Genomic DNA, 94,634 nt, shown 5'->3' with positions numbered 1-94,634 from the left:
TTTACAAACGTTCGACAGCATGAAGCATTTCAAACAAGAACTAGAAGATTATATTTATTATTACAATCACCAACGAATTAAGGTGAAATTAAAAGGCATGAGCCCGGTTGATTACCGGGTTCATGCCCTCAAGGTTGCCTAACTAAATAAAGTGTCTAACTTTTTGGGTTCACTTCATTATGGGTGCCTTTTATTTATAATAATCGATAAATTTTACTCGGCCTTCCACGATTGGCGTTAGCCTCTTCCCCAATGCATTGTGCCAAATCAACTTCGCACATATCTGCAACAATTCGCCGTACATTGCGCTCTGTCATCTCAAGATGCGTCGCTAAATTCTTTGTAGTAAAATCACTCCAACCCATCCTTTGAACGAGAGCCGATATTTTCTTATACGTTTTAACACTGATATTTCCATATTTCAACTTTTCTATAAGAGGTTTATTGTGGGAACGGGTATCATATTGCAATTCTTTCTTTTTGCCTGGTGACTCGATAATTTTTCCATCATCTTGAATAATCACAATTTCACGCTTTTTCATCTCTTTCGAATGTTGAATAGCACGAAAAGCATTGATTTCCGCTGAATAGGCTGTCTCTCCAAAGCCAATTCCCACGGTAACTGGTGTATCTGCTTCAAAGGCCAATTTTTGTATGGTATCTTCGAGCGTAATGATTTCTCGTTCAATTGCGCCGCGAGAACTAAAAATCATGTACCTTCCATTCCCTTTCTCTGAAAAGGAACCATTTATTTTTTCTCCAAGTTGAATCAACATTTCTTTTAGGCGAAGCTCCAAGTACTGTAAATGATATGGAGTTTTCATTTCCTCTGCCACTTTGTTAAAATATTCGACTTCAATGATTTCAACTCCGATTTGTGTATCCTTAAAGTAAGATGTCTTTACTTTTTCAGATAGAATTCGAAGCGTTTGCCGCACTTCCATCTTACTCATCGACAACCGGTAGGCTGGAATGCCATATTCCCTTAAAGCTTCACACACGTACGGGAAACAAGAAAAAGCTCCTTCTGTCTTTCCCGTATTCCATAAATCCAAGTGAAAGTGTACCAATTCATCCGTATCAACATCTGTCTCAAACACTTTCGTATAAATCTTTTTGGTTTTTATATTCAACTGGGACAAAGCTTCTTCGCTAATATTGTTTGAGGACATAGTATCAATACTTAGATGCTCGATGATTTTCCCTTGTTCGTAGATCATTTCTAATAAGGATTTATAAAAACCTGATTCCGTGGCCGGAACATGGACCATTATTTTATCTGTACCTAGTGTCTTTTTGGCAATTTCATAGGGAAGTGGACCAGAAAAAAGCCATGCATGTACGTTAGAATCATGTTCCTTTACAATATTCTCTACCTCTTCTGTCTTTACATAGGGCAAAGAGATGAATTCCAACTCATGTTTATATTCTTCTGCCAAGATCAAAATTTGTTCTATAGAAGTTCTTAGACCGACCAGTCCGATTTTATACATCCAATAATCGACTTCCTTTTATAATCTGTAATAGAATCATCGTTCTTTGTAGAATATCCTAGTTTAATCTAAGTCATGGTATCGTAATCCTAATTCTTCTGCTGCCTAAATATTGCTTAATTTGTATTGAGTCGTGATTATGAGCTGACTAGTTACTCTTATCGTATCGGCAGCAAAAAGAAAGAGTGATAGCACTGGTATATATAGTTGTATTCATACCCAAGCAAACTTTTCTCTTTTGAATCATTTTATCATGCAACACTTTTATTCGTGAACATCTCCTCTTGGGAATTATTATACTTTCCTGCCCATTACAATAAAAAAGCTGCCTCAATGACAGCTACGCATTTCTATAAAGAGTCCTTACGAATAGAACTCGATCCAGCATGCATTTCACTAGTCATAGGCAATTCCGCAGGAGCAACGATTTTTCCCAAATAACAGGTGATAAGATGCAGGGAATTCCTGATTGACTTGTTGAACTTCATTCGCAAATTCCTTACTATACTTTGGTACTCGTGAAAGTGCATCCGCTTTTTCCTGCGAATCAATATTAGCTCCAGGTGGTACAAACCTACCAGGTGGTATCCGAACGCCATTTGTCACTACTGCATTATAAGAAATAAATGCTCCTCTTCCTACAATTGCGGTATAAATAATGGAATTAAAACCAACAAATACTTTGTCTGCAATAACCCCCTCAAATTGGGAACTAAGGAAAATACCATCAATCCTTTTATGCACCTGTCCTTTTGCAGTTTGTGAATCAGCCGTGGAAAATCAACTCTGCCCGTTACAACAAATTGACATAAATTTCTTGATGTTACTTTTTAGATCCCCGGGTGGCTAAGAAACTTCCTTCGACGGGTGCCTTGACCGCATGAAATTAACGGTTTAACAGCATATTTATAGAAGCCTCATCCACATAGAGCAAAGAAAAGCCTTCAAAATTTTCATTGCAACTCGAATTTCATTTACGTGTATACCAAGAATGTCGAGGTGTTACTTCTTTAACCTATAAATTTTACGAGGTCTTCCCCGTGGTGATTGAAGTTCTTCTCCTTTGTACTCCACTAAACCGCTATCACTCAAACTACTCATAATTCTCTGGGCATTTCGAACGGTCATTGATAAATGAGATGCTAAGTCTGAGGAAGTGAAGCCGTCCCAACCCATACGATCAACCAATGCTTCTATCTTTTTATACGTTTTTACACTAATGTTAGCCTGATTCAATTTATCTAGCAGTTCTTTATCATCAGAACGAAAGGTATATGCCAATTGTTCTTCTTGACCTACGGATTCAATCATTACACCATCTTCTTGGATAACGACAATTCCGGAACTGTCTTGCTTCTTCGAATGACGGATCGCCTTGCGGGCATTGATTTCTGCAGATGCAGCCGTCTCACCAAAACCAATACCAACTGCAACTGGGACATCCATTTCAAGGGCCAGTTGTTGAACAGTACTTTGCAAGCTGCCAATTTCCCGTTCAATTGCCTTTCGTGAACTAAATATTTGATAGCGGCCGTTTCCATTTTCGATGAGGGATCCATCTAATTTCTCACAAAATGTAAGTAATGTTTGTTTAATCTTAAGCTCCACATGCTGCAGATGGTAACGAATATCAACCTCGTCAACAAATTGATCGAACTGATCAATTTCAATGATTTCCACACCTATCTGGCTATCTTTGAAATAAGTACTTTTTGCTTTTTCAATTAAAATCTTGACCGCTTGTCGGATTTCCATCTTTGTCATATTTATTTTGTAAACAGGAACATTCTCCTTCTTCAATGCCTCATATACGGATTGTAAAACGGTAAGGACACCATGTACCGTCCCTTCCCTCCACAAATGAAGGTGAAATTGGACAATGTCTTGAAAATCATATTGTTCATCAAATGTTTTTACATAAATATGTTCGGTGGAAATCCCCAGCTCTTGTAGCGATTCTTGCAAAAAAAAGTCTTCCAATCGAATCATATCGATGGATATCTTATCGAAAAAATATTTTTGATCTGCCGACATTTGTAGAAAACATCTATATAAACTAGATCCTACAGGCGGACAATACGTAAAATTGGCATCTGAATCTAACATTTCTTTAGCTATTCGATATGGGACCGGTCCAGAGAAAAACCAACCATTTACTGCATTTTGGTGATTTTTTATAATGTCCGTTACCTCACGTGCATCTTCATATGGAAAATCAATAAAATCTATTTCATGTTCAAATTCATTGGTAACATCCCGAATTTTCTTTATAGATGAAAGTGGACCTACAACACCAATTTTATACAAGTTTATTTCACCCCTACATCATACTATTAGTTTTATTATATCAAAATAACCAACCACAACATGGAAAATATGAGCTCCAAATATAAAAGCATGTAAAGCACCGTTTGACATAAATAAACGGTGCTACTTAATATGGTTTCTTATCTATCATGAGTCCAAGAGTGGCAGAGCTTATTCATTCAAAGGTTTCAAATCCTAATTTTCATTTCACAATAATTACCAGAAAATAATTTCCCTTTTTTCTGAAAATTTTATTGAAATAGATTATTCTTAATTATATAATACATTTAACGAAAATAGCGTTAAATATTCGTTAAATAAAAATCAGTATATTGAAAGGAATTAATGAAGTTCACAAAGGAATGAAAGTCGGTAATTTGAGTTTAAGGCATGTTTAGAGAAACAGTTTATAAAGGGAATGGTGCAAAACGTACAAACTACAAATGGAAGAAGGTTTAGGAGGAGAATGTAATGGAACAAAAAGTAATGAAAGATACAACTAATCTTCAAAATCATAAAACGGGTGGTTTTTTCAATAGAGTAGAGCGAATAGGAAATAAAATCCCCCACCCCTTTATCTTATTTATTTATATGATTGCCTTTTTATTTGTTGTAACCGCTCTCTTATCAGTCTTCCATGTTTCGGCATCGGACCCCATAAGTGGAGAGAAAGTGGAAGTTCAAAACCTCTTAAGCCGTGAAGGCATCCAATGGATTTTGCCGAATATGATAAAAAACTTTTCCGGCTTTTTACCACTGGGATCTATTTTAGCTCTTATGCTAGGAGTAGGATTAGCGGAAAAAGTTGGATTGTTGGAAGTTTTGATTCGGAAAATGTCGTTAAAAGTCTCAGGGAAATACGCTAGTTATTTAGTTGTATTTGTTGCTTTTTTTAGTCATGTTTCTTCTGATGCTGCGCTTGTTATTATGCCTCCCCTTGGTGCTTTGATTTTCCTTGCTGTGGGACGTCACCCTGTTGCTGGGTTGCTCGCTGCCATCGCTGGGGTTGGTTCGGGATTCACTGCCAACTTATTAATCGTCACAACAGATGTCTTGCTATCAGGAATCAGTTCGGAAGTAGCGAAAGGCATGAATGCAAATTTGACCGTTAATGTTACGGATAACTGGTTCTTTATGGCGACGTCCGTTCTCGTACTCACTGTAGTTATATCCTTGATTACAGATAAATTTGTCGAGCCGCGCTTAGGAAAGTATGAAGGTGGCGGTCAGCATAAAAAATTGGAGCAATTAACGAAGCAACAAAACAAAGCACTCCTGGCTACAGGTATTTCAGCTTTGATTTTTATAGCTGTTATGGCCGTTCTAGTCGTTCCAGAAGGAGCTCTATTACGAAACCCAGAAACTGGAGCCATTCTCCCCTCTCCATTCATGTCTGGAATTGTCGCAATCATCTTACTCTTCTTTTTTACAGTTTCTATTACTTATGGAGTTAAGGTGGGAGCCATCAAGAAACAAAATGACATTCCGGAATTATTGGTGGACCCCATTAAAGGAATGGCTGGATTTATCATTATGGTTTTCCCGCTTTCCCAATTTGTCGCTTGCTTCAACTGGAGTAATATGGGCAAATTTTTGGCTTTATCCATCACAGATCTCTTGGAACAGCTAAACATAGAAGGTGCACCTGTCCTAATTGGACTAATGTTCTTATCTGGACTTCTTTCCATGTTCATTGCCAGCGGCTCTGCAATATGGTCTATATTGGCACCCGTTTTTGTCCCAATGTTCATGGTATTAGGCTATCATCCTGCCTTCGCCCAAATGTTGTTCAGGGTAGCAGATTCATCTGTACTGCCATTGGCACCTGTATCTCCATTTGTCCCACTATTCTTAAGTTTCTTACAAGAGTATCGAAAAGATGCAAAACTAGGAACTTATTATTCTCTTATTTTGCCTTATCCGATTATCATCTTCATCATTTGGACGCTATTGGTCGTCGTTTGGTATTTCCTTGGCCTCCCTATTGGTCCCGGAGTATCTCCTAAATTACCATAATTCGCAAAATCTCAAGCGCCTCCCTTGCCCCTTACTTGAGGGGCTGGGCCGCTTGGTGTAAACAACAAATCTAATTATATGAATGATCATCAAATAAATCAGGAGTGAAATGAATTGGATATTATTTCTTTAAGACGTGATCTTCATCAACATCCAGAAGTTGGCTTTACGGAATATCGTACTGCTTCAAAGGTAGTAGAAGCATTAAATTCTTTGAAATATAACGTGATATTTGGAAAAGATGCTTTAGATGGTGAGTCTCGCCGTGGAGTTCCCCCTATAGAAGTATTGGAGGAAACATTTAAAAGAGCATTACAAGATGGCGCCAATCCAAAAATCCTCCAAGAAATGGAGGGTGGATATACTGCTGTCATTGGTATTTTAAAAGGAAAAGCTGATGGCCCAACCGTAGCTTTCCGCTTTGATATGGATGCATTGCCTGTTACGGAAAGTACTGATTCTGACCACTTCCCGCAAATGAACGGTTTTCGTTCCAAATATGAAGGGAATATGCATGCCTGTGCACACGATGGCCATACAGCAATTGGTTTGGGACTTGCTGAAAAATTAGCGGATGGGAATTTTTCAGGAACGGTAAAGCTTATTTTTCAACCTGCTGAAGAGGGAGTACGCGGTGCCTATTCAATTGTACAAAAAGGGATTTTGGATGATGTGGATTATTTATATTGTCTGCACCTTGGCACAGATGTCCCCCTAGGAGAATTTCATGGTGGTTCTTCCGGCTTTTTAGCAAGTACGAAAATGGCTGCCCATTTTCATGGGGTATCTTCTCATGCAGGTGCTTCTCCGGAAAAAGGGAAAAATGCTTTGTTAGGGGCAGCCACCGCATTATTGAATATACATGCCATTCCAAGATTCAGTTCAGGTTCTACCCGCATAAATGTAGGTATTCTTAACGGAGGAACAGCCGCTAATATTATTCCAGCTTATGCAAAAATGGTCATCGAGACACGGTCTGTATCCGAAGAAACAAATACTGAAGTGGAGCAACGTGTTCGAAATATCGTGGCTCATAGTGCAGGTATGCATGAGCTGGAACATGAAATTGAAATCATAGGTCAAGCAATTACGATTCGTTGTGATCAGGAACTTGTCGAACTGGCCATGGAAGAAGCCAGGAATGTAGATGGTTTTTCAACAATCAAAGCATGCAGGGAATCCGGTTCTGCTGGTAGCGAAGATGCAAGTTTTATGATTCGAAGAGTACAGGATAATGGCGGGAAAGGGACATATATGATTATTGGGACTGATATTCCTGCACCACATCACCACCCTAAATTTGATGTTCAAGAAGAAGTTTTACCAAGGAGTGCAGAACTTTTGAATCTAATTGCAAGACGCCTATTAAAATAATTCTTCAGAATATATATAGGAAGGAAAGAGTGTAAAATGACACATGTAAAGAGATTATCGGAAATCATTGAACAAAAAAAAGAAAAATTCATTGAAGTCAGTGACTGTATATGGAATTTTGCAGAAACACGTTTTGAAGAATATCAATCTGCTGAATTGCTGTGCAGCACGTTAGAAAACGAAGGATTTTCTGTTGAAAAAGGTGTTGGGAACATAGAAACGGCATTTATCGGCAGCTATGGGACCGGTAAACCTATTGTGGCAATCATGGGCGAATTTGATGCTCTGTCAGGTATGAGTCAAAAAAAAGCTACAGCTAAACAAGAGCCAATAGTCCAAGGTGAAAATGGCCATGGATGTGGTCACAATTTACTTGGTACGGGATCTTTAGCTGCAGCTATTGCGGTGAAGGACTATATGGAAGAGAATCATATAAATGGGACAGTTCGTTATTATGGATGTCCAGGCGAAGAAGGCGGATCAGGCAAAACCTTCATGGTCAGAGAGGGTTTGTTCGATGACGTTGATTTTGCATTTTGTTGGCACCCACTGGATGTCAACGGCGTTATGTCGATGGATTCGCTTTCCAATTTCCAAGTGTATTATAAGTTTAAAGGCAAAAGCTCCCATGCAGCAGCATCACCACATTTGGGACGGAGTGCTTTAGATGCCGTAGAACTTATGAATGTTGGCGTGAACTATTTAAGGGAGCATATTATTCAAGAAGCAAGAGTCCATTATGCTATAACGAATTCAGGCGGATTATCGCCTAATGTTGTCCAACAAGATGCAGAAGTTCTATATTTATTACGAGCTCCGGAAGTTTCACAAGTTCAAGATATTTACTTGAGAGTTTGTAATATTGCTAAAGGAGCTGCCCTTATGACAGGAACTGAATTAGAAATCGTTTTCGATAAAGCCTGTTCCAATGTTATCCAAAACAATGTGCTAGAATCCGTCATGTACAAGAATTTTCAAGAATTAGGTATTCCACAACACGATGAAAAGGAAAAACAGCTTGCCAAAGAAGTCCGCGCCACCTTAACCGAACAAGAAAGGAACAGTACAATCAATCCTTCTAAAGATAATCAAGATGAGGCATTGGCAAATTGGTTAGAACCCATCGAGGGCTTACAAGCGCCATTAACAGGTTCCTCGGATGTGGGAGATGTTAGTTGGATCGTCCCTACCGCCCAATGCACAACAGCTTGTTTTGTTCTTGGGTCACCTTTGCATAGCTGGCAGTGGGTTACACTGGGATCAACATCCATTGCCCATAAAGGAATGCTTCATGCTGGCAAGGTTATTGCGGCAACTGCAGTAGAAGTGCTTCAAAATCCGGAATTAATTGAAAAGGCTAAAACAGAGCTAAAAGAACGATTAAAAGGGAAAAGCTATACCTCACCTATTCCTCAAGATGTAAAGCCTTTAGTTAAAAGATGATAAACTAGATTAGTGGGTTGCCGTAATCATTAATTGTCCGTACCTATATGGTCATTTAGCTCATGGAAACTTATGATGTATAAAAAGGGGTTCGGAAAACTTATCTTTCAGCACATGATATTCCCAAACCAACACCTCCACTCCTCAAGTATGGTTACCATCTACCTGTTGTAACTAAGTTGATTGGAGCGGGTGTTCGAGACTCCTGCGGGAAAAGCGTGTCTAGGGGAGACCCCGCAGGCGCATGCCGAGGAGGCTCCCCTACCGCCCGCGGAAAGCAAGTTTCTTGAGCGGAAATCTACGTCAAATTGTACAAGCCATAAAAAGAAACTGTGTCTTCGAATTTGTCTAAAGTCTCAGGGATCTTCGATTGGAAGGTCCCTTTTCCATTTTGGCTTTATATTAACTCTCGGAAAGCTCTAAGTGTCATAAAAATTGATGGGAAGAAGCTTATCCCTTCATATTCAACAGATATCCTGCAATTTCGTGCTTACTTTTCAATATAACTATTAGCTTTTCAGGGGCACTCTTTTGAAGATCTGCAAATCTCTTTTTCATTTCTTTCTTGCGAGGAAAGTAGGTGGTCATGATAAATTTAACAAACTGCCAGTCTAATTTTTCATTGCAGCCTTTGCGCATATCAGGTCTTGTTTTACCTAGATAAGATAACCTACGTTTTATAACACGGTAAAGGCAAACACGGAGAGGAAGTTCTAAATAAATAATCGTATCGGCAAGCTCCGAACGCAAATTAAAAGAATTACTATAATTGCCTTCCATTATCCACTTGTCATGACTCAATACATCCTTCTGAGCAGAAATAAAATCCTCTAAAGGAGCTTCCACCCAGCCTGGCCTCCAGTAGAATGTATCCAAATGATGTACTTCGATATCCAAATTATCTCCAAGTCTTCTTGCAAAAGTAGATTTTCCGACACCCGCGGACACTCCGATAACCATGATACGTTCCATTTATATACCAGCTTCCTCACTTTATTAATTGAAATGACCAGTATGTCTACCAAATATATATAACCCTTTTAACAGCCTTCTTCCTTTGCACTTCCCTTTAGTTCCATAGAAAAGGCGACCCTTCTTGAATGAAGAATCGCATCAGTTATAGAAAAGGAAGTATGTATACTGCGGTGTCCTGTCGATGAACAAGCCTGACTCAATTTTATCTTTATTACATCAGTTGCCCTAAATGTTTCTTTGCCTCGTAATCAACAAGTTTTTCATCCTGCTTAATTCGTGCCAGATAATCCGGGTTAGCTATAAGTGGACGTCCAATCGCCGCAACGTCAATAATGCCTTTTTCCAGTGCGGCTTCTGCGGTTTCAGGATCAAGCCCCCCTACACCAATTATGATTCCATCCCAGTTGCTGCGTACCAATTCATGCATCGTCAATCCTCTTGCAATCGGTTTGGTAAATTCCATCGTGGATGGGTGAATCATTTTGACCCCTGTTTCATTGAACGCTTCAATAAATGTTTGGATCGCTTTTTCAGGGTCTTCCCACATGTAGGACGGCTGGTCAATTTTCAAAGCCGAGAAACGAATAAGGGTGCGCTCCACTCCAACAGCATCAATAACTGCTTTTAACACTTCCTTCATAAAAGTCAGACGCTGTTTTAAATCACCACCGTACCGATCGGTCCTTTTATTGGAGGTGCCTGAATTGAACTGGTCTATTAAATAGCCGTGTGCACCATGAATTTCCACGCCATCAAAGCCAGCATCCATTGCATTCTTTGCAGCTTGTTTATATTGGTCCACAACTTCTGCAATATCCGTCTCTGTCATTTCTTCAGGAGTGTCAAAAGGTTTACCGAATCGTGAAACCTTACCTTCTGCAGCGATGGGTGACGGAGCCTGCGGAGGAAGTCCTCCTGCAATTTCATGGTGGCTTGCACGGCCCACATGCCAGATTTGCGCAATAATCGTTCCGCCTTCTGCGTGCACTGCTTCCGTTACTTTTTTCCACCCGTTGATTTGCTCTTGAGTATATATTCCGGGAACCCCAGGATTGCCCTTTGCCCTTGGTGAAATCACTACACCTTCAGTGATGATAAGTCCGATTCCATCTTGAGCCCGTTTTCGGTAATATTCTACGGTCAGGTCGTTCACAACACCGGTTTCGTTATCGGCAAACGACCGTGTCATAGGAGCCATTGCCGTTCTTGTTTTTAAGTTCCATGCACCTATTGTTACAGGTTCAAACATTTTGGCTTTCATTGTATTCATTTGAATTCCTCCTGTTAACCGCTTTACCTGGGCTAAATTTTAGTAACTATTACTGTGTAAGATTATCCGATATGTGGTTGGTTTTCAAATAATTCACTCTGTTCTTAAAGCTTTTGATAAAACATGGGAATAAAGACCAATAAGAACGTTATTATTTTTTCCAAACAAAAAGCCAGACAGAGAAAGTCTTTCCCTGCTGGCTAATTTATCTTTTTTCAGTAATATCTTATCAGTCCCGTGCTGTCCTGATAAAAAACGACACGATCAAACCAATGATTGCAAGGACAAGACCGAAAATAAAGGCATCCTGAACGCCTGCAGTCAATGAACCGCTGATGGCAGATGGATCGAACGGATCTTCTGCATTTGCCATATAATTTTTTTGGGATGCTGACATGATTGTAATGGCAACAGTTGTACCGATGGCCCCCGATACTTGCTGCAATGTATTCATTAGAGCCGTTCCATCCGGATAAAGTTTTTTCGGCAGTTGATTCAGACCATTTGTCTGGGCCGGCATCATGACCATCGAAACACCAATCATAAGGAGGGTATGCATGACGATTACCATAATGATCGCCGTTTCAGTCGTTACGTTCGTCAAAGTCCATAACATGACAATCATGATAATGAAGCCCGGGATCACTAACCCTCTTGGCCCGAACTTATCAAAAATGCGCCCAGTAACCGGAGACATGATACCATTAAGCACTCCACCCGGTAATAGTACAAGCCCAGCAGAAAACGCAGCTAATGCAAGACCGGTTTGCAGGTATAACGGTAAGAGGATCATGGATGACATGATGATCATGAAGGTGATGAAGACGGTTATTAACCCTAACGTGAACATCGGGTATTTAAAAACACGCAAATCAATCATCGGTTTATCCATGTTGAATTGCCTCACAGCAAACAGGAATAGTGCTATAAGACCAACAATGATCGAAGATAGAACTATCGCATTGCTCCATCCTTGTTCTCCGACAATACTGAAACCATAAACAATTCCCCCAAAACCAATGGTCGATAATATAATGGATGGTACATCGATTTTAGGTTTGGTGATTGTTGAAACGTTTTGCATATACTTGAGTCCGAATAGTAAAGCGATCACAAAGAACGGTAAAGACACCCAGAAAATGTAATTCCATTCTAGATTTTCGATAATCAAACCTGAAGCCGTCGGTCCGATGGCTGGGGCAAACATGATCACCAGCCCCATCAATCCCATCGTCGCTCCCCTTTTATGAATAGGGAAAATCAATAAAATGGTATTGAACATGAGAGGTAATAAAAGACCCGTTCCGATAGCCTGGATGACACGTGCTAGCATCAAGATGCCGAACCCAGGGGCAATTGCTGCAATGAGCGTCCCAATGATGGAGAACACCATTGAGGCAATGAATAATTGACGAGTATTGAACCACTGAATCAAGAGTCCCGAAACGGGTACCAATATCCCCAATGTTAATAGGTAACCCGTTGTCAGCCATTGCACGGTGGAAGGACTGACATTGAATTCTTGTATTAGATCCCCCAGCGCCATGTTTAATGCCGTCTCGCTGAATAACCCAATGAACCCTGCAATTAAAAATGCTATTAATATAGGGGTCGTTCTAATGACTGGGTTTTGTTGCTGTGTTGCATCTGCAGACATAAAATAATTCCTCCAATTACTAACTGTTCGACCTAAGCTTAAGATAATTTTTCCATGACTTATTTATTTATCAGCAATAATGGTATCTGTTCCGCAATGGCTTGGAGAGGTTCCCCGTTTTTCGCCGTTAAGGATAAAAGGATACCGCCTTCGATTAAAGCATTAATTACGATACTCAATTCTTTTGCCCGTTTCTCACTGAATTCCGCCTCGAGTAATTTCTTCACATATATGGATTGCCAATCTTCTATCGCTTCTTGACAGGCCGTTCTTATCTGCTCACTCGTCGTATATGTTTCTGCTGCAATCGTCCCGATTGGCAGTCCTAATAGATTTTCACTATCACCAAATACCTCGGACAAATGAAAAATATGAGACTGAATGGCTTTGATAGGGTCTTCAATTTCATCAAATCCCCGTTCAATTTCATCTATAACGAATTCTTTTGTATGAATAATCGCCTCGATCGCCAATTCTTCTTTGCCTTTCGGAAAATAATGATACAGCGAACCTTTTGGGATACCACTTTCCTCAATGATGTCCTTGAGCCCTACACCGTAATATCCACGTATCCGAAAAAGTCGGGAAGCAGCTTCAATAAGAATGTCTTTCGAGTTTCGTTTTTCTGCCATAGCTGGATCACTCCTTGAAATTATATCAACCGGTCTATTAGAGACTATACTTGTATATCATTGTTTTGTCAAAAATGACAAAGCCAGTGAATGGAATATGCTATTTACTCATTGAAAACAAAAGGCTGTTTTCGCATACTTTGGTGCTATTTACCAAGTAAAGCGGTGTGGTTGATTTCCCCTCCAGATGCTCGCTTTCCGCGGGGCGGGCGGTGAGCCTCCTCGGCGTAAACGCCTGTGGGGTCTCACCTGTCCCGCCGCTCCCGCAGGAGTCTCGCACTTGCGCTCCAATCAACCTTAAATCGTTTAGTTTTTAAAAACAACAATCTTTACGAAAAGAGCCAAACAAAAAGAACACCTCATAATGGTGCTCTCTGCAAGTTTAAAAATCGAGGCAATACCTAATCCGCTATTTTTTTTAAAACGCTTCCATTAATGATCAAAATAATCGGCCGGCCATCATTATCTTCAAGGATTCTTGTCATGATTTTTAAAATCAAGAATAGCAATTACAAACATGCCAAAGCTTAGCATTAGGGAAATAACTTCGAAAGTACCCATTCATACATCGCCTCCTTATATCCAGCTTTTCCTGATCAGAGATTGTCCTATACAAGAAAAAGATGAAGCGGGGGCTTTTCAATAAAAAAAGCAAACCCAATCAGGGTCTGCCCTCGTACTTCATTCTTATGATGGATCGTTGAACCTTTTTCAAAAGATCGATTACTGTTAATAACCAAGTTTTTTTTCCACAACGTTCATTAGGGGCTTACCGTCAGAAAAAAGCTTTAAATTTTTCAGGAATAATTCCATCACACGATCTATGTGTTTGGAAGAGTTATAAGCATTATGCGGGGAAACCATGACATTTTCCAGCTGCCAGAAAGGGTGATCCTTAGGTAAAGGTTCTACTTCAAACACATCTAGAGCCGCTCCTGCTATGTGCCCATTGCTTAAGGCATCGATTAAATCTTCATCCACAATCGTATTGCCGCGGCCGACATTAATTACATAGCTGCCTTTTTTCATTTTATTTAAGCGTTCTTTATTAAAAAAGTATGAGGTATCTTGTGTATACGGCAGTGCCAAGACGACAAAATCGGACCTGGAAAGGACATCATCCACTTGATCCATACCCATTATCAAATCAGCAGGTTCGTATTCTTTGTTCCTCTTGGAGGGATTCCGGCGGCACCCGATAACGGTCATGCCTAGTGCCTTACATCGCTTTGCTATCTCATAGCCAATATCACCATACCCAATTATCCCCACTGTCGCATTTTCAAGATCCTTCACAGGAATTTCAATCCAGGTTTTGTTTATTTGATTTCTGATCATTGTCGGTATGCCTCTTGCTAACGAAGATAGCATCGCAATTGTATGCTCGGCTATCGGGACTGATGTGCAGCCTTTGACATTGGTGATGATGACATCGCTGTTTTCTATATCTTCATTCAGCATGGCCTCCACACCAGCACTGTCTGAATGGACCCATTTAATCCTTGGAGCTTTTTTTATAATGTTAAGATTATCATGAAGCCCCTGCGTATAAAGGATATCAAACTTTGATAAATCAACTGTTGGCTGTGGTTCAGGTTCACCGAATTCCCATGGCTCGACAACAACTTCTGAACAAATCTCCTTAAACTCATTAATGTATTTTTCCGGTATATCGACCCTGATATAAAGTGAAGGTGCCATTTTCTTAGAACCAGACATTATAAAACCTCCTCAAGACCCTCCGATTCCCTTTTCCCTGTATTATTGGAAGGCAATCCGTTGCGACTATATCATGCCGTGCATGATGATCACTTCAAGAAATCCGGTTGCTCTTTTCTGATTCTGTCCCAAAGAGGCTGAAAACTCAGCCAACCCTCATATTCCGTTCCCGTTTGTTCTGCTGTTAACTTTGCATACTCTTCTTCTATAAAAATCGGCTTACCAACAGATTCAGCCATTATCTGAGCTTGACATGATCGTTCCATCGTTATGAACCACCAAGCAGCTGAATCTACAGATTGGCCAACCGTTAACAATCCATGGTTGCGGAGGATGACAGCTTTGTATTGACCTAAAGCCTTAGCAATGCGCTTACCTTCTTCGGATGCATAAACCACACCAGTAAAATCATCAAATAATGCATGGTCATTGTAAAATTGGCAGGCATCTTGCGTAATCGGATTTAATAGTCTCCCTAAGGAAGACCATGTCTTTCCATATACCGAATGAGCATGTGCCGCTGCAATCGCATCCGGTCGCGCTTTATGAATTTCAGAATGAATGGCAAAGGCAGCACCATTCACGGAATGTTCACCCTCTACAATATCACCTTTATGATTAACCAATATTAGATCCGAAACGGAAATTTGACTAAAATGCATCCCAAATGGATTGACCCAGAAATGGTCTGTATATTTAGGGTCACGGACCGTAATATGGCCAGCCACCCCTTCATCGAAACCAAACTTTGAAAAAAGCCGGAATGAAGCTGCCAAACGTTCCTTCCGGTGAGTGCGTTCTTCTTCCATCGTATTGAATGTTGCGGGTTGCAGGGAAATTGTCTTTGTCATTTTTACTTTCCTCCTCGATTTTTCCGTTTTTTTCCGGATCTTCAATTAGCCATGGTGTCCATGTCAGCTTTACCTTTTACCTCTTGCTTTACTTCACTTTCATTCTTGTGTTCATTATTGGAACTTAGGAAGGTAATCGTAGTGATGACGACAAAACTAGTAGCAAGCCCGTACAGAATTGGTTGAGTGGAGGAAGGTCCATTTATCACCAATCCCACAATAATAACGATCATGCTGGCCAGAATGGAGTAAAATGCCGCTGTGGCCGTGACCCTTTTCCAAAAGAAACCAAGGATGATCGGAAAGAACACAGCACCGGATAAAATGGCGTAAGCTACATCCAATGCTACTAATATATCTTGAATCCATATCGAAACGATTATGGTCAATACACCGATCGTTAAAGTTGTAATTCGGGATGTTTTTAAAAATTGTCGTTCACTCATTTTTGGACCAATATATTTTTTAATGATGTCATTAACGACTAAAGTGGACGAAGCTAGCAAAGTTCCTGAAGCTGTGGACATTAGGGCAGATACCACGCTCGCAATGACAACCCCCAATAGACCAGCAGGTAAAGTTACCATCGCTATGCTGGTAAATGCATTTTGTGGATCTCCTAAATCGGGAAGGATAATAAAAGCGCACATTCCAATGATACTAATTGCAATTGCATAAAAAACACTATATAGTCCCGCTCCAATCGTTCCGCCACGAGAAACTGCTTTGGTCCGTGCAGTAAAAAGACGCTGCCAAATATCCTGGCCAACAACTACCCCTAGAGTAAATAGTAGGAAATATTGAAAAATTGTCTCTCCGCCAATGTTCCCTAGCTCGAAATGTGATGCAGGGAGACTCTCTTTAAGCGAGCCCCACCCTCCTGCCTTAGAGATGCTCAACGGAAGCATGATAAAGAAAATACCGATCGTCATGATGACGAATTGCACGACATCAGTCATGGTAACTGACCACATACCTCCTAATATTGTATAAAATAAAACGATCCCACCCCCGACTATCATGGAAACCGTTAAATTCCAGCCAGCCAAAACATGTAAAATCGTCCCCATCCCAATCACTTGCGTTACAGTCAGCATGAATGTATAGATAACAGAGACCAGGGCACTGATCAATCTTGTCTGGGAGTTGTAGCGCTTCTCAAGCATTTCACTGATCGTCAATACTTTTAAATTAAATATCTTATTTGTTAAAAACAACCCGATAGCGATAATGCCGAGCCCGATCATCACCACTAGCCAAATACCGGATATCCCAAACTGATAACCTAACTTTGCTGTTCCTAGAGTAGAAGCACCCCCTAATATCACAGCAGCTAAACAGGATAAATACATAAAATGACCAAGATTACGTCCTGCCACAATGAAATCATCTGCCGTTTTTGCCCGTTTGGATCCGATTACTCCCACAATGATTAAAACAGAAAAATATAGAATCATGATCGATATATCCAAAATATGCATTTACACATCTCCTTTTTGGGCTTGTTATGTTCTATCGCTTTGTAAAAAGGGAAGGAAGGGATTACACCGATACCTTCCTTCTTTACAGTAAAAATGAGGAATTACTTGTTAAGCTGGGTTTCCAAATCTCCGGCTCTCTCTTTTTTCTCCAGTTTCCCTTTTTTTGCGAGAGCGATGAGTGTGATGAATTCATAGACAATATTAGCGGCTGCGGCAGCCGTGATTTGTCCGTGATCGTATGATGGTAAAACCTCAACAAGATCGAATCCAACAAAATCTATATTCGTCAATCCTCTCACTAAGGCTAAAGCATCATCAATGCTGGCTCCGGAAACTTCAGGGGTACCCGTTCCTGGAGCATAGACCGGATCTAAGAAATCAATGTCAAAGGATAAAAACACCGGACCATCCGCAACACGCTCATGAATGACCCTTAGCATCTTTTCTACCCCGATACGTTTATAATCGTTTGTCGTATAAACGCCCAAACCTAAATCCCGGGCATCTTGAAGATCTTCCGGCCCATACAGACCGCCCCTCATACCAATTTGAAGAGATCGTGATACATCGATGAGACCCTCTTCTATCGCGCGGCGAAAAACGGTTCCGTGATTATACTTTTGATCAAAATAACTATCCCAAGTATCAGAGTGAGCATCGAATTGAAGCAGGGCAACTGGACCATGTTTTTTTACGATCGCACGTAACTCCCCTAGCGTAATGGAATGATCGCCCCCCAATGAAATGGGAATGATCCCTTTTTCAATGACAGGGATAAGCTCTTCCTCGATCTTTTTATATGTTTCAGAAATATACCCCGGAATGATCGGAATATCCCCATAATCAATTCCGGATATATAGTCAAAAATATTAATATCTTGTTCTGGATTATAAGGACGTAAAAGGATTGAAAAATCGCGAATGGCTTCTGGTCCGAATCTCGCACCCGTTCTAAATGATTGTCCGGAATCAAAAGGAATTCCCGTAATGACAAAATCCATATGTTCATCTACCCGTTCAACAAATGGGAGCCGCATAAACGTACGCACTCCACAAAAACGGGGTGATTTGAATGAGTCTTTCGGTTGATACTTCATCATGTAACATCCTCCTAAATTCTAAATCTGCTATTATTTTTCACTCCACTGCAATGGCAGATGTCATACAAACTTCCATCTTTTCAAATAGAATGGACATATATAACACCTTGTTTGGAAATTCTCTTCTTACCTTTTACTAAGCAAGATTCAGGCCAACTATTTCGCTGCGGTATATAAGGCTTTTCATTATTTTATTTCATCAAATGATTAAAAACTTAATCATTTTCTTGTTTTTTGATTTAATTTTTGATTATTTAGACTATTTGATTTATATTTTAATTAAATAGCATCCCAAAACCGAAAGGAGCGGAATGTATGTACGATGATATGCTGGAGGAAGAACTAAATAAGATTATTGAAACATCGAATAATAACATTCTCATTACCGATCAAGACGGAATCATTTTATATTCCAACCCAAAGCTTTGGGAGATTTATGGTATGGAAAGTGACTCTTATATCGGTACCTCCGTCTATCAATTAGAAAGTGAGGGCCTTCTCACACCTTCCATCAATGCGATTGTTTTAAAAGAAAAGAAAGCGATGCGGATCATGCAGGAAACGAAAACGGGTCATGTTGTCATGTCGACTGGCTATCCCATTTTTAATAAGGACGGACTTCTCGTCAGGGCAATCAGCTATGGTCAGGATCAAACCGAGATTCTGCAATTGCAGGATCAATTTGAACAATTACAACGAAAAATAAAAGGCTATCAAACCGAAGTCGAGGATTTAAGAGAAAAGGAACTGGATTACCATTATTTGATTGCTAGAAGTAATGAAACGAAGCATATTTTAAAGACGATCCATAATGTTGCAAAAACCGATGCCACGATTCTCTTATTAGGACCTTCCGGGGTAGGGAAAAGCACTTTTGCCCGTGCAGTTCATGACCAAAGCAACCGAAAGAAAGAACCTTTTATCGAAGTGAATTGCAGTACGATACCTGATAGCTTGTTTGAATCGGAAATATTCGGCTATGAGCCGGGATCATTTACAGGGGCAAATAAACAAGGGAGGCAAGGCCTGATTGAGCAGGCTGACAGCGGAACCCTTTTCTTGGATGAAATCGGGGAACTCCCACTTGCCATGCAGGCTAAATTACTGAAAGTATTACAGGAAAAAAAGATAAAGCGCATCGGTGGAAAAAAAGAAAGCCATATTAACTTCCGCTTGGTTGCAGCAACTAATCAAGACTTGAAGGAGATGGTAAGTCAAGGTAAGTTTAGATTGGATTTATTTTATCGTTTGAATGTGATTCCCATCCAGATTCCGGCATTACATGAACGTAAAGAAGATATCCCTCTCTTAATTCAGCATCACTTACAGAAAACCAGTGATAAATACCAGAAATTCAAAAAAATTCATTCATCGACGTATGAAGTTTTGACTCATTATCATTGGCCCGGAAATATACGGGAATTAGAAAACTTGATTGAACGGTTAATCCTGACCATCGAAGAACCAATTATATTTCCGGAACACCTTCCGCAATCCATCACAGGGCAAATTGAACAGCCTGAAGACTCCACCTTCCTTGCAATCGAACAGGATTGTGAAGAGAATTTCGATTTAAAGAAGACTCTGGAAAGGGTTGAAAGGCAACTGATTGCAAAAGCATGGAAAAAATGTAAAACCACATACGAGATGGCAGAACATTTGGGCATCAGCCAGCCAACAGTCATCTATAAATTAAAGAAATACAAACAGTATTTGTAATTTCATCTGGACTGGAATCCACTAAAAGTGAAATCTTTGATCCGAAAATAAGGCCAATTAAAAAGCCCTAAAAATTCAATAAAAAAATCCACTTTCAAGATGAATGGGATTCACAAACATCGTTTACGTTTCCAAATTATTAAGGGTAAAGCTTACATTAATTAAACGAATGATGTCAGTGAAGCTCCTGCAACACCTGTTAGCGACCATTCACAGGAACGGTAAACAAAGTGTTGGCTCCTTTCACTGTATAACTGGAAACCGGTTGCCCCCACTATTCCTGTTGGACCGGTTTCACCTGTTATTCCTATCGATCCTGTTGCTCCGGTTGTTCCCCTGCTTTATTGACTCAATAATTCATAATGCGAAAAACCCTCCTGATATGTTTTCCCCACAAATGTGGTTTTTTACATCTTAGGCTGCAGGCAAAAAGGCTCCCATAAAAAGGAACCTTCTATTACTAACATTGCAATCTTACCAAACATTTTTATACATTCAAGCTTTTTTCCAATTAGGAACCGCAAGATTCGCGGATGATCAACTCATCTTCCAAAACGAATTTTTTCTTTTCAATGGTTCCGGCCTTTCATTAAGGTCAACAATAATTTTGTTGCCTTTTTAATATATTTTTTGATTATCAAGCCAATATAAAGATCGTCGTCAAATGAAATCCTTTCATTTCGTTCAGTTCCACCTGAAGGAAATGGTGAACGCCTATCCTGGCGCACGAATCGTAATCTAAATCGGCTGGGACCGGTTTGGTTTCAGATAAACTAACCACTACTTTAAAGACATCTTAATGGTATTTTTAAATATTAATATTTCTAAACTTAGTTGACTTTATTTTAGGAATCCTAGACATCCTTAGATTTAATCCCCTTATAAGTTCATAAATATCAACATACTTAGCGACCTTCCAGCTCCCCCACTCTTCATTTGCAATCAAAGTCACCATTCTAAAAAATTATTTTACTATATCAACAGAATAGGAATAACCTAAACCTATTTTGAGATGATTCCATCGACAAAAAGAGGCACCCATAAAGGGAGCCTGAATTTTAGTGAAGGTAAGCTATTGTATGTGAACGGCCACCATTCCGCATCCCTATACGACGCGATAGTTGAGAAATGGGATATTCCACCCAGTAACTTAACTTTTCTAATGTACGGAATTCAAAAAGGGCTAGTAAGTTATTCCACTGCCTTTTTAATAGCCTTCACTTCATATAATGATCCTTCCGAACTGACGATATATTCAGGCTTTGGTTTCCCAAGGTTTGCTTTATGGCCTGCGATATGGGCTTCACTCTTTTCCCACTGCTTCCAATGTGCCTCCGACTCCCAATTGATCATGATGATGACCTCTTCATCGCCGCGTCGCACTTTTTTCACCATCACACTTAAATCGATGAACCCATCCTGCCTTTCAATGATTCCTTCCCCACTGAACCGTTTTACTACTTGGTCTGCATTTCCTTCTTTTACTACCATTTTCCTCTTCTGAACGAACATTATGAACAACTCCAATCGATATGCTAATAATGAAACATTTTAGTCGATAACGATTCTCATTGTCAATTACTGTACCTTTGACTATGGGCCTCCGAACTCTAAATCCCAAAAACAAAATAAAAAATGAATCAGGAAGTCATGCAGATCTTCCTGACCCGTTTTTTATTGTCATTCACCTTTTATCTTTAAGACTTTTGGGAACATAGTCATTCAGTTTGTTAAATAAAGAAGTAATGTAGGAGCTGAGTTCAAATCGATCCTCCTGAACAAATTCGATTAACGACACTCCATCCTTTTTCATATCTTTTCCCCCTTTTAGTCATTATCCCGGTGTATGAACATTTCAGCCACTAATACCCGTGTATTCCGCCATTAGCCCACTTACATCTACTCTCCATCGTTTTCTTTATTTAATTATACAAGAAAGCGCTTACAATGTAAAATATTATAAATACTATAGATTGCTATTTAATTAGAATGTTCCAGTTATATAAAGCTTCATCTACATCATATTTAAATGATCGAGCCATGCTGGCTTTTAGGTGTACTTTTCAATATCATTACTACTTGTCTTTTTCACAGTGTATGAAATTTCATGAAATCCCCTTCAATATTTCAGTTAAACGAAGGAACTCTTCCTTATCTCGATTTCTTAATGAGTCATCGATTTCTTTTTCGATTTGTGCTCTCCGGTAATCACTAAGGGCCTTTTTTAAAACCATTTCAGCCATCTCTTCAGGTTCAAGCGATGTTCCTGGCAATTGCTTCTCCATACGAAACCAACTCCTTAACCTTTTTTCTATTATACTAAATAACTTGGAGATTATTATTATTTCTTGAAATCTTATCCTTTCCTCTTTTTTCATTTCCTTATCCACATGATTTCCACTTTGCCACTCTTCTATACATGAAAAATTCTAAATGTTTTGAGTTTAATTCTCCTCCTTAGTTAAAACTTTTTCATTTTATCCGGGAAGTTCAAATCATTATTTCCATTACTTTAGAATGAATTATATTCCAATACAGGTGGTGAGAGCTAAGTTATTCGCTTCATTTTTTTCAGAAAAATCAGAAATATATTGACCGTCATGGATAACCTCTCTAAAATAATCTAAATAATCCAGTTTTTTACTTATATTCCTTAAGCATCATTTTTGTTCATTCCAGCTTTATTTATTGCTGTAAACAATTTTGATGAAATACTACGCATTAAAGGAGCATTTCCATGAAAAAAAGTCGAGTTCTTTTCGCTAGTTTAGCTGGTTCCGTTATTGAGTGGTATGATTTCTATTTATACGGGACAGCAACAGGCCTAGTTTTTACAACTCTATTCTTTCCCAATCATGATCCTGCGATTTCACTTCTTCTCGCCTTTGTCACTTTCGGGGCTGGTTACGCTGCCCGTCCAATCGGAAGTATCCTATTCGGCCATATGGGTGATCGCATCGGAAGGAAGGCAGCACTCATGTTCACCCTTATTGGTATGGGAGGGAGTTCAATGCTTATCGGTGTTCTGCCCACTTATGCCCAGGTTGGGTTGGCCGCCCCCGTCATCTTGGTGGTGCTGAGGTTGATTCAAGGAATTTCCTTGGGTGGTGAATGGGGCGGAGCCATCCTATTGGCAACGGAATCTGCTCCAAAGGGTGTCCGTGGGCTATATGGATCCATTCCCCAACTAGGGGTCCCCATCGGTTTGGTTGCCGGTTCATTCAGCCTAACCCTTATCAGTTCCTTGACAACCGATGCCCAATTTTTAGCTTGGGGTTGGCGGATTCCATTTCTTTTAAGCGGTGTACTGATCGCATTGGCAATCTGGGTAAGGAGTGGCATTGAAGAAACGCCGGAGTTCCAGCAACAGAAAGATAGCGGTGATCTTGCGAAAGTTCCCATTATTGAAACGTTGAAACACGATTGGAGAAGTGTGCTCCAAGTGATCGGACTAAAAATTGGGGACGGGTTCTTCAATGTATTCATCATGTCCTATGTTCTCGTCTTTACTACACTGTATTTTGGTTATTCCCAAGATTCAGCCCTTACCGGTTTAACGATTGGCTGCGCTACAATGCTAATTACCATTCCTGTCATTGGTTACATTTCAGATTTCATTAATCGAAAAATCATCTATTTTGGGGGCCTGATTCTCCTTTTCGTCTTGGCCATCCCATATTTCACATTGATTGGGCGTGGGGTCAGCTGGTTCTACATTATGCAGGCAGTTGTACTCGGCGTCATCTGGGGAGCCATTTTTTCGACACAAGGGACATTATTCTCGGAGCTCTTTCCAGCCAAGGTCCGTTATACTGGATTATCTGTCGGTTATCAGGTCGCGGCAGCCATTGCAGGTTTCGGTCCGCTCATCTGGACTGCCATGGCGGAATCATATGGACCATCCCCTTTGGTTTTTGGCGGATTCATGATGGCAGGTCTCGCAATTTCCCTGGCGCTTTGTATATTATCACCGCATTTCAGCAAAAGGATTGAAAAGGATCAAACACTCAAGCCACATGAGCTGGATTTGAACTGATACTAAAACATCTGGCATGAGTAATACAGAGGCTGCAAGTCCTATCACTCGGACGAGCGGCCTCTGTTTTTTTAGAACGTATATACCTAGTTATACTTCTACAATCTCCAAAAGATTAGTGAGCGTCCGGATTTCATAGGTGGGCTTGATTCCGAGATTATTATCCTTTTGATGGGGATTGTACCAGCATGTATCCATTCCATAATTCAAACCGCCCTGTATATCTGATGTCAAGGAGTCACCCACCATCAACACTTTCGATTTATCCGTGATCTTTAACTTGGAAAATGCATAATCAAAAATCCCCCTATCAGGCTTCTGAAACCCAGCCTCTTGGGAAATTATCAAAGTCTCAAAGGTATTGCAAAGGGGTGACCCCCCGATTCTTGCTGTCTGCACTGTCGTGAAGCCATTTGTTATAATAGCCAGCCGGCATCCTCCAAGCTTCTCGCAAACCTCTAAAGCCCCAGGCAGAAGATGTATTTCCTTTCCCAAATGTCCAAGGTACGCACGGCTGAACGCATCCGCATCGATATCAAGCCCATGCTTCAGGAACAATCGCTTGAATCTCTCCACTCCCAGATTTGTTAAATCAATAAGCCCCTGTTCCAGGTCCCTCCATAATACCTGACTGATTTCTTGGTAGCATCCCGCATAGTCCTCCGCCCCTGTGGGCAAACCGAACTCCAAGAAGACTTCTTGAAGTGCTTTTTTTTCTGATATTCCAAAGTCTAGCAATGTATCATCAACATCAAATAAGATAATCTCGTATTTCATCGCTGCCTCCTGTATCCAAACTGAACTTTAAAGTCATCATCTGTATTATTATTCCTATCATTAAAATCCTAACGAAGAATAACTTCCTCCAAACATAAAAAAGCCGAATAATGAACACCGTTTTATTAGTGTCCATTATTCGACCGATGACACAATCCCCTGTTTATAAAGCCTTTTTTTTAGGAAGGGGCACTTTTTGTTCAGATTCTTTATTTTGTTTTTCTATTGTTAGACCTATTTCGGCTTTAAGACCTTTATATGTAGAATAACACATGATGAGCATTAGAACCGCCAAAGGAACCGCGGTTGCAACAAGTGCAGATTGCAAACCTGCCAGACCACCAGTCATGATCAATACAATAGAAATTGCCGCAATGACAGCTCCCCATATTACTTTTATTGAATGGGATGGATTTGGATTTCCATTTTCACTAAACATCCCTAACACAAAAACAGCTGAGTTGGCAGATGTGATAAAGAAAACCAGAACGAGTACCATAGCTAGAATACTTAAAAATGTAGTCATCGGAAAATAATCAAAAAATTTGAACAATGCCGATGTCACATCGCTCGAAACTGCAGTAGCTAGTGCTGCTTCACCCATATTTTGAATTAAATGAATGGCTGAGCCCCCCATAACAGCAAACCAGAAGAATGATCCTATTACCGGAATGAATACGGCACCCATCATAAATTCTTTAATCGTTCTGCCTTTTGATATTCTAGCGACAAAACTTCCAACAAGTGGCGCCCAAGCAATCCACCAACCAAAATAAAATAAAGTCCAACTAGCTATCCAAGTACCTTTTTCATCACTATAAGGCTCGGTCCTGAACGACATGCCTACAAAGTTCTGAACGTAATCACCTATCCCCTGGAAAAAGACTTTAAAAATGGTTTGGGTCGGTCCGAGAAAAAGAACGAAGGCCAATAATGCAAATGCTAGCAGCATATTTAGATTGGATAAATGTTTCATGGCCCCTTGTAGCCCAGAAACCGTGGATGCTACATAAATAATTGTCACTACCACAATGATAGATGTTTGAACACTAACATTCATCGGCAGATTCCACAGAAAGTTCAAGCCACTGTTGACCTGCAACGTACCAAAACCTAGTGACGTAGCAATGCCAATGACGATGGAGAGAATGACAAGCACATCAATCCCCTTTCCAATGGGGCCTCTGATTTTGTCTCCTATTAAGGGATAAAAAACAGAACTTAATGAAGAAGGTAATTTTTTTCTGAATTGGAAGAATGCTAAAGAAACTCCTACAAGTGCATAACAGGCCCAGGCCGAAACTCCCCAATGCAAGTAAACTAATTGCAAAGCGAGCTTTGCTGACTCTTCGGAAGAGGCTTTACCAAAAGGAGGATTAATATAGTAGGAAACAGGTTCTGCCACGCCCCAAAATACTAGACTGATACCAATGGAAGCACTAAATAGCATACCAATCCAAGTTGCTGTTTTATATTCAGGGCGATCGCTATCTTCTCCTAAACGTATATGACCGAATTTAGACAGTCCTATATACATACAAAACACAAAGAAAGTAAAAACACTCCCCAAAATGAACCAACCCAAATTATTGTAGATAAAATCAAGCGATGAATTAGAAAAACTCTCTAATTGGCTTGGCATGAATACACCAATGGCTATTAAGCCTAAGCTGATTGCTAATGATATGTAAAACACATATTTCTTACTTTTCATCCAATCACCCCTTAAATAATAAGATAGACAGTTTACACACATTATGTAAACGTTTTCTTAGTTGAATAAAAAATTAAATTTTTGTCATTAGCCCTCGATACCCATTCCGGGGCTAATGACAAAAAAGATGTAGTCAACTTCATTTCAAAATTTATATTAATGACCATTCAATCAAATTGAACGATCATTTCACCGTCAGACTCTGGATACAATGATTGACTCGATGATTTCCGCAACCCGGTCCCCCACTTCGGAAGTGGATGCCGTGCCACTCATATCGGGCGTGAGCACCTGGGCTTCCAGCAACAGTTGCTCAATCGCTTCAAGCACAATCTTACCATGCAATTCATAGCCAAAAAAGTCGAGCATTTGGCTTGCTGACCAAATGGAAGCAAGCGGATTTCCGATACCCCTGCCGGCAATGTCAGGAGCTGAGCCGTGAATTGGTTCGAACATCGATGGAAATTCCCTTTCAGGATTAATGTTGGCACCGGCAGCAAGTCCGATTCCTCCAGCAAGCGCTGCTCCTAAGTCTGTTAAAATATCACCGAACAGGTTTGAAGTGACAACGACCTCAAAGCGCTTCGGGTCTTTGATCATCAGCATTGCCGCTGCGTCGACAAGATATGAAGCCGTTTCGACTTCGGGATATTCCCTGCTGACCTCTTCGAATACTTGATCCCAGAAAACCATCGAATAATTCAAGGCGTTGGCTTTAGAAATGCTCGTGAGCGATCTGCCTTCTTTTTTCGCGGTTTCAAAAGCAAATCGGATGATCCTTTCCGTCCCTTTACGGGAAAACACACCGTTTTGCAGAACAACTTCATGTTCCTGCCCTTTAAACAGCCAATCTCCTGCGCCTGAATATTCACCTTCACTGTTTTCGCGGATGAACAGCATATCAATATCTTCACGTTTCACATCAACGAGAGGCAAGTGAGCCCCTTTTAATAATGTCACGGGCCGGATATTGACATACTGATCAAAACTTTTACGGATTTTCAATAATAGCTCCCATAGGGAAATATGGTCTGGAACGCCCGGAAACCCGACCGCTCCCAAATAAATCGCGTCAAACGATTTCAGCTTTTCTATCCCATCATCATCCATCATTCTACCATTTTCGGCATAAAATTCGCAGCCCCATGGAAAGTATGTGAAATCCAATTGAAAACCTGAATCGAGTTCAGCCACTTTTTTTAATACTTTTATGCCTTCATTAATCACTTCAGGGCCAATGCCATCTCCTGCGATAACCGCAATTTTGAATTGTTTCATAAATGATCTCCTCGATTTTCAGTCTTGGTTCCAAACGACCAATTTCATTTCGGTCATTTCTTCCACAGCGTATTTAATGCCTTCACGGCCAGTCCCGCTTTCTTTGACTCCGCCGTATGGCATTTGATCGACACGATAGGTCGGCACATCATTGATGATCACACCGCCTACATGCAATTCCCGTGATGCGTACAATGCGTTTTTCACATTGTTTGTGTATATCCCGGCCTGCAAGCCAAAGCGGGAATCATTCACTTGATCAATCGCTTCCTTCACTGAACCCACTTTATTTACAATGACAACCGGAGCAAATGCTTCCTGGCATGAGACTTTTAGCGTATGATCCGCATCTGTAATGATTGTCGGTTCAAGAATGTCACCTTGCAATTTCCCCCCTGCAGCGATCGTTGCCCTACTGCCTTTAGTTTCCTCAATCCAGCCCAATACACGGGTCGCTTCCCCTTTGGAGATTAAGGCGGAAATATACGTATCCGGATCCAATGGATCGCCAATTCTAAGTTTTTTGGCCGCTGCAGTGAATTTTTCGACAAACTCTTCATACACTTCTTCATGTGCATATACACGTTGCAATGAAATACAGACCTGCCCCTGATTGGAGAAGGCACCCATGATGCAGCGATCGATAATTTTATCGATATCTATATCTTTATCAATGATTAAGGCCGAGTTCGAGCCAAGTTCAAGTGTGGTCTTTTTCAGACCCGCTTTGTTGCGGATTCCGATTCCAACGCTTGGGCTGCCTGTGAATGTGATCATGCTTACCCTATCGTTTTCTACAATCGCTTCTCCGACAGTGCCGCCCGGTCCTGTCACTACATTTAATACGCCAGCCGGCAGACCCGCTTTTTCAAAAATTTCTGCGATGAAAAGTGCGGACAGCGGAGTTTGCGAAGCAGGCTTCAAAACAATGGTGTTCCCTGCAGCTATTGCCGGTCCTACTTTATGCGCCACTAAATTCATCGGGAAGTTAAATGGAGTGATGGCACCAATGACCCCGATCGGTTCTCTTAACGTGTAACCAATTCGGCCAACACCGCCTATGGCTGCATCAAAAGGAATTGTTTCACCGTGAATCCTTTTTGCCTCTTCAGCCGAGAACTTATACGTTTCGATGGTCCTTCCAACTTCCGCTTTTGCGAACATGATCGGTTTGGCTGATTCACGGGAAATGATTTCTGCCGCTTCTTCCGCATTCTCCATTAATAACGCGACAGCCTTCTCCAATATATCCGCTCTTTGATATGCTGGCATTTTTGCCATGACTTCGCGCGCATTGTAGGCGGCTGCAATCGCCTTTTCGGTCAGCTCTTTATCCGCCATGGCAATTTGGGCGATTTCTTCCCCGGAAAAAGGGGAATATAGCGGGGCATAGCTTTCCGTTTCGACTTTCTCGCCATTGATCATCAAATATTGTTTCATCGATTTAAATTGATTCGCTAATTTACTCATTTAGGGCCTCCAATACCATTTCATGAAATTGAACAATTGCTTTTTCCGAAGAAGAATATCTACCTTTGTTAAAGGCACGGGAGCGGAAACCGATTTGTTCCAGCTCTACAAGCTCCACATCTTCTTGACGGACTTGTTCGGCAAACGTAACAAGATCTTTCTCTTCCTGAGTCAAATTCTCATCGCGGAAATAATATGTGTAAACAGCCAAAGTCGTTTCGTGATCAATCGGAACCATTTGAATGGTTGCCATATTTCCAGGACCTGGATAAATGGTCAACATCAAGTTAGGCCACAGCCAGAAAAAGGATCCTCCTTGCATTTCCGCCTTATTTAAATCAACCGTTCCGTAATTTTTATCCGGTTTAACAATCGAACCTTGCAGTGAATAGTTATCACAAGTAATGATTTGGTAATCATCCATATCAAGTGCTGCAACAAAGCTTGGATGTGCTACATGGCAATGGTCACATTCTAAATAGTTATCTATGAACGCTTTCCAGTTTGCCTTGATCACCCTCGTTTTTTGGCTTGTTCTTTTTAGCTCACTTAAAAACGGGTATTTACTTAAACGATCAAAGAAATCGCCGTAAGATTCACTAAGCGGTTTCGCATTATCATCCAAGTTTACAAAAATTAAAGATTCCAAGATTTCCATGCGAACGGAGCGTAAACAGGCATCTTGTACACAGGCTTCATCTTCTCCTTTAAAATTCGGAGCTTTGTTCAATTTCCCATCCAATTTGAATGTCCAACCATGATAACTGCATTGTAAAATTTTCTTCTTGCCTGATTCACTTTTTTCAAGCTTAGTTGCACGATGCGGACATACGTTATAAAAAGCGCGGATCACCTCATCCTGGCCGCGGTTCACTATGATCGGCTCATTGGCTACCTCTGTCGTAAAAAATGATCCCACTTTTTCCAATTGGCTGACATGACCCACAAGCTGCCAAGATTTAGAGAATACTAGATCGATTTCCTTTTCGAGTACTTTCGGATCCGTGTATTTGTCATATGTCAATGTTCTTTCAAATGTTCGATTTGTTACATTTTCCACCTTGTTATAAGCCATTATTCATTTCCCCCTAAAAAATGATTACTAGCATCCCTGCGATACTAGTTATTAAAAATTGATATTTCTTAATTGATCCGAACTTCAGATTCAGCCGGCTGACACTGGTAAATTGGCGAAAGGTTCCGTCGCCAACTTAATCGAATCTGTCGGACAACCATCAAAGGCATCTTCCAAGTCTTCCTCCAGATCTTCGGATACTTCGGTTATTCCTGTGTTGGCATCCAGGATTGAAAAGGCGATTCCTTCATCGTTATAATCGAAAATCTCCGGTGCAGTCGCTCCACAAGCCCCGCAAGCGATACATGTCTCCTGGTCAACTACTGTGTATTTAGCCATGTGGTTTCCCTCCCTCCATTCACATGATTAAACGGACGTTGTGCTTTTCTCTTTTCCTCCCATTGTGCTCGTGCTGTGCAGAGGCTGAACTTTCGCACTCGGGTCGATATGAACTTTTGCATTACTCACTGCTGTAGGCGCTTCACCGAACCCGCTAGCAATCAGCTTCACCTTGCCTTCATACGTGCAAATATCTCCTGCTGCGTATATGCCTTTGATATTCGTTTCCATTTTAGAATTGACAACAATGGAATTGTTTTGAATTTCAAGACCCCAATCCTTAATTGGCCCTATTGATGATACGAATCCATAATTGACGAGAACGTCATCGACTTCCAATTCAAGCGGTTTTCCACTCTTCGCATCTGTCACAATCACTTTTTCTATATGTTCATCTCCGATCAATTCGGCTGGGAGATAAGGAGTCAAGACCTCAACCTTGGATTGTTTCAAACGCTCTACACTATGTTCATGGGCACGAAATTTATCCCTGCGGTGAATGAGTGTCACTTTTTCGGCTATCGGTTCAAGCATTAGCGCCCAGTCGACCGCCGAATCACCGCCACCGAACACAACCACTTTCTTATCAGCGAATTGGCTCATATTCTGGACGAAATAATGAAGGTTGGCATTTTCAAATCTTTCTTCGCCTTCCATTTTTAGTTTCCGAGGCTGGAATGCCCCGTTTCCAGCAGTTATGATTATCGCTTTCGAGTAATGTGTTTCTTCGGATGTCGTAATGGCAAACATCCCATCCGTAGTACGAACAATGGTCTCTACAGATTGATTAAGACAAATATCCGCTTTGAATTGACCCATTTGTTCCAGTAATCGATCGATTAGCTCCTGGGCCTGGATTTTCGGGAAACCTGCAATATCATAAATGTATTTTTCAGGGTACAAAGCAGATAGCTGCCCTCCCAATTGAGGGAGACTTTCAATGATTTTCACTGAAGCTTGGCGCATCCCCGCATAAAAGGCTGTGAATAAACCAACCGGTCCTCCCCCGATAATAGTGATGTCAGATACTTCATACTTTTCTTCCAAATTCATTCCCCCTAGATGTCTTCCTTGAATAAGATAAATCCGCTTACTAGAAGTCCGCTATGCTCAGATGTCGATTCATGCAATAATATGACATGCAAACGTAGCACTTCGTCAATTTCACCAATTGATAATTTTATATAATGCAATATGTGTGCCAACCTCCGGAAACACTCTAAATAAACAAAATATTTAGAATTCAAATTGAAAACGCTATCATACCGAGTTATAATTAACTCGAAATTGATGAAACCTTAATCAAAATTCACTCATTCCCTTTTGAAAAGAGGATTACCCTATGAAAAGTACGGATTCTACTGACAGTGTCGAGATGACGCTCCAAACTTTATTAAAAATTCTTGATCATTCCTCAGATGAGATTTTCGTCCTTGACGGCGAAAAACGGATTCTTTACGTCAACAAGGCATGTGAGCGCCATTATGGTCTGAAACCTACTGATGTCATTGGCAAATATAATGTGGACTTATTTGAAAAAGGGTACTGGAAACCCTCCATCGTGCCTGAGGTATTTAAAAGGAAAAAACCTTGCTACATAAAACAACAAACGTATATCGGGGCTGAATTGATGACATCAGCGATTCCAATTTTAAATGATGCGGGGGAAATTGAACTGGTCGTCACTACATCCACAGAAACCCAAACATATAAAATGTTAAAAGCAAATGAAGCAAGGGGTGAGTCAAAAATCACTCACGACGAAGATGAAACGGGGAGATTCATTACTAATAGCGGTAAAATCAACCGCATCCTCACTTTTTGTGAAAAGGTCGCGCCGACTGATTCCACGATTTTAATCCAAGGGGAATCTGGAACGGGAAAAGGAGTGCTTGCCCATTTCATCCACCGGATCAGTAAACGGAAAAGCAAACCTTTTCTGACAATCAACTGTGCAGCCATCCCGGAGGAACTGCTCGAATCCGAACTATTCGGCTATTCAAAAGGTGCATTTACCGGTGCAAACAAAACTGGAAAACGCGGATTGATTGAATCCGCAGACGGTGGCACTGTCTTTCTTGATGAAATTGGGGAAATCCCGCTCGCTCTGCAGGCAAAGCTTCTCCAAGTAATCCAGGACAAACAATTCATTCCCGTCGGCGGCAGTGAAATGAAAAAAGTCGACATCCGCATCGTCGCAGCAACAAACCAGAACTTAATAGAAATGGTCAATGATAAAAGATTCCGGGAAGATTTATTTTACCGTTTGAATGTGATTGATATTCAACTGCCTCCATTGCGAGAACGTAAAGAAGATATCATTCCCCTTACGTACAATTTTTTAAATAAGTTCAATGAAAGATATCACGAAAATAAAGTCATTTCGGAAGAATGCTTGAATCTATTAATTCATTATTCATGGCCCGGCAATGTACGCCAGCTCGAAAACTTGATTGAAAGGTTGGTCTTAATAAGTGACTCCGTTATTTTAATGTCCGACTTGCCAGAAATGATAACCGAGAACGTTGAAAAGGTCACACAGATCGATCTCCCCACTACTCTCGATAAAGCACTTGATGAAACGAAACGGATCTTGATCAGGAAATCTTACCAAACATATAAATCATCAAGGAAAGTCGCGAAGGACCTCTCAATCAGCCAAACGAAAGCCTCAGCATTGATCCGGGAGTACTGTGAGGACTTAATGAATAAATAGGCACCATGAAAATGACAATGTTTGTCCACCCTTAAACAAGTCCATTTGCCCCCACCCGAAAAATGCTGGTTATTCGTTGCTAGTGATCGATGGTGAAGGGTAAACACTTATATTCCCAATTCATATGAGCTTCCATTGTAAATCGCGACCTCTTCTTGTTAAAATCACTTAGCTATTAAAATCAGGCACGAACAGTAAATAAGAGACTTCCCCTTTGCGGGCAAGTCTCTTATTTTTAAGAAGATCCTACTATTTTTTCGCCTCTCGGCTTTGTACTATTTGCATCTGGTTCTCTTGTGATGCCAATATGATTGAAATTATCATTAATGGACAGTTTGTATGTCAATGATCCTGTGCCGGATTCATCAGGCTTGAAAGTTCCTGCGTTTGTCCGTTTTCCATCTTTCAGCAACCACACCTGATACACCTCGGACTTTTGAAGGCTAGGCAAATTCTGAATCTGAACGATTAACCTTCTTTCTTCTCCTTGCTGCAAAATGTATGCAGCACCGTCCGTATTCATATTTACAGCGGTCTTATCGGCTGGCTGCAAAGATAGCGACGTTTTAACCTCCATTGGCAGATCGACAGCTGCAAGTTCTTTTTTCAGTTGAATATTGGAATATAACAGCCCAAACGCCAAAACCAGTGCGATTAGTAAGAGACCTGAAGTGACTGGTGTAAACTGCTTAAAGAAAAAACCACTCCAATTCTTTTCCCTTCTCACCGGAGCTTCATCATCAGTCTCAAAGACAAAATTCATAACCTCTGATTTCAGGGAAGAAGAAGGTTCTATTTCTTCGAAATCCCACTTCAATGAATTCCAGGCTTCCGTCATTTGTTCATACTCCCTAGTGCATTCAGAGCATTGCATTAAGTGTTCCATGAATGCTTTTTTTTCTTTTTCTCCCAGTTCACCCGATAAAAATGAAAGCAGGTTAGTGCACTCTGTATCCATTTACAAACCACCTACTTCCAAATGCTTTTTCAACAATTTAAGCGACTGATGAAGTCTGCTCTTGATGGTACCAACCGGTTCATTTTCAATTTTGGCAATTTCCGTTAACGAGTACCCTTTCCAATACAGTAAATCAATCAGCCTTTTTTGCGGCTTGCTTAACTTACTCTTTGCATTGGCAATTTCACTGTGTAATAGCCCATTTTCTATATCATTATTAGGATCTTCTATGTCTATTGGATGACTCATGTCCATTTGTTTGTTATTCCGGATATGAACGCTGTCTTTACGGACATAATCCACACACACATTTCGTGTAACGGTCAAAAGCCAGCTTACAAAGTGCCCCTTTTCGGAATTGTAACTGCTTTTTGTGGTCCAGAGCTTTAAAAAGACCAACTGCACAATCTCCTTCGTTTTTTCAGCATTTCCATTTGTGAACTTAAAAATATAACCATAGATTAATTTAATATGCCGGTCATAAAGTTCTTCCAGAGCAGGACGATGCTTTTTCATTACTAGTGCCATCAATTCCTTATCAAGTTTTTCTTTCAATCGCACCTGCAACTCCTCACAAGTAAATTTTTGAAAAAAACGTATAACAGGAACGACCATCAGTGATCGTCCCTTTTTTCTTATTTTGGAAAAATCGTCTTGTTATTTACAATATACCAAACTTTTTTCACACCTTCGCCATTGACATCTCCCGCTGCCTTATCATTCACAAAATAGTAGAGTGGAAATCCTTTGTAGGTTACCTGCTCTTCCCCCGTATCTTCCCTTTTAATGGTTCCAAAGTCTTTTTCCTCAAATCCTTTAGGGACAGCAAAATCCCTTTCCATGAATGGCGGCCATTTTTTGAGACAATCACCCATGCAATTGCTTTTTCCTGATTTATCATTCTTGAAAAAGTAAAGTGTCATTCCCTTGGAATCAGCGAGGTATTCGTCTGTTGTTTCACTTTCCAACAATTTTAGGGTTACCGCTTTTTCATCGGCAGTCCCACTAACCACTTGATCATTTTTGGGTGAATCATCAGCTTCATTTCCACATGCCGCCAAAACTAGGACCATCATAAAAACTGAAGATACCATCCACTTTTTCATATACTCTCACTCCTCATAAAATTTACTTCCATCCCCATTTTTGAAATACTTGATGAGATTCTTCCGTTTTAAGATAATCAATGAATCGTTTTGCTTTTTTCTTGTTTTCACTCTTACTTGTTATGCTTACCGGGGTCCCTCTATAGAGCTTGTCTTTTTCAGGAAGTTGAACCAGATCCGTCTCATCCGCCAGACGGTAATGCCAGGATTCATAAGTAATCCATGCGTCCAATTTAGAATTTGCCTTCCATAGATCGATAGCTTCTGCACTGGACTTCACTGAAATGTCAATATTCCTGCTAATTCCAGGGATCAATCCTTTTCTTCCGGCCAAATCTTCCCATAGCCCCAGTTGCCCGGCTCCATTAACATCTACAATCTTTACGCCCTTCTTCGTTAAATCCTCCAATGACTGTATATTCTTCGGGTTTCCTTTTCTAACCAGAATGCCAGCTGACCGTGCATACAATTCTGTACGTTTTTTTTCATCAAGGACCTCCGGATAATCATGCATGAATTCAGTCAGCATATACTCGGACCCTCCGTATATGATATCTGCATCCTGTTTGGCTTGATCAATCCATTTTTCTTCAGGTCCCGCTGTAACTTCAACTTTTATCCCTGTTTCTTTGGTGAATCGTTCCGCTATTTCCTTGATAGGTCCAAGAGGGCCACCTGGACCGTATACTTTTACGACATCGTTGACTGCTTGCCCCCGTTTCGTACCCATTTCCGGTGAAAATCCTAACAAGACTGCCATCAATGCTATCCAACCGACAAAAATGACCTTTTTCAATTCTTTTATCTCTCCTCTCTAAAAAGCCTTTGTACTATAGATAACGGGACAAACTTCCAAACGGTTTGAAAAAATTGTTAATTATTTTTAACTTGCTGCAAAATACATCTAATGATCTCCAGTTTCTCGCAACAAAAAAACCATTCGAAAACGGAATGGTTGCAGATGAGACAAACTCCAAAATAATTGAGTTTGCCTACAATTTTTTGTAGGTTTTTAAAATGGCCGTTGATTGGAATGTAGTGCCCGCGGCGCCATTGCGCCTGCGGTTTCTCCCATTGAAGCGCTTTTCTAAGCAGGAGTCTCGTACATTTCGTTCCTATCAACTTTGTTTTAACATGAAGATAGAGTTCCTTTTGCCTACTTTCATGCCCACACTTTTTCAAGCCTCTTAAATCAAAGATCAAAAAATCGGCAGAAAAGGTCAGCTTGATTTGCTTCCCTTTCTCTGTCTATTTCTTTTTCTAACCATTGCAATTCCCAACAATAACAGAGGAATAATCGTTTGCATCAAAAGTCCATGAAAAGGGAAGGCGACGATATCATATCGACTGACATCCATAGAGCTAGGATACGACCAAAAGCCGAATTCTACAATCAAAATCCCCATCGGCCATACAACAGAACGATAGTCGGAGAGATTCAGCCACTGCGCAGTACCCAAAGCAGCTGCATAATAAAACACAGAAATTTTGACAAACGCTCCTACTATCCATACGGCCATGATGGCCGACTCCAAATGTTCAAAAAAGTTGGCTAAACTGATATACCGAGTTACATTCATCAGGGGATAATTCTTTGTGGATGTTGTCGATTCGAGTACAAAAAGAACGATAAGATTCACCACAACTAACGTCATCATCACAGCAAACACAGTCATCATCCCATATTTCATTCCTTTTTTCACATCCGATAAAAAAGGGAGGAGAAAAATGATCAGGAAAAACTCGCTGAACCATCCTCCCGGTATAATTGAACCTTTGATTGGAGGCATAATTCCATTCCCCAATATCGGGAATATATTCTTAAATTCAAAATCAGGGCCGAGTAAAATGATTAAGAGGAGGATCGGAAGGATAAAAACAGGAACAAACAATTGGGCAGCTCTCCCCAACACCTCTATCCCTCCACGGACGATAAAGGCACAGAGGAGTAGCATCGATGCCATGATCACGCTAATCGGAGTTTTGACCAGAAAAGAGTCGACAATAAACTCTCCATAACTCCTTAGGATTTGCCCTGTGATCGGGATATAAAAAAACAAGAATAAAAAACCGAGAATTTTCCCCGGAATCCGACCAATGATCTGTTCACTGAATTGGATAACCGTTTGTTTCGGATAAAGTTTGTGCAGTTTATAAGCGATATACACCGTCGCATACCCGATGAGAGACGCCAAAATGGGGGAAAGCCATAAATCAGTTTTGGCATATTTGGCCGTGATGCTTGGGACACCAAGAATAGCCGTTGCCACGATTGTTGGATATATCATGAATGTCATCTGTAAAGCTGAAATTCTTCCTTTCTCCATCGTCTTCCTCCTTTCTGTGGTAGTACGTAAATCTGAAATCATACAACCCCCTGGATAGATTCACTTTTTCGTATACTCTTCAAACGGCTAAAAAAAGATGCAATCCATTCAGTTGGTTCTACCCCCGTTGCACGAGTATGGACATAGATAGCACCTTATCGATAGGATATTTAGCAAAAAAACGCCCATTCAGCTAGTTTCGGTTCCTTTACGATTTCTTTTCCTTACAACCGCAATCACCAACAATATCAGAGGAATAATCGTTTGCATCAAGACTCCTTGTAAAGGGAATACCATGTTATCATTACGATTAACATCTATTGAGCTAGGCAACGACCAAAAACTGAAAATGACAATCAAAATCCCTATCGGCCATACAATGGGCCGATAGTCGGAAAGATTCAGCCACTGCGCCGTACCTAAAGCAGATACATAATAAAATACGGAAATTTTCAAAAACGCCCCTACTACCCATACCGCCATGACGGCGGACTCCACATGTTCAAAAAAGTGGGCGATACTAATGTATCGAGATGTATTCATCAAGGGATAATTTTTTGAGGGTGTTGTTCCCCCTAGTACAAAAAGAACCAAAAGATTCACCACAATTAACGTCATCATCACGGCAAATACAGTCATCATCCCGGATTTCATCCCTTTTTTCATATCCGCCAAAAAAGGAAGAAGAAAAATGATCAGAAAAAACTCGCTGTACCATCCTCCCGGTACAATCGCGCCCTTGATTGGGGGCATTAAGCCATTACCCAATACCGGGAATATATTCATAAAATCAAAGTCAGGAATCAGCAAGAGGATTAAGATAAAGATTGGAAAAATAAAAACCGGTACAAACAACTCAGCAGCTCGCCCCAACACCTCTATTCCCCCGCGTACGATGAAAGCACACAAAAGCACCATCGATGCCATGATCACACTAATAGGGGTATTGACCAGAAAAGAGCTGACAACAAATTCCGCGTAGTCTCTAACGATTATCCCCGTGTTCTGGATATAAAAAAACAAAAGTAAGAAACCGAGAATTTTCCCCGGAATCAGACCAATGATCTTTTCAGTGAATTGGAAAACCGTTTGTTTTGGATAAATTTTATGCAGTTTATATGCAATATACACCGTCAGATACCCTATTAGCGCAGCAAAAATGGGGGAAAGCCATAAATCAGTTTTGGCATATTTGGCAGTGATGCTTGGAACTCCGAGCATAGCCGTTGCCACAATCGTCGGATACATCATGAATGCCATCTGCAAAGATGAAATTTTTCCTTTCTCCATTTGCTCCCTCCTTTCTTTAATGGAATGAATTTAATGCCGCAACAGATTCACTTTTCCATAAACTCTCCAAATGGCCTGAAAAGAGTTTCCATCCATTGAGTGGGTCCTGACATCTGCGGGAGATTGAACATGGACAGAACCAAGCCAGTGAGGAGCAGTGTAAGAAATGCCACTTTATCTTTTTTGGGATTTTTTTTCATTTTCGGCCATTCAAACAAAATGATTAAAGCTACGATCACGGTTGTACACAAAAAGGCCCCCCATCTCACTTGTCCTTCACCTCATTTTCAGACAAACCTGCCGGTTTGTTTATATAGCCCTGTCTTCGAATATGGGCCGCAACATCGATTTCCACTTCCATCTCAGCGAATATATCATCCCAGTGGTTTTCGACCTTATTAAACTGTTTAGGGTATTTCCTATAGAAATCTTTACCCAACCCTAAAATGTCCGCTTTCTTATCCTGAGTATGCAGAAAAGCCATCTTGATGCGATCTTCTATATCTTTTTGGTATGCTTGTTCTGCAGCTTTTAGCATTTTTGGACTTGAAAGGTTTAAATTCGTTCCATTTTGTATAACAGCTCCTTCTGTATTTACCTTCACCAACAATTTCCATTTGTTATTTCGAAATTGCGGAATCTTCTTGATTTGAGCCGTCACTGGATTCAAAGAAATCTCCCCTTTCACACCTTTGGGTTGAAAGGTCACGGTGTATGATTCCATTTCATCCCTTAACCACAACAGCCCTCTTGTTTCTTTTTCTGTCATCATCCCGGTCATCTTATCCTTTTTTATAACGGCTGTCCCGAAAATGTAAGGAATTCCCTGTAATTTTGTTTGCCCTTTCCCCGGCGGCAATATTTTAACGACTGGAAGTGCGGCAGCTTGAGGTTTACCTGTTAACATTTCATCTAAATCCTGTAGTGTGACCAGCATCCCAATATGTAAATCAGATAGTTCTCTGAGCACTTCCCCTGAATAGTTTTCCAGGGGCGGCAAAGATTCAAGGATAGGCTTTGCTTTCCCTTTGCTGACATACACATTTGCTCTCTCTCTTGGCTGAGGATGACGCAGCAAAAAATCCAGCTGCTCTTGAATTCCTTCCATCGCTAACTTTTCACCGAAAACAAATACCTTACAATGTCCCCAAAATACTTTTCTCGGAATCTTGCTTTGAAGCTTAGACAATGCATCTGAAATATTGGGGCCTTTTTCACTTCTAACCAATGTCGTAACCGCACTCCCTCCCTGGCTGGTCGCTCCTGAACTGCCTCCACTGCTTATGGAACTTGGAATGAAGACTTGGACGGATAGTTCGATTTGATTATTATCCTTCTTATCGATGGCGGCTGCTGTGACAATCGCCAAATCAGTGATTTCTATTCGATCCCAACAACCGCTTAGAAAAGGGGTCGTTCCACAAATAACGAGCAAAAGAAGGACGCTTTTCATGAAATGACGCCTCTTTCCTTTCTCCGAGATCCTTTTTCGCTTCCAGCTATTATTCACTCCGTTTCACTCCCCCTTTTTGGATTTGGTTTCTGGTCCTGGGCTTGACGGTATACATTAGAATCCCCTGTGAGACGCGGGCGTGTATCCATCATCCACCAAGGGGCTCTCCACAGCACATCTTTCAGCTCTTTACCTTTTAACGTCGCCAGTGGCGCTAAGTATGGAACGCCAAAGGAACGTAAGCTGCATAAGTGAATGACTATGGCGATGATTCCCATCATGATGCCAAGCAGCCCTAAGGTACCGGCAAGCAACATCATTGGGAAACGCAGCATCCGGAAAGCAATTCCGGCAATATAGCGAGGCATCATAAAAGAAGCGATTCCCGTAATCGCAACCACAATGACCATTGGCGCTGAAACCAAGCCCGCTTGTACGGAAGCTTGACCAATCACTAGCGCTCCAACAATGCTGACGGCAGAACCTACCTGCTTCGGCAATCGAACCCCTGCCTCCCTTAGTGCTTCAAACGTAATTTCCATAGCCAATGCCTCTACTATTGCAGGAAAAGGGACCGATTCCCGGGATGCTGCTATGCTTAGCAGGAGTGCGGTTGGGACCGCCTCATGATGGAACGTTAAAATAGCAACATAAAGTGAAGGAAGCAAAAGAGATAATCCCATAAAAAAGTATCGTAACCAACGGATAAAGGTGCCTGCCATAAAACGTTGAGCATAATCCTCTTGTGATTGAATTAAAGAAAAGAAGGATATTGGTGCAATTAAAGTAAAAGGAGTTCCTTCTACAAGAATGACAGCTCGTCCCTCCAGCAAGCTGGCACAGGCTACATCCGGCCGTTCTGTCGACATGATCTGAGGGAAAGGTGAAAACGGATTGTCCTCGATCATTTCCTCGATGTACTCGCTTTCTAAAATACCGTCTATTTTAATTCGTTCCAACCGTGTTGAAATCTCTTCAATCAGTGTTTTATCCGCAAGTCCATCTATATAAGCAATCGAAACATTCGTCCTGGTAAGAGTTCCAATCTTCATAGATTGTATTTTAAGGGCAGGACTTTTGATAATACGTCGCAATTGGGAAGTATTTACCTCTAGAGATTCAATAAATCCCTCTCGTGACCCCCTAACTCCCCCCTCTGCCACAGGTTCTTCAATCGCCCGCTTTTCCCATTTGGACAATCCTAAAGAAAATCCATCGCTTCCCCCTTCATATAGAAGGATCGGGTTTCCAGAGGAAATCGATTCAATGCAATCCGCAAACAATTTCACTTTTACCACTTTAGGAACGGGCATTTTATGTTCAATAAACTCATTTAATGGTTGTGGTTCTTTTGATGACTCCTGCATGAGTGGGGATAGCACATATTGCTCTATCGCCTCGATGTCTGAGAGTCCCGCAATGTAAATGAGCATCGCCCGCGTCTTTCCGAAAAGTAAGAACGAGCGGAACATGACATCCGAGCAATTATCATAAACAGAACGAAGTGTTTCTACATTTTGACTGAAATTCGCATCAAGTGAATCTGCAGGTTTGGAATCCAGATAATCATTTTGTACCAGGGATTTTTTTTCTTTCTTTTTTCTTAACAATTTGCCAACATTACGAATCAAGCTGGTTACCCCCATTTTTTTGCAGGTCGCTCTAACTCCATTTTTCTATGTTTCTTCATTAAGGGTATTTTATACAGAAAATCATAAACTCAGCATGAACTTATATTTAGCAAATTGAAAAGTTATGTTATAAGTTGATATTGAATAAACCGTAATCCTATGTGATATCCTGTTTGTAATTAATAACAAAGGGGTATATCAAAAACCGAGGCTAGTGAAAAATACTGCCTCTGTTTAAGTATGGATTTTGACCAAGATATGCAAGGCCATAAAGTGGGGGATACTTTTTAAAGGATGGATATTCGCTTTAAAATACCTCTTCTTTTTTATCTCTTTATAGAAGATTCATGGGCAAGCAGACTAAAACATTAGAAGATAAGGGAGATTCTATGTCATTCTTAATCACATTGCTCGGATTATTAGTTTCCACAATAATCGCTACAATATTAAATGCCATATGGACTCGTATTCCACTGCCGATATATCAGATATCCATGGGAGCTGTGCTTTCATTATTGCCATTTCAATTATCATTGGATTTTCACTCAGAATTATTCATGATCTGTGTCATTGCTCCGCTGCTCTTTACAGAAGGAAAAAATACGTCCCGTAAAGAATTGCTTGAATTGCGTAAACCTATTCTGTTATTGGCCTTTGGGTTAGTGTTCGTGACTGTTTTTGCAGGAGGTTTTTTCATCCACTGGTTAATACCCGATATGCCGATGGCTGTAGCTTTTGCTTTAGCAGCAACGATTACCCCTACAGATGCCGTAGCGGTACAATCGATTACAAAAGGGTTGAAATTGCCCGGAAATATGATGCCCATCCTTGAAGGTGAATCACTTTTCAATGATGCTGCTGGAATCGTTGCTTTTAAAGTTGCCTTGACAGCTGCCCTAACTGGGGTATTTTCTATAAAAGATGCTTCGCTAAATTTTATATTTGTAGCTTTAGGCGGTATCTTTATAGGTATCCTATTGGGCTATTTAATCGTTAAATTACGATTATTTTTACGGGTTCATGGACTTGAAGAAATCTCCATGTCCATTGTTATTGAACTGATTACGCCTTTTGCCATATATATGGCAGCTGAGGAATTCCATGTATCCGGAATCTTGGCAGTGGTTGCTGCAGGTGTAATCCATGGCATCGAGCGGGACCGCCTTCAGAGTTCCACAACTAAATTGCAAATTGTATCAACTAATACATGGTCTGTATTAGGTTATGTTTTGAATGGACTTGTATTTGCTTTATTAGGATTCATGTTGCCGAGTGTTTATCAGGAAATTGAGTCCGACCTAAATAGGGGTAATCTTTTTTGGATAAGTGTTTTGATTGTTCTTTTATTATTGGTGATCCGTTTTATTTGGGTATACATTTTGCATGATACTTTCACGAAAAACAGAGTGAATCCCTTAGAGCAATTCATCATGTCAAGGGTTCATCCAGAAGATAGCGAAAATACCGATGATGATTATGTCTCAAAATCCCGATTTGCATTTTTGACATCCGTTTGCGGCATTCATGGTACCATCACATTGGCTACAGCTTTATCCATACCATATTTCATGCCGGATGACACTTTATTCCCGATGCGTAATACAGTCTTGTTTATCGCAGCTTGCGTCATATTATTAAGCGTCTTATTGGCTACGGTTCTCTTGCCATTACTGGTAAAGACACCGGTTGTATTCAAAGATGAGCGCCTAACCCCTGAGGAGGCTAATAAAATTATTTTAAATAAAACGATCGAACAGCTGAGCAAAGAAGCAACCATCGATAATCAGAAAGCAGTCCATCAAGTGATGGAAGATTTAAATGAACAACTGATAGATTTGGAGCGGGGAATAACGAATAGACCGGATAATCGGACAATACGCGATTTAGTGGAGATTGGTTCCAACAAGGAATTGGAGGTCGTTTCTGGATTAGTCGAAAAAGGGACTATATCGCAAACAGCCTTTGAACTTTATAAAGTGTATATTTCAAGAACCTTAAATTATATGCAAAAATCTTCGCTGAAAAGGGCTTGGATCAATTTGCAGGCCATTCTTTTCAAGAAAAAGATCAATGTCAAATGGGATAAGAAATGGGAAGCTAAATTGGAGGACTCCATCGTTAAAAATGCTGACCTTATACGGGAGTTCCGTAAAGCCCAAAAAGAAGCTTCAAAGGAAGCTATTTCATTGATCAAACAACAAACTACACCTGAAAACCGTCATGAAGTCATGCTTGTCATTCAAAGATATAATCGTTATTTGAATCCATTCGGAACATTAAGTGAAAAAGAAGCTAATCGCTTTGAAGAGATGGTGAGTCATTTTCAGTTGAATGCAATGCAAATCGAACGTGATATCATTCAGCAAATGGTTGAAGATGAGCAAATATCCATGCAAACAGCGACTGAGCTTAGACAGAACTTAATCTATGATGAAATGTTAATGATAGAAAGACGATAAAATACAAAGAGACACCGATACAACAGCGAACGGTGTCTCTTTATTTAAATCCAAAGGGGGTCAAACAAATGGAGAAATGTCATAGGAAAAATGAAAATAAAAAGACCTGCTATAGATCGAGCAGGTATAAGGGTTTCAGTTTAAGTTGGTACGGTATCTTCATGGCACCTGATCCCATTATCCTTTTTGGTGTTCTTGTTCAGTCAAATGGTAAGTTCGTTTTGCAGCTTTAACTGTTGTTCCAATTGAACATACTGCAGTTGATGAAGCATCATGAAGCCGGCGGGTTATACGAAAATGCCTTTATTTTCTTGCGGATCAGCTTTACACCTCTCTAACTGATCAATCCATGCTCAATTCTCTCTTTTATTAAGTCCATCATTCAATATCTTCACTTGATGGCGGAAATATAGATAGAAAATGATCCAAATGATCATATAGAATGGTATGAAAATCCCAATTCCTATAGCTAATCCTTTTAAGCTGAATGGAATCCACCCAACAAAGAAGGATAATAGGAAGTAAAGGATGCTGACAGTCAGGAAGTGCAGAATGGTTTGAGATAATAAACTCCATTTTTCATTTTCAAAGATGATTGTTGCCGTGCTGAAGAACCAGCCACAGCATAAGCAGCCTATTGCGTTTTTTACAAATATTTCACTGTCTAATGCTGTGACCTCCCCAAAAGCGATCACTCCAAAACACGTCAGCACCATCACGAGTGCCCCAAGGCAAATCCCAGCAAAGCTACGGAATAATAGTGTTTTCATCATAATCCCTTCCTTTTCCATTGAAATGCTTTCTTGATCCCTTGAACATAGTGGCGAGAAACATATTCTTTTTCCCCTGATCGGAAATACACACATAAGGTACCGTTGAAAGATGCCTCGAATCTGCTTAACTCATCCAAATTGGCAATCACTGACTTGGACAAACGCACGAATTGATTACCAGGAAGGTCCCTTTCCAGTTCATATAACCTTTCTTTCATTTCAAAAGTACCCTGTTTCGTCCGCACCATTATGGAATCTTGCTCTGTGAACAAACAGATAATTTCTTCTGCCCGGAAGACATGCTGCATTTCTTCTTTTCTACCAACAAAATACGGTCTTTTCCTCCCCTTCAAGCGCTCCATCAGTTCCTGAACTTCCTCATTCCATTCATGATTGCGGATAAGCACCTCTATCGCCTTGATCTCCTCATCTATCTCTACGTTTATTTTCATTCTGCGACCTCCCTTTGCTTATAATGTAAGTATATTAATATCTTTGATATTTCGTTTGTGATTTCCAGCTACATGCCGCTTTATAGCGATAACATGCTTGAAATGGATACTCAGATACACTAAATAACCGTCCAAATAATTGGACGGCCCTTTGCAAAATCTTACTTCCCTTTTGATTGCGTTCATATTAATTAGCTTATTTAATGACCTTTTCCAAGAGTTCGATCACTCTTTGCTTGTAAACGTACTTGGCATCACCACGGCGACAACCTCGCCTCGGGCGCAAAGTTTATCGATCGCAAATACCTCTGTTTCGATTCTCCATTTCTTAGGATGAATTTCATGAATTTTCCCAACGGCCATTAATGGCACATCATTTGGGGTTGGCTTTACGAACTCCACTTTCAGTGAAGCTGTCACGAACCTGGGAGGCTCCACTCCATCTCCAACTTCATGCCCATTTTTACGATGCATTGCCAGTGCAGCTGAACCTGTCCCATGACAATCAATTAACGATGCAATCAAGCCACCATAAACAAATCCTGGAATTGCGATATGCTCTGGACGTGGTGTATAAATTGTCCTTGTTTGTTCGCCTTGCCAACCCGTTCGAAAATGATGACCATCTTTATTTAACCGACCACATCCATAACACCATGCAAATTCATCTGGATAATCATCTTGAATCGCTTTTAGCACATTCTCCTCCATCAACTCTCCTCCTTTTTCAGAATATTATAACACTACTAAAGGATAATCGGTCTATTAGGTAAATGGTGAAAGAGTAGTGTTTTAGTTTTAATTTTCATGAAATCGTAAAATGACGCAGCTTTATACATACTGAGGAAATCGACAACATACATAAAAAGTTTGCAAGTATCCCTGCTACTTTACTCGATATAAATGACAAAGGCCCCTGTAAGCGTGCAGCATTCAGGAGCTTTCTTTTGACTAATATATAGTTAAGAAGTGTCTGCCATTGCATTATTAAAAGTTAAGCCTTTTTCTTAAATCCCAATACTTGAATGTCATTTTACCCATTTTCGACTTCGAAAGTGAATCATATTTACGTCCAAGTGCTAGGTTTTGTTTTTCCAGCTTAGTAATTTGTTTAAGCTGAACTGTGTTCAGTTTTTTTAATTGCTTCACTTCTTTAACCAATTCTTTATTTTTCACTATAATTTCATTGTTTTTATTATCGACAATTGCCTGTCCTTTCATTGAAACTTCCACATCTTTTGGTTTTAATTTAGGATTGCCATAGGTTTCAAACCCTATCGTTTTTAAATATGGCATGTTATTTTGAAAATTTTGTTCAAAGTTTCCATAACTTTTATGGATGTGGAGAAATGAATAACATCCTGATTTTTCCATCGAAGTGATTCGACCATACCCAGACAGTTTAAACAGTTTTTCAACTCGTTTTATTTCTTCAGGTATGTTTTTGACAATATAGGTGAAAACTTCGTCAACATTAAACTCTGCAGGCAATTTTTTCACTTTTTTTGATGGTGCAAGCTTATTCAGTTCATCAAAATCATCTTCATCAATATAAAACATATCCGAGCTTTCCTTCACATAATCTGTAATACGTTTACTCCATAATAGACCTTGCAGTTTTTTTATGGCTTCCGAAAATAAAAACTGCCTGCTAACTTGATACATTCGTTGCGCAGCAAACTCATATATATCCTTATTACATAGCGCTAATTTGACAGCTTTACGGAAATCCTTCTCTGTAACAGCATATAACGGGTAATCTTCGCCAAAAAGCTTTATATGCATTTCAGTTGGATTCATTATTACAGCCTTCCTTAAGATCCCATACTCCAATAGCTTTGTAGACAGTTCCAGACTGCTGTCCATTTCCTCACTTCTCCAGGTTATCCCAATATCACTGTTCACGATTAATTGTTGGGCATTCTCCCTTGTCAATGCCCCGTACCATCTAAGCCCATCTGTATTTTTAAGGAGGTATGCCGCTTCTTCCTTAAAATGAGAATCATCTTTAACCCATTTGAATTTATCCCCCGCTACATCAAGTGACAGATTCGGAATCTCGCGTTTTAATTCTTTAAAAGCAGTAATGATGGGAATGGTCTTCCAATCCGGGTCGAATTTCCCTGTATATACAAGTTTGTTTTTTAACCGGGTCTGCCCTTCTGCTGATTCAACGTTCGGTATCATCGGCGTAAGCAGGGAAACTTTGTTTTTTTCTTTATTCAAATTAAGAATCTCAATGACAAAATCGCACATCTCTTCTGTTTGACATAAGAAATACGCACATTGATCATATATATTTTTGATGCTCTCAAATTTTTCTTCATTAACATCCTGACCTATGTGAGTCAAGCCTGTAGCATAAACTAATGTATTCTTTATGATATGCTTATGCTTTGCTATTTTTTCAACAGTCTCAATGCTTCTTACAAATAGCCAATCATATTCCTTTTGACTCCAATAATGTGAAATGAGCATTTCAGCTATATCAAAATCAATGACACCTTTTTTTACCCACTCATCATCGGTGGCCCTAAAAAATGGATCAACAAAAGGATTGAGAATGGTTATATTATCAAATTTCTCAAGAGGCTGAATTAGGATATCACGTTTGACCGGGCTAGCTAAAAGTAAGTCAACTTCGATGTTGGAATCTAAAGCAATGGTCGATGCTAAGGAAGATAAAAATACTGCAGACCCATCCATTGAATTCATGTCAATAAAGCCAAATAGAAGCACCTTCATTTTTCTGTTTTCAACTAGTTCATGTGAATTCAAAGTTTTCACTCCAATGACTGAAATCTGATATGAATTTTTATTTTTTTATTTGCTCTTTAATAGATGATTTAAGCGCAAGATATTTTAGCGTGAATTTCCCTGCATATGTAACGTTGAATTTGTGTTCTAATAACTTAAGTCTTCGCATTTCTTTGTTAAGCTTAATATTTTCTATTTGGGCCATCTTTCTTTTTTCTAATTCTTCCCGCAGCCTATTATTTTCTTTTGTCATATTCTCAATTATTTTTTGCTTTTCAGTGCCACTTGCCTCTATGAGCTCCAATGTCATGGACATCATGTCTTTCATTTGTAATTCAAGTTCCTCATACATAGTTTTCCAATATTCGTTTCGTTCGTCCATATTGAAAAAACTCCCCTCATTTAACCTTGGATAATCTCCAATTCTCTTTTAATAACAACATCTACCGCACATTTTTCACGAATCGACTGAGAAGCTTGTTTTGACACTCTTAAAAATACGTCCGAGTTGTAATATAAGCGCTCTATTGCATCCGCAATATCGATAGGGGATTCAGGTTTTGTAAGAAGGCCAGAAACGTCGTGTTTAACGAATTCCGGAATTGCCGTGATATCTGTTGAAATCGGCACTAGCCCACTGGACATGGCCTCGCACATTGAAACACCTTGAGAATCCAAACGGGTCGGGCAAAGGAAAATTCCATACTCCTTATGTAATGCAGCGATTTGCTCCTGAGATAGGAAACCTTTATGAATCGTTACATTCTCAAAATCCCGGATTGGCTCAACGGTTTGATCGAACAATTTCCCATCACCATAAAATCCAAATTCCAACTTATCGAAGTATGGTCTCTTCCATAGTTCCAGCACCGCTTTCACCGATAAATCATTGGCGTATTTTCGTGAAGCGTATGGCCTGATTGAAAGGACTTTTGTCCGCTTTTCAACGGGCTTTTCCATAAAGGTAAACAGATTGTCATCTATTACATTAGGAATGATTACTGAATTTTTCGATTCTGTTCTTGCGTCACATTCCGCAATATGTTCTTTGAACCATTTGGAAATATGAACAAAGGTTGTATCCAATTCATTCGTTTGATAAAACCAATTCATAAAAGAAAGCTGTTCTATATAATAGTCCTCCGACATTTCAAGTATCTTCCTCAAGCTTTCAGGGCTTTCAAGAAAATTAAACCATCTCCTATGCCATGCCTCCGTTTCAAATCCATGTATCCAGGTGATAATCGGTAAATCTGTGTTCGTATCTTTTATCGCTTGTATCATTTTTGGATTAACAAAATGAATGAGCGCTTTTTTATGTACTTTATGATTTAAGAAAATGCGCAGATGCTGTTCAGTTCCTCGATAAACAGGCACATCTTCATACGTATACTTTTCTGCTTTTTTATAGGCAGGATGCAAAACAAAGACATCGACCTTCAAACCCTCATCCAGATAAGCCTTGACTCTTCGATGGATAAACCCATTCCGATATAACTGATCTTCATGCGGATAAGCATTCGTAATGATTACATATCTATCTTTTTCACTAAATGTAAGCTCATATAGATTTATAGATTCCTCCATTTTTGTTCACTCCTACTATTCAGTCATCTTCAATCAGCCTGTTACTCATCTGTAAATGAAGGATTTTTAGAAGACCCTTTTCCAATCACTTTTAAAACCGTCAATCGATTATAACAAACATGTATTACTGAATATTGACATCAATATGAGAATTCTGTAAATATAAGTAAAGTTTTCATGAACTTTTATATATTTTTGTTAAATTTCAGTAAGACATAACCGGAAGGATCAGCATTCGTATAATCGCCCTCTTACATATAAACTATTATATTTTAAGTCTGTTAATAGGACTTGGGAGTGTATAGCATAAAACCAAAAGCTCATATCCTTAATGGAGTTTATTGGGTTCAAGGACCAATCAGTAACCTTTTTCTACCTTCAAGAATTATTCAAGCATGTTTTTGTAAGAATAGAATAAACTCGAAAAAAGACCAATTTGCTGAAGAGAGTGATATAGATGGAACCCATTACCTTTAAAGCATGTGCAATCACTAATGAAATTGATTTGAATAAAATCGCCATTCATTGCGGTATTCCTAAAAAATTTACCTGGGAAGAGCCTTTAATCCTTAAAGGCGATATTCTAAATTCCATCCTTAATAAAAATGTGGACGAATCGCAACAGGTGCTGGTTTTCTCCTTTGGCAGCATTGTCTTCATTAATTACTCACACGCGGATGAGATTAAGGAGTTTTCATCCTTTATCCATTCTTTCGAGCCGGACATTGATCTCGTTAATGTAGACAGATATACAGACGATTACAGCCTTCACTTCAGTGAAACTGAAAACATCAATTTGACAGACGAATATGTAGTTGTGCCTAAATATGAATTTTTCTATCCTGAATTAATTTCCACCATTCTCGCAAAATCGGTGGCACTTGAAAAAACAGAGGAACAACTCGGAAAAATCCACGACAAGCTCGAAGCCATGATAGACCGGCTGGAAAAAGGCAAGCTGAGAATCGGCAACAAGGAATTAGCGAGGACGACGGCAAAAATCGTTCGTCACGAGTACAATACCCTAGCGTATATCATGATTCTGGATAAACCTGATATTACATGGACAAGCAGTATTGCCGGCGAATTTTATGACAGAATGCTTGATTTTTTTGAATTGAATGATCGGTATAAAATCTTGAAAAGTAAAACCGAAATTTTATATAACATTATGGATGGGTTTTCTAACATCAGCCATTCGATCAGGGGACTATTCGTTGAATGGATCATTGTGATTCTCATTGTCTTTGAGATTGTTCTGACGATTTTAGAAATTGTAGGATGGATACCATGAATTCTGAACATGTCGTATCCATATCAATGGTGAAAATTTTCCTGCATGGCAGGTTGGATGATCATTAAGATGCTTATTTTGCGTTTAACCACTCTTTCATTTTTAAGTTACTGTGTATGGAAGTTTAATTAACTTCAGCGATCTCTCAGTCTTGAAGTGGGGGTCTTACTGCCCGATAATCTTCGATAAAATTAAACAAGCCCCCTAATTCGTATCATTATTAAATTCGAATTAGGGGGCAGTATTCATGATCATATGGTAATAAATAGATATAGCTAAAGGTTAGCTGAATAAAGAAGTACTATGCAGTGGCTGAACTTTGGCTTTAGGATCAATATAGGCTTTAGCATTATTGACTGCCGTAGGACCTTCACCAAATCCTGATGCAATTAATTTAACCTTCCCGTCATACGTACAAATATCCCCAACAGCGTAAATGCCTGCAATATTTGTTTCTTGCTTACTATTAACTATAATGGCGTTTTTCTCAAGTTCAAGACCCCATTCTTTAATCGGGCCAAGAGAAGAAACAAAGCCGTAATTAACAATTAGATCATCTATGTCTACTACTTCTTTTTCTTGAGTCTTAGTATGTTCTAAAACAATTTGAGTAATCTTCTCCACTCCTACTAGCTCTGAAGGGACATATGGTGTTTTGACTTCAACAGAAGAATTGACTAATTGTTCTACACTATGCTCATGGGCACGAAATCTATCTCTTCGATGTATCAATGTTACTTTTTCAGCGATAGGCTCAAGCATAAGAGCCCAATCAACAGCAGAATCTCCACCGCCTAGAATCGCTACTTTTCTTCCTTTAAATTGGTTCATGTCATTAACAAAATAATGTAGATTCTTACTTTCAAACTTTGTTGTATCTTCTAACTCTAGTCTGCGAGGCTGAAAAGCTCCATTCCCTGCAGTAATAATAATTGATTTAGAGAAATGAGTATCGAGGTTTGTAGTGATCTTAAAGGTTTCATCCGCTTGCTTTTCAATCTGTTCAACTGCTTCTTCAAGACAAATTGTTGATTCGAATACTTTCATTTGCTCTTTCAAATTGTCTACCAATTCTTGAGCTCTTACTTTTGGAAATCCAGCTATGTCATAAATGAATTTTTCAGGATAAAGAGCCGTAAGCTGTCCGCCCAACTGAGGAAGACTCTCTATAATTTTCACCTTCGCTTGTCTCATTCCTCCATAAAAAGCTGTAAATAAACCAACTGGTCCGCCACCAATAATTGTTATATCATAAATCTGCTGATCTTCTGTCATTAGTAATCACCTTCTCGTTATGCTCTTGTTAAAATTAATCGTTCGATACTGAACTAGTTGTAAACATCCTTACTAATCAACTATCTAGAAATCTTTATTCAAATTTAATAGGATTACCATCAAAAGAAGCCTGAGCTACTTTAATAGACTCGGTTGGACACCCTTCTAAAGCATCTAACATATCCTCCTCGAATTCATCAGGTACGCTAGCTGTTCCTTCATTATTATCTAGTGTAACAAACGCAATACCTTCTTCATCGTAATCATAAATTTCAGGAGCTGTAGCACCGCATGCTCCGCAAGCAATACAAGTTTCTTTATCTATAATCGTATAGTTCGCCATTTTTCTTCCTTTTTCTCCTCTCTAAGCTTAGTTTCCCCCGAGACTTATACAATAAGTTTGGATCATTCCAATGTGTGTTCTACTTACTCTTTTTTATTCAGACAAATCCATATGTACGATCCTATTTTTATTAATTCTTAAACAGAGAATATTCCCACATCGAAACGTTCTAGTAGTTCAATAATCACTTTATATGTCGATGTCGTGTCCATATATGCGTATCGGCCTTTTTCGTTAAAAAAGTTACCTGTCTGAGTGACCGGATAGCCCATTTCTTCTAGCATCTTCATTTTCTCTTCCATATCTTTAACAACAAACGAGATACAGTGAACGCCTTCCCCATACCTTTCATGGTGATGCTTCCACGTGCTCGGTGAATCGCCCGGCTCGATCAATTCAATTTGAATTAACGGTGTATCGATAAACATATATCTTGATTTTCCTTTAGTAGGCTTTCCTTTGTAAATCACTTCACTTGAAGTGATTTCACCCGTTTTGCAATACGAAGTGTCCATTTTTCTCCATTACAGAAAGCTTTTTTTCGATGGAATCGACATTGAAAGCAATATGATGAATGCCTTCACATTCATTTTCATATATAATAGAAAGAAATGGTGTATAACAGGGCTCTAAATTAACGTTTCAAAATAGTTTGACTTAAATGTTTTAAATGCGATATAAAGCATTGGAGGACAAAAGAGGACTATTAAGTATTTAAAGCCCTTCTCAATTGAGTGGGGCTTTTCCTCTTTAGCAGACAATCCTTCATCAACTCAAGCACCCTATAGTTTACATACATTTGTTCATAAACTAAGTTTTATTAAAGGTTTGTTGCCACGTTTGTTCAATTAGGAGTTCATAAAAAGTGCCTTAATTCCCCTTTTAAAAGAAGAAGGAACAAATACGATTCCTTACCGCTCAATTCCTTCTCCAATGTTCCCAATGCCTGATACTTACCGAAAAGAAACTTCCACTTTTCCTAACTCACTGAACTCAGCAGTAAATACATCCCCTTTTTGTGCAACTACTGCTGCGGATAAAGCACCTGATAAAATCACTTCTCCAGCTTTCAAAATAACATTATATTCAGACAACTTATTCGCTAACCAGGCTACACATGTGGCCGGATGACCTAATACATCTGCCCCTGTCCCTTTGTTCATGAGCTCGCCATTTTTATAAAGATTCATTTCGATTTTAGTGAGGTCTAAACCATTGACAGCGAATTTTTCGCCTCCTAATACATAAAGCCCGCAGGAAGCATTATCGGCAACAGTGTCTTGGAGCTTGATTTTCCAATTAAGAATTCGACTGTCCACAATCTCTAATGAAGGAATGATGGACTCAGTTGCAGCTAAAACGTCTTCCGCTGTCACATTTGGACCTTTAAGATCCTTATTGAGAACAAAGGCGACCTCCCCTTCAACCTTTGGTTCAAAAAGCGAATCGACAGCGATGCTGCCCTTATTGGGAACATTCATGCTGTCCAATAAATGACCGTAATCCGGCTGGTCGACTCCTAAAAGCTCTTGCATGGCAAAGGAAGTTAACCCAATCTTTTTCCCAACGATTTTCTGTCCAGCCTTTACTTTCTGATCAATCGCTTTTAGCTGGACTTGATACGCTTCGTGAACAGTCAGGCTTGGATACAGATCGGTTAACGGCGTGACGGATTTTTTCGTTTGCTCTGCATGGAGCAAATGCTCGTATGCATCTTGTACTACAGCTGTTTTTTGTATGCTCAAAGAAAAAACCTCTTTCTTTTAAATGATAAAAAGAACTTTGATAGAACAGGTTTCTACACTTGCACTATCAAAGTTGGGTGGAAATATCAAAACTTATTTCACTGGAATTTTACTAAAAAATCAATAATGACCTTGTTAAATTCTCCAGCCTTTTCCCATTGTGGCCAATGTCCAGCATCGTTAATGACGGTTAATTCACTGCCAGGAATCATCTCTTGAATGGGTTTTGCTTCCTCGACTGTAGAGGTTGGGTCATGATCCGTCCATGCTAATAAGGTTGGAACATCAATCTTTCCACACCAGGATGGATCCCAGCTATAATTTTGTCGATATTCAATGTCTTGAAGGGCAACAATGTGATGAACAGCTTCTTGGTACGATGGCTGTGTATAAATTTTGTAACGAGCTTCAATAAGCTCATCGGTGACTTGACTCTTATCGTACATTAACCATTCAAGTCTGGTTTTTACATTTTCATAGTTTGCTTCCAGAACTGCCTTAACGGTGGATTCCTTCAGCTTTTTCATAACTTCAGCCTTGTTGTTAACATTTCCCGGAGTATTTAATACCAGTGCTTTGGCAAGTCCAGGGTGATGGGCAGCGAACCATGCTGCGACCCAACCGCCTAGTGATTCACCAGATAGATAGACTTCTTTCAAGTCTAAAGCCTGGATGACCCATAATAGATGATCACTATAGGAATCAATTCCGTAAGGACGATCTGGCTTTTCTGTGTAACCATGCCCGAGCATATCAATGCAGATTACACGGAAATGCTCACTCAGCCCTCTAATGTTCCGAGCGTAAGCCTCAATATGACCGCCAGTACCATGTAGCAAAATAAGCGGTTCCCCAGTTCCTGCTTCTAGTACTCTCGTTTTGATTCCATTTGCATCTACATAATAATTTTTAAACTCTAAATCGGCTAAATCTGTCCAAATTGTCATCTCGTTCTCCTCTTCCGTTTTTTTAAAGTCTTATACTTTATGGAACTTGACAACGCCCATTCCCGTCACCCATTCTGGGATTGGCTCATAACAAGCAACCTCTGGTTCAAGCCCTTGAAGAATTCCTAGCAGTACAAGCCAGTTATGAATTTCCTGACCGCCATTGCCGCCATTTTCCTCGATAAAATCAGGGCCCCATTGTCTAAGTACCTGATAGTCTTTTTCTGTAATCAATCGTAAAAATTCACGATCCCACTCTTCATTGACCGGTCCGGATTTCAAACTTGTCACACGTGTTTTGCGCGTGTTCAAATATTCGTCAAGCTGCTCAATTTCTTGACGGCCATTTGTTAGGACTTTAATTAGCTCTTGATCTTCAGGCTTTTCACTATCGATCTTTGGAATTGGAACCCAATGAGAGATCCCTCCTGAAGCGACAATCGCTACCTTTTTATCGCTTTCCCATGATTCAATTGCTTTGCGGACGACTTCTCCGACTTGGAAACAGCGGTCCATTGTAGGCAGCGGCGGTGCTGCTGTATTCACGGCAATCGGCACAACCGGTATCTTTAGATCAGGGTTTAAAAAGTGGACGGCTTGAGTATGGCCATGATCCACTTTCATTCTCATCGAAAAAGCAAAATCCACATTGTTCGCCAAACCTGTATCAAGAACATGCTTCGCTAATTCTTGCTGGACAGGAATTTGATATTCAGGAATTTGCCAGTCGCCCCATCCTTCACATCGATCAATTCCAATCGTGAAGGATGGCATATGATCATAAAAATAACTATTGAAATGATCATCCGAAATTAAGACGATCACATCTGTTCCAATATCCTCCAGCCATTTTTTCATATCGGCAACGGTATTTAGAAAACGCTGCCCTTTTTCTCCGCCGCCAGCTTCATTTGTCATGATCATCGGACTATGTGATATTGCTACTCCTGCTACTATTTCAGCCATTTCTTCCACCCCTCTAATCTGAATATTTTTTTTGCGATCCAAACGGGGGCATTACCCCGTTTTAATCCACTTGTCAAAAACTCGATCGTTCCAAACAATAGGTAGTTTCCCTTGCATGATTGTCGGAATTTCTTTTACGGAAATGAGCTGTTTTTTTTCAATGTTAACTGTTCTCAAATCTCATCATCGATCTTTTGGCCAGTGCTAAATCATACGTTTACTCATAGGTTGGTGAAAATCCCACTTTGCCTCCATAAAACATGATTTCGTATTTGATCATGCCTTTAAGTGTCACGGATCCAGTGCCTTTACCAGTAATTTCATAACAAATCAAACAAAATTGCCCAGTAATCTTATCTTATTTCAGTTTTGCGCGATAATCCGGTTTTTGAGTGATCTAAGAAGTAACTGTTTTTTTATTTGTTTTTTTATTTGTTTTGTCAACTCAAATTAAAACAGCCCCATTACGGCAACCAAACGGTGAATTTATTCACTCAATTTTCAGATCTCCCAAAATGATACCCGCTTGCAGTGCCATGAAAAGCTGACTACTGGTTTGTAGATCATTGATATCAGCATCTAAAATTCCACATATTTTTTGCACGCGATATCGTAATCCACCAATCGACAAATTCATTATTCTTGCTGCTTTACATATATTTTGGCCACTTTTAATGTAATAATATAGAGTTCTTGTTAACTCTGATTCTTTCCCTCGATCGTATTCAAGTAATTTCGAAAGCATTTTGTTGCAGAAATGCCGGATATCATCCGTTTTTCCTGCGCGAAATAAAATCCCCACCGCTCCTAAATCATCAAAGTACATAATTTCCTTTTGCTGATAGTCTATGTTCAATGAAATGAGAGCTTCATTGTACAGAATCGGTATATCTTCAAGAGACTTTGATCTAGAACTGATGCCAATTTTAAAAGGTATATTAGGGTACTTTTCTTTCAGAAAACAAAGTAATTTTCTGATAAATTCATCGACGTTTATAAAATATTTCGAGAACAAGTCAACAGGCATCAACGCAGCTATGTTTTGAGAGTCTTCCGAGATTAAGATATTCAGATTACGCTCCATAAAATATCTTGAAAAAACTTCAATCAAATTCTTACCGCCGATTGGATCCTTTTCATTCGGGTAAAAATTTGGATCCCCTTTCAAAACTAAAAATTGATACTCTTTGCCCAAATCCACTCCAATATGTCTGGCCCTTTTGAATAATACTACAGGGTTTAAACGACTATGGATCATATCTTCTAACAATCCGCCTTTGATGTTTAACTTCAGTTCTGTATCCAGGATTGTTTCATTGTTATAATCACTCACAGATCCGATGAGACACATTTGCTTCATTTTCAACCAATCAACTGCATTAAAAGAAGTGTTAATAAAGGAGCAGTAACCTACAATCTTGCCTCTGGATACCATCGGAGCAATTAATCTCTTATGTTCATCAGATTGGACCAGTTCGACAATTTGTTGCTTCTCAATAAGTTCAGTCAGTTTGATGTGATTATCTCCATCGAGATTATTTTTAACGATTTTCTTTAAGTTACTGCTATATTGTCTACCCAGTTCCGGATCTAAGCCTATTGAATATAGATAGTTAAACCCTAGATCTTCAAGAATGATGGGGATGTTTGTAAGCTGATAGCATACGTCAGCCAATCGTGCTTCCCCAATGCCATTTAGAAACTGCCCTATGGCTTGGTTATTGAAATCCATGGCAGCCTGCAAGTTATTTTTTTCAGTTAAAACTGTATCAAGGCAGTTCAGAAGCATTTGTGGCAGTCCCGATTCGAACTCCTTCTCTGTAAAGTTATAGTTTCCAAAATACGACGATATTTGAGCAAACATTTCATTAGGATAATGGACCTTATTTTGCAATATATTCACCCACTTAAGAAAGTTAAAGCTTAATTAGCTCACTGAAAAATTAGCATTTTAAGATTATTCTACTTCCCCTGAGTGTGCTTGTCGATTCCTTACATCATTTTGAGGAACTAAGCAAAGTAAAGTCCATAGGGATGAAAGAGCGTCCATCGGACAAACCCATCGTTATCATACTGAATCCATGCGATACAAAGCTGAATGATCTGAGCCATCAACTTCTACCATCCCTAGCATATTTGTCATGTAACTTTTCCATGCGGGCACATCCTTCACAGAAAAAACCAAATATCCCATGTTTCCAATTGCCATGCTATCTCATCCTTCACCTAAACCGCTCTGATCGGTGAAATGGAATTAATAGTACTTTTTCAATCTCTGATCCTTAATTTCTCCAGCAATCCCTGACTTCCCGTTATTCTGCGAAGACCTCGAATGCCCCAGCCTCCATCGAAATTCAATACTGCTCCTGTGGCCGGAATATTGTCATTTCGCGAGGCAAAAAATACGTAAGACCCAGCATAATCTTCTCCGTACAATATACGACCGATCGGAGAGGCTGACTCTACATTCCCCTTACCCGGTTCCAAGTCATCGTCATTGTACCATTCTTTATACATGCTCGTTATGGACCTGTTGTCCATTTCCAGTGAGGCAGGTCCCCTCAAATCCGTCATTGCACCGCCGATGGCAATGCCGTTCACTCGGATATAAGGTGCTAATTCAAATGCCAACTGGCGAACCAAACCAACAACGGCGTGCTTGGTGGATGTGTAAAGCGGTCCGCCTCCGTTTGTGTAAAAGCCTGCATTAGAAACCGTAAAGATGATATTCCCCCTGGTTTCCGCCAATTGCGGCAGACACGCCTTGGCCGCAAGCAAGTAACCCTTGACATTGATATGGAACAATTCATCAAATGCTTGATCAATCTTGTCTTCCGGAAGATCCACCAGCGACATGTTGTAATCCCAAATACCGACATTTGCAATTAACGTGTCAATTTTCCCGAAATGTTCAGTACACCGGCTTACCGCTGACTTGAGGTCACTGAACCGACGTACATCTCCAACCATTCCAATGACATTTTCACCGTACTCTTGTTCAAGCTGATTCAGACGATCTGCCGACTTGTCAAACACTGCAACTTTGGCACCTTCAGCCACAAATCGTTCCACAATGGCACGGCCGACGCCGGATGCACCGCCTGTAATCAAGACCACTTCATTGGTCAATCTCATAATTGCAGCTCCCCACTCGTATAAATAGTCATATGTAGCATGATCATAGGTTGGTTACTCTTTTTTTTCAAAGTACCCGTTTTCAAAAGCCACGTATACATCGTCTCCATCAACCCGTACCGGATACTTTTTCAAAGGTTTCCAAGGGGGGGCCATCTTTACTTCTCCTGTGTGGGCACAAAACTTTCCCATATGCAATGAGCACACGATGACATCCCCCTCTAGATAACCTCCTTCAGACAGCGACCATTTGGCGTGAGAACAGCGGTCTTGTGTTGCAATTACTTCGCCATTGACATTAAACACCGCTACTGCCGTGTTTCCTTCCACTACCTTTAACCCCTCATCATCCGGTAGATCAGACAACGTGCAAACCTTTGTAAATTTCATAATGCATTTCCTTCCCACTGTAGTAATGTTTAAAAAAAGACAGACAAGTTATTTGCCAAAAGCGTACTTTGATCAATCAAAATTGTTCGGCGGGCAATTTTAAAGCCCAATCCTTCCTCCGAACGCCGCAGTACATCCCGGCGCTCGCCCGGAAAAATATCTGCCTGATTTTCCGAACGGTTGCGATACACGATAAATGACGATGCCACCTCATACGTGTTCGGTCCCTCCATTTCCCGAATAATGACGTTGGAAATAATGTGCCGTGTACGAGACACCGGATTCTCCGCCCAGTTCACCCCCGATACTCTCGCTCGAATACGTCCGCGCATCGTTTCATAGGTATCGTCGTAGTGCGCTCCTTTTCCTTTAGGCGCATACTCCTGCGACATTTCTCTACCTAAGCGGTTCATGCGAATTGGCATCCAATAATGAATATCCTTGTCCATCAGCTCTAACCACGCTTCAAACTCCGAGTGGTCTAGCAGCTGCGCTTCCTTGTAGTAAAACTGCTCAATTTCATGTTGCAGTTCCAGACTTGAGCTACTTTCCGCCCATTTAAACGGTTTGACTAACTCCATTATTTCCATGCCTTTTATCTCCCCTTGTTTTAATCCTAAATCGTATGACATCCAATCCCCCATATGTGTAGGCAACGACCCCAACTTAAGATTGGGGCCTCAATGTATCCCAACTCGGTTCCGACATCATGCGGGCCCAATGGGAATAAAACCCTCTAGCTGCTTCTTCAGAAAATACATAGGAGGTTTTACCCGGAAATTCCGGATTGTTTTTTCCCAGAACATTCAGACCCATCTGCATAGCCAGCGGTGCAGTTTTGGACTTGTACCCACGAAGAGCTTTCTGAATTTCAACCCAGTTTTCCCCGTCATCCTGCTCGAACACTCCACCGGCACTGAACGTACGGACATTTTGACGAGCCAGTTCATCCTTGATTTCCTGCGGTGCATCCTTATCAACGACGACAAAGGCCCACACCTCAATCTCATCCGGCCCCTTCGGATGCCAGGTCCGCACAGTGTTCATACCATACGGCAAGAATGAGCAGTTTGGGAAGATAGTCATGTGGCTTGTCGCCATTCTGTGGTATGGCAGGAGAGGAGCCAGACGTTCTTTCGCCTTTTCATAAGCCGGGCCTTCGCTATAATATTTGTCGACTATGGGTCCTACACGTACCGAACCTCTTGCTGTATCAATATAAAAGCCGCATCCATGGCCGCCCCATTTGGCTCGGAACTGATGTCCTTTCATATGAGGCTCAAAATTGGATAAGTCTTGCTCGGGTGGCAACCCTGCAACTACAGCAGCCATATGAGATGACTGGGCATGGTACATGTCACTGGCAAATTGCTCCGCAGCAAACTTCCAGTTACAAGGAATTACCCACTTTTGCATGACCCCGATGGCTTCCGTCCCTGCTTCGGAACGATCCAACATGGTGTCCATGTAAGGGGTTGCATCACTCAAATAAGTCAGCAAATCCGGTGCTTCCGGATCCCAGTTGGCAAATACTAACCCTTTGTATATCTCGACCCTAGCCTGCATCGGCCCCCACTCTTCTTTCTTGAATCCGGAGAATGCTTCTTCTTCAAACGGCACATTGACCAGATTGCCTGCTGTGTCATACGCCCAGCCATGGTAGGTGCACGTGAACGCCTTGGCATTCCCGCAATCCGCCCGGCAAATCCTCATCCCACGATGCCGGCATTGATTATGGAACACCTTGATGCTTCCATCTCTCTGCCGCACCATTACCACAGGATCTTCTCCCATATAGGTGGTCAAGTAATCTCCCCGTTTGGGAACGTGGCTCTCATGGCCAAGAAGCAGCCATGAACGGCCAAAAACCCTCTCCAATTCCAACTCATACAGTTCCTGATCCGTATAAATGCGTGGATCTAACACTCCCTTCTCTTCATCGATAAGGGCACGGATTGCTTGGGGTGTCCATTTTCCTGAATTAAGGTTCATAGATTAAAACCTTCCTTTCTACTTAAAATCACGGATTGAAACCGCTTTCTTTTATCAATTTTAAATTTTTTTACGATTAAAAAATACAGCAAAAATCGCTTTTTATTTCTGAATTTTCTATACACTTAGTACAAATACCGTCACAAAAATTACCAATTTATATCACTCGGAATATAAGCATATTAACTAAAGTCCTTTCGATGCCGCGCACTTTAAGCGTCAAATACAAACCAATAACACAAAACAAAATCAAAAAAATATTAGACGAAAAAAAGTCTCCAAGATGTTAGACCAAGCCATAATGCGATGGGAATCGGAAGATTCACCCATCCTTCATTCAGATCAAGGCTGGCATTACCAAATGAAACCATACTCACATACCTTGAAGAACATGCGATTACACAAAGCATGTCCCAGAAGGGAAATTGTCTCGACTACGCTGTCATGGAAAACTTTTTTGGGCTTATTAAAATGCGAATTGCTTTATTTACAGAAGTTCGACAGCATTAAGCATTTTAAACAAAAACTATAAGATTATATTTATTATTACAATCACCAAAGATTTAGGTGAAATTAAAAGGCATGAACCCGGTTGATTACCGGTTTCATGCCCTCTTACTTCATATTAGTTGTTATTAATATATAGTGGTTTAATTTGATTTAATTTTTTTGAATTACTTGAACTCTCTTTTTATTAGAGTGGTAGTATTCAAAGTATGGATAACATCAAAATCAAAAAATAGACGAGTTTTGGAACGAATTCTATAAAATTAGAATATTATTTATGAACTACAATAACAAATAGCAAGTGTTTTTTTTTTACGCATTCATTGGTCAACTCAAGCGCTTACTAATAAAAGCCCAGGCGCACTGTTTCAGGCTTGAGCAAATAAGACGATCAGGAATGGAAGGTGATCTTTACCCTTCAATTCTAGAGTGGCTAGACCCAAGAAGCAGTTCGCATTGCCTGCACTTGCAGGTTCCGGGTGATGGCGCAAGACACTAAAGCTAAGTACAAAAACTAATATTATATTATCCATTAAAATAAAGAAAAGAATGAGGGAAGAGTATATCTCTCATTCTATTTCAACTATTTTATTATACTAAAGAACGCTTCGCTTGAGCAATCTCAGCTGCCACATCTAAAATCATATCTTCTTGACCGCCGACTACTTTACGTTTTCCTAATTCGATTAAAATATCACGTGAATCGACATTAAATTTTTCAGCTGCTCGTTTCGCATGAAGAGCAAAGCTTGAGTATACCCCAGCATACCCTAGTGTAAGACTATCTTTTGTAATTTCTTGAGGCGTTTGCAAAATTGGCGCCACAATGTCTTCTGCCAAATCCATCATTTTATATAAATCTACCCCTGTTTGAATTCCCATCCGTTCAAGAACCGCTACAAGTACTTCTGTTTGCGTATTACCTGCACCTGCTCCTAAGCAACGGACGCTTCCATCAATGCGAGTAGCTCCTTCTTCGATTGCGACAAGCGTATTTGCCATCGCAAGAGATAAATTATTATGACCGTGGAAACCCACTTTAGTTCCTACAGATTGTTTAAGTGCACGTATACGTTCACGAACCTGCTCTGGAAGTAGATAACCTGCTGAATCAACTACATATACAGTATCTGCTCCATAGCTTTCCATTAATTTTGCTTGTTCCACTAATTTTTCAACTGGTGCCATATGGGCCATCATCAAAAATCCGACGGTTTCCATTCCAAGTTCTTTTGCATAAGCAATATGTTGTTGGGCAACGTCAGCTTCGGTTACATGAGTTGCAATACGGGCCATTTTTGCTCCCAAATTGGCTGCTTCTTTTAAATTATGCAAGGTACCAATACCTGGTAATAACAAAACAGCAATTTTTGACTTATCCGCAACAGAAACTGCGGCTTCGATTAATTCCATTTCATTTGTTCTTGAAAGACCATACTGTAAAGATGATCCAGCTAAACCATCTCCATGTGATACTTCGATATAAGGGACATTAGCGTTGTTCAATGCTTTTGCAACTTTAAGTACTTGATCTACAGTATATTGATGAGAGATCGCATGGCTTCCATCTCGCAACGCTACCTCAGTGATTAATATATCTTCATTATTTGTCATTGTATTTTGTACCCCTTTCTACAGTTCAAACTGTTTCTTTCGTCAATAGGTTATTTGCGAATTCTTCTGCTATTCTAACGCCAGCCGCTGTCATAATATCAAGATTCCCTGAATATTTTGGTAAATAATCTCCAGCACCTTCTACTTCTATGAAGATGGTTACTTTATTTCCATCAAAGATTGGTTCTGTACGAATACGATAGCCAGGAACATAAGATTGAACAACTTTAGTCATTTCTTCAATCGAATGCTTAATCGCTTCTTCATCCATTTTTCCTTCCTCTACAAGAGTATAAACCGTATCACGCATAAGAATTGGCGGTTCGGCAGGATTCAAGATAATGATTGCTTTTCCTTTTTTAGCACCTCCAACCACTTCGACCGCACGTGAAGTAGTTTCTGTAAATTCATCGATATTTGCACGAGTTCCAGGTCCTGCACTAAGACTAGAGATCGTAGCAACGATTTCAGCATATTCTACTGGACATACTCGATTTACGGCATGGACCATCGGAATTGTTGCCTGACCGCCACAAGTAATAAGGTTGATATTATCTTTATCTAAGTGTTCTTCAATGTTTACTGCTGCACACACAAATGGACCTACAGCTGCTGGAGTCATATCAATCACTTTTTTCCCTGCTTCTTTTAACACTTTTGCATTATAGAGATGAGCCTTGGCAGATGTTGCATCAAAGATAATATCCGCCAATTCTGGTGTTTCGAGAAATCCATCTATCCCATTATCAATGGACACATAACCTAATTCCCTCGCACGACGTAAACCATCCGAATTTGGATCAATCCCAATAACAGTCGTCAACTCTAAAACTTCAGATCGTCCAAGTTTTATCATAAGATCTGTACCAATATTTCCTGAGCCAAGAATGGCAACTTTTACTTTTGACAAAATGATTCTCCTCCTGAATTTGAATGTATTTTATAAGTTCTGGCTTGTTTCTATATGATTATTATCATTTTTATAACCTAAACATTTCGAAATTTCAGACGATGCTATTTGAATTCTCTCTATTACCTCTGGAATCCGCTCATCGTCAAACCTCATTTTAGGTGCAGCACAGCTAATAGAAGCGATTACATTTCCTTGATGGTTGAATATTGGAGCGGCTATACATTTGAGCCCTAGCTCTATCTCTTCATCATCAATAGCATAGCCTTTCTCCCGTATTAACTTTAAATGATTTTTAATATTCGTTATATTAGTCATCGTGTACTCTGTAAACGATTCTAAAACTACAGATGATAAAATCCTATCTATTTCACTTTCGCCTTGGTAGGCAAGAATCACCTTACCTACTCCAGTACAATGAACTGGAGCTCTTTTTCCTATATGCGAGTAGATTGTAAGGGCTCTGGGGCCTTCAATTTTATCAATGTAAATAACTTCATCTCGCTGTAACATAACTAAGTGAACGGTTTCATTAAGTTCAACAACAAGATTTCTAATAATTGGTCTAGCAATTTTTCCAATATCAAGATGACTCCCCACAAAATTGCCGAGTTCAAAAAGTTTCATACCCAGCTTATACTTCAAATCTACCGGGTTTTGTTGAAGGTAACCTCTTTCTTCCAAAGTCTTGATAATCCCGTGAACCGTGCTTTTTGATAAATTTAGTTTTTCACTTATTTCTTTGACACTAAGTTCCGGGTTTGAGACCAAAAACAATTCAAGAACATCAGCTGCCCTTTCAATTGATTGGATGAGACGTTCAGCCACTACCATTCCTCTTTCCATTCGTCATTGTCGAATGACGTTCGTAAATTATTCATTGAATATTTTTATATTAGTTCTTGTTTATGATCATGTCAATATGTTTATTTGCATTTTATGAAATATTAAGAAAACTCGCTGAATGGCGAGCCTGTAAAGGTGAAACGTGATTCGTAGTTGCCCTAGTACTTCATAATTAAAGTTTGCCACTACAACGAAATCTCTTCTGCGCTGCAAATTTATACGTTCTTAACGTCTAAAGAAAGGTTTAGTTACTTTAAACATCCGCGAACTAATTGATTCTGTTAAATGTATGGACCTCGAGACACCTACGAACGCAATGTCCTGTCGCTGTAACTGCACTTGCTACATCCTATGCGATATTGCTTGTTCTATAGGTAAACAATAGTTGCTCAGCGCCTTATAGTCATTTTCGATAAAAGGCCTAATGGTTAATTCAGTCAACATATTTGCACCCCGTTTTTCACATTTTGATAAATCCATACTAACAGATACCAAAGTTTTACAATCTACTACAAACAATAATTTTCAAAAATGTTTATTCACAAAAAAAGGAATGGCTTGTTTGCCATTCCTACAGACTGTAGAAAAACTCGAAGAAAAGCGAGTTGATTACAACCTTTTAAAAAAACGTTCCTGGTAAAAAAGGAACCATTAAGGATAACCAAGGCTTATTATCTTCTTTCGTTTTGCAAATCATGATGTTAAATCATTCAGATGCCGATAATTCACTTTCCGTTACCCATTTATGGTTCTTTACTTTTTCTCCCCCCGTAGTCGGTGTATAATCGACCATATAAACAGTCGTTTTTTCAGCAGATTCAACTTCAGCGACTGTCCCGTTCATCCCTTCCATATGAGAAGCATTTACTGTGACCTTCGCTCCGGGTTCATATGTCTTCTCTCCTGCATCTTTGATTTCTTCTTGTATGATCCATTTATGATTTTCCACTTTTTCCTCGCCAGTTGCAGGTGTATACGAAATGGCATAAGCAGTCGTATCAAATGCACCCACTATTGTTGCTTCAGCCCCCCTCATGCCTTCCATATGACCTGATTTGATAATCGCTTGACTTCCAACTTCATATGTTGGATTTTCTGCAGCTTTTAATCCTTCAGGAACATCACCCGAGCTAGAATGGTTCATATCCATTTCACTATGTCCCATTTCTTCTTTATCCTCTTTGTTTTTATCATCGCTGTTGGAACATGCGCCAAGGATTAAAAACAGCGCTGCCAATAATGATAGGATGATAGGCAATTTTGTTCTTTTTTTCATATTGAGTAAACCTCCTTTATGATTGCATCCATCTTACCAATTAAATATGCAGAAAATATGGAGTGACTCGTGGAAAAAGTAATGGTGCCCCATACTTTTTTTTGCAATAGTCTTGCCTGAATTGAACCTGATGGCGTTAATATTAAAGGTATGAAAAAAGAAGAACCATTCCCCGCAGATAGAAAAATCACCTTTTTTTGGCTGAACAGAATTCTATTTAGCCACCACAATCTTTACTTTTATTGCTATTCGACTTTTCTTGCAAAAACTTTTTGAATTGCTCTTTTGTAATATCCGATTTCATTGCCAATGTGACTAATTCCAGCCATTCGTCAGGAAGGTTTCCATCAAAATCCTTCATATCATCATCTCTTTCTTTTTATTTCCGGTCTATTTTTCCAATAATGTGTAAAACTATATTCGGAATATCATTATAAATGATCTCAATCATCCATAGCTGCATTTTAGTGTAAATTTAATAAGTCTTTACATTTACACATAAGGCCCCCATGTTTGTTTGTAATCAGGGAATTTCCCATTCTTCTATATTAATAACCTTAATTATTTCATAATAAAAGTGAGCAGCATGCTCTCGCGTAGTTTAACAGAGGTAAAAAGAGATGGATTATTGATAGAGGGGATTTGAGGTGACCAATCCTTCCGGATATTGCCTGGTAATCAAGCAAGAAGGACTTGGTCAAAAGTCCTTCTTATGTCTAGTCTCCCAAAGTTGATTGTTCGATTTTTTGCATGATATTCGAAAGGTTCATGGAGGCATGCTTTTTATAATCCCTGCCTATGGATTTGAATAACCCTTTCGCTATACCTATTAACATGATTTTGGTATGTCCATCCGAAATAACGGACTTATTAGGAAAACTTGATATAGCTTGCGCACCGCCAATCTTATTAGCTGTTTCCTTAATAAAATCAATGATTTTAATTTCCTGGATTTCCCCTTCAATGTCGGTTTTATAGATAATTTGATTTCTCCAAAGCTTAAGCTCAATCCTCTGTTTAGTATAATCGAAGAGGTCTTCCGTGATATGAACATTGCTCATTTGAATGGAGTCTTTAATGGGATACAATTTCGGGTTAGGATTGATTTTCTTTATTAAGGATTGGTCAATCGTGACCTTTTCCCGCTTAATGCGCGTATTTTTCGTTTCACATAAAATCAACTTTAACTGTCCGGCAATTATATTGTTGAACTCTTCTAATCCAAAGAGTTCAACGAGCATTACGCTATATTCCAAAATGGTGATTGCTTCATCGAACTCTCGTTTAGCAGCTGCATTCGATCTAGTAAAAACCAATCGATTCTTCCTCTCCATATCCTTCTCACCCCACTGAATTCAAATTTATTGAATAAATTGTAAAAACTTCCTTAATGGATTATTTAGACTGTAGGCAAATTCGAAAAAAGCGAGTTTGTCTACGTTTTTTTTCGAAATTCGCTTCCTTTCCGCAGCCTGGCTGCCGGTATTCATAAAAAAGACTGTCGGGAATGGACAGTCTTTTGGTTTGGACGCCTTAGATGTTCAGTCTTTTTATCCACTATCTATTGAAGTGCTGTTTCATTAACTCTTTAAATCGTGTTCCATCTATTTCTTCTTTCGTCACTTTCCCATCTTCCCACTGTGTAAAGGATGTATCAGTTAAAGTGATGTTCCCGCTGTTTGTCAAACGGGTGATTAATGGATGTTTATTAAATGGTGATTGGGGATTTTCCCTGATGATCGTTTGGACCTCATTAAGTTCCGTTACATTTTCTACCGGTTTTGAAGAATCAAAAGCATACCCTATTCTCCAATCGCGATCCTTATGTTTCAGTTTCAATTCAAGGATATAATCTCCATGGTCGGTACTTTCTTTTTTTATCCTGAATTCACCATTTTGGGAAACGACCGTTTCTCCGTTCAACGGAACTGGTTTTAAAGGCAGGTTCCCGCCAAAACCCGTATCGATCAAATAGGTTCTCCCCTCATGGTTCAATAAAATGGTGACATGGGTCCTTCCTATGGTCATCCACCCCTGATTATAGATGACACCCCGTACCAAGAATACATCAAAGTCATTCTCCTTCAGGAAAAAATAAAGGGCTGCATTCAATTCATAGCATAATCCACCCTCATTCCTCACAAGGACTTTGTTCCTGATATTCGTTTTATTAATATCACTCAGATGGGATGCCATGATCGATAAGTTTTCAAAAGGAATGGTTTTCGCTGTCTTTTCCAGCATTTCATCTAATTTCTCAAATGTCAGTTTCACATCTTCCTGGAGCCCTATTCTTTTCCTGAATAATGCATTCAGTTCATTCATTAAGATTCCCCCTTAGACAGATACCGACGAAGAGTATCTTGACTTTGTATATATTCATTATACTTTGTCCATATTTCATACTTCAATCAATCTGCCATTAGCTCCACCACTTCCCCAGACACTTCATTCACCAATATTGGATTGGCCATATAACCGGATTTCCCTACTCGTGAAATAATATCCGTTCTATTTATCACAAAAACTTTCACCTTGATTAATATTCTACCTTTTCCGGGGTGGGCTTGGAATTTTTCCGCACCTACTGCTTTCATTTGTCACACTTCTTTCTATTTAAAGTAGTGACCATCCCTTAATAAAGTTGTCTTGAAGATGGAAACTATGCTACTCCAAAACATACCCACACGCAAATAATCAGATTTTGTAATCATAAAAAAACCGATGTCCCTTTAGGGGCCATCGGGCCTTTTTTGAAAAGCTTCCATTACCTTTTATTAAGTGATTGACTTCTATCCAGGTCATGATGCAATTGTGCTGCCGGAACCTTAGGGTTAGGAATCTGCCCCTTTGCAACTGGTTCAGCAACATAAACAAAATCTCCCGTACCATCTGGGGCGCTTCCTGTTGCCCAAAGGCCGTCTCCTGATTCATTACCTTCTGACAAGTTCCAGAATTCGTACGCTTCCGGTTGAGATTCCATTTCCGCTTCCGGTGGGAATGACGCGGGAACGACAACGCCATTTTTTTCTTCAAGTTCTGCAATGGACATTTTACGGAAAGTAGCACGGACCCCTTCATCTTTGGTCATATGGTATAAGCGGGCCACTTGAATAGTTGACTTTCTAGGTTTTTATTACCCGGCTGCCCATGCTTGAAACATGAATCCAGTTATAACGAACAGTAATTAGAAAAAATTTACATGCAATCAACAATGAGCATTGAACTAAAAAATCCAAGGATTATTTTAGGACTATGAATGGGTCACTAATAAGATTTAAAAAGATCCATATACCTGTCTATAACTTTACAATACAGGGTACAGTAGAAGAACCATATATAGGAAAACCAACCACATTATAAAGAAACTTAAAAGGAGGATGGAAAATGGATTTCAGGCCCCGAAATCAAAAAAATCAATCCATTTCAGAATTACGATATACTTATTCCGCTCGTAATCTATGGTCCGGTTTTCTATTCGGGATCGGATTGGTGGCATTCATCGATGAGCCCATCTTTCATCAACTATTACATTGGCATCATTTCTATGACAAGTCCACATCCAGCATCGGACTTGTCTCGGATGGTTTATTTCATGCCCTAAGCTGGTTCGCAACGGTCGGGTCTCTGTTCATGTTCGCTGACCTTCGCCGCCGAAAGGGATTATGGCTGAAAAGGTGGATAGGAGGAGTTTTGCTTGGGGCAGGTGCTTTTCAGTTATATGATGGGACCATCCAGCACAAGCTAATGCGTCTCCATCAAATCCGTTACAATGTCGATATTCTCCCATACGACTTGATTTGGAACATTGCAGCCGCAATCATGATACTGATCGGCATTACCATCGTCATTCAAACAAGAAGCAGCTTACTTAAAATGAAAGAAGACGGCCGCAATGCACAGTAATGGACATATTCATGATAATGGAACTGGTTTTGAACCGATTTTATTGATTCTTTTCTCACTTGTTATAGTTATTTATATCGCAGCTGTCGTATTTTCGAATCGCCGCTATAAAAAATGGCCCTTATACCGTACTTTCTTTTGGATTCTTGGCACCATCTGTGCAGCCTTTGCAATTATAGGTCCCATAGCCAATCGGGCGCATATGGACTTCACCGCGCACATGGTTGGTCATTTATTGCTTGGAATGATTGCACCAATTCTACTTGTGCTTGCTGCACCTATAACTCTTGCACTGCGAACACTTGATGTACAATCAGCAAGACGACTTTCAAAGTTGTTGAAAAGCTGGTCGCTGCGAATTTTAAGTCATCCAATCACTGCTTCCGCGCTTAATATTGGGGGACTCTGGATACTTTATACGACTGGGTTATATGGGTTGATGCATCAAAATTTTCTTCTACATGCCTTGGTGCATTTTCACGTGTTCATGGCCGGCTATCTATTCACTGCATCCATGATCTATATGGACCCTGCGCCACACAGGTTCAGCTTCATGTTTCGAGCTATCGTTTTTACAATTTCACTGGCCACCCATGATATCCTTTCTAAATATATTTTTGCCCACCCTCCAAGCGGAGTCACCAAGGAACAAGCGGAAAATGGAGGAATGCTAATGTACTATGCCGGTGATGCCATTGACGTTGCACTAATCTGCATCCTTTGCTATCAATGGTTCAAAGCCACCCGGCCTAAGGGTTCACTTGCCTTGTAGGAAGGACGGTTCCATGATTACTTTGGTAAACTCCATGTTTCTGTTTATTCATCCAGCATTTGGCTCATACTAATTTTTGATGAAAAAAATTTAGGATGGAGCTGAATGGAAAATGGAATTCGAAGCTAATAACTCTACTGAAAATGCTCTTCGTGATTATAAAGCTGGAATCGGCGTCTTTACGCATAAAATGCCTGATCTCGCAGAGAAATTCAATTCATTTACGGAAGAGTGCTTTAAAGAAGGTCAATTATCCCAGAAAGAAAAACAGCTTATCGCACTAGGAATAAGCTTATATTCTCAAGATGAATACTGTATTATCTATCATACAAAAGGATGTCTTGATCAAGGCTGTTCCGAACAAGAAATCCTTGAAGCCATTGGCGTGACCGCAGCATTTGGCGGAGGAGCCACCATGAGTCAGGCTGTAACCCTCGTCCAGGAATGCATCCAGGAAATAAATCAGATGAAACAATGATAAAGAAGGGATAGGAGAGTTAGTCCTATCCCTTCTTTAATGTTCTTAACAAATGCTTTTAATGACTCATATTGTTGTTATTTCCTTGTGCCGGTGCATACGAATTCAACATTTGTTGCATATCCTGCTGTGCAAGCTGTGGAACTTGGTAGTAATGATGTTTGTTTTGATATATCGAAATCTCATATGCCATTTCAATGCAGTTCGGAACGGAATCTGCAAATACGCGGCGAACCACCGGATTCGTTATTTCAAGCGCTGCCATTGCTTTCATGGATGCTGCAGACTTGACAGCTCCAAGCATCAAGCCTGAAATGCATTCATCCGTAATTTCCGAGACGGATTGCAAAGGTTTCTTTGGCTGCGTTGGTGTCAATCCATATATAAAATCGTTATCTTGATTCATTTTGTAGCTCTGGGTCCGTTTAGAAGGATCCTGGCCCGTTTGGAAGCACTCCAATGAGATATTATATTCATCTTGGATGAACTGATATTGACGATCCAAGATGTCAAGTAATTCCTGATCCTTGATATGCTGACGCAAAAGAGTATACGTGTTTAAAGTACCAATCGTTCCCGACAACACTTCATGTACATCGAATACTTCGTGACCACCGTGATTCATTTGTGGGGGAATGGCACCCGTTTGCATGTTCTGGTGTACTTGACCTTGCTGATATTGGTTTTGCATTGTATTTCCCTCCTCGTTTTATCAATGATGCGAACAAGTTTAGTATGTTGAACCCCAACTGGATTATTCACTCTAAACTCTTCCAAGAAGACCAATTAAGCTGCAGACATGTTTTCTGTATAAAAAAAACGTGACGTTTTAAACTATAAACACATTTATTTCAATGGGAGGATTTCTAATGACACATAAAATGCTTCTATTGTACTGATGAAACGGAAGAAAAAAATCCATGCCGTAACGTTTCAAGTTACTGACATGGATAGAAATGAAATGCTCTGTGATGAATGTTATCAAGAATGGCTACAAGGAATAACCTGTTAAGTATTAAACAGCATTTATATTTTCCAACTTTGTTTTAATGAATGAGCATAAAAATATCCCCTTAATCATGTTGACTTTGTGATTGAATGCCCCAACATGATTAAGGGGATTAGATAATGAAAGGACAATTAAGGCATCACTACCATTGCAGACTTTCGATTAAGTAGCACTTTGTACATTGCTGACTATAGTCATTCTGTACAAATTCATGATTACAATTCTCCCGAAAAATGTTCAGCTCTCTTTTCAGCTGTTCCAATTGAGTTTCCAACTGTTTCATTTCAACTTTTATCTGGATTACCCGATTCATCGAATTCTCCCTCTCGTCGGAATCATTGATAGATTTCCCCGTCCGTTTTCCTGAATTCATTCGCTTTTTCTTTAAGCCCTTCATCGATTACCGACTCAAAACCCAGACCCTTTTCCTTCGCCAGATCACGGATGTCCTGGGAGATTCTCATACTGCAGAATTTCGGGCCGCACATTGAACAGAAATGGGCAGTTTTGGCACCTTCAGCCGGTAGAGTTTCATCATGATATTCGACCGCCCTTTCAGGATCTAGGGAAAGATTGAATTGATCTCTCCAACGAAATTCGAATCTAGCCTTCGAAAGGGCATCATCCCGTTTTCTTGCATGCGGATGGCCTTTAGCAAGGTCAGCTGCGTGGGCCGCAATTTTATAAGTGATGACCCCTACCCGAACATCCTCTTTATTCGGAAGTCCCAAATGCTCTTTCGGTGTCACATAACAAAGCATGGCAGTTCCAAACCATCCAATCATGGCAGCACCAATCGCAGAAGTGATATGATCGTATCCAGGAGCTATATCCGTTGTCAATGGTCCCAGGGTATAGAATGGTGCTTCTTGACAGACTTCCAGCTGCTTATCCATATTTTCTTTAATCAAATGCATCGGTACGTGACCAGGGCCCTCCACCATGACTTGAACATCGTGCTTCCAAGCAATCTTCGTCAGTTCCCCAAGTGTTTCCAATTCAGCAAATTGTGCCTCATCGTTTGCATCTGCAATGGATCCAGGACGAAGGCCGTCACCTAATGAGAAAGAGACATCATATGCTTTCATGATTTCACAAATCTCTTCAAAGTGAGTATAGAGGAAACTTTCTTGGTGGTGGGCCAAGCACCATTGTGCCATGATGGAGCCCCCTCGGGAAACGATTCCCGTAACTCGCTTGGCTGTCATGGGGATGTATCGCAAAAGGACACCAGCGTGTATGGTGAAGTAATCGACACCTTGCTCAGCCTGCTCGATTAATGTATCCCGGAAAACTTCCCAATTTAAATCCTCCGCGACTCCATTCACTTTTTCCAATGCTTGATATATCGGAACCGTCCCAACTGGCACAGGTGAATTTCTGATAATCCATTCCCGGGTCGTGTGAATATTCTTCCCGGTGGAAAGATCCATTATATTGTCTGCACCCCATCGTGTAGCCCAAGTCATTTTCTCCACTTCAGCTTCGATCGATGAACTGACAGCCGAATTCCCAATATTCGCATTTATTTTCACATGAAAATTACGTCCGATGATCATGGGCTCACTTTCAGGATGGTTAATATTTGCCGGAATGATAGCCCGCCCGCTAGCTACCTCTTCTCTTACAAACTCAGGGGCCACATTTTCCCTGATCGAAATGAACTCCATTTCTGGAGTAATGATACCTTTACGGGCATAATGGAGCTGGGTTACGTTTTTCCCTTTCACTGCACGCAATGGTTTTCTGTTCAATCCCGGAAAAACTTCGGCATTGGATTGTGACTCAACTTTTTTATACCCGTTATCTTCGGGCTTTATTTCACGGCCATCATACTCTTCAACATCTTCCCGTTCCAGAACCCAGCTTCGTCTAATCGGGGCCAGTCCTTTACGAATATCAATGGGATAATCTGAATCCGTATAAAAACCGCTTGTGTCATAAACTCGTAAAGGCGGATTCTCTTCTTCTCCGAATGACCCTGTAGTCGGACTTAGCTTAATTTCACGCATAGGTACTTTAATATCAGGTCTAGACCCTTCAGCATACACTTTTTTACTCCCGGCAAAACTGGACATAATTGAAACGTTCATGTCATTTACAGAATTACTCATCATGATTTCATTTCTCCTTTTTAAGTTCATTTAAAAAGGACAAAATCCAATCCATTTCGCACGAAAAAGCCAGATCTCATATTTAAGACCCGGCTAACGTTAGTATGACTACAGAAATGACCAGTTGAAATGTCATTGTTTAGTAGATTCTAACTTCCCCACGCTGGTATGAACCAGATCAGGTCCTGAGGGTTAAGAAGCTTAAGCGCTTCTCTCTCAGCCCAACTTTTATTGGACACCCCTAGTCTGAATAATTTAATTGATTACAGGGTAACTATATATCACCCTTTTCATTCTGTAAATAATTTGAAAGACCTAATATTTTCATTACAACTCTCCAAAATCTGTTATTTGGAGAGGGCCATTAATTAATTCCCCAAGCTCTCAAGAATTGGGTAAAGCTCCTCTAAATGCTTGATTTCATAGGTTGGAATCACTTCATTCCGTTCCTTATCATGGCGATTTATCCAAACTGACTTTATGCCTACCCGTGATGCTCCAAGGATATCGGTCATTAAATTATCTCCGACCATCAATACTTCATCCTTATCAAGCTCCATGATTTCCAAAGCATGCTCAAAAATGGAGGCATCTGGTTTACCTCGTCCAAAAGCGCCTGAAATCACGATTTGGTCGAAATAAGGAACCAGTTCAGGCGTAATTTCAAGTTTGGTATTTTGCAGTTCAGGCGATCCATTCGTAAGCAATAGCAATTTGTACTTCCCTTTTAATTCATCGAGAACACGGAAGGACTCTTCATAGATAAATGGCTTTTTGCGTCTCTCGGCCGGAAAACGTTCTGCCAGTTCAAGCCCAAATTCCGGATCATCGATCCCTAATGCCTTCAAACCTCTCGTCCACGCTTCTTTCCGATAAGCCGGTGCAATCCCGGCCATCTTCCGGAATTCATCATGATCATCCTGAAAGTTTCCCCATAATCCCTCAAATGGGTTAATTCCGATCATTTTAGTGAATGCATATGTATCGTAAGAAGAATAAAGCTCACGTGCTTCCTTTCGCACAGCCTCTTCAAACTCGTCGACATTCAGGCCATATTTCTCCTTAGCCACTTCGCATGTGGCCACAAAAGCCTCTTTTACACTTTTCTGATCCCAAAGTAATGTATCATCTAAATCAAAAAAAACTGCCTTCAGCAAAATGTCCACCCCTCTTTCCCTATTATTGAATTCGTAGAAATTACACTATTACAATAATAAACCACAACCAATAAAAAAAGAATAACTATTCGGAAAATGAATTCCTCTTTCTTAAAATAAGCAAAAATGACTTACCCTTTCTGGTAGGAAACCTAATATATTCCCTTTATCATCTTTTAAATACATAAAGCTTTCCATTACTGGCAATCTTGAACTTTGGACCATTGAACCCCCGTCGTATCAGCTCTTTCCTCATATATACCATGAGGGCGGCATGACTCACGATCAGAACATCCCTGTCCCCCTTTGCTAAGACCTCATCCAATACTTTATTGATCCTTCGCTCAGCGATCTTAATTTCCGCCCTTGTCTGCTTGTTGATTACCGAGCAGCAGCGGATCCAGATGGCCCAAAGGATGAACGGCAGCTTAACCTTTCCTTTAAGTGGAGGGGAAGGTATTTCCCGCAGCTCCTCCATCCGATGAACCGTACCTGGATAGATATGTTCCGCTGTCTTGACAGCTCTCGACATATCACTGCAATAGCATTCCTGCCATTCCTCCACACCAAACAAAGTCGTTCCGTAAATGATATCCGCTGCATCATAGTCCTCAAACCATTGCCTCATATCATCCGCCGTAACAGGTCTCCCAGTGGGAAATTCATGTGCCACCTTAAAATGCCGTACCAAACCAATTTTCATATATTCTCCTTTTTAACTTTTAAAATATACATTTCGTTTTCTTGTAAAAGTCCTTATCAATATATTACCCTATGTAAAACCATAAAAAAATGTATGTTGCAACCATAAAAAACCTTACTGATCTCTTCTTGACATTGTGTATGCTTAAAAACTCTTACGGATTGTCTCACTATCAGCTTTTGATTATGATGGCATCAAAAAAAGAGAAAGCATTTCGCCTTCTCCAGTTTTGGTTTATTCTATGAATTGAAGTTCCGTTATCGTACATCTTTTCCTGAATTTATATTTCCCGCTTAAATCACTGAATTGATAATCATTGAGGGATTTCCTCAGTTGTTCCTTTAGCTTATCCACAGTGATTGATTCCTCAATTATCTCTTTCCAATTTTCCTTTCCTATTAACTCTTCGAACGGAATTGTAGCCAGGACTTCATCATATATCTGGATACTTTGATCGATGCCGAAGCTGCCATAGATACTGCCATTTTCATCAGCAAAGATATGCTCAGATTCCAATTCTTCCACCAATACTTCTAGATATTCCTTTGACTTAACAGGCTTGATGGCAATCTCTGCTTCCGCCGTTACAGGTCCCAATCTCTTATCGACGATCTCTATCGTCAATTTAACGTGAACGGGCGGATACCCAAACCCTTCACAAAGTTCTGCTGCCGAATTATATACCATCCATATATCCTCCTTTTGTCACTATTATTATATAATAAAAATACTCCATCTCATTACCCAAAACCCTTATTCAAGTTCACTTGGCAATGCATCTAATTATTAAATCAACTCTTCTTTTTGAGTCATATGCTCCTTCATCATCTGAAGGGTCAATCGTAACATTTCCGGAAAAAATCAGTGTAATCCTGATTTCTTCCGTTCAAAGGCATAATTACCATTCATATTTCACACCCATTTTATACGTTTATCCATAATACACCATTACCTATTTGCGAACATATCCAAAAATCCCAATGCATCTCCATGCATTGGAATTTTTATAAGCTTAAGATTAAGGCTTTAACACCACTTTAATGCATCCATCTTCGTGATCGTTAAAAATTTGATAAGCTTCACTCGCTTTTTCGAGAGGGACTTTATGAGATATGATTTCCGTAGGGTCGAACTTTCCATCCGTGATTTCATCAAAAAGCTTTGGCATGTAGTGAATGACTGGTGCTTGCCCCATTTTCAGGTTAATGTTCCTTTCAAATAAATTGCCTAATGGGAACATATTATACTTGGGTCCGTATACGCCAGTCAGTTGGATCGTACCGAATTTACGTACGGCGTTAAGTGCAATCTCGATCGCGCTTAACGTTCCGCCCTGAAGTTTCAGCTTTTGCTCAATCGCCTCGATCGTTGGTTTCTTGCCATCCATCCCATCGATGACCACATCAGCCCCGCCTGAAGTGATTTCCTTAATGTAGCTGCCCATATCGTTATACTCGTCGAATACGCCTCAACCTTATTCATCTGTTTTGCCTTATTGAGCCTATAAGGAAGATTGTCGATTGCAATGACCCTTTTTGCGCCTTTCATCCAAGCGAACTTCTGAGCCATCAAGCCAATCGGCCCACAAGCCAATTACCGCTACCGTATCATCTTTCTTGACGCCAGCATTCTCTACACTCCAATATGCGGTTGGCAGCACATCGGACATGAACAATAGTGCTTCATCTTCAAGTTCACATGACTCTGGTATGACAAACGGCATGAAGTTTCCATATGGGACCCTTAAATATTCTGCCTGCCCGCCTGGATAGTTCCCATATCGTTCCGTAAAACCAAAGTATCCGCCTGTATCCACCGCTTCATTTGGGTTGGAATTATCACATTGGCTCTCCATATCATGTTCACAATAATAACAGTGCCCTCAAGAAATGTTAAATGGCAGGACAACCCTGTCCCCTTTTTTCACCTTCGTTACTTCCGGACCCACTTCTTCAACGATGCCCATCGGTTCATGGCCAATGACATAATCCTTATGCGTGGACAAAGCACCCTGATATATATGGAGATCGGATCCGCAAATAGCCGTTGAAGTCACTCGGACGATGATTTCATCCTTTTGTGCAGTTTCGGATCTTCAACTTGTTTTACCTGTATCTCTTTTGCTCCTTGAAAAGTGACAGCTTTCATATCAACCTCCTAAAATATTTTTAATACATTTGATATACCGTCAAAAAAGACCACTAAGCCTAAGACCACCCAATTTCCCCACTAATCAAATGCCCTTCAATACAAAAAAAGCCCCGGAAAAACCGGGACTCACATATAAAGCAATTATTTAGTAACCTTATAAATTCCCATTTTCATTGTGACTATCATGTTTGTACTCTCTTAGTACCTCGCTGAATACATCAGGATAATTAGTGAACAGCCCCGTTGCACCCCATTCAAGAGCCTTTTTCATATCCGCTCTATTATTTACTGTATATGGATGGAATTGAAGGTCATGACTGCGAACCATCTTCACATATTGTCCGTCAACCTTATTGAAGTTCGGGCCAACGCCAATTGCATATTCCTTAACGGATTCCAATTCTTCATCGGAAATGGTTGCTGGGTTCTTATAAGAATAGAGTTGCACAAGCGGTAACTTTGGATTCATGTCATGAACCTTCATAAGGCTTTCTTTACTGAACGATTGTATTAATACATTCTTGGTACGGCCTTTTGAATCCACCATTTTATATTCTTCCAGAACCTGCAGAAGTTCTTCTTCCATTCCTGGATATACTTCAGGGGACTTTGTTTCGATATAGTAATTGGCCTGCTTTCCGAACTTCTTAAAGACTTCTTCAAGAGTGGGAACCTTTACCCCTTCATATACCTCTTTTGCCAATTGCGGATTTTGTTCATTGAACCATGAACCGGCATCCAATTTCTTGATTTCTGACAGCGTTAAATCCTTCACCAGACCTGTACCATTCGTTGTACGATCCACCTTTTCATCATGCATGGCTATCAATCTTCCATCCTTGGTCATCTGAAGATCGATTTCTATGTAGTCACCTTTCATTTGTTCTCCCAATTGATAAGCGGGAATGGTATGTTCAGGTGCATGGCCAGAAGCTCCCCGATGTGCAATATTCACGATTTTCTTCTCATAAATAGATGAATTGGAATGACTTCCATTTGCAGCTGAGGCCCCCATGGAAGTAGCTTGCAATATAAAAGCCGCACTCATCATACAAAAGCCGAATTTCTTTAAATTCGTTTTCATTTTCCCTCTCCCCCTCCTATTATTACCATCATTTTAGAAGGGGAATGTGAATCTACAGCTAATATAATGTAAAGAAATCATATTCTAGTAAAAATGAGTAAAATAACCTATCGAACAATTGCCCCCGTGCATTCATAAATCCGCTAAAAGCCTCTTTTTCTAAAAAAATCATAAATGAAAAATGTGCTAAACATGGATACTGGTAATCCAATAAGAAAATATAAAAAGTTTCTTGGCATGTACATATTGAAATAGTATTAAAAAACAGTCTCCCAAATACCAACAACTAAGTATTTCCAAACTTCCATTCTTCGCGGTCTTTAACGATTTCATTATCGTTCATCCCCATTAGGGCTAGTTCTTTAAGTCTTACACATCCATACTAAACCAAAAACAAACCCAATAAAACCCATATATTAGATCAGATGTGCCAATGTTGACATACTAAGTGAGCATGGATAGATATGTTCCTAACTCCTTGACCTCCCCTTCCGGTACTATATAGAAAAACTATCGATGGCAACACCTATCTTTTTCTGATTTACAAAAAACTAGTATCATATTACTATTAAACAAACAAACAGAATATTAATATTAAGGGGAATTATGTTAAAAAATTATCAATATTATCAAAACAAACACCGATTTATACTGAAAGCATTCATGGCAATGATATCCCTTTTACTATTAGTTGGGATTTCTGTATCACCTATAAGTTGGAAAGATAATCCCTACGAGATGATATTGCAGGTCATTTTAATATCGGGGATGATAATTTCTCTGTTATTTTACTTAAAAACTGAAGTCAATTTTTATAAAACCCTATTCATTTTCTTAATTACTGTTTATTTATATGGGAAATTCTTGATATTCCCAGACACCGCAATCATGTTGGCTTTATTTGCTTTAGCACCCTTGATTCCCATTTTTCTCTTTGATAAAATCGGGTTTTATATTGTCGCCACTTTAAATTTCATATTAGGTCCCGCTTCCATCTTGATCATTTCAAAAACAGACCTTCAAAACACTTATGAATATGTCGCTTTGGATAGTTTCGGCAACACGCTTAATTTCATCGCCATACAAATCATATTGGTATTCGTATTCATAGGAACCAATAATAGGGTGGAATCCACGAATGCATTTCACAAGGAAATACAGCAGGCCAAGCAACTGAACTCAATTGGACAGCTCGCTGCCACCATTGCACATGAGATACGTAATCCGATTACAGTCGTGAAAGGGTTTGCCCAGTTATTAGACCAAGAGAAGGAACTGAATGAAACGGAAAAATTTTATGTACAGACCATGCTCACAGAACTCGAATATACACAAGTGATAATCAATGATTATTTGTCTTTGGCAAAACCGCAAACGGATAATGTAGAGGTCATTCCTTTAAATTTCGAGATCCAAAAGATTTCCGATCTATTAACGAGTTTCGCCAATAATCGAAACATAGGCTTTCTCTTGGATTTCCGTGACGATTTGCACATTAACATGAATCCCATCGAGCTTAAACAGATACTGGTCAATATCATAAAAAATGGAATTGAATCAATGAACAATCCCGGATTCATCAAAGTGGAAACAGAGCAGGAAGGCACTATGGCAAAAATACGAATAACGGATACAGGTATGGGCCTCTCCAAAAAACAGCTTGAAATACTCGGTACCCCTTTTTATTCGCTTAAAGACAGGGGAACAGGTATCGGACTGACCGTTTGTTATTCCATCGTTCAAAAATACAAAGGGAAGATCGTGGTGCAGAGCGAATTGAACAAAGGAACCTCCTTCACCATTTATTTGCCCTTACATAGAGAAATAGATTAAACAAACATTACCAAACATAAAAAGGATGACCTCCCAAAACCGGGCGGTCATCCTTTTCATTTAGGCTTTAAAACTATCTTGCCATTTCAGTAAATGATTTTCTAAAAAGCGGACAAACGAATCGGAGATTTTGCCAGCGAGGGCAAAAATGATGATGCCTACGAATACGACGTCCGTCTGCATGAATGAACGGGCATCCTGGATCATGAAGCCCACCCCTCTATCCGCACCCAACAATTCAGCTACGACCAGGCACATCCAAGCCGCACTTAAGGCTAAACGGATACCAAGCAATATGTTTGGCAAAGCTGCCGGAATCATGAGCTTCGTTATTTGTTCCAGACGGCTAAACTCTAAAATTCGGGCAACATCGTATAGTTTTTTATCCACATTCCGAAGGCCCAAAAAAGTTTGTAAATATAGAGGAAAAAAAGCACCTAAAGCAATAAGCAGCACTTTGGATAGTTCACCAAACCCGAACCACATAATGAATAAAGGGGTAATCGCAAGTAAAGGAACCGTTCGTAACATTTGAATGCTCGGATTAAGATATTCTTCGGATTTTTTTTGCATGCCCACGATGACTCCTAGCAATAAGCCTAAAAAACCACCTAATGCAAAGCCAAGAAGAGCCCGCGTTAAACTGATTTGTAAATGCATGCCCATTTCCCCTGACCGAACGAGATCAATGAAAGTCGTGACGATCAATAAAGGAGATGAGAATAATTGGGCAGGCAGGACGCCAACCGAACCTAATGATTGCCATGCAATCAACACGACAACGGGAAGGAACGAACCCCGCAATGCTGATTTGGCAAGTTGGGATTGTTTTTTCGTTTTCCTTATGACAAGCGACTTGTTTTGAGCAACGGTCTGTGTAGACATATTTTTCATCCTTCCTTTTTTCAAAAATTAATTAAATGCTCCAATCTTCCCTTTCTTCCGGATGATGATCAAGTTGGGTTAAAATGACGGTCCTGAATTCCTGAAACGCTTTGCTTGTTCGAGTTCTTGGATATGGTAAATCAATTGGAACGATAGCTTTAATCCGTCCAGGCTTTGCCTCCATGACTACCACTTTGCTCGATAAAAAGATGGATTCATCAATATCATGTGTGACTAGCACCATCGTTGTCATATTCCTCTCCCATATTTCTAGTAAAGCCTCTTGAAGATGCATTCGCGTGAAGGCATCCAATGCACCGAATGGCTCATCCAGCAATAAAACTTCAGGATTACGTAATAAGGCCCTGGCAATGGCAACACGCTGCGACATTCCACCGGATAATTGGCGTGGGTACGCCTTTTCAAATCCTTTTAGCTTAACAAGTGAAATTAAATCATCCACTCTTTTTCTGATGTCCGTTTTTTTTAATGGAAGGTTACCTGCAATATTTTTCTCCACATTCAGCCATGGAAATAAGCGGTGCTCCTGAAAAATGAAACCACGGTCTTTAGAAGGGGCGCTAACCGGATGATCCCCTGCTATGATCGTGCCGTCAAAGTCTGAATCGAGTCCTGCGATCAGCTTTAATAATGTGCTTTTCCCGCAGCCGCTCGGACCAATGATGGTAACGAACTCACCATTTTTGACGTGCAGATTTAAATTATCCAAAACATGGACACTTTCATTATCATTCTTAAATGTTTTGCTTACATGATTCATTTCTAACGTCGCTACCAATAACCTCACCCTTTCTCAAATAAAAAAAATAGAGATCCAGCAATAAGGCACATATTGTCCCTTTGCTGAATCTCTAGTTAACTAGTCGATTCAATATTTCATTTTATATTAACTTATCGATTATTTATAATCAACACTCAATACCAATTTATTTTATCGGATTAATTATAAATAGTAATTGACAGATTATTCTAACACCTGCTAAGATGCATTCATACACAAATCCGCTTCACAAAAAACCATTTAAATATAGGTCATGTGAATCAACTGGACTACCGGAGATTCAATGAAGAGTAACCCTGCATACTCTTCGTTGAATCTCTTTTCGTCATTAATCTGACTATCCAGATGTGGTAAGTGTAATAAAAAGGAGGGAATTCATGAAGGAATACCGTAACAAGTTAACCGCCGTATTGCTTGCCATCATTAGCATTGCTGTATTGGCAGGTTGCAATTCCGATGCCGGCAAGGCTTCCGGGAAAAGTGATCCACTTAAAGTTCATATTGCCCTAAATGGAAAGATGGGGCCATTGGTCATTGCAAAGGAAAAGGGGTTGTTCGACGAAGAGTTTTCTAAACTGGATGCCCAAATCGAGTGGAGTGAATTCCCGAGTGGTCCCCCGCTTTTGGAATCCCTCGCTTCCAATCGGGTTGACCTATCTTTTTTAGGGGATGGTGCACTGATTGCCGGAATTGATAAGAATCTGCCATTTGAAGTGATTGCACAAACGGGTCGAGGTGAGTCATCTGTCCGGATCCTGGCTCAGCCAGATGGAGACATTAAGAAGATTGAAGACTTAAAGGGAAAAACAGTCGGTGTTGCCTCCGGGACAACAGGTCATGTGTATTTAATCAAGGCATTGAAAGCACATGGTTTAACGATTGATGATATTAAACTCATCAATTTACAACCGGATGATGCCCAATCCGCTTTTGAAACCAAACAATTGGACGCCTGGGCGATTTGGAACCCTTATTACCTTAATAATATTGAAAAAAGGAATGCAGTCGCACTTAAAGTAAAAGAAAAAATATTAGCTCCTGGTGCAATCATTGCACGTAACGAATTTGCAAAAGCACATCCAGAAATTGTCGAGGCCTATTTAAAGGTTTATAAAAAAGCTGCCGACTGGCAAATTGCAAATCCCGATGGGGCCTCTGAAATTTATTCTAAAGAAACTAAATTGCCTGTGAGCACAGTCAAGAAAATAATAACGGCTGAAGAACCAAATATCTACTTTACCGATGATGCCATTAAGGCACAACAAGAATCAATCGATACTTTAGCTGGTGTGGGTTATATCAAGAAATCATTTAATTTTAAAAACCAGATCCACAATGAATACATTGATGAAGCTTTTAAAAAATAAAAAAACATACCTTACAGGAGGAGATTGATTATGACGGAAACTAAAACACAACAATTAAAAGTGGTACCCGTAGCAGGAAGGATTGGAGCGGAAATTCAAGGAGTCCAATTAAGCGGGGACTTGGATTTAGCTATTTTCAATGAAATCAAACAAGCGTTAAACGATCATAAAGTCGTATTCTTCAAGGGTCAAAACCATTTGGACGATGCCAGCCAAGAGGCATTTGCCAAACTATTGGGTGAACCTTATGCGCATCCTACAGTACCGGTAAAAGACAATACTAACTATATTTTCGAACTTGATTCCGAACGGGGTGCTAAAGCAAACCATTGGCATACTGATGTCACTTTTGTTCCAGAAGTTCCTAAATACTCTGTTTTAAGAGGTGTAACCATCCCTGATGTTGGCGGCGATACAGTATGGGCAAATACGAATAAAGCATATGAGGAACTGCCGGAGGGATTGAAGAAATTAGCGGATGAACTATGGGCGATCCATACAAATGAATATGATTATGCACAATTCAAACCAGCCGAAAACATTGATGATGAGGTTAAAAAGAAATATCGTGATATATTCGAATCGACCATTTATAAAACAAGGCACCCAGTCGTTCACGTGCACGCAGAAACCGGAAAAAGACATTTATTATTAGGTGGCTTTGCCGGCAGAGTTGAAGGATATACAACAAGTGAATCTGAAAGATTATTAAGCATCTTCGATTCATACGTCACGCGCTTGGAAAATACCGTGCGTTGGCAATGGAGTGAAGGGGACGTGGTCATTTGGGATAACCTAGCCACGCAGCATTACGCTATTGCCGATTACGGGGACCAGCACCGCGTCGTTCGCAGGGTCACAGTAGGAAAAGACGTTCCCGTAAACAAGGAGAACGAGTCTAGCAAACTAATTATTAAGAAATAAAACTCATGTATGGAATGTAAGGTTCCATTACTTGGCTGCCTCATGGGCGAATGACCGAATTGTAAGGTAAAAAAGAAACTGCCGATTAGATATCGACAGTTTCTTTTCGTTTTCATTCAGCTTATTTTTGACCTCACCGAGGGCACTTTTATCAGGATTAATTATCCTGAACGATTATTTCATCGATTATACCGTAATCCTTCGCCTCTATTGCGCTTAAGAAGTAATCGCGATCGGTGTCCTTCGCCACCTTTTCGATAGGCTGCCCAGTCCTTTCCGAGATGATTTGATTGATATGATCCTTTAGTTTCAAAATCCTTCGGGCAGAAATTTCAATTTCCGTGGCTTGCCCCCTCGCCCCGCCAAGCGGTTGATGAAGCATGATTTCACTATTCGGCAAAGCGCACCGTTTCCCTTTCGTACCCGCCAATAAAAGCATGGCACCGAATGATGCAGCCATCCCCGTACATACAGTCCGGATATCAGGCTTAATATATTGCATCGTATCATAAATGGCGAAACCGGCACTGGTCGATCCCCCCGGACTGTTTATGAAAATGGTAATTTCCTTCTCAGGTGCATCTGCTGCCAAGAATAACAATTGGGCAACCACGCTATTGGCTAAATGATCGGTGATTTCTTCCCCAATCATGATGATACGGTCTTTTAGAAGTCTGGAATAAATATCATACGAGCGCTCACCCTTGCCTGATTGCTCAATTACATATGGAATTGTGGTCATATCTCTTCTTCCTCCTATCAATGATATTGGCTATGCAGCCATTGAGAGTGTGTTTGAAGGAGTGAAGCTTGATTTGGAAAGAATCGAACGATTCATCAGTTTAGGAATCATCGATTCACTGTTCAGGGATTTGAAAGATGGGATGCTTCTAATGAGGATATCAGGATTCTGGGCTTTTAAAGCCTGTGTCATCAGGGACATGAGCCGCTGTTCCTCATCATCTAGCCAATCTTCCACACAAGACAACTTACGCTCTTCAGCCTCATCGGCAAAACGCTTTTTCACACGGTTCAAGATTGCCTTTACAGCTGTTTCCGTCGTGTGCAAATATTCTGATATTTCCTTTGACCGATAGAGGAATCCTTCCTTTAACAGGAAAACAACGGCTTGTTTCGGGGTAAGTGACTTTATTATATATTCAACCGTTTCAAAGGCATTTTCCCCAACTGATCCCTGTTGTTCGGTATCCAACAGTTCGTCAAATGATTCTTTTTTTCTTTTTCGTATTGTATCAATCCAGGAATGGCGGGCTATCGTTTTCAATAAAGCCGTTGTTATCTCGGTTTTCTTACCATAGCCCTGCATTGCCTTCAATATCGTTTCCTGTGCCAAATCATCCCCATCCCAATTATTTTGGGTCAGGAATCGGCAAAACCGAAGCAATTCAGGATAGACTTCACGCAAGATCGCGCCGTTATCCTTTTCTTCAAAATTATCTTCCCTTAACTTATTTATCATTTTTCTCACTCCTTCAACACCCTCTATCCTATAAACGTTTCAGAATGAGAAAAAGATATGGGGGTGGAAAATTTTCCTTCATTCTTCTTTATATTCTATTCCATTTTTTCCATTGGATTTCCTTTCATACTAAAAACCTGTTTGGTCAAGATCCAAACAGGCCATTGTCAATGTTCTATATGCAACAGATATGGCCTCCCCCCTGTGTACCCGTTCGTCACCAATCATTTCGGCGAAGCCTTATTTTCCAAAACACTTATATTCCCGTGAATTCGGCTCCGTTCCATTGAGCCAACCAGCTTTTGGATGTCCCCCGCTCACGGAAATGTTCGGCTATATATCCTTCCCTTTTCGCTAAACCCCTGATGTCCAGAATCCTTTTTGTCCTGAACTTCAAATATACGGTTGATCCATAGGAACTCTACTCCTATTCCAAGTGTTCAATGCATTCAACCGTATATTCGCTAGGTTCCAGAACGTCTACTTCAATACCAAACCAACTGGAGGTGCGACTTTCATTAGCGCTATCTTTACAATAGTTCACCAAAGAACCTGCTGGCTTCTCTTCTTGATCGCTCATCTCTTCAAAATTAACGGATTGCTCGTTATGACGCCCGCCGCTGTCTAACTTTTCCTTCTCCAAGTCTGCGAACATGAACATACAGTAAAAAACCGCAACCATTATTGCCATAGTAAACACCCTTGACATTAAAGGCAGTAACTTTTTCAATATAACTAAACCTCTCTTCATGTTGGTTACCCCAATCCTGTTAAAGCATAATAAATTCAGAATGAATTAATTCATCTATTAAATATCCATCAAAACGTCAGTTTAGAAGAATATTCCTATAGATTCATTATATCAAGTTCCAGAAGTTTTTAATGCCATTATTCTGCCTTAATACGAATAAACAACTAAAATTCTCCTAACCGTGGACAGTCCAAAAAATATCAATTTACACATCACATTGACTTCCATCCTTTTCAAGTGTTACTCTTAAATTAATAAAAAAGTATACATTCAAAACACTGATTCCATTAGCATGAAATAAGGGTGATCTCATTTGCCAAAAGAACATTTAATTGACGTTCAACCAATCAGATCATTGGAAAAATTAGATGATATGAAATGGTCACTGAAGAGACATTGCAGCGAGAGAGACTACATATTGTTTCTGTTAGGCATTAATACCGGCTTGCGTGTGTCTGATTTATTATCGCTGAAGATAAAGGACATTAAAGGTAAGATGGAGGTCATCATCAAGGAAGGCAAAACAAAAAAGCCAAGAATAATACAGCTTAATAATGTATGTAATGAATTGGCAGCCTATATAGCGACCATCGATGGTGAATGGCTATTCCCTTCACGCAAGGGTGATAAGCCAATTAGCAAGATACAGGCATACAGACAGCTTAATAAAGCAGCGGACATGGTGGACATCGAGGGCGTCGGTACCCATACCATGCGGAAAACGTTCGGGTACTGGCACTATAAACGAAGTGAGGACCTTGCTGAATTACAAGCGATCCTTAATCATTCACATCCTGAAGTTACACTAAAGTACATTGGGATTGTTGATGAAGGAACAGAGGACAGCTTAAATGATATTATGGGAGGACGGAAGAAATGTCACTGACTGAATACAATGCAAAATATGAATCCATCATTCGAAGCAATATTTCCGATAGGCAAAAGGCATTGAAATTAGCTGATTTAATGACCGATATGGAAGGCCACCTAAGAAATGACATCGGGGAACATCGAAATAAAGAGGTACATGCATTATATAAAAAAGTATCTCTCCTATCCAACTTGTTATGATCACCTTAAGACCCTTGCCGAATGTGCAGAGGTCCCTTTTTTTGCCGTGAAAGTGAGTGATTTGTTCCTTTCAGGCTTTAGACTGCTGTACCAATCGTATCTGATAGGCCTTTTCCTGTAGGACCACACCAAACAAACGAAATAGCTCTTATTCCAAGCTTTATTCTCTCTCCTCTCTGACTTTCCTTAGCCAGACAACATCCGAATGAAAAATAACTTCATTAATATCGTCGCCCCACCGCTAATGGTCAAGGTTTAAAAATTAAACATACTTAAAGAATACTTTTTCGCCATCATTTCCAAGATTTTTATCCCTGCAACGCTGTTCCCCTTCTCATCCAGCGCTGCACCATAAATTCCAATCCCACATTTTCCGGGAACGGCCCCCATGATTCCCCCTGACACACCGCTTTTTGCCGGTATGCCAACGTTGATGGCAAATTCACCTGATGCGTTATACATGCCGCAAGTGACCATGAATGTCTTGCAAATACGGGCAATATCCCCGGGGATGATTTGCTTTCCCGTCAACAAATCTTTCCCATTCATGGCCAGCACACAGCCTATCCTCGCCAAATCCTGACTATCCATTTCAATGGCACACTGCTTCGAGTACAATTCGATTAAGTCCTCCACATCCTCATTTATTACATTATGCTGCTTTAAAAAATAGCTTAACGACCTATTTAAGTCTGCTGTATTGTATTCTGACCGGGCTACATCTTCATTAAAACCAATCGTGGGATTTTGTGTCAATTCCCGGATAAAATCTAAAATACGCAGAAATCGTTCATTCACACTATCACCTGCGATCATGTGGGTCACAGTCAATGCTCCTGCATTGATCATCGGATTTAACGGTTTGGATGGCTTGTTTGTCTCTAACTTGGCAATCGAATTGAAAGGGTCACCAGTGGGTTCCTTTCCTACATAGGAAAAGACATATTCCCCCCCTTTTTCCATTAATACAAGAGCAAGTGTCAAAACTTTTGATATGCTTTGCAGTGTCATTTTCCCACTTACATCCCCCGCACAATATCCTTTTCCGTCAGGATAGTAAATAGCAACAGATAAATCCCCAGGATTCGCCTTTTCAAGAGCCGGTATATAGTCTGCCACCTTTCCTAAATTTGTATATTCTTTTGCCTGATCGACCAGTTGCTGTAACTCGTCATTGGACCTGCATTGACATCCCATATTGTTCACAATTTGCCGCCCCTTAGGAAATTTGTTATTTGTCGTGTTCTTAAATAGTGGTTTTTTATTTATTACCATATTTCATTGATATTATTTAGAAAAAGTACGAAGCGGAAAATAAATAGAAGTAAGGTTAAAGGAGCTAATTTCCTAGTTGATAACGGGGCTAGTGCATCATGTCTCAATTTGAACATTCTAACAACACAATAACACACTCCTATGCAGAACATGATTCTGCATTGCTTTGGTGGTGTTAAAGACAAAGAAAAACAACAACATATACAGGCAACAGTCAAGCAGTAAGACAGCTAAGCTAACGCCATGTAAAAAAATCAGGAGCAACTTCCCTGATCTTTAAAGAAGATCTAATTGAAAAAAGAAGGAATTAGACGCGCTCAGACGGAAATATAGACCATACGAATATTATTAAGCTTTCATATGTCTTTCACACTTGAAGGAAAGTAGGAAAAGCCATGGGAAAATCGAATAGTTTACAAGAAATCTATAACGCCAACCGTCCAGAAAATAATGAACTTTTCCGAGCTATACAACAGCATCTGCAAATGAAGCACCCAGACAAACGAATGACAGCTACGAGAACATTGCAAATAATTGTGGCTGATAGTGTTTCATTCGGAGAGCTGCGTAATGTGGAAGCCCGCCTTCTTCACAGTCAATAAGGATCTGTTGTTTTATATGCCCTTCGATTTAAACACAGAAAGGAACTCATCAATGAAAGAATCTCTAAAAAGATTCTAAAACATTCGTCTTAATCGTGTCACTTGTGACATTGGCTTTTTGATGCTCAACCAGGTCTAGTAATCTAGCTTAAATCAACATGTCACATGTAAGTTGGTTCGTTTCGTAAACTCAGCAACATTCATTCCCAATCACTTTTGCCTTTGTAATAGCCTGTTTTCGTTTTACTCAATTTGAGTCCGGATTTACTTTCAATTGGTGAGTTAAAATGCTCATAAGATAAAGATTGACAACATTTTTATCGTGACTCATACTAGAAATGAATTAATGACAGAATATTGAGAATAGTGGAGGGGTAAGTATGAATAAGATTTTTGTTCCTAACGCAATCACCACTTTAACAAATCTTTTCTACAATTCGACTACAATGAATGAGTATTTAGCAATGAGAACCGCTCAATTCTACATTGAAGACCTGAAGCTACTGCAAGACGTGGAAGCTGTTGCCCTGGCAATCGAAAATCAAAATGCTTTCGCTTTAATGTCTAAATTTAAATTATTTGATTATAAGGCTGCCGAAGAAATTGAAATCGCCCTATCCTCTTCTGGCTATACGGAAGCGGCGCTAAATGCTATTAATATTGAAATCTAAATTTATTGTTTTGGAACGAATGGAGTTAATGCTCTTTCCATTCGTTTTTTATTTTCTTCATTAGAACAAACGTACTCTATACTATTGCTGATCAAATAATTTTTAAATGGAGAATATTTCTTATCACTCCCCGCAATATCTATGGCACCTGAATTCATGTATCGCCTTCATTCTTGAGTGATGAATCAATGCACAATATCCCGCACATTATTTGTACATATGTTATAGTGCGTCATAAACACAAAAAAGCTTCACACAATTATGTGTGAAGCTTTTTGTAATAGCGATTTTTCGCTATTCTTGATACCGGTGGCCGGGGTCGAACCGGCACTCCAGAGGAACACGATTTTGAGTCGTGCGCGTCTGCCAATTCCGCCACACCGGCATGTATGTTGGAGGCGGCAACCGGAATCGAACCGGTGGTAAAGGTTTTGCAGACCTCTGCCTTACCGCTTGGCTATGCCGCCAACGTTTTTGGAGCGAAAGACGGGATTCGAACCCGCGACCCCAACCTTGGCAAGGTTGTATTCTACCACTGAACTACTTTCGCATATGGCTGGGCTAGAAGGGATCGAACCTTCGCATGACGGAATCAAAATCCGTTGCCTTACCGCTTGGCTATAGCCCATTAACGTTGTAATCATTATACCATGTTTTATTAAATGGGGCGACTGATGGGAATCGAACCCACGAATGCCTGAACCACAATCAGGTGCGTTAACCACTTCGCCACAATCGCCATTATAGGATTGAAATTGGCAGGGGTAGTAGGAATCGAACCCACACTGGAGGTTTTGGAGACCTCTGTTCTACCTTTAAACTATACCCCTGTAAGAAAGATGGTGGAGGGGGGCAGATTCGAACTGCCGAACCCGAAGGAGCGGATTTACAGTCCGCCGCGTTTAGCCACTTCGCTACCCCTCCGCATATGGATGAAACATGGTGCCGGCAAGAGGACTTGAACCCCCAACCTACTGATTACAAGTCAGTTGCTCTACCAGTTGAGCTACACCGGCACTACTATGGTGGCTCAGGACGGAATCGAACCGCCGACACAAGGATTTTCAGTCCTTTGCTCTACCGACTGAGCTACTGAGCCAAACAATAATGGCGGTCCCGACGGGAATCGAACCCGCGATCTCCTGCGTGACAGGCAGGCATGTTAACCGCTACACCACGGGACCATAGATTGCGGGGACAGGATTTGAACCTGCGACCTTCGGGTTATGAGCCCGACGAGCTACCGGACTGCTCCACCCCGCGACGGTAATAATGTTACTATTATGAATCAAGTTTTCGTGTTGAGCGTTTCAATGGGATGAATGATCAATCCTTTATACAGAAACAACCTGATCTTATTGAATAATGGTGGAGGATGACGGGATCGAACCGCCGACCCTCTGCTTGTAAGGCAGATGCTCTCCCAGCTGAGCTAATCCTCCAATATGTTGTCTAAATGGTGACCCGTACGGGATTCGAACCCGTGTTACCGCCGTGAAAGGGCGGTGTCTTAACCGCTTGACCAACGGGCCAGGTTTAAATGGCGGAGAGCAAGGGATTTGAACCCTTGAGACAGGGTTACCCGTCTACACGATTTCCAATCGTGCTCCTTCGGCCACTCGGACAGCTCTCCAATAATGGCTCCGCAGGTAGGACTCGAACCTACGACCGTTCGGTTAACAGCCGAATGCTCTACCACTGAGCTACTGCGGAACAATATAAGCTTGGCGACGTCCTACTCTCACAGGGGGAAACCCCCAACTACCATCGGCGCTGAAGAGCTTAACTGCCGTGTTCGGAATGGGAACGGGTGTGACCTCTTCGCTATCGTCACCAAACATTTTTTCAAGACATATATTATTATAACGTCTTTTTGAGAAAATGCAAGAAGAAATTTTCATTCCTTCAAAACTAGATAATAAGAAGGTATTTCATTTTTTTAAAGCGTTGGTTAAGTCCTCGATCTATTAGTATCAGTCAGCTCCACATGTCGCCACGCTTCCACCTCTGACCTATCAACCTGATCATCTTTCAGGGATCTTACTAGCTTGCGCCATGGGAAATCTCATCTTGAGGGGGGCTTCATGCTTAGATGCTTTCAGCACTTATCCCGTCCGCACGTAG

General features: G+C 40.1%; 89 protein-coding genes, 15 tRNA genes, 2 rRNA genes, 6 pseudogenes and 1 riboswitch. Of the genes and pseudogenes, 21 read left to right on the top strand and 91 right to left on the bottom strand.

All coding sequences use genetic code 11. From position 1 onward, the window contains the following. Positions 1-142 (top strand): IS3 family transposase (locus tag N0M92_RS19480; protein ID WP_260287388.1); only part of this gene is annotated, 142 nt, incomplete at its 5' end. A gap of 52 nt (positions 143-194) precedes the next feature. On the opposite strand, the gene N0M92_RS19475 is transcribed toward N0M92_RS19480, so the two are convergent. From N0M92_RS19475 to N0M92_RS19465, 3 genes and pseudogenes are all read right to left on the bottom strand, one after another. Continuing rightward, positions 195-1,493 (bottom strand): hypothetical protein, encoded by a 1,299-nt coding sequence (locus tag N0M92_RS19475; RefSeq protein WP_260287381.1) that lies wholly within the window; start codon positions 1,491-1,493, stop codon positions 195-197. A gap of 396 nt (positions 1,494-1,889) precedes the next feature. Then, positions 1,890-2,186 (bottom strand): annotated as a pseudogene (locus N0M92_RS19470) (carbonate dehydratase); the annotation flags it as partial. Between the two features lie 309 nt (positions 2,187-2,495). After that, positions 2,496-3,800, bottom strand: a complete 1,305-nt coding sequence (locus N0M92_RS19465; protein ID WP_260287380.1) for a PadR family transcriptional regulator — start codon at positions 3,798-3,800, stop codon at positions 2,496-2,498. Positions 3,801-4,286: 486 nt separating this feature from the next. Between N0M92_RS19465 and N0M92_RS19460 the strand changes: the two genes are divergently transcribed. From N0M92_RS19460 to N0M92_RS19450, 3 genes are all read left to right on the top strand, one after another. Beyond that, positions 4,287-5,816 (top strand): AbgT family transporter, encoded by a 1,530-nt coding sequence (locus tag N0M92_RS19460; RefSeq protein WP_260287387.1) that lies wholly within the window; start codon positions 4,287-4,289, stop codon positions 5,814-5,816. 114 nt (positions 5,817-5,930) lie between these two features. Further along, positions 5,931-7,190, top strand: a complete 1,260-nt coding sequence (locus N0M92_RS19455; protein ID WP_260287379.1) for an amidohydrolase — start codon at positions 5,931-5,933, stop codon at positions 7,188-7,190. Positions 7,191-7,226: 36 nt separating this feature from the next. Then, positions 7,227-8,633: a M20 family metallopeptidase gene (locus tag N0M92_RS19450; protein WP_260287378.1), complete on the top strand. Its 1,407-nt coding sequence runs from the start codon at positions 7,227-7,229 to the stop codon at positions 8,631-8,633. Positions 8,634-9,083: 450 nt separating this feature from the next. Here the strand turns inward: N0M92_RS19450 and N0M92_RS19445 are convergent, their stop codons facing one another. The 9 genes and pseudogenes from N0M92_RS19445 to speB form a co-directional block, all read right to left on the bottom strand. Beyond that, entirely contained in the window at positions 9,084-9,605 is a 522-nt protein-coding gene (locus N0M92_RS19445) for a P-loop NTPase family protein (RefSeq protein ID WP_260287377.1), read from the bottom strand. 214 nt (positions 9,606-9,819) lie between these two features. After that, a pseudogene (locus N0M92_RS19440) lies at positions 9,820-10,860 on the bottom strand (alkene reductase); the annotation flags it as partial. Positions 10,861-11,107: 247 nt separating this feature from the next. Next, positions 11,108-12,535: an MDR family MFS transporter gene (locus tag N0M92_RS19435; RefSeq protein WP_260287376.1), complete on the bottom strand. Its 1,428-nt coding sequence runs from the start codon at positions 12,533-12,535 to the stop codon at positions 11,108-11,110. Between the two features lie 59 nt (positions 12,536-12,594). Then, complete coding sequence (locus N0M92_RS19430) at positions 12,595-13,167, bottom strand: TetR/AcrR family transcriptional regulator (RefSeq protein WP_192207960.1); 573 nt, start codon at positions 13,165-13,167, stop codon at positions 12,595-12,597. A gap of 468 nt (positions 13,168-13,635) precedes the next feature. Continuing rightward, positions 13,636-13,728: a putative holin-like toxin gene (locus N0M92_RS29490; RefSeq protein WP_220126990.1), complete on the bottom strand. Its 93-nt coding sequence runs from the start codon at positions 13,726-13,728 to the stop codon at positions 13,636-13,638. A gap of 168 nt (positions 13,729-13,896) precedes the next feature. After that, positions 13,897-14,886: a D-2-hydroxyacid dehydrogenase gene (locus N0M92_RS19425; RefSeq protein WP_260287375.1), complete on the bottom strand. Its 990-nt coding sequence runs from the start codon at positions 14,884-14,886 to the stop codon at positions 13,897-13,899. A gap of 89 nt (positions 14,887-14,975) precedes the next feature. Beyond that, positions 14,976-15,782, bottom strand: a complete 807-nt coding sequence (locus tag N0M92_RS19420) for a class II aldolase/adducin family protein (RefSeq protein ID WP_260287374.1) — start codon at positions 15,780-15,782, stop codon at positions 14,976-14,978. After that, on the bottom strand, positions 15,779-17,218 hold the full coding sequence (locus N0M92_RS19415; RefSeq protein WP_260287373.1) for a sodium:solute symporter: 1,440 nt from the start codon (positions 17,216-17,218) through the stop codon (positions 15,779-15,781). The genes N0M92_RS19420 and N0M92_RS19415 overlap by 4 nt, the downstream gene beginning before the upstream one ends. 101 nt (positions 17,219-17,319) lie before the next feature. Then, positions 17,320-18,318 carry an agmatinase gene (speB, locus tag N0M92_RS19410; RefSeq protein ID WP_260287372.1) on the bottom strand — a complete coding sequence of 333 codons (999 nt, stop codon included), beginning with the start codon at positions 18,316-18,318 and terminating at the stop codon, positions 17,320-17,322. Positions 18,319-18,633: 315 nt separating this feature from the next. Between speB and N0M92_RS19405 the strand changes: the two genes are divergently transcribed. Beyond that, positions 18,634-20,037: a sigma-54 interaction domain-containing protein gene (locus N0M92_RS19405; protein ID WP_260287371.1), complete on the top strand. Its 1,404-nt coding sequence runs from the start codon at positions 18,634-18,636 to the stop codon at positions 20,035-20,037. Between the two features lie 1,191 nt (positions 20,038-21,228). On the opposite strand, the gene N0M92_RS19400 is transcribed toward N0M92_RS19405, so the two are convergent. The 3 genes from N0M92_RS19400 to N0M92_RS19390 form a co-directional block, all read right to left on the bottom strand. Then, on the bottom strand, positions 21,229-21,549 hold the full coding sequence (locus N0M92_RS19400; protein WP_260287370.1) for an antibiotic biosynthesis monooxygenase: 321 nt from the start codon (positions 21,547-21,549) through the stop codon (positions 21,229-21,231). Between the two features lie 172 nt (positions 21,550-21,721). Then, the gene (locus tag N0M92_RS19395; protein WP_260287369.1) at positions 21,722-21,850 is read right to left on the bottom strand and encodes a hypothetical protein; all 129 of its coding nucleotides are present in this window, start codon (positions 21,848-21,850) and stop codon (positions 21,722-21,724) included. Between the two features lie 292 nt (positions 21,851-22,142). Next, on the bottom strand, positions 22,143-22,322 hold the full coding sequence (locus N0M92_RS19390; protein WP_098370899.1) for an IDEAL domain-containing protein: 180 nt from the start codon (positions 22,320-22,322) through the stop codon (positions 22,143-22,145). A gap of 452 nt (positions 22,323-22,774) precedes the next feature. Here N0M92_RS19390 and N0M92_RS19385 point away from each other — a divergent pair, with 452 nt between their 5' ends. After that, on the top strand, positions 22,775-24,073 hold the full coding sequence (locus N0M92_RS19385) for an MFS transporter (RefSeq protein ID WP_260287367.1): 1,299 nt from the start codon (positions 22,775-22,777) through the stop codon (positions 24,071-24,073). Between the two features lie 90 nt (positions 24,074-24,163). On the opposite strand, the gene N0M92_RS19380 is transcribed toward N0M92_RS19385, so the two are convergent. From N0M92_RS19380 to N0M92_RS19350, 7 genes are all read right to left on the bottom strand, one after another. Continuing rightward, the gene (locus N0M92_RS19380) at positions 24,164-24,850 is read right to left on the bottom strand and encodes a YjjG family noncanonical pyrimidine nucleotidase (protein ID WP_260287366.1); all 687 of its coding nucleotides are present in this window, start codon (positions 24,848-24,850) and stop codon (positions 24,164-24,166) included. 163 nt (positions 24,851-25,013) lie between these two features. Beyond that, a complete protein-coding gene (locus N0M92_RS19375; protein ID WP_260287365.1) occupies positions 25,014-26,564 on the bottom strand; it encodes a BCCT family transporter in 1,551 nt (516 codons plus the stop codon). Positions 26,565-26,759: 195 nt separating this feature from the next. Then, positions 26,760-27,842 carry a tartrate dehydrogenase gene (locus tag N0M92_RS19370; protein WP_260287364.1) on the bottom strand — a complete coding sequence of 361 codons (1,083 nt, stop codon included), beginning with the start codon at positions 27,840-27,842 and terminating at the stop codon, positions 26,760-26,762. Between the two features lie 18 nt (positions 27,843-27,860). Continuing rightward, positions 27,861-29,312 (bottom strand): aldehyde dehydrogenase family protein, encoded by a 1,452-nt coding sequence (locus N0M92_RS19365; protein ID WP_260287363.1) that lies wholly within the window; start codon positions 29,310-29,312, stop codon positions 27,861-27,863. Continuing rightward, the gene (locus tag N0M92_RS19360; protein ID WP_192208154.1) at positions 29,305-30,387 is read right to left on the bottom strand and encodes an aromatic ring-hydroxylating oxygenase subunit alpha; all 1,083 of its coding nucleotides are present in this window, start codon (positions 30,385-30,387) and stop codon (positions 29,305-29,307) included. The genes N0M92_RS19365 and N0M92_RS19360 overlap by 8 nt, the downstream gene beginning before the upstream one ends. A gap of 90 nt (positions 30,388-30,477) precedes the next feature. Continuing rightward, positions 30,478-30,726: a ferredoxin gene (locus tag N0M92_RS19355; RefSeq protein ID WP_260287362.1), complete on the bottom strand. Its 249-nt coding sequence runs from the start codon at positions 30,724-30,726 to the stop codon at positions 30,478-30,480. Positions 30,727-30,753: 27 nt separating this feature from the next. After that, complete coding sequence (locus N0M92_RS19350) at positions 30,754-31,773, bottom strand: NAD(P)/FAD-dependent oxidoreductase (protein ID WP_260287361.1); 1,020 nt, start codon at positions 31,771-31,773, stop codon at positions 30,754-30,756. Positions 31,774-32,068: 295 nt separating this feature from the next. Between N0M92_RS19350 and N0M92_RS19345 the strand changes: the two genes are divergently transcribed. Continuing rightward, positions 32,069-33,442 carry a sigma-54 interaction domain-containing protein gene (locus N0M92_RS19345; protein WP_260287360.1) on the top strand — a complete coding sequence of 458 codons (1,374 nt, stop codon included), beginning with the start codon at positions 32,069-32,071 and terminating at the stop codon, positions 33,440-33,442. 235 nt (positions 33,443-33,677) lie between these two features. On the opposite strand, the gene N0M92_RS19340 is transcribed toward N0M92_RS19345, so the two are convergent. The 9 genes from N0M92_RS19340 to N0M92_RS19300 all read right to left on the bottom strand — a co-directional run bounded on the left by N0M92_RS19340 (position 33,678) and on the right by N0M92_RS19300 (position 42,207). Beyond that, entirely contained in the window at positions 33,678-34,400 is a 723-nt protein-coding gene (locus N0M92_RS19340; protein ID WP_260287359.1) for an anti-sigma factor, read from the bottom strand. Beyond that, positions 34,401-34,955: an RNA polymerase sigma factor gene (locus N0M92_RS19335; protein ID WP_260287358.1), complete on the bottom strand. Its 555-nt coding sequence runs from the start codon at positions 34,953-34,955 to the stop codon at positions 34,401-34,403. Positions 34,956-35,035: 80 nt separating this feature from the next. Next, positions 35,036-35,506 carry a COG4315 family predicted lipoprotein gene (locus N0M92_RS19330; RefSeq protein ID WP_260287357.1) on the bottom strand — a complete coding sequence of 157 codons (471 nt, stop codon included), beginning with the start codon at positions 35,504-35,506 and terminating at the stop codon, positions 35,036-35,038. 22 nt (positions 35,507-35,528) lie between these two features. After that, positions 35,529-36,302, bottom strand: a complete 774-nt coding sequence (locus tag N0M92_RS19325; RefSeq protein ID WP_260287356.1) for an extracellular solute-binding protein — start codon at positions 36,300-36,302, stop codon at positions 35,529-35,531. Positions 36,303-36,726: 424 nt separating this feature from the next. Further along, positions 36,727-37,833, bottom strand: a complete 1,107-nt coding sequence (locus N0M92_RS19320) for a GerAB/ArcD/ProY family transporter (protein WP_260287355.1) — start codon at positions 37,831-37,833, stop codon at positions 36,727-36,729. 189 nt (positions 37,834-38,022) lie between these two features. Next, the gene (locus tag N0M92_RS19315) at positions 38,023-39,123 is read right to left on the bottom strand and encodes a GerAB/ArcD/ProY family transporter (RefSeq protein WP_260287354.1); all 1,101 of its coding nucleotides are present in this window, start codon (positions 39,121-39,123) and stop codon (positions 38,023-38,025) included. 47 nt (positions 39,124-39,170) lie between these two features. After that, positions 39,171-39,374, bottom strand: a complete 204-nt coding sequence (locus tag N0M92_RS19310; RefSeq protein WP_260287353.1) for a hypothetical protein — start codon at positions 39,372-39,374, stop codon at positions 39,171-39,173. 14 nt (positions 39,375-39,388) lie between these two features. Then, positions 39,389-40,633, bottom strand: a complete 1,245-nt coding sequence (locus N0M92_RS19305; protein ID WP_260287352.1) for a Ger(x)C family spore germination protein — start codon at positions 40,631-40,633, stop codon at positions 39,389-39,391. Further along, positions 40,630-42,207 (bottom strand): spore germination protein, encoded by a 1,578-nt coding sequence (locus N0M92_RS19300; RefSeq protein WP_397443882.1) that lies wholly within the window; start codon positions 42,205-42,207, stop codon positions 40,630-40,632. Before N0M92_RS19300 ends, N0M92_RS19305 begins: the two co-directional genes overlap by 4 nt. A 389-nt stretch (positions 42,208-42,596) precedes the next feature. On the opposite strand from N0M92_RS19300, the gene N0M92_RS19295 reads away from it, so the two are divergent. After that, a complete protein-coding gene (locus tag N0M92_RS19295; protein WP_260287351.1) occupies positions 42,597-44,666 on the top strand; it encodes a Na+/H+ antiporter in 2,070 nt (689 codons plus the stop codon). Positions 44,667-44,734: 68 nt separating this feature from the next. Then, positions 44,735-44,899: a hypothetical protein gene (locus tag N0M92_RS19290; RefSeq protein WP_260287350.1), complete on the top strand. Its 165-nt coding sequence runs from the start codon at positions 44,735-44,737 to the stop codon at positions 44,897-44,899. Between the two features lie 120 nt (positions 44,900-45,019). Here N0M92_RS19290 and N0M92_RS19285 read toward each other — a convergent pair whose 3' ends face one another. The 6 genes from N0M92_RS19285 to N0M92_RS19260 form a co-directional block, all read right to left on the bottom strand. After that, the gene (locus N0M92_RS19285; RefSeq protein WP_260287349.1) at positions 45,020-45,436 is read right to left on the bottom strand and encodes a DUF3021 domain-containing protein; all 417 of its coding nucleotides are present in this window, start codon (positions 45,434-45,436) and stop codon (positions 45,020-45,022) included. Continuing rightward, positions 45,436-45,891, bottom strand: a complete 456-nt coding sequence (locus N0M92_RS19280) for a LytTR family DNA-binding domain-containing protein (protein WP_260287348.1) — start codon at positions 45,889-45,891, stop codon at positions 45,436-45,438. The genes N0M92_RS19285 and N0M92_RS19280 overlap by 1 nt, the downstream gene beginning before the upstream one ends. A 225-nt stretch (positions 45,892-46,116) precedes the next feature. Further along, positions 46,117-46,602, bottom strand: a complete 486-nt coding sequence (locus tag N0M92_RS19275; RefSeq protein WP_192207930.1) for a PaaI family thioesterase — start codon at positions 46,600-46,602, stop codon at positions 46,117-46,119. 276 nt (positions 46,603-46,878) lie between these two features. Continuing rightward, on the bottom strand, positions 46,879-48,669 hold the full coding sequence (locus tag N0M92_RS19270) for a glycosyltransferase family protein (protein ID WP_260287347.1): 1,791 nt from the start codon (positions 48,667-48,669) through the stop codon (positions 46,879-46,881). A 37-nt stretch (positions 48,670-48,706) separates the two neighbouring features. After that, positions 48,707-49,030, bottom strand: coding sequence for a hypothetical protein (locus N0M92_RS19265; protein WP_260287346.1), 324 nt, complete (start codon positions 49,028-49,030; stop codon positions 48,707-48,709). 20 nt (positions 49,031-49,050) lie between these two features. Continuing rightward, entirely contained in the window at positions 49,051-50,235 is a 1,185-nt protein-coding gene (locus N0M92_RS19260; RefSeq protein ID WP_260287345.1) for a glycosyltransferase family 4 protein, read from the bottom strand. Positions 50,236-50,692: 457 nt separating this feature from the next. On the opposite strand from N0M92_RS19260, the gene N0M92_RS19255 reads away from it, so the two are divergent. Then, positions 50,693-51,529 carry an RMD1 family protein gene (locus N0M92_RS19255; RefSeq protein WP_260287344.1) on the top strand — a complete coding sequence of 279 codons (837 nt, stop codon included), beginning with the start codon at positions 50,693-50,695 and terminating at the stop codon, positions 51,527-51,529. A gap of 282 nt (positions 51,530-51,811) precedes the next feature. Here N0M92_RS19255 and N0M92_RS19250 read toward each other — a convergent pair whose 3' ends face one another. The 13 genes and pseudogenes from N0M92_RS19250 to N0M92_RS29485 all read right to left on the bottom strand — a co-directional run. Continuing rightward, on the bottom strand, positions 51,812-52,804 hold the full coding sequence (locus tag N0M92_RS19250; protein WP_260287343.1) for an NAD(P)/FAD-dependent oxidoreductase: 993 nt from the start codon (positions 52,802-52,804) through the stop codon (positions 51,812-51,814). Positions 52,805-52,898: 94 nt separating this feature from the next. Beyond that, the gene (locus tag N0M92_RS19245; RefSeq protein WP_260287342.1) at positions 52,899-53,147 is read right to left on the bottom strand and encodes a ferredoxin; all 249 of its coding nucleotides are present in this window, start codon (positions 53,145-53,147) and stop codon (positions 52,899-52,901) included. 137 nt (positions 53,148-53,284) lie between these two features. Further along, positions 53,285-53,662, bottom strand: coding sequence for a VOC family protein (locus N0M92_RS19240; RefSeq protein WP_260287341.1), 378 nt, complete (start codon positions 53,660-53,662; stop codon positions 53,285-53,287). Positions 53,663-54,100: 438 nt separating this feature from the next. Then, positions 54,101-54,892 carry a 2-keto-4-pentenoate hydratase gene (locus N0M92_RS19235; RefSeq protein WP_260287340.1) on the bottom strand — a complete coding sequence of 264 codons (792 nt, stop codon included), beginning with the start codon at positions 54,890-54,892 and terminating at the stop codon, positions 54,101-54,103. A 98-nt stretch (positions 54,893-54,990) separates the two neighbouring features. Then, positions 54,991-55,839, bottom strand: coding sequence for an alpha/beta fold hydrolase (locus N0M92_RS19230; protein WP_260287339.1), 849 nt, complete (start codon positions 55,837-55,839; stop codon positions 54,991-54,993). A gap of 30 nt (positions 55,840-55,869) precedes the next feature. Further along, the gene (locus tag N0M92_RS19225) at positions 55,870-56,805 is read right to left on the bottom strand and encodes a DODA-type extradiol aromatic ring-opening family dioxygenase (RefSeq protein WP_260287338.1); all 936 of its coding nucleotides are present in this window, start codon (positions 56,803-56,805) and stop codon (positions 55,870-55,872) included. A 490-nt stretch (positions 56,806-57,295) separates the two neighbouring features. Further along, a complete protein-coding gene (locus tag N0M92_RS19220; protein WP_260287337.1) occupies positions 57,296-58,699 on the bottom strand; it encodes a PucR family transcriptional regulator in 1,404 nt (467 codons plus the stop codon). Positions 58,700-58,873: 174 nt separating this feature from the next. Beyond that, the gene (locus N0M92_RS29600) at positions 58,874-58,948 is read right to left on the bottom strand and encodes a hypothetical protein (RefSeq protein ID WP_449581660.1); all 75 of its coding nucleotides are present in this window, start codon (positions 58,946-58,948) and stop codon (positions 58,874-58,876) included. 125 nt (positions 58,949-59,073) lie between these two features. Then, positions 59,074-59,940 (bottom strand): 3-(cis-5,6-dihydroxycyclohexa-1,3-dien-1-yl)propanoate dehydrogenase, encoded by an 867-nt coding sequence (hcaB, locus tag N0M92_RS19210; RefSeq protein ID WP_260287335.1) that lies wholly within the window; start codon positions 59,938-59,940, stop codon positions 59,074-59,076. Positions 59,941-59,994: 54 nt separating this feature from the next. Continuing rightward, positions 59,995-60,330, bottom strand: a complete 336-nt coding sequence (locus tag N0M92_RS19205; protein WP_260287334.1) for a non-heme iron oxygenase ferredoxin subunit — start codon at positions 60,328-60,330, stop codon at positions 59,995-59,997. Between the two features lie 29 nt (positions 60,331-60,359). Then, on the bottom strand, positions 60,360-60,962 hold the full coding sequence (locus N0M92_RS19200; RefSeq protein WP_260287333.1) for an aromatic-ring-hydroxylating dioxygenase subunit beta: 603 nt from the start codon (positions 60,960-60,962) through the stop codon (positions 60,360-60,362). A gap of 34 nt (positions 60,963-60,996) precedes the next feature. Continuing rightward, positions 60,997-61,896: an RHO alpha subunit C-terminal catalytic domain-containing protein gene (locus N0M92_RS19195; protein ID WP_311202576.1), complete on the bottom strand. Its 900-nt coding sequence runs from the start codon at positions 61,894-61,896 to the stop codon at positions 60,997-60,999. A 48-nt stretch (positions 61,897-61,944) separates the two neighbouring features. After that, positions 61,945-62,322: pseudogene (locus N0M92_RS29485) on the bottom strand (Rieske 2Fe-2S domain-containing protein); the annotation flags it as partial. A 274-nt stretch (positions 62,323-62,596) separates the two neighbouring features. On the opposite strand from N0M92_RS29485, the pseudogene N0M92_RS19190 reads away from it, so the two are divergent. Then, positions 62,597-62,961 (top strand): annotated as a pseudogene (locus tag N0M92_RS19190) (IS3 family transposase); the annotation flags it as partial. A 459-nt stretch (positions 62,962-63,420) separates the two neighbouring features. Here the strand turns inward: N0M92_RS19190 and dmpG are convergent. From dmpG to N0M92_RS19145, 9 genes and pseudogenes are all read right to left on the bottom strand, one after another. Then, positions 63,421-64,443, bottom strand: a complete 1,023-nt coding sequence (gene dmpG, locus N0M92_RS19185; protein WP_260287332.1) for a 4-hydroxy-2-oxovalerate aldolase — start codon at positions 64,441-64,443, stop codon at positions 63,421-63,423. A gap of 25 nt (positions 64,444-64,468) precedes the next feature. Then, positions 64,469-65,353, bottom strand: coding sequence for an acetaldehyde dehydrogenase (acetylating) (locus N0M92_RS19180; protein WP_260287331.1), 885 nt, complete (start codon positions 65,351-65,353; stop codon positions 64,469-64,471). 30 nt (positions 65,354-65,383) lie between these two features. Next, positions 65,384-66,181: an IclR family transcriptional regulator gene (locus tag N0M92_RS19175; protein ID WP_260287330.1), complete on the bottom strand. Its 798-nt coding sequence runs from the start codon at positions 66,179-66,181 to the stop codon at positions 65,384-65,386. A gap of 724 nt (positions 66,182-66,905) precedes the next feature. After that, positions 66,906-67,475: a YdhK family protein gene (locus tag N0M92_RS19170; RefSeq protein WP_260287329.1), complete on the bottom strand. Its 570-nt coding sequence runs from the start codon at positions 67,473-67,475 to the stop codon at positions 66,906-66,908. Between the two features lie 217 nt (positions 67,476-67,692). Then, positions 67,693-67,836 carry an anti-repressor SinI family protein gene (locus tag N0M92_RS19165; protein ID WP_260287328.1) on the bottom strand — a complete coding sequence of 48 codons (144 nt, stop codon included), beginning with the start codon at positions 67,834-67,836 and terminating at the stop codon, positions 67,693-67,695. Positions 67,837-68,191: 355 nt separating this feature from the next. Continuing rightward, positions 68,192-68,809 (bottom strand): hypothetical protein, encoded by a 618-nt coding sequence (locus N0M92_RS19160; protein ID WP_260287327.1) that lies wholly within the window; start codon positions 68,807-68,809, stop codon positions 68,192-68,194. Positions 68,810-69,032: 223 nt separating this feature from the next. Next, positions 69,033-69,800 (bottom strand): arylamine N-acetyltransferase family protein, encoded by a 768-nt coding sequence (locus tag N0M92_RS19155; RefSeq protein WP_260287326.1) that lies wholly within the window; start codon positions 69,798-69,800, stop codon positions 69,033-69,035. 86 nt (positions 69,801-69,886) lie between these two features. After that, entirely contained in the window at positions 69,887-70,072 is a 186-nt protein-coding gene (locus tag N0M92_RS19150; protein ID WP_260287325.1) for a hypothetical protein, read from the bottom strand. Between the two features lie 170 nt (positions 70,073-70,242). After that, a pseudogene (locus N0M92_RS19145) lies at positions 70,243-70,590 on the bottom strand (manganese catalase family protein); the annotation flags it as partial. 272 nt (positions 70,591-70,862) lie between these two features. Between N0M92_RS19145 and N0M92_RS19140 the strand changes: the two are divergent. The 3 genes from N0M92_RS19140 (at position 70,863) to N0M92_RS19130 (ending at position 72,631) form a co-directional block, all read left to right on the top strand. Beyond that, positions 70,863-71,381, top strand: a complete 519-nt coding sequence (locus N0M92_RS19140) for a DUF2243 domain-containing protein (protein WP_260287324.1) — start codon at positions 70,863-70,865, stop codon at positions 71,379-71,381. Next, entirely contained in the window at positions 71,371-72,153 is a 783-nt protein-coding gene (locus tag N0M92_RS19135) for a cytochrome c oxidase assembly protein (RefSeq protein WP_260287323.1), read from the top strand. Before N0M92_RS19140 ends, N0M92_RS19135 begins: the two co-directional genes overlap by 11 nt. A 112-nt stretch (positions 72,154-72,265) precedes the next feature. Then, on the top strand, positions 72,266-72,631 hold the full coding sequence (locus N0M92_RS19130) for a carboxymuconolactone decarboxylase family protein (protein WP_098370871.1): 366 nt from the start codon (positions 72,266-72,268) through the stop codon (positions 72,629-72,631). Positions 72,632-72,689: 58 nt separating this feature from the next. On the opposite strand, the gene N0M92_RS19125 is transcribed toward N0M92_RS19130, so the two are convergent. The 8 genes and pseudogenes from N0M92_RS19125 to N0M92_RS19090 form a co-directional block, all read right to left on the bottom strand. Continuing rightward, the gene (locus tag N0M92_RS19125; protein ID WP_260287322.1) at positions 72,690-73,322 is read right to left on the bottom strand and encodes a spore coat protein; all 633 of its coding nucleotides are present in this window, start codon (positions 73,320-73,322) and stop codon (positions 72,690-72,692) included. Positions 73,323-73,782: 460 nt separating this feature from the next. Then, positions 73,783-73,953: a hypothetical protein gene (locus N0M92_RS19120; RefSeq protein ID WP_260287321.1), complete on the bottom strand. Its 171-nt coding sequence runs from the start codon at positions 73,951-73,953 to the stop codon at positions 73,783-73,785. Between the two features lie 22 nt (positions 73,954-73,975). Beyond that, the gene (gene thiC, locus N0M92_RS19115; RefSeq protein ID WP_260287319.1) at positions 73,976-75,757 is read right to left on the bottom strand and encodes a phosphomethylpyrimidine synthase ThiC; all 1,782 of its coding nucleotides are present in this window, start codon (positions 75,755-75,757) and stop codon (positions 73,976-73,978) included. 135 nt (positions 75,758-75,892) lie between these two features. Continuing rightward, a riboswitch (TPP riboswitch) is annotated at positions 75,893-76,007 on the bottom strand. Positions 76,008-76,122: 115 nt separating this feature from the next. Further along, entirely contained in the window at positions 76,123-76,911 is a 789-nt protein-coding gene (locus N0M92_RS19110; protein WP_260287317.1) for an HAD family hydrolase, read from the bottom strand. A 169-nt stretch (positions 76,912-77,080) separates the two neighbouring features. Then, a complete protein-coding gene (locus N0M92_RS19105) occupies positions 77,081-77,614 on the bottom strand; it encodes a histidine phosphatase family protein (RefSeq protein WP_260287316.1) in 534 nt (177 codons plus the stop codon). A gap of 234 nt (positions 77,615-77,848) precedes the next feature. Further along, a complete protein-coding gene (locus N0M92_RS19100; RefSeq protein WP_260287315.1) occupies positions 77,849-78,301 on the bottom strand; it encodes a hypothetical protein in 453 nt (150 codons plus the stop codon). Between the two features lie 331 nt (positions 78,302-78,632). Next, positions 78,633-79,762 (bottom strand): annotated as a pseudogene (locus N0M92_RS19095) (zinc-dependent alcohol dehydrogenase). 157 nt (positions 79,763-79,919) lie between these two features. Beyond that, entirely contained in the window at positions 79,920-80,849 is a 930-nt protein-coding gene (locus tag N0M92_RS19090; RefSeq protein WP_397443881.1) for a glycerophosphodiester phosphodiesterase, read from the bottom strand. A 606-nt stretch (positions 80,850-81,455) separates the two neighbouring features. Between N0M92_RS19090 and N0M92_RS19085 the strand changes: the two genes are divergently transcribed. Further along, positions 81,456-82,682 (top strand): ATP-binding protein, encoded by a 1,227-nt coding sequence (locus N0M92_RS19085; RefSeq protein WP_260287314.1) that lies wholly within the window; start codon positions 81,456-81,458, stop codon positions 82,680-82,682. A 60-nt stretch (positions 82,683-82,742) separates the two neighbouring features. On the opposite strand, the gene N0M92_RS19080 is transcribed toward N0M92_RS19085, so the two are convergent. Together N0M92_RS19080 and N0M92_RS19075 are read right to left on the bottom strand one after the other, a co-directional pair. Next, positions 82,743-83,576, bottom strand: coding sequence for an ABC transporter permease (locus tag N0M92_RS19080; RefSeq protein WP_397443880.1), 834 nt, complete (start codon positions 83,574-83,576; stop codon positions 82,743-82,745). A gap of 22 nt (positions 83,577-83,598) precedes the next feature. Continuing rightward, positions 83,599-84,348: an ABC transporter ATP-binding protein gene (locus N0M92_RS19075; RefSeq protein ID WP_260287384.1), complete on the bottom strand. Its 750-nt coding sequence runs from the start codon at positions 84,346-84,348 to the stop codon at positions 83,599-83,601. Positions 84,349-84,746: 398 nt separating this feature from the next. Here N0M92_RS19075 and N0M92_RS19070 point away from each other — a divergent pair, with 398 nt between their 5' ends. Together N0M92_RS19070 and N0M92_RS19065 are read left to right on the top strand one after the other, a co-directional pair. Further along, complete coding sequence (locus tag N0M92_RS19070; protein WP_260287311.1) at positions 84,747-85,736, top strand: aliphatic sulfonate ABC transporter substrate-binding protein; 990 nt, start codon at positions 84,747-84,749, stop codon at positions 85,734-85,736. Between the two features lie 30 nt (positions 85,737-85,766). Next, positions 85,767-86,660: a TauD/TfdA dioxygenase family protein gene (locus N0M92_RS19065; protein WP_260287310.1), complete on the top strand. Its 894-nt coding sequence runs from the start codon at positions 85,767-85,769 to the stop codon at positions 86,658-86,660. A gap of 157 nt (positions 86,661-86,817) precedes the next feature. Here N0M92_RS19065 and clpP read toward each other — a convergent pair whose 3' ends face one another. The 3 genes from clpP to N0M92_RS19050 all read right to left on the bottom strand — a co-directional run bounded on the left by clpP (position 86,818) and on the right by N0M92_RS19050 (position 88,891). Beyond that, positions 86,818-87,402 carry an ATP-dependent Clp endopeptidase proteolytic subunit ClpP gene (clpP, locus tag N0M92_RS19060; protein ID WP_098370859.1) on the bottom strand — a complete coding sequence of 195 codons (585 nt, stop codon included), beginning with the start codon at positions 87,400-87,402 and terminating at the stop codon, positions 86,818-86,820. Positions 87,403-87,432: 30 nt separating this feature from the next. Next, positions 87,433-88,140, bottom strand: a complete 708-nt coding sequence (locus N0M92_RS19055) for a sigma-70 family RNA polymerase sigma factor (RefSeq protein WP_260287309.1) — start codon at positions 88,138-88,140, stop codon at positions 87,433-87,435. Between the two features lie 427 nt (positions 88,141-88,567). Continuing rightward, on the bottom strand, positions 88,568-88,891 hold the full coding sequence (locus tag N0M92_RS19050) for a hypothetical protein (protein ID WP_260287308.1): 324 nt from the start codon (positions 88,889-88,891) through the stop codon (positions 88,568-88,570). Positions 88,892-89,264: 373 nt separating this feature from the next. On the opposite strand from N0M92_RS19050, the gene N0M92_RS19045 reads away from it, so the two are divergent. Beyond that, a complete protein-coding gene (locus N0M92_RS19045; RefSeq protein ID WP_260287383.1) occupies positions 89,265-89,777 on the top strand; it encodes a tyrosine-type recombinase/integrase in 513 nt (170 codons plus the stop codon). After that, entirely contained in the window at positions 89,768-89,962 is a 195-nt protein-coding gene (locus N0M92_RS19040) for a hypothetical protein (protein WP_192207901.1), read from the top strand. Before N0M92_RS19045 ends, N0M92_RS19040 begins: the two co-directional genes overlap by 10 nt. Before the next feature lie 255 nt (positions 89,963-90,217). On the opposite strand, the gene glsA is transcribed toward N0M92_RS19040, so the two are convergent. After that, positions 90,218-91,159 (bottom strand): glutaminase A, encoded by a 942-nt coding sequence (glsA, locus tag N0M92_RS19035; RefSeq protein WP_260287382.1) that lies wholly within the window; start codon positions 91,157-91,159, stop codon positions 90,218-90,220. Positions 91,160-91,632: 473 nt separating this feature from the next. Between glsA and N0M92_RS19030 the strand changes: the two genes are divergently transcribed. Together N0M92_RS19030 and N0M92_RS19025 are read left to right on the top strand one after the other, a co-directional pair. Then, on the top strand, positions 91,633-91,839 hold the full coding sequence (locus N0M92_RS19030; protein ID WP_260287307.1) for a hypothetical protein: 207 nt from the start codon (positions 91,633-91,635) through the stop codon (positions 91,837-91,839). A gap of 380 nt (positions 91,840-92,219) precedes the next feature. Then, the gene (locus N0M92_RS19025) at positions 92,220-92,510 is read left to right on the top strand and encodes a hypothetical protein (RefSeq protein ID WP_260287306.1); all 291 of its coding nucleotides are present in this window, start codon (positions 92,220-92,222) and stop codon (positions 92,508-92,510) included. 2 nt (positions 92,511-92,512) lie between these two features. Here the strand turns inward: N0M92_RS19025 and N0M92_RS19020 are convergent, their stop codons facing one another. From N0M92_RS19020 to N0M92_RS18935, 18 genes are all read right to left on the bottom strand, one after another. Beyond that, positions 92,513-92,668 (bottom strand): hypothetical protein, encoded by a 156-nt coding sequence (locus N0M92_RS19020; protein ID WP_260287305.1) that lies wholly within the window; start codon positions 92,666-92,668, stop codon positions 92,513-92,515. Between the two features lie 146 nt (positions 92,669-92,814). Beyond that, positions 92,815-92,895: transfer RNA gene (locus N0M92_RS19015), tRNA-Leu, on the bottom strand. An 8-nt stretch (positions 92,896-92,903) separates the two neighbouring features. Continuing rightward, a tRNA-Cys gene (locus tag N0M92_RS19010) sits at positions 92,904-92,977 on the bottom strand. A gap of 8 nt (positions 92,978-92,985) precedes the next feature. Further along, positions 92,986-93,060: transfer RNA gene (locus N0M92_RS19005), tRNA-Gly, on the bottom strand. Between the two features lie 3 nt (positions 93,061-93,063). Continuing rightward, positions 93,064-93,138 (bottom strand) — tRNA-Gln (locus tag N0M92_RS19000). Between the two features lie 35 nt (positions 93,139-93,173). Further along, positions 93,174-93,249 (bottom strand) — tRNA-His (locus N0M92_RS18995). A 17-nt stretch (positions 93,250-93,266) separates the two neighbouring features. Continuing rightward, positions 93,267-93,340 (bottom strand) — tRNA-Trp (locus N0M92_RS18990). A 10-nt stretch (positions 93,341-93,350) separates the two neighbouring features. Beyond that, positions 93,351-93,434, bottom strand: a tRNA-Tyr gene (locus N0M92_RS18985). 16 nt (positions 93,435-93,450) lie between these two features. Then, positions 93,451-93,526, bottom strand: a tRNA-Thr gene (locus tag N0M92_RS18980). Positions 93,527-93,533: 7 nt separating this feature from the next. Then, a tRNA-Phe gene (locus N0M92_RS18975) sits at positions 93,534-93,609 on the bottom strand. A 9-nt stretch (positions 93,610-93,618) separates the two neighbouring features. Next, a tRNA-Asp gene (locus N0M92_RS18970) sits at positions 93,619-93,694 on the bottom strand. Between the two features lie 5 nt (positions 93,695-93,699). Then, positions 93,700-93,773 (bottom strand) — tRNA-Met (locus N0M92_RS18965). A 103-nt stretch (positions 93,774-93,876) separates the two neighbouring features. Next, a tRNA-Val gene (locus tag N0M92_RS18960) sits at positions 93,877-93,952 on the bottom strand. Between the two features lie 15 nt (positions 93,953-93,967). Continuing rightward, positions 93,968-94,042, bottom strand: a tRNA-Glu gene (locus tag N0M92_RS18955). Positions 94,043-94,051: 9 nt separating this feature from the next. Continuing rightward, a tRNA-Ser gene (locus N0M92_RS18950) sits at positions 94,052-94,143 on the bottom strand. A 5-nt stretch (positions 94,144-94,148) separates the two neighbouring features. Next, a tRNA-Asn gene (locus N0M92_RS18945) sits at positions 94,149-94,223 on the bottom strand. A gap of 9 nt (positions 94,224-94,232) precedes the next feature. After that, positions 94,233-94,348, bottom strand: a 5S ribosomal RNA gene (gene rrf, locus N0M92_RS18940). Positions 94,349-94,457: 109 nt separating this feature from the next. Then, positions 94,458-94,634: ribosomal RNA gene (locus tag N0M92_RS18935) — 23S ribosomal RNA — on the bottom strand; the annotation flags it as partial.

Source organism: Peribacillus aracenensis (assembly GCF_025175645.1).
GTDB lineage: Bacteria > Bacillota > Bacilli > Bacillales > DSM-1321 > Peribacillus > Peribacillus aracenensis.
This window is presented reverse-complemented; position numbering and strand designations above follow the sequence as displayed.

What these genes read in the sequence shown, in the direction of transcription:
- N0M92_RS19460 (WP_260287387.1), top strand. Translation starts at nt 4,287, where the DNA reads ATGAAAGATACAACTAATCTTCAAAATCATAAAACGGGTGGTTTTTTC.
- N0M92_RS19370 (WP_260287364.1), bottom strand. Translation starts at nt 27,842, where the DNA reads ATGAAACAATTCAAAATTGCGGTTATCGCAGGAGATGGCATTGGCCCT.
- N0M92_RS19360 (WP_192208154.1), bottom strand. Translation starts at nt 30,387, where the DNA reads ATGGCTTATAACAAGGTGGAAAATGTAACAAATCGAACATTTGAAAGA.
- N0M92_RS19320 (WP_260287355.1), bottom strand. Translation starts at nt 37,833, where the DNA reads ATGGAGAAAGGAAGAATTTCAGCTTTACAGATGACATTCATGATATAT.
- N0M92_RS19340 (WP_260287359.1), bottom strand. Translation starts at nt 34,400, where the DNA reads ATGGATACAGAGTGCACTAACCTGCTTTCATTTTTATCGGGTGAACTG.
- N0M92_RS19295 (WP_260287351.1), top strand. Translation starts at nt 42,597, where the DNA reads ATGTCATTCTTAATCACATTGCTCGGATTATTAGTTTCCACAATAATC.
- N0M92_RS19395 (WP_260287369.1), bottom strand. Translation starts at nt 21,850, where the DNA reads ATGAAAAAGGATGGAGTGTCGTTAATCGAATTTGTTCAGGAGGATCGA.
- N0M92_RS19070 (WP_260287311.1), top strand. Translation starts at nt 84,747, where the DNA reads ATGAAGGAATACCGTAACAAGTTAACCGCCGTATTGCTTGCCATCATT.
- N0M92_RS19025 (WP_260287306.1), top strand. Translation starts at nt 92,220, where the DNA reads ATGAATAAGATTTTTGTTCCTAACGCAATCACCACTTTAACAAATCTT.
- N0M92_RS19285 (WP_260287349.1), bottom strand. Translation starts at nt 45,436, where the DNA reads ATGAAAACACTATTATTCCGTAGCTTTGCTGGGATTTGCCTTGGGGCA.
- N0M92_RS19275 (WP_192207930.1), bottom strand. Translation starts at nt 46,602, where the DNA reads ATGGAGGAGAATGTGCTAAAAGCGATTCAAGATGATTATCCAGATGAA.
- N0M92_RS19155 (WP_260287326.1), bottom strand. Translation starts at nt 69,800, where the DNA reads ATGAATGAACTGAATGCATTATTCAGGAAAAGAATAGGGCTCCAGGAA.
- N0M92_RS19385 (WP_260287367.1), top strand. Translation starts at nt 22,775, where the DNA reads ATGAAAAAAAGTCGAGTTCTTTTCGCTAGTTTAGCTGGTTCCGTTATT.
- N0M92_RS19265 (WP_260287346.1), bottom strand. Translation starts at nt 49,030, where the DNA reads ATGGACGAACGAAACGAATATTGGAAAACTATGTATGAGGAACTTGAA.
- N0M92_RS19135 (WP_260287323.1), top strand. Translation starts at nt 71,371, where the DNA reads ATGCACAGTAATGGACATATTCATGATAATGGAACTGGTTTTGAACCG.
- N0M92_RS19075 (WP_260287384.1), bottom strand. Translation starts at nt 84,348, where the DNA reads ATGAATCATGTAAGCAAAACATTTAAGAATGATAATGAAAGTGTCCAT.
- N0M92_RS19170 (WP_260287329.1), bottom strand. Translation starts at nt 67,475, where the DNA reads ATGAAAAAAAGAACAAAATTGCCTATCATCCTATCATTATTGGCAGCG.
- N0M92_RS19195 (WP_311202576.1), bottom strand. Translation starts at nt 61,896, where the DNA reads ATGCAGGCTAGGGTCGAGATATACAAAGGGTTAGTATTTGCCAACTGG.
- N0M92_RS19045 (WP_260287383.1), top strand. Translation starts at nt 89,265, where the DNA reads ATGAAATGGTCACTGAAGAGACATTGCAGCGAGAGAGACTACATATTG.
- N0M92_RS19380 (WP_260287366.1), bottom strand. Translation starts at nt 24,850, where the DNA reads ATGAAATACGAGATTATCTTATTTGATGTTGATGATACATTGCTAGAC.
- N0M92_RS19280 (WP_260287348.1), bottom strand. Translation starts at nt 45,891, where the DNA reads ATGAAAATAAACGTAGAGATAGATGAGGAGATCAAGGCGATAGAGGTG.
- N0M92_RS19375 (WP_260287365.1), bottom strand. Translation starts at nt 26,564, where the DNA reads ATGAAAAGTAAGAAATATGTGTTTTACATATCATTAGCAATCAGCTTA.
- N0M92_RS19245 (WP_260287342.1), bottom strand. Translation starts at nt 53,147, where the DNA reads ATGGCGAACTATACGATTATAGATAAAGAAACTTGTATTGCTTGCGGA.
- N0M92_RS19100 (WP_260287315.1), bottom strand. Translation starts at nt 78,301, where the DNA reads ATGGTATATAATTCGGCAGCAGAACTTTGTGAAGGGTTTGGGTATCCG.
- N0M92_RS19140 (WP_260287324.1), top strand. Translation starts at nt 70,863, where the DNA reads ATGGATTTCAGGCCCCGAAATCAAAAAAATCAATCCATTTCAGAATTA.
- N0M92_RS19225 (WP_260287338.1), bottom strand. Translation starts at nt 56,805, where the DNA reads ATGGCTGAAATAGTAGCAGGAGTAGCAATATCACATAGTCCGATGATC.
- N0M92_RS19205 (WP_260287334.1), bottom strand. Translation starts at nt 60,330, where the DNA reads ATGAAATTTACAAAGGTTTGCACGTTGTCTGATCTACCGGATGATGAG.
- N0M92_RS19330 (WP_260287357.1), bottom strand. Translation starts at nt 35,506, where the DNA reads ATGAAAAAGTGGATGGTATCTTCAGTTTTTATGATGGTCCTAGTTTTG.
- N0M92_RS19065 (WP_260287310.1), top strand. Translation starts at nt 85,767, where the DNA reads ATGACGGAAACTAAAACACAACAATTAAAAGTGGTACCCGTAGCAGGA.
- N0M92_RS19435 (WP_260287376.1), bottom strand. Translation starts at nt 12,535, where the DNA reads ATGTCTGCAGATGCAACACAGCAACAAAACCCAGTCATTAGAACGACC.
- N0M92_RS19020 (WP_260287305.1), bottom strand. Translation starts at nt 92,668, where the DNA reads ATGAATTCAGGTGCCATAGATATTGCGGGGAGTGATAAGAAATATTCT.
- N0M92_RS19255 (WP_260287344.1), top strand. Translation starts at nt 50,693, where the DNA reads ATGGAACCCATTACCTTTAAAGCATGTGCAATCACTAATGAAATTGAT.
- N0M92_RS19315 (WP_260287354.1), bottom strand. Translation starts at nt 39,123, where the DNA reads ATGGAGAAAGGAAAAATTTCATCTTTGCAGATGGCATTCATGATGTAT.
- N0M92_RS19165 (WP_260287328.1), bottom strand. Translation starts at nt 67,836, where the DNA reads ATGAAGGATTTTGATGGAAACCTTCCTGACGAATGGCTGGAATTAGTC.
- hcaB (WP_260287335.1), bottom strand. Translation starts at nt 59,940, where the DNA reads ATGAGATTGACCAATGAAGTGGTCTTGATTACAGGCGGTGCATCCGGC.
- N0M92_RS19400 (WP_260287370.1), bottom strand. Translation starts at nt 21,549, where the DNA reads ATGTTCGTTCAGAAGAGGAAAATGGTAGTAAAAGAAGGAAATGCAGAC.
- N0M92_RS19475 (WP_260287381.1), bottom strand. Translation starts at nt 1,493, where the DNA reads ATGTATAAAATCGGACTGGTCGGTCTAAGAACTTCTATAGAACAAATT.
- N0M92_RS19365 (WP_260287363.1), bottom strand. Translation starts at nt 29,312, where the DNA reads ATGAGTAAATTAGCGAATCAATTTAAATCGATGAAACAATATTTGATG.
- N0M92_RS19040 (WP_192207901.1), top strand. Translation starts at nt 89,768, where the DNA reads ATGTCACTGACTGAATACAATGCAAAATATGAATCCATCATTCGAAGC.
- N0M92_RS19390 (WP_098370899.1), bottom strand. Translation starts at nt 22,322, where the DNA reads ATGGAGAAGCAATTGCCAGGAACATCGCTTGAACCTGAAGAGATGGCT.
- N0M92_RS19430 (WP_192207960.1), bottom strand. Translation starts at nt 13,167, where the DNA reads ATGGCAGAAAAACGAAACTCGAAAGACATTCTTATTGAAGCTGCTTCC.
- N0M92_RS19450 (WP_260287378.1), top strand. Translation starts at nt 7,227, where the DNA reads ATGACACATGTAAAGAGATTATCGGAAATCATTGAACAAAAAAAAGAA.
- N0M92_RS19445 (WP_260287377.1), bottom strand. Translation starts at nt 9,605, where the DNA reads ATGGAACGTATCATGGTTATCGGAGTGTCCGCGGGTGTCGGAAAATCT.
- N0M92_RS19130 (WP_098370871.1), top strand. Translation starts at nt 72,266, where the DNA reads ATGGAATTCGAAGCTAATAACTCTACTGAAAATGCTCTTCGTGATTAT.
- N0M92_RS19230 (WP_260287339.1), bottom strand. Translation starts at nt 55,839, where the DNA reads ATGACAATTTGGACAGATTTAGCCGATTTAGAGTTTAAAAATTATTAT.
- clpP (WP_098370859.1), bottom strand. Translation starts at nt 87,402, where the DNA reads ATGACCACAATTCCATATGTAATTGAGCAATCAGGCAAGGGTGAGCGC.
- glsA (WP_260287382.1), bottom strand. Translation starts at nt 91,159, where the DNA reads ATGGGATGTCAATGCAGGTCCAATGACGAGTTACAGCAACTGGTCGAT.
- N0M92_RS19125 (WP_260287322.1), bottom strand. Translation starts at nt 73,322, where the DNA reads ATGCAAAACCAATATCAGCAAGGTCAAGTACACCAGAACATGCAAACG.
- N0M92_RS19415 (WP_260287373.1), bottom strand. Translation starts at nt 17,218, where the DNA reads ATGCATATTTTGGATATATCGATCATGATTCTATATTTTTCTGTTTTA.
- N0M92_RS19120 (WP_260287321.1), bottom strand. Translation starts at nt 73,953, where the DNA reads ATGAATCGGGTAATCCAGATAAAAGTTGAAATGAAACAGTTGGAAACT.
- N0M92_RS19105 (WP_260287316.1), bottom strand. Translation starts at nt 77,614, where the DNA reads ATGAAAATTGGTTTGGTACGGCATTTTAAGGTGGCACATGAATTTCCC.
- N0M92_RS19290 (WP_260287350.1), top strand. Translation starts at nt 44,735, where the DNA reads ATGGAGAAATGTCATAGGAAAAATGAAAATAAAAAGACCTGCTATAGA.
- N0M92_RS29490 (WP_220126990.1), bottom strand. Translation starts at nt 13,728, where the DNA reads ATGGGTACTTTCGAAGTTATTTCCCTAATGCTAAGCTTTGGCATGTTT.
- N0M92_RS19405 (WP_260287371.1), top strand. Translation starts at nt 18,634, where the DNA reads ATGTACGATGATATGCTGGAGGAAGAACTAAATAAGATTATTGAAACA.
- N0M92_RS19425 (WP_260287375.1), bottom strand. Translation starts at nt 14,886, where the DNA reads ATGTCTGGTTCTAAGAAAATGGCACCTTCACTTTATATCAGGGTCGAT.
- N0M92_RS19345 (WP_260287360.1), top strand. Translation starts at nt 32,069, where the DNA reads ATGAAAAGTACGGATTCTACTGACAGTGTCGAGATGACGCTCCAAACT.
- N0M92_RS19200 (WP_260287333.1), bottom strand. Translation starts at nt 60,962, where the DNA reads ATGTCATACGATTTAGGATTAAAACAAGGGGAGATAAAAGGCATGGAA.
- N0M92_RS19080 (WP_397443880.1), bottom strand. Translation starts at nt 83,576, where the DNA reads ATGAAAAATATGTCTACACAGACCGTTGCTCAAAACAAGTCGCTTGTC.
- N0M92_RS19030 (WP_260287307.1), top strand. Translation starts at nt 91,633, where the DNA reads ATGGGAAAATCGAATAGTTTACAAGAAATCTATAACGCCAACCGTCCA.
- N0M92_RS19150 (WP_260287325.1), bottom strand. Translation starts at nt 70,072, where the DNA reads ATGAAAGCAGTAGGTGCGGAAAAATTCCAAGCCCACCCCGGAAAAGGT.
- N0M92_RS19355 (WP_260287362.1), bottom strand. Translation starts at nt 30,726, where the DNA reads ATGGCTAAATACACAGTAGTTGACCAGGAGACATGTATCGCTTGCGGG.
- N0M92_RS19055 (WP_260287309.1), bottom strand. Translation starts at nt 88,140, where the DNA reads ATGATAAATAAGTTAAGGGAAGATAATTTTGAAGAAAAGGATAACGGC.
- speB (WP_260287372.1), bottom strand. Translation starts at nt 18,318, where the DNA reads ATGATGAAGTATCAACCGAAAGACTCATTCAAATCACCCCGTTTTTGT.
- N0M92_RS19050 (WP_260287308.1), bottom strand. Translation starts at nt 88,891, where the DNA reads ATGAAGAGAGGTTTAGTTATATTGAAAAAGTTACTGCCTTTAATGTCA.
- N0M92_RS19085 (WP_260287314.1), top strand. Translation starts at nt 81,456, where the DNA reads ATGTTAAAAAATTATCAATATTATCAAAACAAACACCGATTTATACTG.
- N0M92_RS19090 (WP_397443881.1), bottom strand. Translation starts at nt 80,849, where the DNA reads ATGAAAACGAATTTAAAGAAATTCGGCTTTTGTATGATGAGTGCGGCT.
- N0M92_RS19160 (WP_260287327.1), bottom strand. Translation starts at nt 68,809, where the DNA reads ATGGAGAGGAAGAATCGATTGGTTTTTACTAGATCGAATGCAGCTGCT.
- thiC (WP_260287319.1), bottom strand. Translation starts at nt 75,757, where the DNA reads ATGATGAGTAATTCTGTAAATGACATGAACGTTTCAATTATGTCCAGT.
- N0M92_RS19240 (WP_260287341.1), bottom strand. Translation starts at nt 53,662, where the DNA reads ATGGACACTTCGTATTGCAAAACGGGTGAAATCACTTCAAGTGAAGTG.
- N0M92_RS19250 (WP_260287343.1), bottom strand. Translation starts at nt 52,804, where the DNA reads ATGACAGAAGATCAGCAGATTTATGATATAACAATTATTGGTGGCGGA.
- dmpG (WP_260287332.1), bottom strand. Translation starts at nt 64,443, where the DNA reads ATGACAAATAATGAAGATATATTAATCACTGAGGTAGCGTTGCGAGAT.
- N0M92_RS19260 (WP_260287345.1), bottom strand. Translation starts at nt 50,235, where the DNA reads ATGGAGGAATCTATAAATCTATATGAGCTTACATTTAGTGAAAAAGAT.